At 71.2% G+C, this 83,111-nt stretch carries 83 protein-coding genes, 1 tRNA gene, 3 pseudogenes and 1 riboswitch; of the genes and pseudogenes, 36 read left to right on the top strand and 51 right to left on the bottom strand.

All coding sequences use genetic code 11. The annotated features are described in order from the left end of the window. The coding region (locus FM112_RS11800) for a hypothetical protein (RefSeq protein ID WP_140400670.1) at positions 1-306 on the bottom strand (306 nt) is incomplete at its 3' end. Positions 307-469: 163 nt separating this feature from the next. Then, positions 470-1,117 (bottom strand): dihydrofolate reductase family protein, encoded by a 648-nt coding sequence (locus tag FM112_RS11795; protein WP_087007761.1) that lies wholly within the window; start codon positions 1,115-1,117, stop codon positions 470-472. An 82-nt stretch (positions 1,118-1,199) separates the two neighbouring features. Here FM112_RS11795 and FM112_RS11790 point away from each other — a divergent pair, with 82 nt between their 5' ends. The 3 genes from FM112_RS11790 (at position 1,200) to FM112_RS17445 (ending at position 3,390) form a co-directional block, all read left to right on the top strand. Next, complete coding sequence (locus FM112_RS11790; protein ID WP_087007759.1) at positions 1,200-1,733, top strand: helix-turn-helix domain-containing protein; 534 nt, start codon at positions 1,200-1,202, stop codon at positions 1,731-1,733. A 260-nt stretch (positions 1,734-1,993) separates the two neighbouring features. After that, positions 1,994-2,464: a hypothetical protein gene (locus tag FM112_RS11785; RefSeq protein WP_087007757.1), complete on the top strand. Its 471-nt coding sequence runs from the start codon at positions 1,994-1,996 to the stop codon at positions 2,462-2,464. A 203-nt stretch (positions 2,465-2,667) separates the two neighbouring features. Further along, complete coding sequence (locus tag FM112_RS17445) at positions 2,668-3,390, top strand: DUF3592 domain-containing protein (protein WP_217874544.1); 723 nt, start codon at positions 2,668-2,670, stop codon at positions 3,388-3,390. 165 nt (positions 3,391-3,555) lie between these two features. On the opposite strand, the gene FM112_RS11775 is transcribed toward FM112_RS17445, so the two are convergent. Further along, positions 3,556-4,029 carry a type II toxin-antitoxin system VapC family toxin gene (locus FM112_RS11775; RefSeq protein WP_087007755.1) on the bottom strand — a complete coding sequence of 158 codons (474 nt, stop codon included), beginning with the start codon at positions 4,027-4,029 and terminating at the stop codon, positions 3,556-3,558. Between the two features lie 229 nt (positions 4,030-4,258). On the opposite strand from FM112_RS11775, the gene FM112_RS11770 reads away from it, so the two are divergent. Continuing rightward, complete coding sequence (locus tag FM112_RS11770) at positions 4,259-4,807, top strand: hypothetical protein (protein WP_087007753.1); 549 nt, start codon at positions 4,259-4,261, stop codon at positions 4,805-4,807. Positions 4,808-5,000: 193 nt separating this feature from the next. Here the strand turns inward: FM112_RS11770 and FM112_RS11765 are convergent, their stop codons facing one another. Together FM112_RS11765 and FM112_RS11760 are read right to left on the bottom strand one after the other, a co-directional pair. After that, positions 5,001-5,306, bottom strand: a complete 306-nt coding sequence (locus FM112_RS11765; RefSeq protein ID WP_087007775.1) for a helix-turn-helix transcriptional regulator — start codon at positions 5,304-5,306, stop codon at positions 5,001-5,003. A gap of 5 nt (positions 5,307-5,311) precedes the next feature. Continuing rightward, positions 5,312-5,662, bottom strand: coding sequence for a type II toxin-antitoxin system RelE/ParE family toxin (locus FM112_RS11760; RefSeq protein ID WP_087007773.1), 351 nt, complete (start codon positions 5,660-5,662; stop codon positions 5,312-5,314). Positions 5,663-6,246: 584 nt separating this feature from the next. Here FM112_RS11760 and FM112_RS11755 point away from each other — a divergent pair. Continuing rightward, positions 6,247-6,471, top strand: coding sequence for a hypothetical protein (locus FM112_RS11755; RefSeq protein ID WP_087007751.1), 225 nt, complete (start codon positions 6,247-6,249; stop codon positions 6,469-6,471). 116 nt (positions 6,472-6,587) lie between these two features. Here FM112_RS11755 and FM112_RS17440 read toward each other — a convergent pair whose 3' ends face one another. The 4 genes from FM112_RS17440 to ychF all read right to left on the bottom strand — a co-directional run bounded on the left by FM112_RS17440 (position 6,588) and on the right by ychF (position 8,805). Continuing rightward, positions 6,588-6,866 carry a GNAT family N-acetyltransferase gene (locus tag FM112_RS17440; RefSeq protein ID WP_254910474.1) on the bottom strand — a complete coding sequence of 93 codons (279 nt, stop codon included), beginning with the start codon at positions 6,864-6,866 and terminating at the stop codon, positions 6,588-6,590. A 255-nt stretch (positions 6,867-7,121) separates the two neighbouring features. Beyond that, entirely contained in the window at positions 7,122-7,442 is a 321-nt protein-coding gene (locus tag FM112_RS11745) for a HigA family addiction module antitoxin (RefSeq protein WP_087007749.1), read from the bottom strand. Beyond that, positions 7,417-7,698, bottom strand: a complete 282-nt coding sequence (locus tag FM112_RS11740) for a type II toxin-antitoxin system RelE/ParE family toxin (protein WP_087007746.1) — start codon at positions 7,696-7,698, stop codon at positions 7,417-7,419. Before FM112_RS11740 ends, FM112_RS11745 begins: the two co-directional genes overlap by 26 nt. A gap of 33 nt (positions 7,699-7,731) precedes the next feature. Next, positions 7,732-8,805 (bottom strand): redox-regulated ATPase YchF, encoded by a 1,074-nt coding sequence (gene ychF, locus FM112_RS11735; RefSeq protein ID WP_087007743.1) that lies wholly within the window; start codon positions 8,803-8,805, stop codon positions 7,732-7,734. 94 nt (positions 8,806-8,899) lie between these two features. On the opposite strand from ychF, the gene FM112_RS11730 reads away from it, so the two are divergent. The 4 genes from FM112_RS11730 (at position 8,900) to FM112_RS16920 (ending at position 13,073) form a co-directional block, all read left to right on the top strand. Next, the gene (locus FM112_RS11730; protein ID WP_087007741.1) at positions 8,900-9,529 is read left to right on the top strand and encodes a 3'-5' exonuclease; all 630 of its coding nucleotides are present in this window, start codon (positions 8,900-8,902) and stop codon (positions 9,527-9,529) included. Between the two features lie 33 nt (positions 9,530-9,562). Continuing rightward, positions 9,563-10,765 carry a hypothetical protein gene (locus FM112_RS11725; protein ID WP_087007739.1) on the top strand — a complete coding sequence of 401 codons (1,203 nt, stop codon included), beginning with the start codon at positions 9,563-9,565 and terminating at the stop codon, positions 10,763-10,765. Positions 10,766-10,822: 57 nt separating this feature from the next. Beyond that, the gene (locus FM112_RS11720; protein WP_087007737.1) at positions 10,823-11,974 is read left to right on the top strand and encodes a DNA recombination protein RmuC; all 1,152 of its coding nucleotides are present in this window, start codon (positions 10,823-10,825) and stop codon (positions 11,972-11,974) included. Between the two features lie 391 nt (positions 11,975-12,365). Further along, positions 12,366-13,073 carry a DUF5626 family protein gene (locus FM112_RS16920; RefSeq protein WP_140400669.1) on the top strand — a complete coding sequence of 236 codons (708 nt, stop codon included), beginning with the start codon at positions 12,366-12,368 and terminating at the stop codon, positions 13,071-13,073. Between the two features lie 239 nt (positions 13,074-13,312). Here the strand turns inward: FM112_RS16920 and glpX are convergent, their stop codons facing one another. After that, positions 13,313-14,257 (bottom strand): class II fructose-bisphosphatase, encoded by a 945-nt coding sequence (gene glpX / locus FM112_RS11715; protein ID WP_087007735.1) that lies wholly within the window; start codon positions 14,255-14,257, stop codon positions 13,313-13,315. A 189-nt stretch (positions 14,258-14,446) separates the two neighbouring features. On the opposite strand from glpX, the gene fbaA reads away from it, so the two are divergent. Both fbaA and FM112_RS11705 read left to right on the top strand, forming a co-directional pair. Continuing rightward, complete coding sequence (gene fbaA / locus FM112_RS11710; RefSeq protein ID WP_087007733.1) at positions 14,447-15,475, top strand: class II fructose-bisphosphate aldolase; 1,029 nt, start codon at positions 14,447-14,449, stop codon at positions 15,473-15,475. Continuing rightward, positions 15,475-15,939 carry a DUF6264 family protein gene (locus FM112_RS11705; RefSeq protein ID WP_254910472.1) on the top strand — a complete coding sequence of 155 codons (465 nt, stop codon included), beginning with the start codon at positions 15,475-15,477 and terminating at the stop codon, positions 15,937-15,939. Before fbaA ends, FM112_RS11705 begins: the two co-directional genes overlap by 1 nt. A 4-nt stretch (positions 15,940-15,943) precedes the next feature. Here the strand turns inward: FM112_RS11705 and ilvD are convergent, their stop codons facing one another. Further along, entirely contained in the window at positions 15,944-17,854 is a 1,911-nt protein-coding gene (ilvD, locus tag FM112_RS11700; RefSeq protein ID WP_087007729.1) for a dihydroxy-acid dehydratase, read from the bottom strand. A gap of 185 nt (positions 17,855-18,039) precedes the next feature. On the opposite strand from ilvD, the gene FM112_RS11695 reads away from it, so the two are divergent. Beyond that, positions 18,040-18,882 (top strand): helix-turn-helix transcriptional regulator, encoded by an 843-nt coding sequence (locus FM112_RS11695; RefSeq protein ID WP_087007727.1) that lies wholly within the window; start codon positions 18,040-18,042, stop codon positions 18,880-18,882. Here FM112_RS11695 and FM112_RS11690 read toward each other — a convergent pair. Beyond that, a complete protein-coding gene (locus FM112_RS11690) occupies positions 18,879-19,931 on the bottom strand; it encodes a 4-hydroxy-3-methylbut-2-enyl diphosphate reductase (protein ID WP_254910471.1) in 1,053 nt (350 codons plus the stop codon). The two genes, FM112_RS11695 and FM112_RS11690, sit on opposite strands and share 4 nt — an antisense overlap. 46 nt (positions 19,932-19,977) lie before the next feature. Between FM112_RS11690 and xseA the strand changes: the two genes are divergently transcribed. The 3 genes from xseA to FM112_RS11675 are packed head-to-tail and all read left to right on the top strand — an operon-like array spanning position 19,978 to position 22,087. Beyond that, positions 19,978-21,192: an exodeoxyribonuclease VII large subunit gene (xseA, locus tag FM112_RS11685; RefSeq protein ID WP_087007725.1), complete on the top strand. Its 1,215-nt coding sequence runs from the start codon at positions 19,978-19,980 to the stop codon at positions 21,190-21,192. A gap of 5 nt (positions 21,193-21,197) precedes the next feature. Further along, positions 21,198-21,440, top strand: a complete 243-nt coding sequence (locus tag FM112_RS11680) for an exodeoxyribonuclease VII small subunit (protein ID WP_176386806.1) — start codon at positions 21,198-21,200, stop codon at positions 21,438-21,440. 8 nt (positions 21,441-21,448) lie between these two features. After that, entirely contained in the window at positions 21,449-22,087 is a 639-nt protein-coding gene (locus FM112_RS11675) for a DUF4245 domain-containing protein (RefSeq protein WP_176386805.1), read from the top strand. 77 nt (positions 22,088-22,164) lie between these two features. Here FM112_RS11675 and FM112_RS11670 read toward each other — a convergent pair whose 3' ends face one another. The 11 genes and pseudogenes from FM112_RS11670 to mca all read right to left on the bottom strand — a co-directional run bounded on the left by FM112_RS11670 (position 22,165) and on the right by mca (position 30,927). Next, positions 22,165-23,571, bottom strand: a complete 1,407-nt coding sequence (locus tag FM112_RS11670) for an aspartate ammonia-lyase (RefSeq protein WP_087007718.1) — start codon at positions 23,569-23,571, stop codon at positions 22,165-22,167. Positions 23,572-23,610: 39 nt separating this feature from the next. Further along, positions 23,611-24,069, bottom strand: coding sequence for a prepilin peptidase (locus tag FM112_RS11665; RefSeq protein WP_087007716.1), 459 nt, complete (start codon positions 24,067-24,069; stop codon positions 23,611-23,613). Positions 24,070-24,147: 78 nt separating this feature from the next. After that, positions 24,148-25,500 carry a PhoH family protein gene (locus FM112_RS11660; protein WP_254910470.1) on the bottom strand — a complete coding sequence of 451 codons (1,353 nt, stop codon included), beginning with the start codon at positions 25,498-25,500 and terminating at the stop codon, positions 24,148-24,150. 154 nt (positions 25,501-25,654) lie between these two features. Next, positions 25,655-26,128: a 6,7-dimethyl-8-ribityllumazine synthase gene (gene ribH / locus FM112_RS11655; RefSeq protein WP_087007712.1), complete on the bottom strand. Its 474-nt coding sequence runs from the start codon at positions 26,126-26,128 to the stop codon at positions 25,655-25,657. A gap of 44 nt (positions 26,129-26,172) precedes the next feature. Next, a pseudogene (gene ribB / locus FM112_RS11650) lies at positions 26,173-26,760 on the bottom strand (3,4-dihydroxy-2-butanone-4-phosphate synthase); the annotation flags it as partial. Next, positions 26,757-26,990: a hypothetical protein gene (locus tag FM112_RS17700; protein WP_369678170.1), complete on the bottom strand. Its 234-nt coding sequence runs from the start codon at positions 26,988-26,990 to the stop codon at positions 26,757-26,759. The gene FM112_RS17700 and the pseudogene ribB, both read right to left, overlap by 4 nt. An 8-nt stretch (positions 26,991-26,998) precedes the next feature. After that, complete coding sequence (locus tag FM112_RS17695; protein WP_369678169.1) at positions 26,999-27,391, bottom strand: riboflavin synthase; 393 nt, start codon at positions 27,389-27,391, stop codon at positions 26,999-27,001. An 8-nt stretch (positions 27,392-27,399) separates the two neighbouring features. Next, on the bottom strand, positions 27,400-28,560 hold the full coding sequence (gene ribD, locus FM112_RS11640; protein WP_087007709.1) for a bifunctional diaminohydroxyphosphoribosylaminopyrimidine deaminase/5-amino-6-(5-phosphoribosylamino)uracil reductase RibD: 1,161 nt from the start codon (positions 28,558-28,560) through the stop codon (positions 27,400-27,402). Between the two features lie 117 nt (positions 28,561-28,677). Further along, positions 28,678-28,824: riboswitch (FMN riboswitch) on the bottom strand. An 86-nt stretch (positions 28,825-28,910) separates the two neighbouring features. Further along, positions 28,911-29,699, bottom strand: a complete 789-nt coding sequence (locus tag FM112_RS11635) for an isoprenyl transferase (RefSeq protein ID WP_087007769.1) — start codon at positions 29,697-29,699, stop codon at positions 28,911-28,913. A 10-nt stretch (positions 29,700-29,709) separates the two neighbouring features. Next, positions 29,710-30,054, bottom strand: coding sequence for a hypothetical protein (locus tag FM112_RS11630; RefSeq protein WP_087007707.1), 345 nt, complete (start codon positions 30,052-30,054; stop codon positions 29,710-29,712). Beyond that, on the bottom strand, positions 30,055-30,927 hold the full coding sequence (gene mca / locus FM112_RS11625; RefSeq protein ID WP_087007705.1) for a mycothiol conjugate amidase Mca: 873 nt from the start codon (positions 30,925-30,927) through the stop codon (positions 30,055-30,057). An 84-nt stretch (positions 30,928-31,011) separates the two neighbouring features. On the opposite strand from mca, the gene FM112_RS11620 reads away from it, so the two are divergent. Together FM112_RS11620 and greA are read left to right on the top strand one after the other, a co-directional pair. After that, positions 31,012-31,404 (top strand): DUF4307 domain-containing protein, encoded by a 393-nt coding sequence (locus FM112_RS11620; protein WP_087007703.1) that lies wholly within the window; start codon positions 31,012-31,014, stop codon positions 31,402-31,404. Between the two features lie 133 nt (positions 31,405-31,537). Continuing rightward, positions 31,538-32,032, top strand: a complete 495-nt coding sequence (greA, locus tag FM112_RS11615) for a transcription elongation factor GreA (protein ID WP_087007701.1) — start codon at positions 31,538-31,540, stop codon at positions 32,030-32,032. 114 nt (positions 32,033-32,146) lie between these two features. Here greA and ilvA read toward each other — a convergent pair whose 3' ends face one another. From ilvA to FM112_RS11585, 7 genes are all read right to left on the bottom strand, one after another. Then, complete coding sequence (ilvA, locus tag FM112_RS11610) at positions 32,147-33,403, bottom strand: threonine ammonia-lyase (protein ID WP_087007699.1); 1,257 nt, start codon at positions 33,401-33,403, stop codon at positions 32,147-32,149. Continuing rightward, entirely contained in the window at positions 33,400-34,611 is a 1,212-nt protein-coding gene (locus FM112_RS11605; RefSeq protein WP_087007697.1) for an AI-2E family transporter, read from the bottom strand. The genes ilvA and FM112_RS11605 overlap by 4 nt, the downstream gene beginning before the upstream one ends. Before the next feature lie 6 nt (positions 34,612-34,617). Next, positions 34,618-35,193, bottom strand: a complete 576-nt coding sequence (locus FM112_RS11600; RefSeq protein ID WP_087007695.1) for a LemA family protein — start codon at positions 35,191-35,193, stop codon at positions 34,618-34,620. Between the two features lie 10 nt (positions 35,194-35,203). Beyond that, positions 35,204-36,481 carry a CHAT domain-containing protein gene (locus FM112_RS11595; RefSeq protein ID WP_087007693.1) on the bottom strand — a complete coding sequence of 426 codons (1,278 nt, stop codon included), beginning with the start codon at positions 36,479-36,481 and terminating at the stop codon, positions 35,204-35,206. Between the two features lie 37 nt (positions 36,482-36,518). Next, the gene (locus tag FM112_RS16915; RefSeq protein WP_140400667.1) at positions 36,519-37,055 is read right to left on the bottom strand and encodes a lipoprotein LpqH; all 537 of its coding nucleotides are present in this window, start codon (positions 37,053-37,055) and stop codon (positions 36,519-36,521) included. Between the two features lie 122 nt (positions 37,056-37,177). Continuing rightward, positions 37,178-38,314, bottom strand: coding sequence for a hypothetical protein (locus tag FM112_RS16910; protein WP_140400666.1), 1,137 nt, complete (start codon positions 38,312-38,314; stop codon positions 37,178-37,180). After that, positions 38,301-39,623 carry a hypothetical protein gene (locus tag FM112_RS11585; protein ID WP_087007691.1) on the bottom strand — a complete coding sequence of 441 codons (1,323 nt, stop codon included), beginning with the start codon at positions 39,621-39,623 and terminating at the stop codon, positions 38,301-38,303. The genes FM112_RS16910 and FM112_RS11585 overlap by 14 nt, the downstream gene beginning before the upstream one ends. Before the next feature lie 103 nt (positions 39,624-39,726). Between FM112_RS11585 and FM112_RS11580 the strand changes: the two genes are divergently transcribed. After that, entirely contained in the window at positions 39,727-41,211 is a 1,485-nt protein-coding gene (locus tag FM112_RS11580; RefSeq protein WP_087007689.1) for a hypothetical protein, read from the top strand. Positions 41,212-41,217: 6 nt separating this feature from the next. On the opposite strand, the gene FM112_RS11575 is transcribed toward FM112_RS11580, so the two are convergent. The 6 genes from FM112_RS11575 to FM112_RS11550 form a co-directional block, all read right to left on the bottom strand. Beyond that, positions 41,218-42,390 (bottom strand): sugar MFS transporter, encoded by a 1,173-nt coding sequence (locus FM112_RS11575; RefSeq protein WP_176386804.1) that lies wholly within the window; start codon positions 42,388-42,390, stop codon positions 41,218-41,220. A gap of 96 nt (positions 42,391-42,486) precedes the next feature. Beyond that, entirely contained in the window at positions 42,487-43,296 is an 810-nt protein-coding gene (locus FM112_RS11570; protein ID WP_087007766.1) for an ABC transporter ATP-binding protein, read from the bottom strand. Further along, on the bottom strand, positions 43,296-44,414 hold the full coding sequence (locus tag FM112_RS11565; protein WP_217874538.1) for an iron ABC transporter permease: 1,119 nt from the start codon (positions 44,412-44,414) through the stop codon (positions 43,296-43,298). The genes FM112_RS11570 and FM112_RS11565 overlap by 1 nt, the downstream gene beginning before the upstream one ends. Positions 44,415-44,428: 14 nt before the next feature. After that, complete coding sequence (locus FM112_RS11560; protein WP_087007685.1) at positions 44,429-45,586, bottom strand: ABC transporter substrate-binding protein; 1,158 nt, start codon at positions 45,584-45,586, stop codon at positions 44,429-44,431. 58 nt (positions 45,587-45,644) lie between these two features. After that, positions 45,645-46,025 carry a hypothetical protein gene (locus tag FM112_RS11555; RefSeq protein ID WP_087007682.1) on the bottom strand — a complete coding sequence of 127 codons (381 nt, stop codon included), beginning with the start codon at positions 46,023-46,025 and terminating at the stop codon, positions 45,645-45,647. A 123-nt stretch (positions 46,026-46,148) separates the two neighbouring features. Beyond that, positions 46,149-47,357 carry a hypothetical protein gene (locus FM112_RS11550; protein ID WP_087007680.1) on the bottom strand — a complete coding sequence of 403 codons (1,209 nt, stop codon included), beginning with the start codon at positions 47,355-47,357 and terminating at the stop codon, positions 46,149-46,151. A 135-nt stretch (positions 47,358-47,492) separates the two neighbouring features. Here FM112_RS11550 and FM112_RS11545 point away from each other — a divergent pair, with 135 nt between their 5' ends. Further along, complete coding sequence (locus FM112_RS11545; protein ID WP_087007678.1) at positions 47,493-48,191, top strand: Crp/Fnr family transcriptional regulator; 699 nt, start codon at positions 47,493-47,495, stop codon at positions 48,189-48,191. 21 nt (positions 48,192-48,212) lie between these two features. Here the strand turns inward: FM112_RS11545 and FM112_RS11540 are convergent. The 5 genes from FM112_RS11540 to eno all read right to left on the bottom strand — a co-directional run bounded on the left by FM112_RS11540 (position 48,213) and on the right by eno (position 52,080). Further along, positions 48,213-48,286, bottom strand: a tRNA-Leu gene (locus FM112_RS11540). Between the two features lie 101 nt (positions 48,287-48,387). Next, positions 48,388-49,746, bottom strand: coding sequence for an NAD(P)/FAD-dependent oxidoreductase (locus tag FM112_RS11535; RefSeq protein WP_087007676.1), 1,359 nt, complete (start codon positions 49,744-49,746; stop codon positions 48,388-48,390). A 69-nt stretch (positions 49,747-49,815) separates the two neighbouring features. Further along, on the bottom strand, positions 49,816-50,352 hold the full coding sequence (locus tag FM112_RS11530) for a DUF501 domain-containing protein (protein ID WP_087007674.1): 537 nt from the start codon (positions 50,350-50,352) through the stop codon (positions 49,816-49,818). Continuing rightward, the gene (locus tag FM112_RS11525; protein ID WP_087007672.1) at positions 50,349-50,771 is read right to left on the bottom strand and encodes a septum formation initiator family protein; all 423 of its coding nucleotides are present in this window, start codon (positions 50,769-50,771) and stop codon (positions 50,349-50,351) included. The genes FM112_RS11530 and FM112_RS11525 overlap by 4 nt, the downstream gene beginning before the upstream one ends. 19 nt (positions 50,772-50,790) lie before the next feature. After that, positions 50,791-52,080, bottom strand: a complete 1,290-nt coding sequence (gene eno / locus FM112_RS11520; protein WP_087007670.1) for a phosphopyruvate hydratase — start codon at positions 52,078-52,080, stop codon at positions 50,791-50,793. Positions 52,081-52,402: 322 nt separating this feature from the next. On the opposite strand from eno, the gene FM112_RS11515 reads away from it, so the two are divergent. From FM112_RS11515 to FM112_RS17590, 13 genes and pseudogenes are all read left to right on the top strand, one after another. Continuing rightward, positions 52,403-53,473, top strand: coding sequence for an LLM class flavin-dependent oxidoreductase (locus FM112_RS11515; protein ID WP_087007668.1), 1,071 nt, complete (start codon positions 52,403-52,405; stop codon positions 53,471-53,473). A gap of 50 nt (positions 53,474-53,523) precedes the next feature. Next, positions 53,524-54,681, top strand: a complete 1,158-nt coding sequence (locus FM112_RS11510; protein WP_087007666.1) for an LLM class flavin-dependent oxidoreductase — start codon at positions 53,524-53,526, stop codon at positions 54,679-54,681. Further along, a complete protein-coding gene (locus tag FM112_RS11505) occupies positions 54,678-56,054 on the top strand; it encodes an NtaA/DmoA family FMN-dependent monooxygenase (protein WP_087007664.1) in 1,377 nt (458 codons plus the stop codon). The genes FM112_RS11510 and FM112_RS11505 overlap by 4 nt, the downstream gene beginning before the upstream one ends. 57 nt (positions 56,055-56,111) lie before the next feature. Further along, complete coding sequence (locus FM112_RS11500) at positions 56,112-57,737, top strand: ABC transporter substrate-binding protein (protein WP_176386803.1); 1,626 nt, start codon at positions 56,112-56,114, stop codon at positions 57,735-57,737. 32 nt (positions 57,738-57,769) lie between these two features. Continuing rightward, positions 57,770-58,732, top strand: a complete 963-nt coding sequence (locus FM112_RS11495) for an ABC transporter permease (RefSeq protein ID WP_087007660.1) — start codon at positions 57,770-57,772, stop codon at positions 58,730-58,732. Further along, complete coding sequence (locus tag FM112_RS11490) at positions 58,729-59,670, top strand: ABC transporter permease (protein ID WP_087007658.1); 942 nt, start codon at positions 58,729-58,731, stop codon at positions 59,668-59,670. Before FM112_RS11495 ends, FM112_RS11490 begins: the two co-directional genes overlap by 4 nt. Continuing rightward, a complete protein-coding gene (locus FM112_RS11485; RefSeq protein ID WP_087007656.1) occupies positions 59,670-61,328 on the top strand; it encodes an ABC transporter ATP-binding protein in 1,659 nt (552 codons plus the stop codon). The genes FM112_RS11490 and FM112_RS11485 overlap by 1 nt, the downstream gene beginning before the upstream one ends. Next, on the top strand, positions 61,325-62,515 hold the full coding sequence (locus FM112_RS11480) for an LLM class flavin-dependent oxidoreductase (protein WP_087007654.1): 1,191 nt from the start codon (positions 61,325-61,327) through the stop codon (positions 62,513-62,515). Before FM112_RS11485 ends, FM112_RS11480 begins: the two co-directional genes overlap by 4 nt. Before the next feature lie 63 nt (positions 62,516-62,578). Beyond that, positions 62,579-63,196, top strand: coding sequence for a TetR/AcrR family transcriptional regulator (locus FM112_RS11475; RefSeq protein WP_087007652.1), 618 nt, complete (start codon positions 62,579-62,581; stop codon positions 63,194-63,196). A 225-nt stretch (positions 63,197-63,421) separates the two neighbouring features. Continuing rightward, entirely contained in the window at positions 63,422-64,645 is a 1,224-nt protein-coding gene (locus FM112_RS11470; RefSeq protein ID WP_087007650.1) for an NAD(P)/FAD-dependent oxidoreductase, read from the top strand. Positions 64,646-64,679: 34 nt separating this feature from the next. Beyond that, complete coding sequence (locus tag FM112_RS11465; RefSeq protein WP_087007648.1) at positions 64,680-65,507, top strand: SDR family NAD(P)-dependent oxidoreductase; 828 nt, start codon at positions 64,680-64,682, stop codon at positions 65,505-65,507. Between the two features lie 219 nt (positions 65,508-65,726). Beyond that, positions 65,727-67,412 carry a sodium:solute symporter gene (locus FM112_RS11460; protein ID WP_087007646.1) on the top strand — a complete coding sequence of 562 codons (1,686 nt, stop codon included), beginning with the start codon at positions 65,727-65,729 and terminating at the stop codon, positions 67,410-67,412. A gap of 23 nt (positions 67,413-67,435) precedes the next feature. Then, positions 67,436-68,797, top strand: a pseudogene (locus FM112_RS17590) (FAD-dependent oxidoreductase); the annotation flags it as partial. Between the two features lie 635 nt (positions 68,798-69,432). On the opposite strand, the gene hisS reads toward FM112_RS17590, so the two are convergent. Both hisS and FM112_RS11445 read right to left on the bottom strand, forming a co-directional pair. Next, entirely contained in the window at positions 69,433-70,743 is a 1,311-nt protein-coding gene (gene hisS / locus FM112_RS17585; protein WP_087007642.1) for a histidine--tRNA ligase, read from the bottom strand. A 7-nt stretch (positions 70,744-70,750) separates the two neighbouring features. After that, the gene (locus tag FM112_RS11445) at positions 70,751-71,458 is read right to left on the bottom strand and encodes a MazG nucleotide pyrophosphohydrolase domain-containing protein (protein WP_087007640.1); all 708 of its coding nucleotides are present in this window, start codon (positions 71,456-71,458) and stop codon (positions 70,751-70,753) included. Between the two features lie 22 nt (positions 71,459-71,480). Between FM112_RS11445 and FM112_RS11440 the strand changes: the two genes are divergently transcribed. Together FM112_RS11440 and FM112_RS11435 are read left to right on the top strand one after the other, a co-directional pair. Beyond that, positions 71,481-72,008 (top strand): hypothetical protein, encoded by a 528-nt coding sequence (locus FM112_RS11440; protein WP_087007639.1) that lies wholly within the window; start codon positions 71,481-71,483, stop codon positions 72,006-72,008. Between the two features lie 37 nt (positions 72,009-72,045). Further along, on the top strand, positions 72,046-72,423 hold the full coding sequence (locus FM112_RS11435) for a hypothetical protein (RefSeq protein ID WP_087007637.1): 378 nt from the start codon (positions 72,046-72,048) through the stop codon (positions 72,421-72,423). A gap of 243 nt (positions 72,424-72,666) precedes the next feature. On the opposite strand, the gene FM112_RS17275 is transcribed toward FM112_RS11435, so the two are convergent. Then, positions 72,667-72,828 (bottom strand): hypothetical protein, encoded by a 162-nt coding sequence (locus FM112_RS17275; protein WP_176386801.1) that lies wholly within the window; start codon positions 72,826-72,828, stop codon positions 72,667-72,669. Between the two features lie 46 nt (positions 72,829-72,874). Then, entirely contained in the window at positions 72,875-73,531 is a 657-nt protein-coding gene (locus FM112_RS11430; protein ID WP_140400665.1) for a type IV toxin-antitoxin system AbiEi family antitoxin domain-containing protein, read from the bottom strand. A gap of 148 nt (positions 73,532-73,679) precedes the next feature. Between FM112_RS11430 and FM112_RS17270 the strand changes: the two genes are divergently transcribed. Continuing rightward, positions 73,680-73,823, top strand: a complete 144-nt coding sequence (locus FM112_RS17270) for a hypothetical protein (protein WP_176386800.1) — start codon at positions 73,680-73,682, stop codon at positions 73,821-73,823. Positions 73,824-74,023: 200 nt separating this feature from the next. Here the strand turns inward: FM112_RS17270 and FM112_RS11425 are convergent, their stop codons facing one another. Further along, complete coding sequence (locus FM112_RS11425; RefSeq protein ID WP_087007632.1) at positions 74,024-75,346, bottom strand: NtaA/DmoA family FMN-dependent monooxygenase; 1,323 nt, start codon at positions 75,344-75,346, stop codon at positions 74,024-74,026. Positions 75,347-75,475: 129 nt separating this feature from the next. Between FM112_RS11425 and FM112_RS11420 the strand changes: the two genes are divergently transcribed. Then, on the top strand, positions 75,476-77,050 hold the full coding sequence (locus tag FM112_RS11420; protein WP_087007630.1) for a BCCT family transporter: 1,575 nt from the start codon (positions 75,476-75,478) through the stop codon (positions 77,048-77,050). Between the two features lie 10 nt (positions 77,051-77,060). Here FM112_RS11420 and mfd read toward each other — a convergent pair whose 3' ends face one another. From mfd to FM112_RS17265, 5 genes and pseudogenes are all read right to left on the bottom strand, one after another. Further along, the gene (mfd, locus tag FM112_RS11415; RefSeq protein WP_087007628.1) at positions 77,061-80,651 is read right to left on the bottom strand and encodes a transcription-repair coupling factor; all 3,591 of its coding nucleotides are present in this window, start codon (positions 80,649-80,651) and stop codon (positions 77,061-77,063) included. Between the two features lie 82 nt (positions 80,652-80,733). After that, positions 80,734-81,171 carry a D-aminoacyl-tRNA deacylase gene (gene dtd, locus FM112_RS11410; protein ID WP_087007626.1) on the bottom strand — a complete coding sequence of 146 codons (438 nt, stop codon included), beginning with the start codon at positions 81,169-81,171 and terminating at the stop codon, positions 80,734-80,736. Beyond that, complete coding sequence (gene pth / locus FM112_RS11405; RefSeq protein ID WP_087007623.1) at positions 81,171-81,758, bottom strand: aminoacyl-tRNA hydrolase; 588 nt, start codon at positions 81,756-81,758, stop codon at positions 81,171-81,173. Before pth ends, dtd begins: the two co-directional genes overlap by 1 nt. An 11-nt stretch (positions 81,759-81,769) precedes the next feature. Next, entirely contained in the window at positions 81,770-82,372 is a 603-nt protein-coding gene (locus FM112_RS11400) for a 50S ribosomal protein L25/general stress protein Ctc (protein WP_087007621.1), read from the bottom strand. Positions 82,373-82,511: 139 nt separating this feature from the next. Beyond that, a pseudogene (locus FM112_RS17265) lies at positions 82,512-83,111 on the bottom strand (hypothetical protein); the annotation flags it as partial.

Here is an 83,111-nt window from a genome sequence, read left to right as displayed (position 1 = left end):
TCTGCTCGAAGCCGGCGGTTTCAGACCTCGACTACACCCTCGTTCGTGAAGAGCCAGTTTGGAGATGGCTCCGCGGAAGAGGACCAGCCTTCGCGTTCCCGCGGCTCCGGGAGCGTAGATGGAGAGCACGTCCTCGGAATAGACGCGGGAGCACCGGTCGACGAACTCGTCGATCGCTCCCCGGTCGCGAAAGCCGAGCAGCATGAACACGGAGTTCTGGATCTGCCCCCGCACCTGGCCATTCGGGTTGATCTGCTGGAACTCCGACCTGATCTGCCGGTACTCGTAGCCCTCGAGCAATTGCATGTCGTTCCTCTCCGGCCCCGCGCCGGGCCGTGTCGCCCGGGGCGCATTCCCCCGCTCGGACGCCTCGGATGCACCGGTGCGAGACCTCGGAGGAATCCTATACTCCATCCAATGCGCGACCGGTGAGCCCCCGTACTCGCAGCCCGGCCGGCGGTGCTCCGGCTCAGGACCGTTCGCGATTCCTGTTCCACAGCTGATGGATCAGCCCGCTGGACGTGCCGATGGACTCGACGGCGAATCGATCCTCCAGCCCGGCGAGATGGTCCCAGATCCGGACGCCGGTACCGAGCACGACCGGCACGACCGCCACGTGCAGGAAGTCCACGAGGTCGGCCTGCAGGAACTCGCTCACGGTCGTCGGGCCGCCGCCGATGCGGACGTCCAGTCCGCCGGCCGCCTCCTGCGCCTGCCGAAGCGCTTCCTCAGGCGAGGCATCGATGAAGTGGAAGCCGGTCCCGTTCGCGAACTCGATGCTCGGGCGGGGGTGATGGGTGAGGACGAAGACGGGCGTGAGGAACGGCGGCTCGTCTCCCCACCAGCCCTGCCAGCCGTCGTCGGGCCACTCCCCAGTCTGCGGCCCGTATTTGCGGCGGCCCATGATCTCGGCGCCCACGCCCTGGCCCCACATGCTGAACAGGGCCCGGTCGACGGTCACCGGCTCGTCGGTGCCGTGAACGCCGTGGATGACGCGGCCGTCGAATCGGCTGAAGAGCGCCTCGGCCCCGCCGATGGGATGCTCCAGCGTCACGTGATCGCCCGCGGCGAAGCCGTCCGACGAGACGAACAGGTTGTGGACTCGCGTGCGCGCCATGACGGCCTCCGAAGTGATTGCAGATCGAGATCACTTGACGGTACCGTGGAGTGGTTTCATTCGGCAAGCACTTGGAGGGGCAATGGCTCGCGAGCGGCCACGTTCAGGATGCGCGATAAACGCGGCCGTCGAGGTCCTCGGGGATGCCTGGAACCTCATCGTGCTTCGGGACATCGTCTTCGGCGGGCGTCGCCATTTCCGCGAGCTCCTGGCGAAGAACGACGAGGGGATCGCCTCGAACATCCTCGCCGGCCGGCTGCGGAGCCTCGTCGAGGAGGGCCTGCTCACCCGGGACGAAGCGACCCGGGGGCAGCGGGCGGCGTACTCGCTCACCGAGGCCGGGATTCAGACCGTCCCCGTCATGGTGTCGCTCGGCTCCTGGGGCATGCGCCATCGCGACACTGCCCCCGAGCTGACGATCCGGGCCCGCCTACTGGCCGAGTCCCCCGACCTGGTCGACGGCCTCATGGCCGAGCTGCGCGAGCTGCACCTCGGCATCCCGCGAAGCGACCCCGAACCGCCCTCCGCATCGGACCGGCTCCGACGGGCGTACGAGGCCGCGATGCAGGAGGAGAGCGCGACGCGCGACTCCGCGGCCGAGTCGCTGCAGCAGTAGCCGCCCCGCTCTCTCCCGACGACCGGGGCGAGGGCCCTCGGACAGGGTTCAAGACCCGGACGCGCACCGACTCATCGTCGCCCGTCCTGCCCCTTCGACGAGCGGAGGATGCTCGTTCTCCGGTCGGCGCCCAGCGCCTTCTCCGATATCGCCTTGAACGTTCTCCCGATGTTCAGCAGGCGGTCACCGTCGACGGGCCCGCTGCATCCATCGAATTCATAGGGTGAGGCCCGAGGCGATCGCCCGCGGGAGGAGAGGTCATGCCGAGCATTCACCGGGTCGTGCCGTTCGAGGGCATCGACAACGCCAGATTCGGCATGACGCCCGAACAGCTCGCGGACATTCTCGGCGATGCCGACGAGGTGCGGCACAATCGGATCCTCGAGGACACGGCCGAACGCCGGGGCGCGACCGAATACGTGTTCCACGACGGGGTGCTCAGCGAGATCGTCGCGTACAGGCCCGGGCGCGGCAAGGCCATCCGCGAGCAGCTCGACGGCGCACGGTATGCGCCCGTCTTCTACGACGACATCGAGATCCTCGACGAGCAAGGCTTCGAGATGCTGCGCGCGCGGGAACAGACGAAAGAGGGCATCGGCGGCCACTCCGTCCTGTTCCCCGAGCTCGGACTCCTCGTGACCGGATTCGGCAAGCGCGTCCCCGAAGGCGCATACGCGACGGTGTTCCAGCGGGAGCAGCTGGACCACTTCGAGATTCTGCTCGACGTCTGAACCGCGCCGCCGCCCACGGACGGGAGTGCTGATGCTCGACTTCCTCGACCGATTCGCGGAGCCTCGGCTCCGTGATCGGTAGCGCCGGCCGTAGGAGACTATGGAGGGCAGGAGGGGTGCCGCACCCGGCAGACTGAGGTTCGGCGGGTGCACCGGTGCGCGGGACGTGCCGCACCGGACCGGGACTGGATAGGGGCCATGAGATGAGCACGATCGATCCGCGACGTCGCCTTCGCCGGCGCCCCTGGTTCCTGCCGGTCCTGCGCGGCACGCTGTGGACCCTGTCGGGAGGGGCCGCCTTCGGGGTCGCGTTCGTCCTGACGGCATTCCCCTTCGACGACGGCGCGTGGACGCTCGGGCTGGTCGCGATCCCGATCCTGCTCGTCATCGCCATCGGCCTCACGGACGCCAACACCGAGATCCCCGCACGGCAGGCCCGGTACCCGTGGCCGTTCTCGCTCTGGACGCTCGGCCTCTGGGCTGCGTGCGCCGGCGCGGGGATCCTGCTCGGCAGCGCCTGGCCGAGCATCAGCGGCATCCTCTCGGAGGAGGGGCTCGAAGCAGATCCCGGACGGCCGCTCTTCGTGCTCGGCGCGGCGCTCCTGCTCATCGGGGCCGGGATCCTGGTCGGGGCCGCACTGCTGCGCGCGAGCCGAGCCATCCTCGCCCGGCACGCCCGGAGCATTCGGCTGACGGGCCCCCGAGTGCCGGCCGTCGTGACGGAGGTCACCCGCAATCGCGGGGACAACACGGTCGAGCTCTGGAACATCACCCTGCAGTTCCAGGACTCCCAGGGCGCCGATCGCTGGCATCGGCTCGTGCATCATCGCCGGCTCCCGATCGGCAGCCGGCATTGGATTCGCTACGACCCCGAGAAGCCGGGCCGCAGATCGACGCTGTTCGTCGAGTGGACCGAGCGGCGATGAGGCCCGCCGCCGGCGAGCATCCACGGCGGGTTTCATCCGGACGGACCGGCAACGCCAGGCGTCGCCCGCCGCGGTTCGGCGCATCGGAGCGCCTCCCGCCGGGCCCGGCTCTGCACGGTCGGCCGTCCTCTGCCACGGCCCGCGTCGACGAGCGCAGGGGCGGCGCTACCTGCTCGCTGGCGCCTGCTTCGAGAACGGTCTCGTCGATAGGCCTGTTCGCGGTGCTACCCACGGGTCGACGAGCACGATGCCGGTGTACGCGAAGGCCTTGGTGTCTCGTGTCGCGCACACCGCTTCATGGGTACGACAGATCGCCGCGATCTGCGCATCCGCCGTCATGATCGGCAATCCGACGCGCTCGCGCTCGCACAGGATCTCGGCGTAGGCATCGGCACACGACTCGTCGAACGGGAGCACGGCGTGACCGCCGCGATACGGCTCGACCGTCGTCGATAGCGCCTTCCCCAGCTCTTCCTTGCGCCTTCCGTCGGGGAGTCGGCGTACACCGGCGAACAATTCGGCCAATGTGATGGCCGTGATCGCCACTTCGACCTCGAGCGATTCAAGCCGCGCGACCACCCGCGCCTCGGGCTGCCGGCGGAAGAGCTCCGAGATCACGTTGGTGTCGAGGACGATCATTCGAGGTCCACCGCGCGGGCGGCATCCGTGCGCGCCGGAACGGGCAGGTCGTCGACACGGATGCTCGGCGGTGTCGCAGTACGGCGAGTCGGTGGGGACGAGGGCCGAATCGACCCGACCGGGCCAGTCGTCGGCTGGTAGCCTAGCTGGAAGACCTGGCCATGACCTGCGGCAGCCTCCTAGCAATCGACGAAGTCGAATCCCGCACACCGACGAGCGGACAAAGCCCTTGATCACCGAATTCATGCGAGATCAGGCATTTGCCATTAGCTTGTTCGGGTTGATGGTGGCCGTGTGGTTCGGCATGGCGCAGGAGGATCCGGGGCCCAAGTCTCGGCTTCGATTATGGGTCGGTTCTGCGATTGGACTGATCATTGCCGCCGCCTTCGGAGTTATAGTCGGGCGCAACTGGAACACTCCAAGCGCGCTGGATAATGGTGTCTGGTGGGTTTTCGGGGCCACCTTCATCGTGATGAGCCTGTTCATCGGCGGCGGCGCGATCTTCTTGAAGATCCGCAAGCGGTATCGATGGTTCGGCTGGTGGATTGCGCTGTGCGTCGCCGTACATTTTGCACCGTTGGTGTGGGTATTTGAAGATTGGACATACCTGGTCTTGTCCGTCGTCCAGGTGGCCGGCCTTGTGCTGATGTTTCCGCGACTCAAGCGAGCCGAGTATGAGACAAGTCGACTGGCCTGCTCGTGGCTCGGTGTCACGTTTTTGGCGTGCTCAGCCGTGTCCGCGATCGTGTTCTTAATTCGGTACGGCTATCCATATTGAATCCTGAAGATCGCTCTGCCGTGACGATGCTAAGCAGGGCGAGCTTCGCGCGGAGTCGCTATTTCTTGCCGCTGGACTCGCACGTTGCATCTGAACTCCACCACGTGCCCACACGTAGGGCTATCTCTCAGGAGCGGTAATCCGTCCGGGATGAAAGAAGCAGGACACGGGGTCCTGACAGTGCCGGCTTCGGTCAGGCCACCTGGACACGCTGGTCGCCCAGCACGTATTCGAGCGCCAGGCCGCCGCCGACCGCCTCGAGGTAGCTGCGGATCGTTCCGACCCTCGCATTATCAAGGTCGCCGTGCTCGATCTTGGAGACCTGGCGCTGCCCTACGCCGATACGCTCCGCGAGCTGAGCCTGTGTCAGGCCAGCTTGCTCGCGCAGCTCACGGAGCCGGTATGCACGCACCTCGGCGAGCATCCGCCCCTTGTATGCGTCAACGCGCTCCCGGTCCACGGGATGCTCGGCAACGAAGTCCTTCAGCGACAGAGCCATCTCGGTCACTCTCCTCTCAGTTTGCGCAGGTGCTCGTCGAAAATGTCGTCGGCCAGCGGGATGTTCTTCTTGTACCAGCGAGTCCAGTCGCCGGCTTTGTCGCCCGCGATCAGCATGATCGCTGAGCGCTCCGGGTCGAAGGCGAACAGTACGCGCAACTCAGATCGCCCAGATGAGCCCGGCCTGAGCTCCTTCATGTTGCGATGTCTTGACGACGACACCGTGTCGACGATCGGCCGACCCAGCTGAGGGCCACGATCCTCGAGCAACTCGATCACGGCGACCACCTGCGCACGCGAGTCATCATCCAGCGAAGCAAGCCATCCCGCGATCAGCTCGATGTCCACGCTCCACATGATGCAAGCGTAGACCATGCATGGTCTACGAGCAAGAGGTGGCCCCATCGGCGGTTCGAGACGCTGGGACTTCTGTGCGGATAGGTGACGGGCTCCACCTCCCGTTCATACATGTCGCGAGCAGAAACTGGATTGACTCGCTGATGGCATGGCAGATAGAAACGCGTCAACACCCCTACCGAGAATTACTCGCTTTCCGGCTCTTCTGCCCCGAGTGCTATACGATTCTCGACTCGCTCGCCTTCCATTACCCCGACATCGCAGATGAGTGGTCCCCCATGAACTCAGTCTCGCCATGGCACATTCGGCCGAACACAAGCCAGCTCGTCGAGCCACCCCGGTAGATATGCCGACGCGACCCGGCGCACATGTGGCAGGCCATGCCTGCCGCTCGGGTCAATGGCTCCCAATGCCCTGAGTGCCAGATCACCGGAAAGTCGATGATTGAACGTCTGCACCTCGACGCTGCTCGTCAGCACTGGGGAGAAGCCCAGTCAGGACCACGCATCCAATCGCCCGCGTTCAGCAACCACTCCTCATGGTCAGTAGACATTCACGTCTCGCTACCCGATGGGAGATCCCTGGTGATCGAGTACGACGGCTCCTACGGGCACAAGGATAAGGAGGACGTCGACCGCATCAAGAGCTTGGACCTACTCCACGACGGACACATCGTCGTCAGGCTCCGAGAAGCCCCCTTACCCTCCTTGGAAATTGAAGATCCGAACTACCACGAACTGCTTGTCTACTCAGGCGCCCAGGATCCAAGCAGGGCCATCCAGGCAATTAACAAGCTGGTGGCAGATTGATCTCTCAGGTGGGAACGAATGGATCCGCCGCATAAAAATCGTCCCTGACCAGGGGTTCAAACATTGAACCGGAACTCGACCGAGTTCCGGCACGGAGGACCATCTGAGCCTCGCTGCTATCCGTCGATCATCGGAACAGGATCGAACGATGGTAAAGGATCGGATCTCAGCCTCCCGTAGGTGTCCACGTCGATCCGCTGCCCGCCCACGAGGAACTTCTCGCGCTCGGTTCCCTCTTTCACGAATCCCGCACGCCTCGCCACCGCTCCAGATGCAGGGTTGTTCACCCGATGACCGAGTTCCAGACGCTCCAGCCCGCCTGTCGTCAGGGCCCACTGAGAGATGGTTGCCGCAGCCGCAGCGGTCCACCCGCGTCCGCGAGCAGCGTCCGTCATCCAGTACCAGAAACCAGCCACTGCGATTCTCGTCGTCGACGCTCACGCACACCAATCCGACGAGGGCGTCGTCGGTGACTATGGCCCACGGTTCGTGCGGCGAGTCCGAGCCCACCAAACGGCTCACATAGCGCTCCGCCTCGGCGAACGTCGACACGTCTCCCTGGCGAGCCATGTCAGGGTTGGAGGTGAGCGCGGCGAGAACTGAGGGAGCATCACCATGACGAAGCCTCCGCAATGCGAGAGACAAAACACTCATGCGACCGCCAGAGGCGTGATCGCAGCGACCTTGTCGCGCAGCGCCCGCCGCTCGAGCCTCAGTTCGTAGTTGGACTGCAGGTTCATCCAGAACTCCTCGGACGTGCCGAAGTAGCGCGCCAGACGGATCGCCGTATCAGCGGTGATCCCCCGCTTACGGTGCACGATCTCGTTGATCCGCCGTGGCGGCACCCCGATGGACACGGCGAGCTTGTTCTGCGTGATTCCGAAGCCCTCGATGAAGTCCTCCATCAGGATCTCTCCCGGGTGGATCGGATCGATGAGGTCGGCCTCAGTGGTAGTCGACGAGTTCGACATCTTCTGCACCTCCGTTTCTCCAGACGAAGCAGAGACGCCACTGCGCGTTGACGCGGATGCTGTGCTGACCGCGTCGGTCGCCGACCAGACGCTCCAGACGGTTGCCCGGCGGGACCCGGAGGTCCTCGACATCCTTCGCCGCATGGATCAGCTCGAGCTTCCGCAGGGTCGCCCGCTGCACCGTCCGCTCGACGCGCTTGACGTACTGCTCATGCCAGATGCGCTCGGTGTCCTTGCTGCCGAACGATCTGATCACGAGATCAGTGTATGACGGGCAGCGTCAATAACGCTAGACGTTAAACCTGAACTCCACAACATCCCCATCCTGCATCACATACTCCTTGCCCTCCATGCGCACCTTGCCCGCGGCCTTGGCGTCGTTCATGGAGCCGGCCTCGACGAGGTCGTCGAAGGACACGATCTCGGCCTTGATGAAGCCGCGCTCGAAGTCGGTGTGGATGACGCCGGCGGCCTGGGGTGCCTTGTCGCCCTTGCGGATGGTCCAGGCGCGTGCCTCCTTGGGCCCGGCGGTGAGGTAGGTCTGCAGCCCGAGGGTGTCGAAGCCCACGCGCGCGAGCTGGTCGAGACCCGACTCCTCCTGCCCGAGCGAGGCCAGCAGCTCCTCGGCCTCCTCCTTCGGCAGGTCGATGAGCTCCGATTCGGTCTTCGCGTCGAGGAACACGGCCTTCGCGGGCGCCACGAGCGCTGCGAGCTCGTCGAGCTTCGCCTGGTCCCCCAGCACCTCCTCGTCGATGTTGAAGACGTAGATGAACGGCTTCGAGCTCAGCAGCCCCAGCTCGCGGATGGGCGCGAGGTCGATCGACGTGCTCGAGAGCAGCGTGCCCTCGTTGAGCGCCTCGAGCGCCTCCTTCGCCGCCGCGAGCACGGACGGGTCGATCTGCTTGATCTTCGCGCCTTTCTCGTACCTCGGCAGCGCCTTCTCGATGGTCTGGATGTCGGCGAGGATCAGCTCGGTGTTGATCGTCTCCATGTCGCTCGCGGGCGACACCTCGCCGTCCACGTGCACGACGTCGGGGTCGTTGAAGCCGCGGACGACCTGGGCGATCGCGTCGGCCTCGCGGATGTTCGCGAGGAACTGGTTGCCGAGCCCCTCGCCCTCGGAGGCGCCCTTCACGATGCCGGCGATGTCGACGAAGGACACCGTCGCAGGCAGGATCTTCTGGGAGCCGAAGATCTCGGCGAGCTTCCCGAGCCGCGCATCCGGCAGTTCGACCACGCCGACGTTCGGCTCGATCGTCGCGAACGGGTAGTTCGCCGCGAGCACGGTGTTCTTGGTCAATGCGTTGAAGAGGGTCGACTTGCCGACGTTCGGCAGTCCCACGATTCCGATAGTTAGAGCCACGGGAGACGAGTCTAGTCGTCCACCGACGCGCCCACCCGCGAAGGACCGCGCATGCCCCGAGCGCTCCGAGCATCCCGTGCGACCATAAGAGGCGATGTCTGTAGATTTCGTCGCGATCGACTTTGAAACGGCCAACCGGTCGCCCGCCTCGGCGTGCTCGGTCGGACTCATCCGCGTGCGCGACGGCGAGGTCGCCGCGACGGAGGAGTGGCGCATCCGCCCGCCCGCCGGTCACGACGAATTCGCGCCCTTCAACGTGCGCCTGCACGGCATCAGCGCCGCCTCCGTGGCGGATGCCCCGCAATGGCCCGACTCCCTCGCCCGCATCCTCGACTTCGTGCAGGACGACGTGCTGGTCGCCCACAACGCGCCCTTCGACATGGGCGTGCTCGTGGCCGCCACGAGGGCCGTCCGCCTGCCCGTGCCGCAGCTGCGCTACTTCTGCTCGCTGCGCCTCGCCCGCCGCAGCTACCGGCTCCCCTCCTACGCGCTCCCCCACGCCTCCCGCGCCGCCGGCTACGAGCTCACCGCGCACCACGACGCGCTGGCGGATGCGGAGGCCTGCGCGGCCATCGTCGTCGACGTCGCGCTCCGCCGCGGCGAGGAGACCGGCGGCCCGCTCGGCATCGACGCCCTGAGCGAGGACACCGGCGTCACCATCAAGAGCCTGCGCCCCGGCGACCCGCCCGCGCTCGAACGGCTCGTCACCGGCGCGACCTTCTGACCGCCCCCACGACACGACTCCAGGAGATCCGTTTTGCCAACGCCCCGCTGGAAAGCACTGCTCGAGAACCCCGACCGCATCGACCCCGTCGGCGTCGACCTCGCGATCGTCACCGACGGCGGCGACGAGGCCTACCGCGCCGCGCTCGGCCGCTGGAACCGGCTGCGGCACCAGGACGACCGGGACGCGCACGCCGGCATCGCCTACATCCTCGCCGAGGCCTTCGACGACCTCCGCGGGCTGCAGGAGCTCGCCTCGGAATGGCCCGAGACGCTGCCCGAGGAGCTCTCCTGGCGCCTCGCCGTGGCCGGGCCCTCGCAGGCCATCCGCGAGGTCTTCGGCCCGAAGGTGCTCGCCCCGCTCCGCGACTGGCTCGACGCGAGCATGGGCGAGGAGGTGCCGCACGAGGAGGCGCGGATCGCGCGCACGCTCTTCCCCGACGACGACGGCGAGGTCTACCTCCCGCTGCGCCGCGTGCTCATGGAGGTCGTCGACATCGACGATCCGGGCCCGGCCGAGCGCGTCGCCGACGACCTGCTCGTGGCCGCCGCCTCCGCCACGCCCGACAGCCAGGACGTGCAGCGCACCGTGCTCGCCTACTGGGGCGAGGAGCCGCCGCTCGACGAGGTGCCCACGGCAGACCCCCTGCCCGGCGAGCCGCCCGCCTCCTGGTACGCGACCTGCGAGCTGATCGCCCGCTCCCGCCGGCCCGAGTTCGCCGACCGCGTCATCGAGGTGGCCACCCGCGACGAGGAGGCCTGGAACGGCCCCGGCAGCGACGCCGAGACACTCGTCCTCGCCCTCGGCGAATCCGCTGGCGGCACGGCGGATGCGAAGCTCCTCGAGATCGCGAAGGCGCGGGTGCCGATGTCCGGCACCGCCGTGCGCACCCTCGCCGATCGCCGGCGCCGGCTCTCGGGCTCCGCGCCGGAGATGACGAAGCACATGGTCGCCCTCGTCAAGGGGATGATCGAGCACGGCATCCTCGAGCAGATGCCCGGCAAGCACACGCTGCTCGCCCTCGCCAGGCAGCGCCGCGCGGACGAGGACCCGATGACCGCCGCCACGGCGATCGCCGACGCCCTCGGCCGCCCCACCGGCGAGGAGCTCGCCCCCGAATGGTCGGCGTTCTCGGCGTGGCTCGAGGACGCGGAGCTCCCCGGGCCGGCGCCCGTGCCCGCGGCGCCGCAGAAGCGCGAGCGCGGCGGCCTCGGCCGCCTCTTCGGCCGCCGCTAGACGGGATCCGGGCGCCCCGGTTCGCCCCGTGTCGGGGGCTCGTGGCAGTCTGCACGCATGGAAATGCTCTGGATCCTGCTCGCCCTCCTCATCGGTCTGGCCATCGGCGCGCTCGGCGCGCGCATACTGTTCGCCGCGAAGCTCGCGGCCGCGGCCGCGCAGGCATCCGGCGCGGAGGCGCGGGCCGAGGAGCTGCGGGCCCAGCTCGAATCGGGCCAGCAGCAGCGCTCCGACGAGCAGCGCGTCCTGCTCGAACTCGCGCCCATGCGCGCCGAGCTCGAGCGGATGCGCCGCACCGTGCAGGAGTTCGAGCAGGAGCGCAACGAGCTGAGCGGGCGGCTCTCCGAGCAGCTGCGGCGGCAGGCGCAGGCGGACGTCGAGCTGCGCGCCTCGACCGAGCAGCTCGCCGCCGCCCTGCGCTCGAACACCGAGCGGGGCTCGTGGGGCGAGGCGCAGCTGCGCAACCTGCTCGAATCGGCCGGGATGCTCGAGCACGTCGACTTCGACCTGCAGCGCTCCTTCGCGAACGACGAGGCCGTCGCCCGCCCCGACGCGGTCGTGCACCTGCCGGGCGAGCACGCCCTCGTGATCGACTCGAAGGCCCCGATGAACCGCTACCTCGAGGCGATGCGGCTCCCGCACCCCGGCGACGAGGAGACGGAGCAGCGCCGCCGGTCGCTGCTGCACGAGCACGCGCGGGTCGTGCGCGGCCACGTGGATGCGCTGCGCGCCCGCGACTACCCCGCCGCCGTGCCGGGCTCGCCGCGGCTCGTCGTCGCCTACCTGCCGAGCGAATCGGCCCTCTCCGCCGCGATCTCCGCGGACCCGGGCCTGCTCGACTACGCCTTCGGCAGGGATGTGGCGCTCGCCTCGCCGGTGACGCTCTGGGCGATCCTGCGCGCCGTCGCGGCGGCCTGGCAGCAGGAGCGCGTGAGCGAGTCCGTGGCCGAGGTGCTCTCGCTGTCCTCGGACCTCTACCGCAGGATCGGGACGGCCGCCGGGCACCTGGCCAAGCTCGGCAAGCAGCTCCACGGCTCGGTCACGGCCTACGACAGCCTCGTCGGCTCCTTCGAGACGAGGGTCTTCCCCACCGCCCGCAAGCTCGGCGAGTACGACGCCGCGGCGAAGCCCCACGTCCGCCCGCAGCCGATCGAGAAGACCCCGCGCCCGCTCACCGCCCCCGAGTTCACCTCGGAGCCCGCGGACTGAAAGTCGCTCGGCCATTCGACCTGAAGGCACGGGTTTTATCCCGCTCCGCGATGACTTATGAGATGACGATTGATCGATCGCAGAGGGTAAGTAACAGAACAGTCTCATTTCCTCAATACACCTTAGCCAACGTGATGCAACCGATATGCACACGGCAATAGGCTACAGCAATGTAACGAGAACTGACCAATGCGGCGACACCATTGACAGACCCCGCGCAGATTCATACGGTGGTAACAATTCTGCGATCGGAGGAAACACGGATAACCACTCTTTCTACACTCTTACGGCGCTCGAAGCAGCAAAACCTGAGTCGCCCTAACCACTCAATTGATATCGAATCAAAATATCACTCAACGATGAGAACCAAAACTAGATTCGGGTACATAAAATGATAAAAACAGCTCTTACTGTAGTGACAGCAACAAGCTTCGCCCTGCTCCCCCTCACGGCTTCACCTCTCGAAGCAGGCGCAGAATTAATTTCATCGAATGAGCAAGCATTCTCACCCTCAGAGAAGGAACTCCTGCAACAAGAGTTCGAAAAGTACAATGTAGACAAGGAGACACAGGAGTTACTATTCCAGAAACTCGATGAGGGAGTCCCTTGGGATTCGCTTGCGGGAACAGAAGAGCCTATTGACTCACTTGTCTACACTGATAACGGGCATGAAATCACCTTGGAGACATACCCCGACGGCTCAATCATCGCCACCGAAGTCGAACTCCCCGCTCATGAGCTGGAGGCAGGAGAAGTCGCACCCCTGGACTGGGGATGCACCTACACCAGTGCCGGGTCGGCAAATGGTGGATACTGGACAGGCTGCAACGTGACGGTAAACCGGCTAGTCCTGCAAATGGGATTCCATTTGGACTATGAAAATGTTGCCGGCTCTAGCCCAAAAATCACTAATACTTACAACTACCACCATTACTGCATCGGTTGCTCTCTCACTAACCACAGACTTGAGCAGCTCAGCCCCACCCAGGTCCGATATTCTGCGGATTATGCATTCGCCTTCGAAGGATTCCCGCTCGGGTGGACAAATTGGATGCAAGCAAATCTGAACGGTTCCGTCATCACCACGACGAACAACTAGAAGAGGACCTGTAATGAACTGGGCTGCACTTCTGCAGATATCAGCACTACTACTGGCAGCACTAGTCATAGTGATGGTCGTCATTATGATCTCAAAGAGGGTTCGCAAGAACAGACATCAAGCAAGAAGAGATATTCATAAGCCCTGACTCACGCAAATAGTACCGACTTCGAGAGATAAATATCAGTGGGTGCGAGACGGATTCTGTCTCGCACCCACTGATGCGTTCGTCTCTCTGGCTACGCGCCCTCGCCCAGCCACTTGTCGGCGCGGTGCTCCGCCGTCACGCGGCGGAAGGTGCCGGAGCGCGCGCGGAGCACGACCGAGTCGGTCGTGATGCGGTCGCGCTCCCGGTCCACGCCCTTCACGAGCCCGCCGTCGGTGACGCCCGTGCAGACGAAGAACGTGTTCTCGGTGCGCACGAGATCGTCCTGGGTGAGCACGCGGCCGAGGTCGTGCCCGGCGTCGATCGCCTTCTGCCGCTCCTCGTCGTTGCGCGGGTGGAGGCGCGTCTGCATCACGCCGTCGAGGCCCTTGATCGCGCAGGCCGTGATAATGCCCTCCGGCGTGCCGCCGATGCCCACGCACATGTCGATCCGCCCCGTCTCGAGCGCGGCGTTGATGCCGCCCGCGACGTCGCCGTCGAGCAGCAGCTCGGTGCCCGCGCCCGATTCGCGGATCTCGGCGATGAGCCGGTCATGGCGCGGCCGGTCGAGGACGGCGATGTTCATGTCCTCGACGGTCTTGCCGAGCGCCTTCGCGAGCGCGCGGATGTTCTCGCCGATCGGGCGCTCGAGGTCGAGCACGCCCTTGGCCGAGGGGCCCGCCACGATCTTCTCCATGTAGAAGACCTCTTTGGGGTTGTACATGGTGCCGCGATCCGCCACCGCGATGACGCTGAGCGCGTTCTGCCGCCCCGCCGCCGTGAGGCTCGTGCCGTCGATGGGGTCCACGGCGATATCGCACAGCGGCCCGCGGCCGTTGCCGACGATCTCGCCGTTGAAGAGCATGGGCGCCTCGTCCTTCTCGCCCTCGCCGATGACCACCTCGCCCTGGAACTCGACGGTCGAGAGGAACTTGCGCATCGCGTCCACCGCGGCGCCGTCGGCGGCGTTCTTGTCGCCCCGGCCGATCCACGGCACGGCGCGGATCGCGGCCGCCTCGGTGGCTCGCACCAACTCCATCGCGAGGTTCCTGTCGGGGTGCTTGATCAGTTCCGCTTCATTGCGCGAACCTGCATCCTTGGCTTCGGTCACGGTCAACCCTTTCGACGAAGTTGTTCTCCGCACCCAGCGTAGCCAGTGGACTCGAGAATCGGTGAACGTCCATCGCTAGACTGCACATGTCGTCCGAAACATAAGGAGTGGCCCCCTATGCCCATCGCAACACCCGATCAGTACGCGGAGATGCTCGACCGCGCGAAGCAGAACCAGTTCGCGTACCCGGCCTTCAACGTCTCCAGCTCCCAGACCGTCAACGCCGTGCTCCAGGGCCTCACCGAGGCCGGCTCGGACGGGATCATCCAGGTGACCACCGGCGGCGCCGACTACTTCGCCGGCCAGACCCGCAAGGCGCGCGCATCCGGCGCCCTCGCCATGGCGGCGTTCGTGCACGAAGTCGCGAAGAACTACCCCATCACGGTGGCGCTGCACACCGACCACTGCCCGAAGAACGCCCTCGACGACTTCGTGCTCCCCCTCATCGAGGCGTCGGAGGAGGCCGTCAAGGCCGGCGGCGAGCCGATCTTCCAGTCGCACATGTGGGACGGCTCGGCCGTGCCGCTCGACGAGAACCTCGAGATCGCGAAGGAGCTCCTGCCCCGCATCAAGGCCAACAACCAGATCCTCGAGGTCGAGATCGGCGTGGTCGGCGGCGAGGAGGACGGCGTCGTCGGCGACATGAACGACAAACTCTACACCGACCTGGACGACGCGATCGCCACCGTCGAGGCGCTCGGCCTCGGCGAGCAGGGCCGCTACATGGCGGCGCTCACCTTCGGCAACGTGCACGGCGTCTACAAGCCCGGCAACGTCAAGCTCCGCCCCGAGATCCTCGCCGACATCCAGGCGGGTCTCGCCGAGAAGTACGGCACGGGCCCCAAGCCCCTCGACCTCGTCTTCCACGGCGGCTCGGGCTCCACCGAGGAGGAGATCGCCACCGCGGTCAAGAACGGCGTCATCAAGATGAACATCGACACCGACACGCAGTACGCCTACTCGCGCTCCGTGGCCGACTCGGTGCTCAAGAACTACGACGGCTTCCTCAAGATCGACGGGGAGGTCGGCAACAAGAAGGTCTACGATCCGCGCTCCTGGGGCAAGAAGGCCGAGACAGCCATGGCCGCTCGCGTCGTCGAGGCCACGCAGCAGCTGGGCTCGCACGGCAACTCGCAGTCGATCTAGTGGCGGATCGAACCCCTTCCGGGCCCCGGGGCGATGCTCCGGGGCCCGGTCCCGTACTCGACCCCGAAGAGGTGCGCAGGATCCGGTTCCGCGGCGACCGGATGATCGGCATCATGCTGTTCGTCGTCGGCGTCGCGGCCACCGTCGTGCACATGGCCTCGGTGACGGAGTCCGGGCTCGCGGAGCAGGGCGTGCTCGCCTTCCAGACCTACGGCCTCGGCGACTACGTGCGCCCCGAGAGCCTCGCGGGCATCGGGGTGATCGGGCTCGTGCTCCATCCCCTCAACTACGCGGTCTGGCTGTACATCGCGCTGCTGCGCTGGCGCAAGCGGAAGTTCGCCGCCTGGTGCGCGGTGGTGGGCGCGGTGACCGCCGTCATCATCAGCGTGGTGATCATGACGGCGGCCCTGGCGGCGCACCCGGAGGTCGTCGAGTGGGCGCAGCGCGGCATATCGGCCCCGTAGCCCCCTAGCGGGCGACGGTCTCGGCCGGCGCCGCCGCACCCTCGACGGCTGCGGGCAGCCCCTCCTCCGGGACGTGGCGCGCCGCGCCCTTGTCGGCCGAGAGCGCGAAGGTCGCGTACGCCCGCAGCGCCTGCGAGACCTGGCGGTCGCGGGCCTTGGGACGGTACCCGCCCGAGGCCTCGAGCGCCGCGCGGCGGCCGGCCAGCTCCTCCTCGGACACCTCGAGCTCGAGCTTGCGGTTCGGGATGTCGATGCTCACGATGTCGCCGTCCTCGACCAGCGCGATCGTGCCCCCCGCCGCGGCCTCCGGCGAGACGTGACCGATCGAGAGCCCCGAGGTGCCGCCCGAGAAGCGGCCGTCGGTGATGAGCGCGCACGCTTTGCCGAGCCCGAGGCCCTTGAGGTACGAGGTCGGGTACAGCATCTCCTGCATGCCCGGCCCGCCCTTGGGACCCTCGTAGCGGATGACGACGACGTCGCCCTCCGAGACCTGCTTCGTGAGGATCTTCTCGACCGCCTGCTCCTGCGACTCGCACACCACCGCGGGGCCCGAGAACACCCAGATGGACGGGTCGACGCCGGCGGTCTTCACCACGGCGCCGTCGAGGGCGATGTTGCCCCGCAGCACGCCGAGGCCGCCGTCCTTCGAGTAGGCGTGCTCGATGTCGCGGATGCAGCCGCCCGCGGCGTCCACGTCGAGCGCCGCCCAGCGCTCCGACTGCGAGAACGCCGTCGCCGAGCGCTTGCCGCCCGGGGCCGCGTACCAGAGGTCCAGGCTCTCGCGGCTCGCGTTACCGCCGCGCACATCCCACTCGTCGAGCCACTCGGCCAGCGAGCGCGAGTGCACCGAGTGCACGTCCTCGTTGAGCAGGCCCGCGCGGCGCAGCTCGCCCAGCAGCGCGGGGATGCCGCCGGCGCGGTGCACGTCCTCCATGTAGTACATGCGGCCGTCGGCCGGGTTCGGCGCTACCTTCGCGAGGCAGGGCACGCGGCGCGAGACCGCGTCGATCTCGTCGAGGCCGAAGTCGACGCCGGCCTCGTAGGCGGCGGCGAGCAGGTGGAGGATCGTGTTGGTCGAGCCGCCCATCGCGATGTCGAGCGCCATGGCGTTGCCGAAGGCCTCGGGCGTCGCGATGTTCCGCGGCAGCACCGACGCGTCGTCCCCGTCGTAGTACCGGTTCGCGATCTCCACCGAGAGGGCGCCCGCCCGCTCGTAGAGCCCGCGCCGGGCGGTGTGCGTCGCGAGCACCGAGCCGTTGCCCGGCAGCGAGAGGCCGATCGCCTCGGTGAGGCAGTTCATCGAGTTCGCGGTGAACATGCCCGAGCAGGAGCCACAGGTGGGGCAGGCCGACTCCTCGATGCGGAGCATGTCGGCGTCCGAGACGCTCTCGTTCACGGCCTCGGACATCGCGTCGACGAGGTCGAGCGTGCGCACGGTGCCGTCCACGAGCGTGGCCCGGCCCGACTCCATCGGCCCGCCCGAGACGAAGACCGTGGGGATGTTCAGGCGCAGCGCCGCGAGCAGCATGCCCGGGGTGATCTTGTCGCAGTTCGAGATGCACACGAGCGCGTCGGCGCAGTGCGCGTTCGCCATGTACTCGACCGAGTCGGCGATGAGGTCGCGCGAGGGCAGCGAGTAGAGCATGCCGCCGTGGCCCATCGCGATGCCGTCGTCCACGGCGATCGTGTTGAACTCGCGCGGGATGCCGCCCGCCTCCTTGATGGCCTTCGAGACGATGCGGCCCACCGGCTGCAGGTGCGTGTGGCCGGGGACGAACTCGGTGAAGGAGTTCGCGACGGCGATGATCGGCTTGACCCCGATGTCGAGCGCTTCAACGCCGGAGGCGCGCATGAGGGCGCGGGCCCCCGCCATGTTGCGGCCGTGGGTGACTGTTCGAGAGCGTAGATGTGGCATGCGACCATTTCCTCATGAGCGGGATCGGGAGGGAAGACGCTCTCAATACTAGTAGTGCCACTGCTAGCATCGGAATTCGACCGGCCCCGATCGAAGCGCGGGCCGCGCGGACGGAGTCGCCGGCGCGATGGGCCGGCACGGCACGAGGAGTCACCCTGGAAGATGGTCGCGAGAACCCGGATCGGATGCGCGAGCTCGGTACGTTCTTGCGTCGACGCCGCGAGCGGCTCGTGCGCGAGGACTTCGACCTGCCGCCGGTGGGCCGCAGCGCCCGGACCACGGGCCTGCGGCGCGAGGAGATCGCCTACCGGGCCGGCGTGAGCGTCACCTGGTACACCTGGCTCGAGCAGGGCCGCGACATCAACCCCTCCCGCCAGGTCATCGACTCGCTCGCCGTCACGATGCGCCTCTCGGCCGCCGAGCACGCCTACGTCCTCGCGCTGGCGGGCTACGCGGCGGTGACCGCCGACGGCCCCGCCTCGCCCGAGTCCCTGCCGCCCCAGCTGCAGCGCTTCCTCGACGCGCAGGATCCCTCCCCCGCGTTCGCCCTCTCGGCGAACTGGATGATCGTGGGCTGGAACCGCGCCTACGGGGCGCTCTACCCCGGCGTCGCCGAGGCGGAGCCCGAGCGGCGCAACCTGCTCCGGCTCATCTTCACCGACCCCTCGGTGCGCTCGCTGCTGCCGGACTGGGAGGTCACGAGCCGCCAGTTCCTCGCCGAGTACCGGGCCGAGACGGGCGGGATGCTCGGCCAGGAGCAGCACGTCCGCCTCATCGCCAGCCTCACGGAGGAGAGCGCCGAGTTCGCCGAGGCGTGGCAGGCGCACCGCATCGAGCGCTTCGCCTCGCGGGAGCGCCGCTTCCGGCACCCCGTGGGCGAGCTCGTCTTCGAGCAGCACCGCCTCGTGCCCTCCGACCAGCCCGAGCTGCAGCTCGTCGTCTACCTCGCCGAGGCGGGCTCCGAGACGCTGCTCGCGATGCACGGGCTGCTCGACGCCCCGGACGGATCCTCCGACGCGGAGGGCTAGCGCTGCCGGCCGCCCCTGCCGCGCTCGTCGCCGGGCATCGCCTGCCGCAGCTCCTTCGGCAGCGAGAACATGAGGTCCTCCACGGCGGTCTCGACCTCCTCGACGTCGCGGTAGCCGGCCGTGGCGAGCGCCGCGAGCGCCTCCTGCACGAGCACCTCGGGCACGGAGGCGCCCGAGGTGACGCCGACGGTCTCGACGCCGTCGAGCCACTCCTGGCGGATCTCCTCCGGGTAGTCGATGCGGTGGGCGGCCCCGGCCCCGTACTGCAGGGCCACCTCGACGAGCCTCACCGAGTTGGAGGAGTTGGCGGAGCCCACGACGATCACGAGGTCGGCCCGCGCAGCGATGCGCTTGATCGCCGCCTGCCGGTTCGTGGTGGCGTAGCAGATGTCGTCGGAGGGCGGGTCCTGGAGGTTCGGGAAGCGCGTGCGGAGCCGGTTCACCGTCTCCATCGTCTCGTCCACCGAGAGCGTGGTCTGGGAGAGCCAGACGACGTTGTCGGGGTCGCGCACCTCGACGGTCTCGGCCTCCTCGGGGCTGTTCACGATCGTCACCCGGTCGCCGCCGTGCCCGGCGGTGCCCTCGACCTCCTCGTGGCCGTCGTGGCCGATGAGGAAGATGTCGCGGCCCTGCTTCGAGAACCGGGCCGCCTCGCGGTGCACCTTCGTGACGAGCGGGCAGGTCGCGTCGATCGTCTCGAGATCGCGCTCGGCGGCCGCCTCCTTCACCATCGGCGAGACGCCGTGGGCCGAGAACACCAGGTGCGAGCCCGGGGGGACCTCGTCCACCTCGTCCACGAAGATCGCGCCGCGCGCCTCGAGCTCGCTCACGACGTGCTTGTTGTGCACGATCTGCTTGCGCACGTACACGGGCGCGCCGTAGTGCTCGAGCGCCTTATCCACAGCCACGACCGCCCGATCCACCCCGGCGCAGTATCCTCGAGGGGCGGCCAGCACGACGCGCTTGGTCCCGGCCACGGGCCGGTCCTCGAGCACCGCGCCCGGGCGAGGCACCCGGGGCGTCGGCAGCAGCACAGTCGGTTCAGTCACGCCGCCCAGTCTACCGAGCCACCGATCACAGGGAATGAGGACGCCCATGGCAGCGCAGTCGACCCCCGAGCAGCCGTTCCAGGTGCGGTTCATCTCGCAGTCCATCCGCGAGTGGATCGCCCGGCTCGGCTCGGCCTGGGTCGAGGGCGAGCTCACCAGCTACGACGTGCGCGGCGGCCACGCGTACGCCAAGCTCCGCGATCTCGACGAGGACGCGAGCATCTCGCTCACCGTCTGGCGCAGTGTGCGCGAGCGCATCGGCGGCGAGTTCAAGAAGGGCGATCGCGTGGTCATCAACGCGAAGCCCGACTTCTGGGTCAAGGGCGGCACGCTCTCCTTCCAGGTCTACGACATGCGGCACGCCGGCGTCGGCAACCTGCTCGAGCAGCTCGAGCGGCTGCGCCGCAAGCTGGCCGAGGAGGGCCTGTTCGACCCCGCGCTGAAGAAGCCGCTCCCCTTCCTGCCGCAGCGCATCGGCCTCATCACCGGGCGCGAGTCGGACGCGGAGAAGGACGTGCGCCGCAACGCGGAGCTCCGCTGGCCGGCCGTGCGCTTCCGCACGATCCACACGCGCGTGCAGGGCGACAGCACGGTGCCGGAGGTCACCGCCGCCATCCTCGAGCTCGACGCGGACCCCGAGGTGGACGTGATCATCATCGCCCGCGGCGGCGGCGACTTCCTCCACCTGCTGCCGTTCTCGGACGAATCGCTCGTGCGGGCGGCCGCCGCGGCGCGCACGCCCATCGTGAGCGCGATCGGCCACGAGGCCGACCGGCCGCTGCTCGACGAGGTGGCGGACCTGCGCGCATCCACCCCCACCGACGCCGCGAAGCGCGTGGTGCCCGATGTCGCCGAGCAGCTCGACATCGTCGAGCAGGCCCGCGCCCGGCTGCGCGGGCGGATCACCGAGCGCATCCGCGTCGAGAGCCAGTACTTCGAGTCGCTCCGCTCGCGACCCGTGATCGCCGACCCGGTGTGGATGGTCGATCAGCGCGGCGAGGAGCTCATGCGCCTCGCCGCCCGCGGCGTCGAGCTCGTCGACCGGCGCGTGCAGCACTCCCTGGACGCCGTCATCTCGCTGCGGCAGCGCCTCAACTCGCTCTCGCCGCTGGGCACGCTGCAGCGCGGCTACGCGATCGTCGAGCGCACCGGCCCCGCGCCCGAGGAGCGCACCGTGGTCACCGAGACCGATCAGGTCGCCGCCGGCGACCGCCTGAGCATCCGGGTCACCGATGGACGAATCGAGGCAGCCGTAGAATGAACCCCATGACTTCCCCCGACGCCGAAGCCCCCCGCCCCGTGCAGGACCTGAGCTTCGAAGAGGCCCGAGACGAGCTCGCCCTCATCGTCCAGTCGCTCGAGCAGGGCTCGCAGACCCTGGAGCAGTCGCTGCAGCTCTGGGAGCGCGGCGAGGCGCTGGCCGCACGCTGCGAGGAGTGGCTCAAGGGCGCTCGCGAGCGGCTCGAGCGCGCTCGCGAGCAGCAGGATTCCCCGGCGGACGAGGAGTAGCGGCGGCCTTGGCGAAACGCACGAAAGAACCGCCGATCGTCGCGGAGCTCGGCCGCCCCGAGACTCCCGAGGAGACGGCAGCCCGCAAGGCCGAGAACTCGCGGCTCTACCGCCAGCGCAAGACGATCAACAACCTCATCGCGGCCCTCGGCGTCTCGCTCATCGCGATGCTCGCGCTCGTGCTGATCGTGCCGCGCGACGACCGCGAGCAGCTGCCCGACGTCGACTTCCATGCGGTGGCCGCCGAGGCGCAGCCGGGCTTCGAGGAGCCGCTCGCCGACCCGCAGGTGCCGGAGGGCTGGCAGTCGAACCAGGCCGAGATCCGCACGAGCGCCGACGGCGTCACCGAGTGGTACATCGGCTTCATCCTCGTGGAGGACGACTCCGCCCAGCAGTACGTCGGCCTGAGCCAGGGCATCAACGCGAACGATACCTGGGTCTACGAGATGGTGGACCGCAGGCCCCCCACCGGCACCGTGATCATCGACGGGGTCGAGTGGAAGGAGTACGACTACAGCGTGCTCGAGGAGGACGAGGCGGGCAACAAGGCCTACGCGCTCGTCCGCCGCGACGGCGGCTCCACCTACGTGCTCTACGGGCCCCACTCCCCCGAGATCGTCCAGGAGCTGGCCGGCCTCGTCCTCTGAGACCTCCGCCCGCCGTCCCGCGAACGGATCCGCCCCCGCCCTGCAGTGCAGGGCGGGGGCGGTTCCGTCGGGCGACGCTACAGGTTCGGCGAGGTCATCTTCAGCACGTCGAGCTGCTCGTCGAGCTGCTCCTCGGTGATCTCGCCGCGCTCGACGAAGCCGAGGTCGATGACGGCCTGCCGCACGGTGACCTTCTCGGCCACGGCGTGCTTGGCCACCTTCGCGGCGGCCTCGTAGCCGATGACGCGGTTGAGCGGCGTCACGATCGAGGGCGAGGACTCGGCGAGCTGGCGCGCGCGCTCCTCGTTCGCCTCGAGGCCCTCCACCGTCTTCTCGGCGAGCACGACCGAGGCGTTCGCGAGCAGGCGGATGGACTCGAGCAGCGCGGTGCCCATGAGCGGGATCTGCACGTTGAGCTCGAACGCGCCCGAGGCGCCGCCGAACGCGATGGCCGCGTCGTTGCCGATGATGCGCGAGCAGACCATGAGCACGGCCTCGGGCACGACGGGGTTCACCTTGCCGGGCATGATCGAGGAGCCCGGCTGCAGGTCCGGGAGGCGCAGCTCGCCGAGGCCGGTGTTCGGGCCCGAACCCATCCACCGCAGGTCGTTGTTGATCTTCACGAGCGAGACGGCGATGGTGCGCAGCGCCCCCGAGGCCTCGACGAGGCCGTCGCGCGCGCCCTGCGCCTCGAAGTGGTCCTCCGCCTCGGTGAGCGGCAGGCCGGTGTTCGAGGCGAGCTCGGCGATGACCTGCTCCGAGAAGCCCTTCGGCGTGTTGATGCCGGTGCCGGTGGCCGTGCCGCCGAGCGGCACCTCGGCGACGCGCTCGATGGTCGACTGCACGCGGGCGATGCCGAGGCGGATCTGCCGGGCGTAGCCCGAGAACTCCTGGCCGAGCGTCACGGGGGTCGCGTCCATCAGGTGGGTGCGGCCCGACTTGACGACGTCCTTCCACAGCTCCGCCTTGGCCTCGAAGGCCTCCGCGAGGCGGGTCAGGGCGGGGACCAGGTCCTCGAGCAGCGCGCCCGTCACGGCGACGTGCACCGAGGTGGGGAAGACGTCGTTGGAGGACTGCGACGCGTTCACGTGGTCGTTGGGGTGCACCTGCTCGCCGAGCGATGCGGTGGCGAGGTGCGCGAGCACCTCGTTGGTGTTCATGTTCGAGGAGGTGCCCGAGCCGGTCTGGTAGACGTCGATCGGGAACTGGTCGAGGTGCTGCCCCGAGATGATCTCCTCCGCGGCGGCGACGATCGCCTTCGAGCGGCCCTCGTCGATGATGCCGAGCTTCTCGTTCACGATGGCGGCGGCCCGCTTGACCTGCGCGAGCGCGATGACCTGACGGTCCTCGAGCCCCTGGCCGGAGATCGGGAAGTTCTCCACCGCGCGCTGCGTCTGCGCCGCGTAGAGCGCGTGCTTCGGCACCCGGACCTCGCCCATGGTGTCGTGTTCGATGCGGAACTCGGAATCCTGGTTTTCCACCACGTTTGACCCTTTCGCTGTTGAATGCGGTTCGAGTCCAGGCTACGCGAAATGCGCGGCGAGATACCCCGTCCAGTAGCCCAGCAGGAGGAAGGGCCCGAACGGCAGTTTGGCGCCGCGGCCGCGCCCTCGGAGCAGCAGTGCGAGCGCGGCCGCTCCCCCGCTCAGCGCGGCCACGAGGCCCGCGACCAGCAGGGCCTCCGCCCCGAGCAGGCCGAGGCCCGCCGCGAGCGGCAGCAGCAGCTTCGCATCCCCCATGCCGAGGCCGCCGCCGAGCGCGGCGAGCAGCGCCAGGAGGAAGGCGCCGGCCCCGGCGAGCAGCGCGCCGAGCGGGAAGGCGCTGCTCGAGAGCCAGGCGAGCCCGATGCAGGTCGCCGCAACGGCCCATCCGGGCATCACGAGCGCGTTCGGCAGCCGGTGCTCGGCGAGGTCGTGCCGCACGAGGGGCGGCGTGACGAGCGCGACCCAGCAGGCGACGAGGCAGGCGGCGGTGATCTCCACGCGCTCAGGCTACGGAAACGGCGGACGCGGGCGAGCCGGTTATCAACAGGCCCGCCCGCGCCGCATCGCGCCGCCGGATCAGCTCAGCTCGTAGTCCTCGAGCAGCTCCGTGACGAGCGCCGCGATCTCGCTCCGCTCGGAGCGGGTGAGGGTGATGTGGCCGAACAGCCGGTGCCCCTTGAGGGTCTCGATGACCGAGGCGACCCCGTCATGCCGTCCGACGCGGAGGTTGTCGCGCTGGGCCACGTCGTGGGTGAGCACGACCCGCGAGCGCTCGCCGATGCGCGAGAGCATCGTGAGCAGCACGTTGCGCTCGAGCGACTGCGCCTCGTCGACGATCACGTAGGCGTCGTGGAGCGAGCGGCCGCGGATGTGCGTGAGCGGCAGGATCTCGAGCATGCCGCGATCGACGACCTCGTCGAGCACGTTGTCCGACACGATCGAGCTGAGCGTGTCGTACACGGCCTGGCCCCACGGGTTCATCTTCTCGTCCTGGTCGCCCGGCAGGTAGCCGAGCTCCTGCCCGCCCACCGCGAAGAGGGGCCGGAACACCATGATCTTGCGGTGCAGCCGCCGCTCGAGCACCGCATCCAGGCCGGCCGCGAGCGCGAGCGCCGATTTGCCCGTGCCCGCGCTGCCGCCGAGCGAGACGATGCCGACGCCCGGGTCGAGCAGCAGGTCGATGGCGAGCCGCTGCTCGGCCGAGCGGCCGTGCAGGCCGAACACCTCGCGGTCGCCGCGCACGAGCCGGACGCGGTCCTCGCCCACCACGCGGCCGAGCGCGGAGCCGCGCTCGGACTGGATGACGAGCGACGTGTTCACCGGCAGCCCGTCGACGGCGCGGGTGTCGAGCTCCTCGCGCTCGTAGAGCTCGCCGACCTCCTGCGCCGCGAGGTCGATCTGCGCGGTGCCGGTGTAGCCGGTGTCCGCCGCGAGCTCGTGGCGGTACTCGTCGGCGTCGAGGCCGATCGCGGAGGCCTTGATGCGCATGGGCAGGTCCTTCGACACCACCGTCACGCGGTGCCCGTCGCCGCTGAGGTTCGCGGCCACGGCGAGGATGCGGGAGTCGTTGTCCTCGAGCCGCATGCCGCGCGGGAGGACGTCCTGACTCGAGTGGTTGAGCTCCACCCGCAGCGTGCCGCCCTCCTCGCCCACCGGGACCGGGCGGTCGAGCTGCCCGTGCCGGATGCGCAGCTGGTCGAGCAGCCGCAGCGCCTGCCGCGCGAAATAGCCGATCTCGGGGTCGTTGCGCTTCTTCTCGAGCTCGACGATCACCGTGATCGGCAGCACGATCGCGTGCTCCTCGAAGCGGAAGATCGCGCCGGGGTCGCTCAGCAGCACGGAGGTGTCGAGCACGTACACCCGCAGATCGATCTGGTCCTCGCCGGGATCGGCCGGTCCGAGCGTGTTCTTGAATTCGGTACTGGTCACGGTGCTCGCGCTCCTCTCATCGGGACTCTTCCCGATGCCTGCACAGTATCGATGCGCAAATCGACGGATCCTGCACTCGCTGCGGGTTTCAGGAACGTTCAGTCCGAGTTCACCTCCAGTGTGCCGCATCGGGCTGAACAGCGGCGAGGGATCGTCACCAGTCCCCCAGGGCCCGGATCGTGGCGAGCACGGCGTCCGCGGCCTCCGCGCCCTTGTCCTCGCTCGACCCGGGCAGCCCGGCGCGGTCCACCGCCTGTTCCTCGGTATCGCACGTGAGGACGCCGAACCCGACCGGCACCCCGGTGGATACCGCGACCGATCCGAGTCCGTCGGCGACCGCGCCGCAGACGTACTCGAAATGCGGGGTGCCGCCGCGAACGACCGAGCCGAGCGCCACGACCCCGTCGGGCGCCCTCGGAGATCGCAGCACCCGCGCGGCGGCCACCGGCAGCTCGAATGCACCCGGGACGCGCACGATCTCCGCCGGTGGGGCGCCCGCCCGGGAGAGCGCCCGCTGCGCGCCCGCGAGCAGCGCTCCGGTGACCTCGCCGTGCCACTCGGCCACGACGATCACGATGCGCAGGCCGCGACCGTCCGCGTGCAGCTCCGGTGCGCCCTCGCCGCTCATCGTGCTGCCTCTCGCTCACCGGGCCGGGTGCCGCGCATCCGCTCGACGATGTCCTCGATGGCGAGCAGCACCAGCCCCTCGTCCTCCGCAAGCCGCCGTGCCTGCGCGAGACGCATCGGGTCCCCGGCGTCGTGCACGAGTTCGGCGATCGCGCCGACCTCCCCCGCTCCGGCCAGCCGGAGCAGGTCCACCGCTGCCTCCGTATGGCCAGGACGCTCGAGCACCCCGCCCGGCGCGGCCCGAAGCGGCAGCACGTGCCCCGGCCGGATGAGGTCCGCGGCGATGGAGTCGCGCCCGGCCAGCACCCGCAGCGTCGCAGCCCGGTCTCGCGCCGAGATCCCGGTGGTGATGCCGCTCGCGGCGTCCGCGCTCACGGTGTAGGCGGTACGCAGGGAGTCCTCGTTCCGAGGCACCATGAGCGGCAGCCCGAGGCGATCCGCCACGTCTGCGGGCATGGGTGCGCAGAGGAATCCCGAGGAGTGGCGGACCGTCCACGCGATCCACTCCGGGGTTGCCCGGTCCGCGGCCAGGATCGCGTCGACCTCGTTCTCGCGATCGGCGGCGTCGGCGACCAGCGCGGGGCGTCCCGCCCGGAGATCCGCGCAGGCGCGGAGCAGCGCTTCCCGGTTCATCGGGCCGCCTCCCGTCCCCGGGGCGCAATCCGCGCGTTCGCCGCAAGGGCGCGCTCGACGTACTTGGCGAGGATGTCGACCTCGAGGTTCACGCGGTCGCCCGGGACGAGGGCACCGATGGTCGTGCTCGCCGAGGTGGTCGGGATCACGGACACGCCGAACCCGTCCGCCTCGACGGCCGTGACCGTGAGCGAGATGCCGTCAACGGCGATGGATCCCTTCTCCGCGATGTACCGTGTCAGGCCGGGATCCGCGCGGAACCACAGGTCGTCCCAGCGCTCGCCCCGGTTCGGGAGCGCAACTCGCCGACCGCGTCCACGTGGCCCTGGACGAGATGCCCGCCCAGGCGGGAGTCGGCCCGGAGCGCGCGCTCGAGGTTGACCCGGGTGCCGGGCTCCGCCCGGTCGAGGGTGCTTCGCTCGAGCGTCTCGCGCATGACCTCGGCGGTGAACGCGCCCTCTGGCGAGCGCCGCACGACGGTGAGGCAGACGCCGGAGACCGAGATCGAATCTCCGGGCGAGGCGTCGGCGGTGACGGCTTCCGCCGCGATGGTGAGCAGGGTGTCGGCGCGCGTTCCGGCGCGTTCCGCGCGCAGGATCGTGCCGATCTCCTCGACGAGTCCGGTGAACATGGGGCTCCTTAGCGGTTGACGGATGGATTCGGGGGCGTGCGCCCGGCGTTTCCCGGCGCCGGGACGGCTCGGACGAGCAGATCGGCTCCGCTGCGCTCGATCGCGCCGAGCCGCCAGCGGTCGGCGTCCGAGAGCGTCTCGACGCCGAGGCGCTCGACGGCGCCAACGCCCGAGCCGAGGAGCAGCGGGGCGATATGGAGCTCGAGCTCGTCGACGAGGGCCTCGCGCAGGAACGCGCTTGCGACCCTCGCACCGCCCTCGACGAGGACGTGTCTGACGCCGCGGTCGCGGAGCAGGTCGAGCGCCGCTCGCGGGTCCCGGTGCGGGATCTGCAGAAACTCGCCGGGCGAACTGCGGATCCGCGCCGAGACCGGCACGGCTCGGCGGCCGAGGGCTACGCGGAGCGGCTGATGCCCGGCAGGGCGCTGCGCCTCATTGCGGGCGGTGAGCCGGGGGTCGTCTGCGAGGACGGTGCCCATGCCGACGAGCACGGCGCCGACCCGGCCGCGCAGCCGGTGGGCGGCCGCGCGCGAGGCGGTCGAGGTGAGCCACTTGCTGCTGCCGTCGGCCGCTGCGATGCGGCCGTCGAGGCTCATCGCGAGCTTGAGCGAGACGAAGGGCCGGCCGGCGCGAATCGAGGCGGCCCAGACCCGGATGAGATCCTCCGCCTCACCGCTCGCGACGCCGGAGCGCACCCGGACCCCGTGGCGTCGGAGCAGCGCACCGCCCCCGCCCGCGATCGGGTCGGGATCCCGCGCGCCGTACACGACCTCGGCCGCCCCTGCTCGGATCAGGGCATCGGTGCACGGACCGGTGCGACCGGTGTGGCGGCAGGGCTCCAGCGTGACCACGGCCGTGCACCCGCGAACGTCGAATCCACGACGCCGCGCATCGGCCAGCGCGGCCACCTCGGCGTGCGGCGTGCCCGCGCCGCGATGGTGCCCCTCGCCGATGACGGTCCGCAGAGCCGTATCCCCGCCTCTTCCGGCGAGGTGCCCGGGTGCAAGGAGCACGCAGCCCACTCGCGGATTCGGGCCGTGCTCGGGCCCTCGGCGCGCGAGCGAGATCGCCCGGCGCATCGCCTCGCCGATGGAGATAGCGGAGCCCGTCCCGCGATCGCCGTCTGGCGAGCGGCGCGCCTTCGAGGCGGCGGATGCCTGCGTGTTCATTCCGAGTGTCCTTCCCCTGCGGCGGCACCGGGGTACGGGAACACTCGCGAAGCCCTCGGGATCCTTCCGCGGATCCCGGCGAGCGATCGCCAGCGGCGCCGACGCGATATCGCGTCGGCCATGCGCCTCCCATCCAGACTCTGACTGTCGGCTCTGGAATTTCACCAGATCAGCGCTTCCCGTGCTCGACATATGCATGTCGGACGGGTCGCGGTCGCGGGCTATCACCGCCGGTTCGGAATTGCACCGACCCCGGAGCATGTTGCTGGCCACACCGTAGAGCACGACGGCACGCGCCCGCAACGGCTTCGCGACATGCCGCGTAATCTCCGGGCGGCTTCGGCGATCCGCTACTGCCCGTAGCGGCGGTTGCGCGTGGCGTAGTCGCGCAGCGCGCGCAGGAAGTCCACCTCGCGCAGGTCCGGCCCGAGCGCCTCGACGAAGTAGAACTCGGAGTGCGCAGCCTGCCAGAGCATGAAGTCGCTGAGCCGCTGCTCGCCCGAGGTGCGGATCACGAGGTCCGGATCGGGCTGGCCGCCCGTGTAGAGGTGCTCGCCGATGAGCTCGGGCGTGAGGATGTCGGCGAGCTCCGCGACTGAGCCGCCCTGGTCGGCGTAGTCGCGCACTATGGCGCGCATCGCGTCGACGATCTCGTTGCGGCCGCCGTAGCCGATCGCGAGGTTGACGTGCGGGCCGCGGGCCTTCTCGGTGGTGCGCTCGATCTCCTCGAGCGTCGAGACGAGCCCCGCGTCCAGACCCTCGGAGGAGCCGACGTGCTGCACCTGCCAGCGCTCGTTCTTCGCGAGGTCGCGGGCGAGGCTGCCGATGATGCCCATGAGCGCGCGGAGCTCCTCGGGCGAGCGGCCGCGGAGATTGTCCTGCGAGAGCAGGTAGAGCGTCACGGTGCCGATCCCGGCGCGATCGCACCACGAGATGAACTCGATCATCTTCGCCGCGCCCGCCCGGTGGCCGGCCGCGGCGTCCTCGAGCCCGAGCTGCCTCGCCCATCGGCGGTTGCCGTCGATGATCATCGCGATGTGCTGCGGGCGCGTGCTCATCGCCCCGAGCGAGCGCCAGAGGTTCCGCGCGTACAGGCGGTACGCGAAGTCCGGCGCGCGGAACGGGTGGCGACGTTTCATGAACGCCAATCTAGTCCTTGCGCGGCGCCGAGTCCTGATCGTCGGGGTCCGCCGCCGGTGCGGCGCCGGCCTCGTCCGGGGATTCCGCGGGGCGCTCCCCCTCGGCCGTTCCCGGCTCCTCGGCCGCCGCCTGCTCGCGCTCGAGCTCCTCGCGGATGGCGAAGCGCGCCTGCACCCGGGAGGAGCGGCGCATCAGGCTCATGGCGATGACGCCGACGCCGAGCATGAGCAGGACCGTCATGAAGAATCCCGCGGGCCCCGGCGTCACGTCGACGGGATTGAACGGCTGGTCCGTCGGCGTGGGGGTCGGCGCCGCTTCGACGAGCCGGATCAGCCCGCGTTCGAGAGGTGACAACTAGTTCTTCCCTTCGGGGTCGATGCCGGCGAACAGGTCCGTCTCCGGCAGCCGGGTGTCGACGCGCGCCTCGACGAGCTCGTAGTCCTCGTACGGGTAGGCCACGAGCTCGAGGTCGCGCGGGTAGCCGAAGAAGAACTCGTTGTCGGGCGCCACCTGGCTCGCGTGGGCCCGGAGCGCGTTGTCCCGGCGATCGAACGTGCCCGAGATGTCGATCTTCGTCGTGCGGTTGCGGTGCTTGGTCCGCAGCCGCTCGACCACGGCCTGCATGCGGTCGGCCAGGTGCTCGAGCTCGGGGTAGTCCTTGAGCCGGTCGAGCATGGAGCGCGAGCGCTCCTCGTTCATGGTCTGGTCGTAGTAGAGCTTGAGCGGCTCCCACGGCTCGCCCAGCTCGTGCTCGGCATCGCGGCCGGCCCGCTCCCACGCGAGCAGCGTGATCTCGTGCGTGCGGATGTGGTCGGGATGGGGGTAGCCGCCGGTCTCGTCGTAGGTGACGATCACGTGCGGGCGGAACTCGCGGATGAGGCGGATGAGCGGGCGCACGCTGACCTCGGCGGGGATGGCCGCGAAGGTGCCGGGCTCGAGGCTGCCGTCCTCGCGCGCCATGCCCGAGTCGCGGTAGCCGAGCCAGCGGTGCTCGATGCCGAGGATGCCCTGCGCCTCCGCCATCTCCACCCGGCGCAGGCCGGGGAGATCGCGCTCGGCGTGGGCGCGCGCCGGCACCGCGGTGTTCAGCACATCGCCGGCCTCGCCACCGGTGCAGCTCACGATCATGACTTCCTCGCCGCGGTCCTCGTAGGCCGCGTACGTGCCCGCGCCCTTGCTCGATTCGTCATCGGGGTGCGCGTGGACCGCGAGAAGTCTGAAGGTCATCGAGAGCTCCTGTCAGGGGTGGGATGGCGCCTCGGGTAAGCTGGCGCGCAGCAATGAACAACTCTATCGCGAGAGAGCACCACCGTGACGGATCTTGACGCGCGCTACGGCACCTCGCGCCGCGCCGCCGGACGGGTCCGCCCCGGGGTCTGGTGGACGCTGCTGGCCGTCCTCGTGCTCGGCGTGATCGGGTTCTGGGCTCTGTCGCTCACGAACCCCGGCGGCACGATCGAGACCTCCCCGGGCCGCTTCGAGGTGCACTCCGACACGGAGGCGCACCTGGACGCGCGGGTCTCGGTGCAGCCCGGCACGGAGCTCGCGTGCACGGTGGAGGCGCAGAACGCGGTCAACGCGGTCGTGGGCTTCGAGACCGTCGTGCTGCCGCCGGCCGAGGAGCAGCACCAGACGCTCTCGGTGACGCTGCGCACGACCCAGGCGGCCACGCTGCTGCTCGTCCGCGAGTGCTGGATCCCCTGATCCGCGTCCCCCGATCCGCCCCGCCGCCCGGCGCGCACCGGCCGGCCTCCGGCCGCTCCGCAGCGCGGCCCGCTATACTGCTTGACCAACAGCCCTGACAGGAGGTCGGGGCTTCTGTCGTATATCCGAGGAGATGTCCATGACCGCCCAGTTCGACTCAACTTGGCTCACCCAGGAGACGTTCGATCGCCTGCAGGAAGAGCTCGAGTTCCTGTCGTCCACCCGGCGCCAGGAGATCACGAAAGAGATCCAGGAGGCCCGTGAGGACGGCGACCTCAAGGAGAACGCCGGCTACCACGCCGCCCGCGAGGAGCAGGGGCGCATCGAGGCTCGCATCGCCGAGCTCGAGGCCATGCTCAAGCGCGCCGTGGTGACGGAGGCGCCCGAGGCCGACGGCACCGTCGTGCTGGGCACCGTCGTGACCGCCAAGATCGGCCCGCGCGAGCAGAAGTTCCTGTTCGCGAGCCCCGAGCTCGAGTCGCAGACCGAGCTGCGCGTGTTCTCGCCCGAGAGCCCGATCGGGCAGGCGATCGACGGCCTCAAGGTCGGCGATACCGCGAGCTACACCGCGCCGAACGGCAACGAGATCGCCGTCGAGGTCAAGGACGTCGAGACCTTCCGCGGCTGAGCGCCCGCGCGGCGCACGAGGAGCGCTCCCCGAACCGGTCGGTTCGGGGAGCGCTCCTCGTTTCCACGGCGGAATGAGTTCCCGCGGCAGCGCTGCCGGCTGCGCCGAGAGCGGCTAGAGCGAGGCGTTCCGGTCGACCCTGGGGTTGTAGCCCGCCTCGCGGAGCCGGTCGAGCACGAGCGTGGCGTGCTCGGTGCCGCGCGTCTCGACCGAGATCTCGAGCTCGACCTGGTTGATCTGCAGGCCCTTGTTGTGGCGCGTGTGCAGCACCTCGATGACATTCGCGTCGATCGAGGCGAGGATGCTCGAGATCCGCGCGAGGTGACCGGGCCGGTCCTGCAGGCCGATGTTCAGCTTGAGGTACCGCTCGGACGCCGTGAGGCCCGTGGAGATGACCTTCTCGAGCATCATCGGGTCGACGTTGCCGCCGGTCAGCACCGCGACGGTCTTGCCCTCGCTCGGCGCCTTGCCGGCCAGGATGGCCGCCACGGTCGTGGCCCCGGCGCCCTCGACGACGAGCTTGGCGCGCTCGAGCAGCAGCAGGATCGCGCGCGAGATGTCGTCCTCGGTGACCGTGATGATCTCGTCCACGTACTTGCGCACGAGCTCGAAGGAGAGCGAGCCGGGCACGTCCACCGCGATGCCGTCGGCGATGGTGGGCTTCGCCTGGATCTTCACCGGATGGCCCTCGGCCACCGAGACGGGGAAGGGCGCCGAGTTGGCCGACTGCACGCCGATGACGCGGATCTCGCGCCCCTGCTCGGCCGCGAGCCGCTTCGCGGTGGCCGCGAGCCCGCCCGCGAGCCCGCCGCCGCCGATCGGCACGATGATCGTGTCGACGTCCGGCAGCTGGTCCACGATGTCGAGCGCCAGCGTGCCCTGGCCCGTGATGATGTCGGGATGGTTGTAGGGGTGGATGAACACCGCGCCCGTGCTCTCGGCGAACTCCTGGGCGCCGGCGAGCGATTCGGCGACGTTGTTGCCGTGCAGCACGACGTCGGCGCCGTAGTTGCGGGTGGCCTCGAGCTTGGGGATGGGCACGTCGAGGGGCATGAAGATCGTCGCCGGGATGCCGAGCTCGCGCGCCGCGAACGCGACCCCCTGCGCGTGGTTGCCGGCCGAGGCCGCCACGACGCCGCGCGAGCGCTCCTCCTCGGTGAGCTGCGAGAGCCGGTAGGTGGCGCCGCGGATCTTGTAGGAGCCGGTGCGCTGCATGTTCTCGCATTTGAGGTAGATCGAGCCCCCGCCGTACCTGCTCAGGAACCGAGCGGAGTCGAGCAGGGTCACGCGCGTGGTGCGCTGCACGATCTCGCGCGCCGCGCGGACCTGCTCGAGCTCGGGTTCGAAGGTGATGTCGACGGGTTGGTTCACGCTTGGGGTTCCTTCTTATTGCGGCGGATGACGAGGGGGACGCGGCGCGGCACGCTATCGGCGTCCTCCTCCGATCTCATGCACTCGGTGGGGTCGGGTTCGCCGCGCCATCGGCCGGATGCGATGTATTTCACCATAGACTTCACCGCGGCGACGACCGGCACGGCGAACACCGCGCCGCCGATGCCCGCGAGGATCGAGCCCCCGCTCACCGTCACGAGCACGGCGAGCGGATGCAGCTGCACCGCCTGGCCCATGATGAGCGGCTGCAGGATGTTCGCCTCGATGGCCATGACGGCGACGACGATCGCGAGCATGATGACCGCGTTCCAGAAGCCGTTGGCGATGAGGGCGATGACGGTGGCGAGCGCGCCCGAAAGCGTCGCGCCGATGAGCGGCACGAAGGCCGCGAGGAACACGACGATGCCGATGGCGAGCGCGTAGGGCACCTGCAGGACGACCGCGCCGAGGAATATCCCGATCGCGTCGATGAGCGCGACCACCACCTGCACGCGGACGTAGTGGCCGGTCGAGATCCACGCCCGCTCCCCGGCGCCGTCGAGCGCGGCCCGCGCCGAGACGGGGAACAGCGAGACGAAGAACAGCCAGATGCGGCGGCCGTCGAGCAGGTAGAAGATGACGGCGAAGATGACGAACACCGAGCCGGTGAGCACCGCCGCGACCGTGGCCCCGGCCGAGAGGGTCTGCTCGATGAGGGTGTCGATGTTCGACTGCACCCACAGGATGGCCTCGTCGAGCCACAGGCTCAGCTGGTCCTCGCTGAGGTGGAGGGGCGTGGACTCGAGCCAGGCGAGCACCTCCTGGTACCGCCGCTGGATGTCCTCCACGTCGAACTGCTGGCCGCTGCGGAAGGCGAGGACCACGAGGAAGACGAGCGCGCCGACGCCGAGGAACAGCGAGAGCAGCCCGATGATCATCGCGAGCCACTTGGGCCAGTGCAGGTCGCGGGTGAGCTTGTTCGTGAGCGGCACGAGCAGCGCCGTGAACAGCAGCGCGACCAGCAGCGGCACGATGATGATCGCCGCCTTGCCGATCAGCCAGATGACCGGTATGGCCCCCAGCACGATGACGAGCCAGCGCCAGGACCAGGCCGCGGCGATGCGGACGGGCCTCGAGACGAAGCTCGCCTCCGGCTCCATCGTGCGCAGCCGCTCTTCGGGGCGCGGCACCCGGGTCGATCCCGCCATGGACGGCTAGAACTGCACCCGGGGCGGCTCGGAGATCGCCGCGCGGTCCGCGACCTCGAAGAACTCCCGCTGCGCGAAGCCCATGGGGCCGGCCACGACGTTGTTCGGGAACGTCTTGATCGACGTGTTGAGCTGGCGCACGCTGCCGTTGTAGTAGCGGCGCGCGGCCTGGATCTTGTTCTCGGTCTGCACCAGGTCGCTCTGCAGCTGCGAGAAGTTCGCGTTCGCCTGCAGCTGCGGGTGCGCCTCGGCCACCGCGAACAGACTGCGCAGGGCTCCCTGCACGTGGTTCTCGGCCTCGGAGGCGGCCGCGGGCGTCTTCGCCTCGAGCGTCTCGCCCCGGGCTCGGGTGACGTCCTCGAACACCTTCGACTCGTGCTTCGCGTAGGACTTCACCGTCTCGACGATGTTCGGGATCAGGTCGGCCCTGCGCTTGAGCTGCACCGTGATGTCGCTCCACGCCTCCTCGACGCGCACGCTGTGCTTCGTGAGCTTGTTGTAGGTGACCCATGCCCAGACGAGGATGATGAGCAGGATGAGGGCGAGGATGCCCACCGGGATGATCCAGCCGAGTTGTTCCATGCGCCGAAGTCTACCGAGCCGGGATGACCGCGCGCCCCCTCCGTTCGAGGGATTCCGTGACGAATGCCGAGGCCCACAGCAGCGGCGTGTCCGCGAGCGCCCCGCCGTGCTCCCAGGCGGCCGCCCGCTCGCGCTGCCACGCGTTCAGGCGGGCGGCCGGGTCCTCATCGAGCAGGGCGGCGTCCACCGCGAGGACGAGCTCGCGCAGCGGCGACCGGCCGCCGAGGTCCCCGCCGCGGGCGAGGGCGCGATCGGTGGGCAGCGCCCAGGCCGCGGCGATCGCGATGCGCGCGCCCCGCAGGAGCATCGCGGACATGATGCCCATCGGCTCCGAGGAGCGCAGGTCGGCCCCCGAGCCGCAGGCCACGAGGCCCACGCGCGGCGGGATGCGCCAGCCGCCGAGGAGGATGTCGCGCGCGGCGAGCGGCAGATGCGCGCCGTCCGGCCCGCGGTCGGCGAGGTGCAGGGCCGCGGTCTCGCCGCCGTCCGCCGCCGGATCCGCGCGGGTCACGTGGCCGACGTAGAGGAGGCCTGCGGCGGCGGCGCAGGCCTCGCGAAGCCAGTCTCGGTCGAGGTCCGACCTGCGGAGGAGCTCCTCGACCGATGTCGCCGGCGGGAGGGCCGGCGCGTCGGCGCGGAGCAGCCCGGCGAGGGCATCCCCCTCGCGGGGCCGGCCGAGCACCGAGCCGAGCGCGGAGTCCGCCGCGGCGCCCGGCACGCGCGGATCGACGACGAGCACGCGGGCGCCGTCCGGCGCCGTGGGATCCGCCCCGACCGGCTCCACTCCCATCGGCGCCGCCCCGACCGGCGCCGTGCCGATCTGCTCCGCGGCGAGCGCGGCCCGCGGCACCCCGATCTCGATCGTCGCGAGCTCGAGCAGCGCCTCGCGCGCGGGGCGGGGGCGCAGCAGCGCCCAGGGCACGCGGGCGAGCCGGGGCGAGGGCTGGATGCGCAGGCGCGCCCGTTCGGTGCGGCGGCTCGCGAGCGCCTCGACGAGCGGGGCCGGCAGCAGCGCGTCCGCGAGGGCCCCGCCGAGCGCGGCCGCGGCCTCGGGCGAGGCGAGCGCGCCCTCGGAGAGGGCCCGCGCGATCGCCCGGTCGAGCGGCTCCGCGTCGCCGCCCGGCGCCCCGGATGCCGGCTCGGGCAGGGTGCGGGCGAGCAGCGCGTCGATCTTCGCGAGGTTCTCGGCGCCGATGCGCCCGGCCTCGACGAGCTCGGGCCGGTCGTCCCAGCGCCACGAGAAATAGCCGTCGACGGCCTCGATGTACTTCACGATGAGCGTGGGCATGCGAAGAGTCTCGCATGCCCACGCGGCCCGCCCGGGGTCAGGGGCAGGTGACAGCGAAGCTGAACTCGGCGGTCTCGACGCTCGTGGGGTTCTCGAGATCGGCGACGATCCCCTCGCCGGTGATCGTGTACGTGTCGCCGTCCACGGCGACCTCGGCCGAGCCCTGGCCGGTCCCCTCCTGGTAGGCGACCGCGTCGCCGCCCGTCGTGACGAGCGCGACGCTCTGCACCGAGGGCGCGTCGCCGGTGCCGAGCACGGCGCCGAGCCCCTGCCCCGAGTCGGCGCTCAGGTCGCTCGAGGCCACGGCGATGTTCAGCGTGCCGCCGGCCTCCTCGCAGACGATCTGCGGGTCGGCGACCTCGACGGTCTCGCCGGCCACCGTGATCTCGACTCCGCTCCCGGCCGAAGCCGCGCCGCCCTCCTCGGCGGGCGCGTCCCCGGCCGGCTGCTCCGCCGCGGTCTCCTCGACCTTCGAATCCGTGTCGGCGCCGCCGTCGGAGGGGCTGCTGCACGCGGTGAGCGCTGCGAGCAGCGTCATGGCCGTGCCGACGGCGGCGAGGTGCTTGCGGTTCATGATGGTCCTTCCGGTCTGCGGCCGCCCCTTCGGCGCCCGTCGCCGAAACGCTACGACCGGGCCGGGGCTACCGATCACGGGTTCGCGGGGCCGAATCCGGGAGCCGGAGCCGAAGCGCCCCGTCAGTAGCGGCGCCGGGCCGCCTCCAGCTCCGCGGCCAGCAGCGGCAGGCCGCGCCCGGTATCGAGCCGCGCCTCGGCATGGGCGCGCACCCGTGCCCGCACGGCCGGGGGCTCCTCGACCGCCGGGCCGATGCGCACGTGCACGTCCTCGGGCCGCAGCAGCCAGACCGTCGCCGGCGCGAGCGGCAGCGCCGCCTCGGCGGTGCCGTCCGCCCGCAACTCGGCCGTCACGGCGGCATCGGCCGCGTCGCCGACGCGGATCTCGACGGCCAGGCCGCGCACGTCCGCCTTCGGCAGCAGGCGGGCGGCGAGTGCCAGCCGGGGCGCCGCGCCGGCCTCGATGGACCACCGCAGCGCGGACTCGCCGGCGTCGAAGCATCCCGGAGGCACGGCCTGCCAGCAGATGGGCGCAGTGCCCGAGAGCACGCCCTCCGGGAGGCGAGCCCCGCCCCCGCCGTAGCCGGCGGCGAGCGCGTACCGATCCGCATCCGCGAATCCGCCCGCCTCCCGCACCGATGCACCCGATCCGGCCGGGCCGCCCCCGGCGGCGCCGGCCCCCGGCGCGTCCTCCTCGAGCCGGCCGAGGGCCGCGGCGGCGAGCGCGGCGATCCGCGGCTCGGGGCTGTGCGCATACACCCGGTACGGCTCCGGGCCGTGCCGCTCGAATCGCGCCCGGTCCTCGTCCACGGCCTCGCCGAGGCAGGGCTCGAGCGCCTCGGCGAGTTCGAGCGCCTCGGCGTCGAGCAGCGCGGCGTCGAGGCCCGGGATGCCGTCGGCGGGGCTCTCCGGCCACCAGGACGCGGCCCAGCGGGCGTGCGCGAGCCGGTGCAGCTCGGCGGCCAGCGTCCCGTCGAGCTCCACCGGCAGCTGCCGAGCGTCGGGCGCTGCGTCGGCGAGCCGGGCGGCCTCCTCCAGCAGCGCCACGTGCGCGGCCTCGCCCAGGAGCATCCACAGCCAGTCGGCCTCCGCCGCGTCGAGCACCGAGATGCGCGGCGGGTCCGTCGCCGCAGCGTCGAGCGGCCATTCGAGCACGGCGCCCGCGCATTCGAGCACGCGCAGCTCGAGCACCCGGCCCGGCGGCGGTTCGACGCCCTCGGGCTCGAGCGCGAGCAGCCCCTCCCGGCTACGCAGCAGCATGGCGCACCGCCTCCCCCGACGTCCGCGACCGTTCGAGCAGCCTGCGGATGCGCTGCTTCTGATCCTGCAGCACCGAGCGGAGGATGCCCGAGAGCAGCTCGAGCGCCTCGGGCCCATCCGCGACCGCCTCCCCGAGCACGTCGCGGCCGTGCAGCCGCGTCCACAGCCGGGCGAGGTAGGGGCGGGCGAACGCCCGCAGCTCGTCGACCACGGGGCGCTGGCCGGGGTGCACCGCCTCGCCTTCGCACAGCAGGCGGCGGGCGCGGAGCACGAACGCCTCCTTGCGGGCCCGCGCCTGCAGCTCCCGCGCGAGCCTCGGCGCCTCGGGCGGCGCGCTCGCGTCGAGCGGGCGCAGCCACAGCGCGAGCGCGATGCCGGCGCAGAACACGGTCTGCTGCGCGGGCGACTCGAGCCCCCAGGGGGCCGCGGTGCGCGCCGCCTCCGCCGCGAAGCGCTCGGCGATCGGCTCGTCCGTCCCCCGATCGCGCAGGCGCCGCAGCGCGGCGCGCACGCGATCCGCGAGGGCGCGATCGAGCGCGGCGGCGGAGGCGGCCCGCTCGAGGACGGGCGGCGGGGCCAGCGGATCGTGCGCGGAGACGGCGCCGCCGGGCTCCTCCGCCCGCAGCCGCTCGGCGAGCTCCCGGACGACGCCCGCGCGCCCTCGCGCATCGAGCCCCGCCGCCGTCGGTGCCCCGGAGGCGAGGAGCGCGCCGAAGCCGCGCCGCGCGGCGATCTCCCCGCACTCGTCGAGCAGCGCGAAGAGCAGGCTCGGCAGCGCCTCGGCCTGCGGCGTCACGGCCTCCGGCGCGCCGCGCCAGGCCCGGCGCAGGTCGGCCTCGGCCCGCCGCAGCGCGTCCTCGTCGCGCAGGTACTCCCGCACCGCGGCCGCGCCCGACTCCTCGGCGTGCACCTCGGCGAGCATCGCCGCGCAGCGCTCCTGCGCGTCGGCGCCCGGCGGGCCCGCGAGCGCCGCGAGCTCGTAGGCGCGCGGGAAGTAGAGCTCCTGGACGTCGCCGGCGGTGATCCCGCGCCTGCGCCGCTCCCGGCGCAGCAGCGCGAACCACTCCCCCGCGGCCTCCAGGCGGCCGCGCTGCCGGGCGAGCTCGCGGCGGACCTCCTCGGCCGCCGCCTCGTCGAGCAGCGGACGCGCGAGTCCCGCGCGATCCCGCGGCCTGAGCACGAGCGGGTCGATCAGGCACTTCACGGCGCGGGCGAGCACGCGGCCCTCGCGGTTCGTGAACGCCGGCGCGTCGATCCCGGCGGCCCGCCAGGCGTCGGCGATGACCGCCGTGCGAGGTCGTGCCGCCATGTCCCGTCCTTCCCGGCCCTCCATCCTTCCCAGAGTCTACGACGCGGGCGCGCCGGTCCCCCGATCGCAGCGTTCCGCCGCCCGCCGGTGGCAGGATGCCTCCATGGAGGATTTCGCGCCGGAGGCGGTCCGGGTGAGGGAGCTGCTCGAGCGGGCCGCCGCGCTGCTGCAGTCGGGCGACGCCGCCTACGAAGGGCCCCTGTCGGAGGCCCGCGCGCTCGCCGAGCGCATCGCGGATCCGGCCTCGGCCGACGATGCGCGGACCCGGATCGGGCTGTTCCGGCACGCGATCGCCGCGGCCGAGGGCGACGCCTCCGAGGCGCTGGCGCATCTCGACGAGGCGCTCGCGGCGATCGGCCGGCAGCGCCGGCGCGGGCTCGCCGCCGACCGGCTCGACGACCACGAGGCGAGCACCCGCCTGGCCCGCAGCCGCGTGCTGCACGGCGTGCAGCGCTTCGACGAGGCCGCGGAGGAGATCGGGCGCGCGCGCCGGCTCGCGCCGGGCACGCTCGATCCCGAGGAGACCGACCGCTCGGCCCGGATCGCGGCGGCCGCGGTGGAGTTCGCCCGCCAGGAGTATCCGCGCGCGCGGGACCTCTACGCCCGGCTGGCCGAGGAGTACCGCGCCGCGGGTCGGCTCGGCGAGCTGTGCACCGCGCTGATCGGGCTCGCGCAGTCGCACGCGCGCTGCGGCGAGCACGCCGAGGCGCGGCTCGTGCTCGACCGCGCGGAGCCGCTCGTCGCCGATGTCGACCAGCAGGGCGCGCTGCTGCAGCTCCGCGCGTACCTCGAGATGCTGCGGCCCGAGGACGAGGAGCCCGAGTACGGGCACTACGACCGCTACGTCGACCACGTGGAGGCCTACGAGCACGTGCTCGGCATCACCCACCGGGCCGAGGCGCGGAAGACCGGCGCGGCCCGGGCCCACCGGGGCGAGGAGGTGGAGGCCGCCCGCGTCGAGCTCGAGCGCGCCGTGGCGGATGCGCGGCGGGCGGGGCATCAGCTCGACCTCGCCACGACCCTCATCCGCTGCTCGGCCGCCACGCAGGACTGCGCCCTGCTCGCCGCGGACGTCGAGCTGCACGCCGCCGCGATCGGGCAGGTCGAGGAGGCGCGGGTGATGCTCCAGGGGCTCGACCAGCCGCTGCTGCTGGCCGCGGTGGACTACACGGCCGCCTCGTACCTCGCGCAATGGCATCCCGAGGTCGTCCCGGAGTCCTGCGCCGTGCTGCGCGCCGCGCTCGAGCGGTGCCTGCCCGCCGCGGTCTACCTGCATCGGCGCAGCTTCGACGCGGAGGCCGTGGCGACGCGGCGGGGCTTCGCCGAGCATCACGCGCGCGCCGCGGTGCACCTGGCCTGCACCCTCGCCTTCGAGCTCGGCGAGAAGCGCGTCGTGGCCGAGCTGGTGGAGCTGCTCGCCGCCGGCGCCGAGTTCCGCGGCGCCTCGAAGCGGGGCGCGCTGCTGGCGGCCGCGCCGCCGCCGCTGCGCTTCGCCCCCGACGCGATCGTGCTGGCGGCCCCTTCGGCGGATGCGGGCCGCTGGTACGGGGGCGCGATCGATGCGCGGCCGCCCGTGCCCACCTGGTGACCGGCGTCAGCCCGCCGCCGCGCCCCGCGGTCGCAACCCGAGGGTCAGCCCGACGGCCGCGAGGACCGCGCCCAGCGCGATGAGCAGCAGCGTGAAGGGCATGACCGTCGTGCCGTCGTGCTCGATCGCCACGCCGATGAGCCAGGGCGCGAAGGCCTGGCCGACCATCGACCCGGCGACGACGTAGGAGAAGCGGTGGCCGTGCGCGAAGCCGGAGCTCGCGAGCCAGGTGAGGCCGTTCGGGAAGATCGGGCCGATGAAGAAGCCGCAGAGCAGGAAGGCCCACATCGCGCTCGGCTCGTGCATGGCCCAGACGAGCGAGGCGGCCATGCCGATGCAGCTCGCGGTGACGAGCACCGGGATGGCGACGAGGCGCGTGAGCCCGGCCGCGGCGAAGCGGCCGACGACCATCGCGAACCAGTAGCCGGAGGTGGCCCACGCGGCGCTCGACTCGTCGTGGCCGAGGGCGCCGAGGAAGGTGGGCTCCCACGTGCCGATGCCCGACTGCACGCCGAAGTGGGTGACGTAGAGCAGCACGAATCCCGCGACGACGGCCGCGCCGACGAACCAGTGCGCCCGCGCCACCGGGGTGCCCGACTCCTCGGGCGCGTCCACGGGCGTGGGGCGGGCCGCGAGCCCGCCCAGGCACGCGACGGCGATCGCGTTCGCGACGCCGACGGATGCGAAGATCGCCCAGTAGCGGTCCGTGCCGATCAGCGCCAGGACGGCCGGCGAGAGCACCGTGCCCACCCCGAAGAAGCCGTGCGCGACGTTGACGAGTGCGGGCCCGCGGGTGCCGGCGCCGATGATCAGCAGCTGCGTGATGAGCATGTCGACGCCGCCCAGGCCGAGCCCGGCGATCAGCGCCGAGACGAGCACCATCGGCCACGAGAACGCGAAGGCGAGCGCGAGGGCGCCGCCGCCGAGCAGCACCGCCGAGGCCATCAGCGTCGTGCGATTGCCGAAGGGCCGCAGCGCGAAGGGCGCCGCGAGCACGCCCACGACCGCGCCGGCCGACTGCAGCGCGAGCCCGGCGCCGGCCGCCGCGTCCGAGACCCCGAACTGCTCCTTGAACCCCGGGATCGCGATGCCGTAAGTGGCCACCAGCAGGCCGATCGAGGTCATCACGACCATGCACGCGAACACCGCGCGCCGGTCGAACAGCGTCTTCGACTGCATCGCCACCTCCTTCGCCGTCCGAGGCGGCGCCGCCCCGGCATCCGTCATCGGACCCGGCCGCGGGGACCGGCATACGGTTCACGGCACCGGAGGAGTCTACGCCACCCCGGGGCGCTCGATCGCGCTGAGCGGCAGCACGCTGCGATGGAGCGTGCCGTCGATCTCGGCCTCGAGCACCTCGAGCAGGACGCCGAAGGCCTCGCCGAGCGACTCCTTGGTGAGCACCTCCGCCGTCGGCCCGTGCAGCGGTGCGCCGTCCCGCCGCAGCAGGAGCACCTCGTCGGCCACCCGCAGCGCGTGCGTGGGGTAGTGCGTATTCATCACCACCGTGAGGCCGCGCCGGTGCACGAGGTCGTCGAGCAGATCGAGCACGATCAGCTGGTTCCGGAAGTCCAGTCCCGTCTCGGGCTCGTCGAGCACCAGCACCTCGGGTCCGCCCGCGAGCGCCCGGGCGATGAGCACCATCTGGAACTGCCCGCCGCTGAGCTGCCCGCACGGCGTCTCCGCGAGGTGCTCGATGCCGACCTCGGCCATCGTCTCGCGCGCGATGCGCCGGTCGGCGCGTCCGGGTTGCCCGAAGGTGCCGATATGCGCGGCCCGGCCGATGGTGACCATGTCGAGACCGGTGAGCGAGAGCGAGGCGGCGTTGCGCGCCTGCGGGACGAAGGCGAAGCGCCGCCATCGCTCGTGACTCGGCATCGTCATGATGTCCGCGCCGTCCAGCAGCGTGCGGCCGCGGCTCCACGGCTGCAGCCCGAGCGTCGTGCGCAGCAGCGTCGTCTTCCCGACGCCGTTCGGCCCGAGCACCGCGAGCAGCCGCCCGGCATCGACCGCGAACGAGATGTCGCGCAGCACCGGGGCGGCGCGCCGGTATCCGAAGGTGCCGTGCTCCACCGCAAGCGTCATCAGGACCACCTCCCGCCGGTCCTGCGCAGCAGCACGATGAACACTGGTGCGCCGATGATCGCGGTGAGGACCGAGATGGGGATCTCGGAGGCGAGCAGCGTGCGCGCGAGCGTGTCGATCGCCACGAGGAAGATCGAGCCCAGCACCGTGCTCACCGGCACGACGGCGCTGTTGTTGTTGCCGCACAGCATGCGGGCGATATGCGGGATGAGCAGCCCGATCCAGCCGACCTGCCCGCACATGGCGATGCACGCCGCGGTGATGAGCGTGGCGGACACGATGAGCGCGGCGCGGATCGCGCCGACGCTGGTGCCGGATGCGCGGGCCTCGTCCTCACCGAGCGCGAGCACGTTGAGCCGCCAGCGGAGCGCGATGATCACGGCCGAGCCGAGGACGATGAGCGGGGCGCCGAGCAGGATCTGCCGCATCTCGGCGCTCGCGAGGCTGCCCATCAGCCAGTACGTGATCTGGGGCAGCTTGTCATCCGGATCGGCGGTGAGCTTGAGCAGCGAGAGCACGGCGTTCGCGATCGCCGAGACGACGACGCCCGCCAGGACGAGCATCACGATGCTGCTCCGGCCCCGGTGCCGGGCGATCGACACCGTGAGCCCGACTGCGGCGATGCCGAACACGAGCGAGATGAGCTGCACGCCGATCAGGGGCACGCTCAACAGCAGGCCGATGACGGCGCCGACGGAGGCGCCGGCCGTGACGCCGAGGGTGTCCGGGGTGGCGAGGGGATTCGAGAAGAGGCTCTGGAACGCCGCGCCGGCCACCGCGAGTCCGCCGCCGACGATCACGGCGAGCACGATGCGCGGGATCCGCAGCCCGAAGACGACCGAGTCGATCCGATCGCTCACCGGCGCGCCGCCCATCCGCGACGCGAGCGCCGCGAACAGATCCTCCGGGCTGAGCGAATAGCGGCCGAGCAGCACGCCCAGGCAGCACACCGCCAGAAGCACCGCGAGGAGCACGGGCACGACCCAGCCGCGCAGCCGCCCCTCCTCGACGAGCGAGAGCCCGCCCCGGGCACGGCCGCCGGCCGGGGCGGGCGGGGACCCCGCGGTGCGCGGCGCCTTCCCACCCGACCCGGCCGCGACCGGGGACGTCTCCCTCACCGCCCCCTGCACGATCAGCGGTCCACTTCGGCCGAGTAGGAGCCGGCGTACATGTGCTCGAGCTGCTCGTCGCTGAGCTCGTAGCCGTACACCTCGAGGTAGTACTCGCGCGTGAGCTGGTCGAGCGCCTCAGGGTCCGCGAGCTCGGGGTAGACGGCGGCGCCGATCCAGTGCGCCACGAGCGGCGCATCCGGATTCGGGGTGAACCAGTTCCACCACCCGAGCCGGGTCGAGAGCACCTCGCCCTCCTGCACGGCGGTCATCGTCGAGAGGTCGACGCCCTCGAGCCCGCCGAGCACGTCCTCGGGCAGCAGTCCCGAATGGCCGTAGCCGCTCAGGAGGATGACATCCGGATCCCACTGCAGCAGCTGCTCGCTCGAGACCTCCGAGAGGGGCTGCTGCGCGCCGATGGCCGCGTTGTCCGCGTTCGCGGTGTCGAGCCAGAAGGTGCCGAAGAACTCGGGCTCGCCCTGCACGGTGAGGGTGCCCGGCTTGTACCCGGTGATCTCGAGGACGTCCTTGCGGTCGGCCTCGGGGATCTGCGCGTTCTTCTCGCGCGCGTCCGCGATGATCCCCGCCCCGTACTCGATGACCTCGTCCATCTTGCCGTCCTCGTCGAAGACGTCCTCGAGCAGGCGCAGCCACTCGGTGTACGTCACCGCCGGGTCGCCCTGGGTCTTGAAGCCCACGGCGGGGATGCCGGCCTTCTCGAACAGCTCCCCGTGCTCGGCATTGCTCGCGTTGTAGAGGACCACGTCCGGGTCGAGTTCGAGGAGCGATTCGACGTTGAGCTCGCCGTTGTCGTAGTAGCCGGTCTCGACCTCGAGCAGCTCCGGGGCGATGTCGGCGGCGACGGTGCCCTCGAGGCTGTCCACGACGGCCTGCGACATGCCCACCAGGTAGGGCGCCTCTCCTTCGAAGAAGGCGGTGTAGGTGGAGGCGATCGGGATCTGATCGACCGCGACGCGGTCGATCTCCGCGGGGATCTCGATCTCCTCGCCGGTGTGGTCGATGATCGTCCGAGTCGACGACGCGTCGCCCTGGGCGTCGCCGCCTGCCGGGTTCGAGGTGGTGTTCGCGGTGCAGCCCGAGAGGGCGAGCAGTGCGATGGACGCGACCGCCACGGCTCTGCCGATGCGCTTCGTGCGGTGCTGTGCGAGCGGGATGCTCATGGTTCTCCTTGGGTTCTCGGTTGTTCGCGGTTGAAGCAGTCGGGTCGCGCGATCGCGGTCAGGCGGTCGATACGACGAGCGTGAGCAGCAGGCGGGAGGGTTCGAGCGCGGTCACCTCGTGGGGGACATCCGCGTCGACGCAGAGCACGGCTCCGGCCGCGAGCTCGTGCGCGATCTCGGGCAGGGCGAATTCGACGCGCCCCTCGAGCACGGTCACGATCAGCGGTGCGGGCGCCACGTGCCGGGCGAGCACGGCGCCCTCCCCCAGCGCGAGGTTGCGGATCCGGTAGTGCTCGCCGTCGAAGGTGCGATGCGGCGAGACCCGGCCCGCGGCGATCGGGTTCAGCCGGGCGAAGTCCTCGACGCGGGAGGCGAGGAGCCGGGACCAGCCGCCGTCCGTGCACTCGGTCTCGGTCTCGGCGGGATGTTGCTGGGTCATGGGTTCGGTCCTTTCGTCGGTTTCCGCGCCGGCGCGGGAACGGTGCGATCGCGCCGGCGCGACGGCCGGCGCCCTTCCGGCCGGGACGGCCTTCGAGCTGGATGGGAGGGGCGGCGCAGGCGATCAGCCCTGCGCCGCTGCGGCGTGCAGGGCCCGGTGCCCCGCCATGCCGAATCCGGTCGCGGGGGTGAGCGCGCCGTGGCTCAGCACGGAGCGGCAATCCCGCCAGAGCCGGCCGAGCTCGGTGTCCTCGAGGGTGAGCGCGGTGCCCGCGAGCCCCGCGAGGCGCTCCACGGCTTCGCCGGTGTCGCGCACGACCCGCCCGAGCAGGGAGCGCGTGCGCAGCTGGAGCGCCGGCGCGATGCCGGGCTCCGTCTCGGCCGCGGCGTCGAGGCCCTCCGCGAGCCGGACGAGCAGTTCCTCCGCCGCCGCGAGCCCCGTCCCCGCCTCCCCGAGCTGCTGGGCGTAGACGGTCTCGGGGTCCGGGCCGGCGGCGGCAGCCGGATAGGAGCGGGGCGAGAACCCTCCCCGGCGCGCGACCTCCTCCGCGAGCGCCGTGCCGGCCCCGATCGCCACGGCGGCGAATCCCATGCTGGTCGGCAGCACCTTGGGCAGGCGCAGGTAGCGCGTCTCGGCGTCGAGCCGCGCCATGCACCGCTCGAATTCGATCACCGCCCCCTCGGGAACGCGGATCCCCTCCGCCCGCAGCGTATTGCTCGCGGTACCGCGCAGACCGAGCGATCGCCAGGTGTCCAGCACCTCGAGCCGCTCGACGGGGAGGATCATCACCACGCGTCCGCGCTCGTCGTCCTGCGCGTCCACGGTGGCCCACTGCGCGTGCTGCGAGCCGGAGGCCATCGTCCAGGTGCCGGTCAGCACGTACTCGTCCCCCGCCCGGCGCACTCTGGCGTCGCCGCTGCCGTAGGAGCCGCACATGCGCAGGTCCTCGCCCTCGGCGAGGCCGGCCCAGGGGTCGACATCCAGGCACTGCGCCGTCGCGATGTGCGAGGAGGAGGCCACCATGTTCCAGGCCGCCGCGGGGTGGAGCCGCGACAGGGCGAGCGAGGCGCGCACCACTGCGGCCGCGCCGGCGGCCATGCCGCCGACCCTCCGGGGCGCGGTGATGCGATGGCAGCCCAGGGCGTCGAGCGTGGCGACGGCCTCCGCACCGATGCCGCCGGTCGAGTCCGAGCGGCGCGCGTCCTCCCGGAGCAGGTCCGCCCGGGCCTCGAGGCCTCGCAGCATGTCGTCGAGCGCCGGGATCGGGGGCGGGGTCTTCGCTCCCTCGGTCCGCGCCGCGAAGGCCGTGTCCTGCTGCTCCGATATCGCCACGTACGGCGGTCCTTTCCTCGCCCCGTCCGCACTGCGCTCCGCACGCGAAGTGGTTAGGGTAGCCTAAGCTGTTCTCGAGCGAGTCTGGCACGCGCATCGCACCCGCGCGGTTGCCACGGCAACGAAGGGACCCCGATGACCGTCACACTGCCGCACGCCCGCACCGAAGCGCCCGAGCCGCGGGCTCCGGGCTGGCGCGAGGGCGAGCTGTTCGCGGGCATCACCGAGGAGGATTTCGCCTGCGTACGGCACTGCCTGCGGGCCTCGGTGGTCGAGTTCGAGCGGCACGATCTCGTGCTCTCGCATGTGCCGGGGAGGCAGATGATCGGGGTGATGCTGAGCGGCGTGGGCCTGGACCGGCAGGGCCGCGAGGACGGGACGGGCGTGCTCGTCGACGTCGTCGAGCCGGGCGATCTGTTCGGCGACGGCTGGGGAGAGCTCTCCGGCGCGCAGGCGCGCGAGGTCTCGGCCGCGTCCGCCTGCACGGCCGTGCTGCTGGACGCCACTCGGCTCGTCGAGGGGCACTCCGCCTGCGCGGTGCGGCCTCGGCTGGTGGACAACTTCCTGGTCACGGTGCTGCGGAAGCAGCTGCGCCTGCGCGACCACTTCGATCTCATGACCCGGCGATCGCTGCGGGACCGGCTCCTCGCCTATCTCCGCTCGCAGGCGGAACGGGCCGGCCGGTCGGCGTTCGCCATCCCGCTCTCGCGCGCCGAGCTGGCCGAATACCTGCATGCCGATCGCACCGCCGTCTCGCGAGAGCTGACGCGGATGCAGCGCGAGGGCCTGCTCGAATACCAGCGGAACCGATTCCGACTCATCGTCGACCGCTGACCCTGCCGGCCCGCCTTCCGGTCCCCCCACTCGGACTCGAACCGAGAACTCAACGATTTTAAGTCGTTCGCCTCTGCCAATTGGGCCATGGAGGGGTGCGCGCTCCTCGCCTCGCGCGGGAGTGCGCCGCTCGCAGCGAAAACGCGCCGCTGCCGCATCCGAACAGGATACGGCAGCGGCGCGCTGCTGCTCGCTGCTACTTCTTGGCGGCTGCGGGCTTCTTGTCGCCCGCCGCGGACTTCGGGCGAGCGGCGTAGCGCTCGAAGAAGGCCTTCGGCTTGTCGCCGTCCTGCAGCGACACGAAGTCGCGGCCGAGCACGATCTGGCCGAGCCAGTCGCCGAACACGCGGATCTTGCGCTCGTAGGTGGGGATCGCGACGCCGTGGTAGCCGCGGTGCATCGCCCAGGCAGGGAAGCCGGTGATGCCCGTCTTGCCCGACTGGAACGCGCCGACGCCGACGCCGAGGCCCGCGACCGCGCCGATGTTCTCGTGGTAGTAGTCGGTGGGCGCGTCGCCGCGGAGCGTCGCGACGATGTTGTCGGCGAGCACCGCCGCCTGGCGCACCGCGTGCTGGGCGTTCGGCACGCAGAAGCCCGCGACGCCGCCGCCCGAGAGGTCGGGCACCGCCGCCACGTCGCCGGCCGACCAGGCGTCCTTGACCACGCCGTCGTCGCCCTCCACGCGGAGGTCGGCGCGCACGCGGATGTTGCCGCGCTCGTTGACGGGCAGGTCGGTGAAGCCCTTCGCGAGCGGGTTCGCCATCTGGCCGGCGGTCCACACGAGCACGTCGGTGGGGAACTTGTCGCCGTTCGAGGTCTCGATGACGCCGTCCACGGCCGAGCTGCACTGGGTGTTGAGGTGCACCGTGGCACCGCGCTCGGCGAGGTTCTTGATCACCCAGAGGGCGGTCTCCTCGGAGACCTCGGGCATGATCCGGCCCATGGCCTCGATGAGGTGGAACTGCACGTCGTCGAACTGCAGCGAGGGGTAGTCCGCGAGCAGCGCGGTGGCGAGCGAGCGCATCTCGGCGAACGCCTCGATGCCCGCGAAGCCGCCGCCGACGACCACGAAGGTGAGGAGCCGGCTGCGCTCGGGGCCGGGGGCCATAGTCGACGCGCGGTTGAAGTTGTCGATGATCTTGTTGCGGACCCAGACGGCCTCTTCGATGCGCTTCACGCCGATCGCGTTGTCCGCGACGCCCGGGATCGGGAAGGTGCGGCTCACGGCGCCGGCCGTCACGACCACGATGTCGTAGCCGAGGGTGTACTCGTCGGCGTCCTCGGGCTTGATCGTGGCGGTCTTCGACGCGTGGTCGATCTTCGCGACCTCCGCGGTGATGACGCGCGTGCGCTTGAGGTGACGACGGTGCGAGACCACGGCGTGGCGCGCCTCGATCGAGCCCCCGATGACCTCCGGCAGGAAGGGCTGGTAGGTCATGTACGGCAGCGGGTCAACGAGCGTGACCTGCGCCTCTCCTGGGTTGAGCTGCTTCTCGAGATGCCGAGCGGCGGCGAAGCCTGCATAGCCACCGCCGACAATCAAAATCTTGGTCACGCGTCCACTCCTCACTGTGGTATTTCTCAGTACGAGATCGAATCAAGCTTAGTCGTCATCGGCGCGCAGTTAAGCCCCGGCGCCGTTTTGTACGGACAATTTCTCGCCGGGCTCGGTGCACTGGCACACGTCGGGGCTCCATGCGGATTCCCGGAGCGCCCAATCGCCGATGGGGTTGACGCCTTCGCCCGCCGCGAGGGCGTGGCCGGCGAGGGCATGCAAGCACTTTACCCTCGTCGGCATTCCCCCGGCCGTGACATGCGCGATCTCCTCGACATGCTCGACCGATTCGCGCGCCGCGAGATACTGCTCGTGGGCCCGCAGGTATCCCGCCCGCAGCCGCTCGTCCTCCCGCAGCGCCTCCTGCATGTCCACCATGAGGTGCGCGCCCTCGAGCCGCGACATCTCCGCCGTGGCCTCGGGATGCGTCAGGTAGAAGAGCGTCGGGAAGGGCGTGCCGTCCTCGAGCCTGGGCGCGGTCACGACCACGACGGGGTTGCCGCATGCGCAGCGGGCGCCGACGCCGATCACGCCGCGTGCGGGCCGGCCGAGCTGCGCCGTGACCACCGCGATATCGCGTTCGCTTGCGGGCGGGAATTCGGTCACGGGGTCTCCTCGGGGGCGTCGGCGGTGGCTGCGCGGATGAGCGAGTCCAGGTAGAGCTCGCCCGGATCCGTCCTGGTCTCGTGGACGTCGACGGACACGTCGACGGGTTCCGGCGGCGCCGCGGGGGCGTCGCCGTGGACGACGTAGGTCGTGTCGCCCGGTTCGACGAACAGGAGCCGCCCGCGGGCCTGGGCCTTGATGTACGCCGGATCCTGCCAGCGGTCCTGCTCCTGCTGGAGCGCTTCGAGCTCCTCGGTGGTGGTGGCGATGTCCTCCTCGAGCGTCGCGATGTGCTGCCGCTGCTCGATGAGCTGCTGCACGGTCGGGCTCAGCATCGCCACCGCGGCGACGAGCGCGGCGAGGATGAGCAGCGACCCTCCCGTGGGCCGGTGCTCGAATCCTCGCCGCCTTCTCGCCATCGCGCGTCGCGTCCCGGCGCTACGCCTGCTGGGCGCGGTAGCGCGGGAACGCGTCGGCGCCCGCGTACACGGCCTGCTCGCCGAGCTCCTCCTCGATGCGGAGGAGCTCGTTGTACTTGGCCACGCGGTCGGTGCGCGCCGGTGCGCCGGTCTTGATCTGGCCGCAGTTGGTGGCCACGGCGAGGTGCGAGATCGTGGTGTCCTCGGTCTCGCCCGAGCGGTGCGACAGGATCGCGGAGTAGCCGTTGCGGTGCGCGAGGTTCACCGCGTCGAGCGTCTCGCTGAGCGTGCCGATCTGGTTCACCTTGACGAGGATCGAGTTGGCGGCGCCGGTCTCGATGCCGCGCTGGAGGCGCTCGGGGTTCGTGACGAAGAGGTCGTCGCCCACGAGCTGCACCTTGCCGCCGATGCGCTCGGTGAGCTCGGTGTAGGACTCCCAGTCCTCCTCGGCGAGCGGGTCCTCGATCGTCACGATCGGGTAGTCCGCGATGAGCTCCTCGTAGAACGACACCATCTCGCTCGCGCTGAGGTCCTTGCCCTCGAACTTGTAGACGCCGTCGTGGAAGAACTCGGTGGAGGCGACGTCGAGGCCGAGCACGATCTCGCTGCCGAGGGTGAAGCGGGTCTGGCCAACGGCCTCGGTGATGAGGTCGAGCGCGGCGCGGGTCGAGGGCACGTCGGGGGCGAAGCCGCCCTCGTCGCCGAGGCCCGTCGCGAGCCCCTTCTCCTTGATGGTCTTCTTGAGCTGGTGGTACACCTCGGCGCCCCACTGCAGCGCCTCGCGGAAGCTCGACGCGCCGATCGGCAGGATCATGAACTCCTGCACGTCCACGCCGGTGTCGGCGTGCGCGCCGCCGTTGATGATGTTCATCATCGGCACGGGCAGCACGTGCGCGTTCGCCCCGCCCACGTAGCGGAAGAGCGAGAGCTCGGTCGACTCGGCCGCGGCCTTCGCCGCGGCGAGGCTCACGCCGAGGATCGCGTTCGCGCCGAGGCGCTCCTTGTTCGGCGTGCCGTCGAGCTCGATGAGCTCCGAGTCGAGCGCGCGCTGGTCGGTGGCGTCGAAGAACTCGACGGCCGGGTTGATCTCGTCGGCGACGCCCTGCACGGCCTTCTCGACGCCCTTGCCGAGATAGCGGTCGGGCTCGCCGTCGCGGAGCTCGTAGGCCTCGAACGCGCCGGTGGATGCGCCCGAGGGCACCGCGGCGCGGCCCATCGCGCCGTTGTCGAGCGTGACCTCGACCTCCACGGTGGGGTTGCCTCGGGAGTCGAGGATCTCTCTTGCATAGACGTCGACGATGAACGACACGGGTGTACCTCCGATGGGATGGGTGACGGTGCCTGTCGAGTCTAGCGAGCGCCGGATGCGCCGGGGTTCAGCGAAGCTCCGAGTCCCCGCCCCGTCCGCCGCATTCCCGTGCGCGTCACGCCCCGTCATCCGCGCATCGTCCCGCGACGCCCGGTTACCGCGCATGTCGGGATCTTCCGCGGGTTGAAGCCGTGTGACGGACGGAGTCGGACCGTGACCGCGCGGGGTTTGCGGCGGCGCTGCCGCTCCGTAACGTCCTCGAGCACACGGCATCCCCGAGGGCGTCCCCGGACGCAGAACCATCCGACAGAACGGAGCTCCCATGGTCAAGGTCATCGGCCTCGACATCATCGACAACTCGCCATCCCCCGCGGACGGCGTCCAGCTCTCCGCCAAGGAGCGCTTCGACACGGTCCTCGCCAACGCGGAGCGCTTCGAGGCGCTCGGCTTCGACGGCTTCGCGGTCGGCGAGCGCCACCATCATCCCTTCATCTCGAGCTCCCCGCCCGTCCTGCTCTCGAACATCGCCGCCAGGACCTCGCGCATCAGGCTCTTCACCGGCGTCACGCTCCTGTCGGTGCTCGACCCGGTGCGGGTGGCCGAGGACTACGCGACGCTCGACCACCTCTCCGACGGCAGGCTCGAGCTCATCGTCGGCAAGGGCAACGGCCCGCAGCAGACCGAGCTCTTCGGCATCTCCCGCGACGACGCCTGGCGCACCGAGCACGAGAACTACCGCATCCTGCGGCAGCTCTGGTCGGACGAGCCCGCGAACTGGGAGCCCGAGCCCGGAGCCCCGACCACCCGGCCGGTGCCGCTGCGCGGCGCCCGGATCTCGCCGCAGCCGCTGCAGCCGAGGATCCGCACCTGGCACGGCTCCTCGACCTCGGCCGCGACCGTGGAGCTCGCCGCCGAATACGGCGATCCGATCTGGGTCGCGAACGTGCAGAAGTCGATCGAGGGCTATGAGCCGCTCGTCCGCCGCTACCGCGAGGCCTGGGCCGAGCTGGGCCGCGACCCGCGCGAGGCCCGCGTCGGCGCGGGCTTCAGCCTCTTCCTCACCGATCGCTCCCAGGAGGCGGTCGAGGCGTTCCGCCCCGTCTACGAGCGGCACTACGCGCCGAAGGTGGACACCTACAACGACTTCGCCCCCGACACGCTCTTCCACGACTACGACGACTACCTCGCCCGCAGCTCCGCCCTGATCGGCAGCCCGCAGCAGGCGGTGGAGAAGCTCGCCCGGTACGCGGAGGTCTACGGGCTCGACGCCATCAGCATCCCCGGGCACCGCGGCGCGCTCACCGAGGCCCAGTGGCTGCGCAGCCTCGAGCTCTTCCGCACCGAGGTGCTGCCCGAGATCGCGAGGCTCGCCACTGTCCCCTCGGCCCGGTGACCCGATCCGATACCGCTCCCCTATCCCATCCATCCCGCAGGAGTTCCGACATGCCCCGCACCCCGCTCTTCCTCGCACTCGAGATCGACGGCGATGGCGCGCACCCCGCCGCCTGGCGCGCCGCCGACCATCCGCCCGCCGACCTCCTCTCGCCCGACAGGACCGCCGAGCTCGTCCATCGGGCGGAGCGCGACGGCTTCCACGCCGTCACGATCGCCGATTCCGTGCTGCCTCCCGCCGCGAGCCCCGGGATCACCGCCCGCCTCGACGCGGTCCTGCGCGCCGCCTTCGCCGCGCCCATCACCTCGACCATCGGCCTCGTCCCCGTCGTGAACGCCCCCTGGAACGAGCCCTTCCACCTCTCCGCCCAGATCTCGAGCCTCGACCACGCCTCCCTCGGCCGCGGCGGCTGGCTCGTCGCCGCCGAAGCCGACGCCGAGTCGAGCGCCGTCTACGGCCGCGATGCCGTCCCGGACGCATTCGCCCGGCACGAGGAGACCGAGGACGTCGTCCGTGCCGCCTCCCTGCTCTGGGACTCGTGGGAGGACGGCGCCGCGATCCGCGACGCCGACAGCGGCCGCTACCTCGACGGCGCCAAGGTGCACCCGATCCGCTTCGAGGGCCGGTCCTTCACCGTGCGCGGCCCGGCCATCACCCCGCGGCCGCCGCAGGGCCGACCCCCGATCTTCGCCCGGCCGGACGAGGCGCCGCACGACCTCATCGACGTCGCGGTGATCGGCGCCCCCGACCGGGCCGCCCTCGAGCGCAGCGCGGCCGAGCTCCGCACCGGCGGCATCCCCCGCGTCATCGCCGAGATCGAGGTCGCCCTCGACGCGAGGGGGCGCAGCGCTCGGGACCGCGTGCGCGAGCTCGACGAGCTGGCCCGCGCCGACGGCCTGCCCGCCTGGGAGGCGGAAGGCGCGGCCCCGCGATCGGACCGCGCTCCCCTGCGCTTCCTCGGCCATCCGGAGGAACTCGCGAACCTGCTCGACTCCCTCCGCGGCGTCGTCGACGGCGTGCGCCTCTTCCCGGCCGTCGTCGACACGGACGCCGAGGAGCTCGGCCGAGCCGTGCTCCCCGCGCTGCGGTCCCGCGGCATCGCGGACGCGCCGGTCTTCGGCTCGACGCTCCGCGAGACCCTCCGCCTCCCCCGCCCCGAATCCCGATTCGCAACCGCTCACACGACCAGCAAGGCAGGTGCACGATGACCGCGACCACCACCGACCTCCCCCGTCCCGATGCCCGGGTCCACTTCGGCGTCTTCTACGCCGGCGTGGGCGAGGGCGTGGACTGGCAGTCCCCCGACGCGCTCGACCAGATCGAGTTCGAGGCGTTCCGCCGCACCATCCGCACCGCGGAGCGCGGCCTGTTCGACGCGTTCTTCTTCGGCGAGGGGCTCCGCCTGCGCGAGCACCTCGGCGAGGTGATCGAGCTCAACGTCGCCGGGCGCCCCGACTCCCAGACCCACCTCGCGGCGCTCGCGGCCATCACCTCGCGGATCGGCCTCGTCGCGACGCAGAACGCCACCTACCACGAGCCGTACGCGCTCGCCCGCCGCCTCGCCTCGCTCGACGTGCTCTCGCGCGGGCGCGCCGCGTGGAACATCGTCACCACCGTGAACTCCTGGACCGGCGAAAACTTCCGCCGCGGCGGCTACGTGGACGTGCCGCACCGCTACGCGCACGCCGAGGCGAACGTCGAGCTCGTCCGGGCGCTGTGGAACTCCTGGGCCGACATCGAGCCGAGCGGCGATCGGCGCGCGGCGCAGTGGGCCCCGCAGGTCTCGCCCGTGACCCCGGCGGGCGAGTTCGAGGGCGTGCGCGCCCGGCACACCGTGCCGTCGAGCCCGCAGGGGCACCCCGTGCTGTTCCAGGCCGGCGACTCCGCCGGCGGCCGGGACCTCGCCGTCCGCCAGGCCGATGTCATCTTCTCCAGGCATTCGGAGCTCGGCGCCGCGCTCGAGTTCGCCGCGGACATCCGCAGGCGGCTCGTCGCGCACGGCCGGCCCGAGGACGACGTGAAGATCCTCCCGGGCGGATCGATCGTGCTGGGCGACACCCCCGAGGAGGCGGAGGAGCGCTTCCGGCACGGCCAGGAGACGGCCTGGACCGACGGCCACGTCGTCCAGTTCGTCGAGCACACCTACGGGCAGGCGCTGCCCGGCCTCGACCCCGATGGGCCGCTGCCCGGGTTCGACCCCGAGGCCGAGGAGATCTCGGTGGAGCGGGGCACCGTCGGGCACTACCGGAGCCCCAAGGAGGTGGTGGACGGCTGGCGCTCGCTCAGCCGCGAGCGCGGCTTCTCCTCCGTGCGCGAGCTCGTCCGCCACCTCAACGATCACCGCTCCTTCGTCGGCACCCCGAGCGGCATCGCCGACCGGCTCGTGCACGCCGTGCGCAGCGGCGCGTTCGACGGCCTCAACCTCGGCCTCCGCCATGTGCCCGGCGGACTCGACGACATCGTCGACCGGCTCGTCCCCGAGCTCCAGGAGCGCGGCGCCTACCCCGCCGAGTACGAGGGCAACACCCTCCGCGAGCACCTCGGCCTGCGCGCCCCGCTGGGTCGCCGCGTCGCCGCCTGACACGCACCCACCCGGCATCCGTCCCATCCCATCCGCGACCCCGAAAGCAGACATCCCGTGAACCTCATCCCGCGCGCGCGACGCGCACGAACCTCGATCGCCGCTGCACTCGCCCTCGGCGCCCTGCTCCTCAGCGGCTGCAGCGCCGCCGAGGACTCCGCCCAGGCCACCGAGCCGCAGGAGGGCGGCGAACTCGTCATCGGCCTGCAGGGCTTCAACCACCTCGACCCCCAGCAGGGCGGCAACAACGACGACGTCGCCATCCAGCGCCAGCTCGTCGCCTCCCTCACCGTCTCCGACCCCGAGAACCCCGGCACCGTCCTGCCGTGGGTCGCGGAGTCGTGGGAGATCAGCGAGGACTCCTCGGAGTTCACGTTCACCCTCCGCGAGGACGCCGAATTCCATGACGGCACGCCCATCGACGCCCAGGCGGTGAAGGCGAACTTCGACGCCCTGCTCGAGCTCGGCGCCCAGGCGGCCGCCGCCTCCCAGCTGCTCGAGGGCGCCACCACCACCGTCGACTCCGAGCACGTCGTGACCGTCGCCTTCCCCGGACCCAACCTCCAGTTCCTCGAGGCGACGAGCACGACAACCCTCGGCCTCATCTCCGAGGAATCCACGAAGCTGCCGATCGAGGACCGGCGCAACGGCGAGTACGTCGGCTCCGGCCCCTTCGAGCTCGAGAGCTACACCCCCGAGCAGGAGGCGGTGCTCGTGAAGGTGCCCGAGTACAACCTCAACACCGAGGTCGACTCGAACCAGGGCCCCGCATATCTCGACCGGATCACCTTCACCCAGATCGAGGAGATCAGCGTCCGCTCGGGCAGCCTCACCTCCGGCGAGGTCCAGGCCGCGACCTTCCTCACGACCCCCGAGCTCGACTCCTTCGAGCAGACCCCCGGCTTCCACGTCATCGAGCGCACGAACCCCGGCACGGTGTTCTCGCTCACGCCGAAGCTCGACAAGGACACGCCGCTGCAGGAGCTCGCCGTGCGCGAGGCCTTCCAGAAGGCCATCGACCGCGAGGAGGTCTCGAAGATCACCTACGGCGACGAGGCCATCCCCGCGACGAGCCTGCTCGCGGAGACCACGCCGCTCTACACCGACCTGAGCGGCGCCCTCGAGCACGACCCGGAGGGGGCGAAGGAGATCCTCGAGGAGGCCGGCTGGGAGGTCGGCGCCGACGGCATCCGCGAGCGCGACGGCGAGCGCCTGAGCTTCGAGGTGATCTTCTGGCAGGCCTCCGACCCGCTCATCGCGGTGCAGGAGCAGCTCGCCGAGGTGGGCATCGAGTTGCAGGTCGTGCAGGTGAGCGTCTCGGAGGCGACGGCGCGCGAGGACCAGTCCGATCTGCAGTACGGCAACGTCTCCCGCAACGAGCCCGACCGCCTGCGCCAGGACTTGGCCGCCTTCCTGCCCGTGTGGGCGGAGGCGGGTCTCGACCCCGAGCAGAACCCCGACCTCCCCGAGATCGCCGAGGCGCTCGACGCGCAGGTCGGCCAGCAAGACCCGGAGGAGCGCCAGCAGACCCTCGCCGACGTGCAGACCACGATCATCGAGGACGGCTACCGCTTCCCCCTCTACACGCTGATCTCGCGCATCGCCGTGAGCGATGAGGTGCACGACCTCCAGCTCGACGGCACCTCGCGGCTCACCTTCCTCAACACCTGGGTCGAGTCCTGACCGGGCGCGGCCGAAGTCGAAAGCAGTCGATCATGGCGTTCACCATCCTCAAGCACGTGGGGCAGGCGGTCTTCGTCGTCTGGGCCGCCTACACCCTCACCTTCTTCATCCTCTACCTCCTGCCCGGAGACCCGGCGACCATCCTCGTGATGTCCGTGACGCAGGAGGATCAGACGCTGAACGAGTCGGAGATCGCGGCGCTGCGCGCCGAATGGGGGCTCGATCGGCCGCTGCACGAGCAGTACCTCTCGTCGCTGCAGCACGCGCTGCAGCTCGACTTCGGCCGTTCCTACGAGACCAACGAGGCTGCCGGCGAGCGCGTCCTCGCGCTGCTCCCGCAGACCGCGGCGCTCGCCGGCACCGCCCTCGTCATCGCGATCCTCGCCGCAGCGGCGCTCGCGATCGCGATCAACTTCGCCCCCTGGCCCTGGCTGCGCCGCGTCCTCGCGGCCGTGCCGCCGCTGGGCATCTCGCTGCCCGGCTTCTGGATCGGTCTGCTGCTGATCCAGCTGTTCTCCTTCCGGCTCGGACTGTTCCCGCCGATGGGCAGCAAGGGCGTCGAGAGCCTCGTGCTGCCGGCCATCACGATGGCGATCCCCCTCGCGGCGACCCTGGCGCAGCTGTTCTCCCGCAGCCTCGAGGCCACGCTCCGGGAGCCGTACATCGACGTCGTCCTCGCCCGTGGCGCGGGCGGAGCGCGCGTCCTCGGCCACGCGGCGCGGAACGCCCTGCTGCCGGTGCTCACGATGATCGGGCTGCTCTTCGGCCAGCTCTTCGCCGGCGCCGCCATCACCGAGACCGTGTTCAGCAGGGACGGCATGGGCAAGCTGACCGTTGACGCCGTGAGCCGCTTCGACGGCCCCGTGCTCCTCGCGATCGTCGTCGTGGTCTCCGGGCTCTTCGTCATCTCGAGCCTGCTCACCGACCTCGTCTACCCCCTGGTCGATCCGCGCACCAGGCACCAGCACGCCCTCAAGAACGGAGCGAAGGCATGACCACCACCGAGACCCGCCCCGCAGTGTCGGATGCCGGACCGTCCGCCGCGGCGGCGCCCCTCCTCGACGCGCCGCTCGCCGCCGGAACCCCGCAACGGCCCCCGGGCCGCCCCCGCGCCCGATTCGCCGCCTTCGCGCGGCGGCTGCGCACCGACCCCCTGCTCGTCCTCGCCATCGCGGTCTTCGCCGTGGTGCTGCTGTGGTCGTTCTGGCCCTCGCTCTTCACGGCCCACCACCCGACGAAGATCGACTCCGACTCGATGCTGCTGCCGCCCTCGGCCGAGCACCTGTTCGGCACCGACCAGGTCGGGCGGGACCAGTTCAGCCGCGTCGTGCACGGCACCGCCCTCTCGATGGCCGCAACCCTGGTCGCGGTGCTGGTGGGACTGACCATCGGCTCGCTCGTCGGCCTGCTGGCCGGCTATCTCCGCGGCTGGTTCGATCTGGTGACCATGCGCATCGTCGACGTGATCATCTCGCTGCCCTCGCTGCTGCTGTCGCTGATCATCGTCACGGCGATCGGCTTCGGCACGGTCAACGTCGCGATCGCGGTCGGGCTGGCCAGCAGCGCCAGCTTCGCGCGAATCATGCGGGCCGAGGTCATCAAGGTCGCGAGCTCCACGTACGTGCAGGCCAGCCGGCTGTACGGCGGCCGGCCGAGGCACGCGCTGTTCCGCCACATCCTGCCCAACTCGATCGCGCCGGTGCTCTCGCTCGCCGCGCTCGAGTTCGGCACCGCGATCCTCGCCGTCGCGGCCCTGAGCTTCCTCGGCTTCGGCGCCACCCCGCCCACGCCCGAGTGGGGCGCGCTCATCTCCGAGGGCCGCAACTACCTCGCGACGGCCTGGTGGCTCACCGTGATCCCCGGGCTCATCCTCGCCGTGGTCGTCGTGGCCGCCAACCACATCTCCCGCGCATTCCAGAAGGGTACGAACTGATGACCGATATCGCAGCGCCCCTGCTCGAGGTGGAGCACCTCGCCGTCGACTACCACGTCGCGGGGCGGCGCAACCACGCCCTCCGCGGCGTCTCCTTCCGCATCGACCGCGGCGAGCGCGTCGCGCTCGTCGGCGAATCCGGCTCGGGCAAGACCACGACGGCCCACGCCGTCATCAACCTGCTCCACGAGGCGGCCGAGGTGGTCGGCGGGCGCATCGAGTTCGACGGCGTCGACCTCCGCACCCGCTCCAAGCGCGAATGGCGGTCGATCCGCGGCGCCCGGATCGGCCTCGTGCCCCAGGACCCGAACGTGTCGCTCAACCCGGTGCGCCGGATCGGCGAGCAGATCGCCGAGGGCCTGCGGATCCACGGCCCGGTGGGGCGGAAGGAGGCGCAGGAGCGGGCGGTGGAGCTGCTCGAGCGCACCGGGATCCCCGACCCCGAGCAGCGCGCCGGGCAGTATCCCCACGAGCTCTCCGGCGGCCAGCTGCAGCGCGTGCTCATCGGCGCGGCCCTCGCGCCGGGCCCCGAGCTCCTCATCGCGGATGAGCCGACGAGCGCGCTCGACGTGACCGTCCAGAAGATCATCCTCGACCGGCTCGACGCGGAGGTGGCGCAGTCCGGCGCCTCGCTGCTGCTGGTCACCCACGACCTCTCGGTGGCGGCCGAGCGCGCCGACCGCATCCTCGTCTTCTCGCAGGGCGAGATCGTCGAATCGGGCACGCCGGAGCAGATCCTCGGGCACGCGCGGCATCCGTACACGCAGCGGCTCGTGAGGGCGGCGCCCGACTTCCGCGCCTCGCTCGAGGAACGGCCGCTGCGCGAGCTCGAACCGGCGAACGCCGACGCCGAGCCGCTGCTGCGCATCGACCGCGTGAGCAAGACCTATCGGCGGGGCCGCGGCCGCCGCGCCCGCGAGGTCGAGGCGCTCCGCGGGGTCTCCCTCGACGTCCGGCCCGGCGAGACGGTCGCCCTCGTCGGCGAATCGGGCTCGGGCAAGAGCACGCTCTCGCGCGTGGTGCTCGGCATCGCGGACGCCGACGAGGGCTCGGTGCGGTTCGCGGGCCGAGAGCTGTTCGCCCTCTCGGGCGGCGAGCACCGCGAGGTGCGCCAGTCGCTCACACTCGTCTACCAGAGCCCGTTCGCATCCCTCTCCCCCGGGCTCAGCGTCTCGCGCATCGTCACCGAGCCGCTCGTGAACTACGGGCTCGAGCCCCGCTCGCGCCTCGACGCCATCGCCGCCGAGCTGCTCGACCGGGTGCGGCTGCCGCGGACGTTCCTCGACCGGCTGCCCGCGGAGCTGTCCGGCGGACAGCGACAGCGGGTCGCCATCGCCCGGGCGCTCTCCCTGAACCCGGAGCTCATCGTGCTCGACGAGCCCGTCTCCGCCCTGGACGTGACGGTGCAGTCCCAGATCCTCGACCTGCTCGTCGAGACGCAGGAGCGCACCGGCGTGAGCTACCTGTTCATCACCCACGACCTCGCGGTGGTCCGCGAGATCGCCCACCGCGTCGTGGTGCTGAGCAAGGGGCGCGTCCAGGAGTCCGGGCCCGCCGAGCAGATCCTCTATTCTCCCCGCGCCGAGTACACCCGCCGCCTCATCGAGGCGGTGCCGGGCGCCGACCGGCACGAGACCGCCCGAGGAGGCCGTTCATGACCGCGCAGCACGACCCTTCGACCACGCCCCTCGGCGTGCTCGACGTCATCGCCATCTCGGAGGGGCAGACGCCGGGAGAGGCCATCGCGGACTCCCTCGCCGTCGCCCGGCACGCCGAGCAGGCCGGGTACGGCCGCTACTGGCTCACCGAGCACCACCTCAACGAGGGCATCGCCGGGTCCGCGATCACCACCCTCCTGCCGGTATTCGCCGAACGCACCCAGCGCATCCGCATCGGCACCGCGGCCACGCTGCTCGGGAACTACCACCTCGTCCAGGTCGCCGAGGCCTTCGGCGCGCTCTCGGCGCTCTACCCGGGGCGCATCGACCTCGGCCTAGGCCGGTCCGGCAGCATCCCGGCGGTCTCCCCGGAGTCGGCGGCGGCACCGCTCGTACCCGCGCCGGACGACCGCGCGAATCTCGACGCGCCGCAGGGGAACCGCATCGTCGACGGCCTGGTCGTCCCGCCCAAGCGGGACCTCTTCCAGGGGCTCCGCAAGCGCTTCGCCCTCTCGCAGCGGCTGTTCCGCCGCATCGCGGGCGACACCGCGGGGCTCGAGGAGGCCGTCGCCGAGCTCCGAGCGCTCTTCGCCGGCACCTCCGTGGACGAGGACGCGGGCCCCTACGTGGCTCCGCCCGCGAACGGCGCACGGCCGGAGCTCTGGGTGCACGGCTCGAGCGCGGGGATCAGCGCGCGGGTCGCGGGCCGCCTGGGGCTGCCCTTCGGCTCCAACTATCACGTCTCGCCCGCCACTACGCTCGAGGCCGTCGCCGAGTACCGGAGGCATTTCCGCCCCTCCGAGGGACTGCGGGAGCCCTACGTCATCGTCGCCGCCGACGCGCTCGCCGCCGACACCGAGTCGGAGGCGAGACGGCTCGCCGAGGGCTACGGCCACTGGGTCGCCTCGATCCGCGCGCCCGAGGGCCGCGGTGCGATCCCCTATCCCGACCCCGAGCGCGCGGCGGCGCAGCCGCTCTCGCCCGCGGAGCTCGAACGGGTGCGGGACCGGCTCGACACGCGCTTCACCGGAGCGCCGGAGCAGGTGGTCGAGGGGCTCTCGACGCTCAGGCGCGTCACCGGCGCGGACGAGCTGCTCGTCACCACGACCGCGCACGCGGTCGCCGATCGCGTCCGGAGCTTCGAACTCCTCGCGGAGGCGTGGTCGCGCACTCCCGCGGTCGGCTGACCGCCCGCGGCGCCGCCTCGGGCGTCCTGGCGCGGCAGGGCCGGTGCCGCGTACCATTCCCGCATGGCCTCTCCCGGACGTCCGCCCCTCGATCGCGCCGAGCTCGCGCCCATCCTCCAGGCGGTCATGGATCTCGTCTCCTCGAAGGGCTCGCGCCAGATCTCGTACAAGGACGTCGCGCAGGCGGCCGGGGTCTCGGTGGGCAAGCTGCAGCATCATTTCGGCACCCGCGACGACCTCATCCGGGAGGCGTTCGAGCATCGGCTGCTGCGCGTGACGAAGCGCATCCAGCGCATCCGCGAGCAGCCCGGCAGCGCGGCGCACCGGCTCTCCGCCGCGGTGGAGGAGGCCACGCTGCGCAACACCTGGCAGCGGTCGACGATCTGGATCGACCTGCTGGGCCGCTCGCTCGACTCGACGGCCTACCGCTCGCTCCGCGATCTCGTGGACGTCTCCTGGCGCCGCGCCTTCCGCCAGATCATCCGCGACGGCGTCGACAGCGGCGAGTTCGACGCGGACGTCGACGTCGAGGACGCCGTCGCGAGGATCGTGCTCACGGTGGACGGCATCATGGTGCAGATCTTCGTGCAGGGCCGCGAACGCGTCACCGAGGAGGCGCCGCGCCTGCGGGGGATGCTCGTCGCCACGGTCGAGTCCGCGCTCGGCGTCGCGCTCGACTAGCCCGCCGCGGCTCGCCCCGGACTCGCCTCGGCGCGACGGGGCTTTCCTCGTCCCAAATAACCAGTATGATGATATTGCAAATTGGAGGCGGCGCGGCCTCCACCGCAGCCGACGGCACCGCAGCCGCGAACGGCGGGCGTCACGCCGCCGCACCGACACGATCAGCACCCCTCGTCGGCGAGGCCGCGGGCCGTTCGCCACGGGGGCGGAGAAGGGCGAGAGAGCATGACAGACGTAGTGATCATCGGGGCCGGCTCGGCCGGGATGACGGCCGCCCACCGCCTGACGCAGGCCGGCGCGAACGTCACCGTCCTCGAGGCGCGGGCACGCGTGGGCGGCCGCACCTGGTCGGAGCCGCTCGAGAACGGCGAGATCGCCGAGCGCGGCGGCGAATACTTCGAATCCTCGATGACCGACGTGTTCGAGCTCGCCGAGGAGCTCGGGCTGACGATGACGACCCAGGGGTTCAACCCGACCGCACGGCCGACGACCGACCCCGACGGCCCGGGCCTCGAGGCGCTCGCCGCGGCCAGCCGTACCGTCGTCGAGCACTGGGCGGGCCTCGACCGGATCGGGCCCGACACGAGCATCCAGGATGTCCTCGACGGAGCCGGGCTCGACCCCGAGCTCGCCGCCGTGCTGCGCGGCCGGATGTCCTGCCACCGCTCCGCCCTCATCTCGAACATCTCCGCCTACTGGAGCGAGGGGCCGGAGTCCGCGGCCGTCGAGGAGGAGCACCACGTGCGCATCCGCGGCGGCAATCAGCAGCTCGCCGAGCGCATGGCCGATCGGGTGGGGCGCGAGCGCATCCTCCTGCGCCGGCCCGTGGGGCGCGTCGAGCCCGACGGCGCCGGCTACCTCGTGACGGGCATGACCGGCGAGACGATCCGCGCCGACGCGGTGATCGTCGCGGTGCCCGTCGGCGTGCTGAAGCAGTTCGAGATCGAGGGGCTCGATCCGCGCACCCGCGCGGCGATCCGCAAGATCGGCTTCGGCGACGCCGCGAAGCTGCACCTCGCGGTGCGGGGCGAATGCCCTCCCGGGATCCGGCAGGACGTGAGCCGCCCGTACTCGACGTGGGCGCCGGCTGCCGTGGGGCGGTCCGACGCCGCGTACGTCACCGGCTTCTCGGCCACGCACGAGACCCAGCGCAAGCTCGGCATCGCGGAGGGGCCGGAGCTCTTCCGCCGCCGGCTCCACGCCGACTGGCCCGAGCTCGACTTCACGGGCGGCTCGCTGTTCACCTACTGGGGCGCCGATCCGTGGACCCGCGGCGCCTACAGCTACCGCCCACTCGGCTGGAGCGCCGAGAACGACGAGTTCATCGCCGCCCCGAACGGCCGGATCCTCTTCGCCGGCGAGCACACCGCCGACATCCACCGGAGCCTCATCTGCGGCGCGATCCGCAGCGGCGAGCGCGCCGCGCGGGAAGCGCTCGAGCGCCTCTAGCCGAACCATGCCGCGAACAGAACGGAGCCCCATCATGACCGCCGAATCCGCCGCCGAGCGCGGCGAATCCCCCGTCGCCCTCATCACCGGCGGCGGAACCGGCATCGGCGCCGCCACCGCGGCCGCCCTCGCCGCATCCGGCTGGCGCGTCGTCGTCAGCGGCCGCCGGCTCGACCGCCTCGAGCGCACCGCCGCGCGGACCGGCGCGACGCCCGTCGTCGCCGACGCCACCGACACCGCCGCCGCGAACGCGCTCCTCGAGCAGACCCTCGAGCGCTTCGGGCGCCTCGACGGGCTCGTGCTCAACGCGGGGGTCACAGGGCGCGCCGAGGTCGCGGAGATGTCGGACGAGCTGTGGGACGACCAGATCCGCACGAACCTCACCGCGGCGTTCAAGGTCGCGCGCGCCGCGCTGCCCGGCCTCATCGAGGCGAAGGGGAGCATCGTGGGCGTGGCCTCCTCCTCGAGCCTGCGGGTGACCCCGCGCCTGCCCGCCTACAACGCCGCGAAGGCGGGGCTCGCCATGCTCATGCAGACCATCGCAGTCGACTACGGCCCCTCGGGGGTGCGGGCCAACGCGGTCTGCCCGGGGTGGACGCGCACCGAGATGGGCGACGCGGCGATGGCGCAGGTCGGCGAGCGCCTGGGGCTGGACGTCGAGGACGCCTACCGCATCGCCTCGGCCTTCCTCCCGATCCGGCGCGTCTCCGCCCCGGAGGAGATCGCCGCGACCATCGCCTGGCTACTCTCGCCCGCCGCCTCCTCCGTGACGGGCGCGGTGATCCCGGTCGACGGCGGCATGACCGCGGCCGAGCCCACCGCGGCGGGATTCGACCCGCGGGTCTCGCTGCGCCTCGACTGATCCCCGGCGGGCGGACCGCCCTCGCTCCACCCGCCGCGAATATTTGGTATGTTCATACCGAAAATTGAGCGGACACCGACGTCCCCTCGTTTCATCCATCCCGAAAGGCTCGCAATGTTGCCAGCAATCATCATCAGCATCGCCATCGGCGGCGTGCCACTGGTGTTCACCCTCATCAGCTGGGTGATCGCCCGCAAGGACTATTCGGAGGAGCAGTAGATGTTCACCATCGCAGTCATCGGCAGCTTCGTCCTCTACCTCATCGTGGGCGCCGTCGTCGGGCGCACGATCAAGACCACGGACGACTACTACGTGTCGGGCCGAAACGCTCCGACATTCCTCGTGGCGGGCACCCTCGTCGCCTCGTTCATCTCCACGGTCACGTTCATGGGCGAGCTCGGCTTCTCCTACGACGGCTTCCCGTTCCCGCTCCTGCTGCTGGTCTCCTTCAACATCTCCGGCTACGCGGTCGGCGTGCTGTTCTTCGGCCGCTACCTGCGCCGCTCGGAGGCGCTCACCGTGCCCGAGTACTTCGGCAAGCGCTTCGACTCGAAGGCCGTGCAGGCCGTGGCCGGCGCCATGGTCGTGATCGGCATCGGCCTCTACCTCGTCTCCGTCTCGCACGGCCTCGCGCTCATCCTCGCCGAGCTCATCGATCTGCCGATGTGGGCCATCCTCATCATCGTGTGGGCCTGCTACACGGTCTTCACGATGATCAGCGGCGCGCGCGGCGTGCTCATCAACGACACGATCATGTACGTGCTGTTCACCATCGCCGCCGTGGTCGGCATGGGCGTCGTGATCGGCTACGCGGGCGGCCCGGTCGAGGCCGTGGAGAAGCTCACCAACTTCGTCTCGAAGCCCGACGGCCTCGCATGGCACGGCCTCACCGGTTCGGAGTCGAGCTTCGCCGCGCCCTCCGACGCGCTGATCTACTCGCTCACCTTCGGCATCAGCTGGGCCGTGGTGGTCGCCGTCAGCCCCTGGCAGTCGAGCCGCTACCTCATGGCCAAGAACGAGCACGTGGCGCTGCGCTCCGGACTGTTCGCCACCGCCTCGCTGCTCGTGATGTACCTGTTCATCGCCTTCGGCGGCTTCGCGATCAACCTCATCAACCCGAACATCGACCCGAGCGAGGTCGCGTTCATCTGGATCGGCCAGAACTTCCTGCCCCCGGCCATCGGGATCATCATCATCACCGGCATCGTCGCGGCGGCGCTCTCCTCCGCGGCCTCCTTCCTCTCGATCATCGGGTTCTCGGCGGCCAACGACATCCTGCCGGTCATCTCGAAGCGCTTCCGGGCCCGCACCCACGTCACCACGATGACGGGCAGCATCAACACGCAGGCCGTGACCACCGAGCCCGAGAACGCCGCCACGGCGGACAAGGCGAAGCTGCAGGCCTCCCGGATCGTGATGCTCCTCATCAGCGTCGTGGTGCTCGGCCTGACCTTCGTGACCCCGCCCGTGGTGCTCGCGATCGGCTACTTCGCGGCCACCCTGTTCGCCGCGGCCTGGGGGCCGGTGGCCATCTGGTCGACGCAGTCGCGGAAGATCACGGCGCGCGGCGCCCTCGCGGGCATGATCACCGGATTCACCGTCTCGGTCGGCCTGCAGGGCCTCACCGAGTTCACGCCGCTCACGCTCCCGACCATCCTCGACCCCGTGCTGCTCGGCATGGTGCTCGGCATCATCGCCATCTATCTCGGCGATCGCGGCCGGAAGCCGTCCGAGAAGTCCCTCGCCTACTTCGACCGGATCCAGGCGGTGCCGAAGGAGGAGCGCAACCCCAGGCTCGTCCGGGGCACCGGGATCATGGCCTGGAGCGTCGTCGGCATCTGCGCCGCCGCGATCATCGCGATGATCCTGCTCTACGCGATCCCCTACGGCAACATCGTCGGCTAGCCCGGCGCCCCCGATCAGCTGCGATGCAAAGGAGAGACGTCGTGCAGCCGAACACCCCCACAGCGATCTTCCAGCCCCTCGACATCGGTCCGATGCGGGTCGAGAACCGCATCTTCTCGTCCGCGCACCAGACCACCCTCATCCGCGACCACATGCCGACCCCCGAGTTCCTCGCCTACCACCGCGAGCGGGCCCGGGGAGGCACCGGCGCGATCGTCATGGAGGCCACCGCCGTCCATCCCTCCGGGCTGCTCACGCCCAAGACCATCGCGGGCTACCTCCCGCCGATCGTCGAAGGGCTGGCCGAGGTCGCCGACACCGTCCACGGGCACGGGACGGCGCTGCTCACGCAGCTCTTCCACGGCGGCCGGGAGCAGATCGCGGCCGCACCGCGCCCGCCCGCGGTCGGCCCGAGCGCGGTGCCCTCGACGCGGTTCCACGTCGAGCCCCGGGCCCTCGAGCTCCGCGAGATCGAGGAGATCATCCGCGGCTACGCGCTCACGGCCGAGCACATGCTGGCCGCGGGCCTCGACGGCCTCGAGATCTCCTCCTCCCACGCCTACCTGCCCTCGCAGTTCTTCACGCGCCGGAGCAACCACCGCGCCGACCGCTACGGCCCGGAGCATCCGCTGCGCTTCCTCGCCGAGGTCGTGGCGGCCGTGCGCGAGCGTGTGGGCGACCGCCTCGCCGTGGGGCTGCGCCTCGCGCTCGACGAGATGTCGGCGTCCGGCCTCGACGAGTCGGCCTGCATCGACGTCGCGGCGGAGGTGGCCGAGCGGCTGCCGATCGACTACGTGTCGTACACGATGGGCGACTCGGCGACGTTCTCCGGCGGGGCGTTCATCGCGCCGCGGCCGCGGACCATGCCCGAGAGCATCCTCGCCCGACTGCCGCGCCGCGAGGAGCGCGGCGGACCCGTCGTGATGGCCACCACCCGCGTGGTGGACATCGAGGAGGCCGAGGAGGCGGTGCGCACGGGCCTCGTCGACATGGTCGGCATGACCCGGGCGCAGATCGCGGACCCGCACCTCGTGCGCAAGGCGCGCGAGGGCGAGCCGATCATCCCGTGCATCGGCTGCAACGTGGGCTGCATCGGCCACTACCACGCCGGCCTGCCGATCGCGTGCATCGTCAATCAGGCCACGGGGCGGGAGACGCTGCTGCCGCAGCCCGCGGTGCGGCGCGAGGCCGAAGCGCCCGCGGCGGCGCGGGTCGCGGTGATCGGCGGCGGCGTCGCGGGCATGTCCGCCGCGGCGGAGCTCGCCGGCGCGGGCGCCTCGGCGACCGTGTTCGAGCGCGAGCCGGCGATCGGCGGGCAGCTGCGGCTGGCGGGAGGCGCGCCGGACCACGAGTACACGTGGGGAGCCTGGCGGGCCTGGCAGGAGGAGCTCGTCGAGCACCTCGGCATCGACGTCCGCCTCGGCGCCGAGCCCTCGGCGGAGGAGCTCGCGGAATTCGACGAGGTGATCGACGCGCGCGGCGCGCGGCCCTTCGTGGAATCGCAGTTCGAGGGAGGACTGGGCGCGCGGGTCGTCGACGCGTGGGCCTTCCTGCGGGATCCCGATGCGCACCTCGACGGCGACGTGCTGGTGAGCGACTGGGGCGGGGAGCCCACGGGCCTCGACTGCGTGGAGGCGATCCTCGCCCGCGGCGGCCGCGTGCACTACGCCTACGCGGGCTCCGAGCCCGCGGTGAACATCCACCAGTACCAGCGCTTCGGCTACCTCAAGCGCATCGACGTGCCGGAGTGCACCGTGCGGCCCTTCACGCAGGCCGACGCGGTCGACGGCCGCGTGGTGCTGCGCGGCTCGTTCTCGGACCGCGTGCACGAGCTGCCGGAGGGCGTCACGACCGTGGTGCTCGCGCACGGCCGGGTGCCCGCGGTCGACCCCGAGGCGGCGCGCGGCGTGCGCGTGGGCGATCTCGACGGCCCCCGCTCGCTCGAGGAGGCCGCGCTCGAGGGGCATCGGGCCGCGCGGACCGCGCTCGCGGCTGCCGGCCGGGGCTGCCGGTCGAGCGGCTACTGCTCCAGCGGCTCGAGCGCGATGCCCGCCGGGTCCTCGACGTGCTCCGCGCGGATGTGGGCGACGTGGGTGAATCCCTCGCCCGCCGCGCGGTCGAGCAGGTTGCGCACGTTCTTCGGCCGCCGCTCGATCCGGACGCGGCGGCCCGGCTTCAGCAGCGCGCGCTTGACCCGCATCGTGTCGGCGATCGGCAGCTTCTTGTCGACGAGCGCCAGGACCGCCTCCTCGCCGCCGCCCTCGAGCTCGCGCACGAGGTCGACGATGCGCTCGAAGCCGATCGAGAATCCGCAGGCCGGCACGTCCTGGCCGAGGAAGCGGCCGATCATGCCGTCGTAGCGGCCGCCGCCGCCGACCGAGGAGCCCGACTCGGGGTGCGCGACCTCGAAGATCGTGCCCGTGTAGTAGCCCATGCCGCGCACGAGCGTGGGGTCGAAGACGAGGGGCAGCGCGCCGCCGCCGGCCGCGACCGCCTCGGCGATCCCGCCGAGGGACTCCGCCGCGGCGACGGCGGCCTCCTGCTCGCGCAGCCCCTCGGGCAGCGCGTCGAGGATGCGCGCCGTCTCCAGCGGGATGCCCGCCTCGATCGTCTCGGCCCAGCCCGCGAGCGCCGCGCGGATGCGCTCGGCGGCCGCGGGGCTGGTCTCGGCGAGCTCGGCCACGACGCCCTCGGCGCCGATCTTGTCGAGCTTGTCGATGGAGATGAGCGCGCCGGGCTGCTCGGCCTCCGCGAATCCGCACCAGTCGAGCAGGGCGTTGAGGAGCCGCCGGTCGTTGACGCGGATGGTGCACGTGTCGAGGCCGAGCGAGGCGAGGGCGGCCGAGCCGGCGACGAGCAGCTCGGCCTCGGCGAGCGCGCCGGCCTCGCCGAGGATGTCGATGTCGCACTGCACGAACTGGCGGTAGCGCCCCTTCTGCGGGCGCTCGGCCCGCCAGACCGGGCCGATCTGCAGGCTGCGGAACACCGCGGGCAGCGTGCCGCGATGCGTGGCCACGAAGCGCGCGAGGGGCACCGTGAGGTCGAAGCGCAGCCCGAGGTCGCTCAGCGCGAGGGGGTCGCCGCCCTCGGCCGCGGCGGCGAGCGCCTCGCGGTCGATGCCGCGCCGCAGGATCGCGAAGGAGAGCTTCTCGTTGTCCCCGCCCATGCCGGAGTGGAGCCGCGCCGAGTCCTCCACCACGGGCGTCTCGATCTCGTCGAAGCCGTGGGCCGCGTAGGCGGTGCGGATCTTCGCGAGGACGCGCTCGCGGCGGCGCTTGTCTGCGGGCACGAAATCGCGCATTCCGCGCGGGGGGTTGATCTGTGTGGCCATTGCTCCATTATCGCCCTTCCGCCGAGTCCTCCGCGGCGGCCGCGGCCTCGTGCTCGCGGATGCGCGATTCGAGCCGCCGCACCGCGCGCCGCAGGGAGCCCTCGGCGTCGAAGCCGGCCTGGTTCGCCGCCGCGACGGCGGCGAGGAGGGCCTCGCCGAAGGAGTCCTCCTTCTCGAGCCCGTGCACTCCCCCGGTGAGCGCCTCGGGAGCGGTCTCGAGGCCGAGCCGTTCGGCGCGGCGCAGCACCTTGGCGGCGAGCGCGAGCGCCGGCATGGCGTGCGAGACGCCGTCGAGCACCGAGGTGCGGTCGCGCTTCTCGCGGGCCTTGGCCTCTTCCCAGAGCCGGATGATCTCGTCCATGTCGCGCGTCGGGGCGGGGCCGAAGACGTGGGGGTTGCGGGCGAGGAGCTTCTCGGCCTGGTCGCGGGCGACGTCCTCGAACGTGAACTCCCCCGCCGCCGCGGCGATGTCGGCGTGGAAGAGCACCTGGAACAGCAGGTCGCCGAGCTCCTCGCGCAGGTCCCCGGGCGCGCCCTCCTCGATCGCGTCGATCACCTCCGCCGACTCCTCGGTGAGGTAGGGCACGAGCGACTCGTGCGTCTGCGACTCGTACCAGGCGCAGCCGCCCTCGCCGCGGAACCGGGCGACGGTCTCGAGCAGCCGCTCGAGCTCGGGGTGCTTCGGGGGCCGGGCGGCGGGTTCTTCCTGCTGCATCGCCCCAGGCTAGCCTGGCTGCATGTCCTTCCTCGCGCGCATCCCCGCCTCCGTCTACCTCATCGGCCTCGCGGCGGCGCTGCTCTCGGCCGGGGGCATCGGCATGGCGATGTGGAACGATGCCGCCGAGACCGAGCGGGTGGCCCTCGGCGGCGGCGCGAACATGCAGGCGGGGCTGGCCTACGCCTTCTTCGCGGGCATCGTGCCCGCGTTCACGTGGATCGGCGCCGGCATCGCCTCGGGCATCCTCGTCGCCAAGCGCGTCCGCGGTCGGCAGGATGCGGGCGCGCTCGAGCAGGGCTGGGGCATCCGCGCGACGACCTCGCTCGGGCACATGCTCGCCGTGCTGCTGCTCGCGAGCATGATCGTGTGGCTCTGCTGGCTCGCCGTGGACGCGATCCTGTACCGCGCCTACGGCGAGTACGCCGAGGTCGGCTCGATGACGCGCAACGTGCCCGCCGTGTTCGGCCTCGTCTTCGGCCTCGGCATGACCGGCGCGCTGCCGGCGATCCTGCTCACCGCGAGCGCGCCCGGGCCGGATGACGAATGATGCGCCGCACCATCAGCGCCGAGCCCGGTTCTGTCGGATGACCGCGCTCGACATCGCGGGAAGGTTCCTCCTGCTCTCCGCTCTCACCGGGTTCATCGCCTCGGGTGTGCAGTTCGGCCATCCGATGGCCTATTTCTTGTTCCCAGTGCTGCTCTGCATCGATATCGTTGCGGCAGCGGCATTCGCCGCAACCATCTGGACGGTACGAGCAACGGCTTCCACAGGGAGGCTCTGGCTGGCGCCGCTGGTCTTCAGCGCGGTCACCGGGATCGCGTTCAACGCTCTGCATATCGCCGATGTCGGGGCGCCGTACTGGTGGCAGAGCACCCTGCTCTGGATCGCCAACATGGCTGTCCCCGCCTTCGCGGCGTGGTACTGGTGGGCCCGTACCCGCGAGCCGCATGTCGACTATTGACCGTCAAGGGCGGCTCTCTCCGTAATGCCTCGGGAATATTTCGACGAGCGACGCGGAATCAGCCCGGGCCGCCCCGAGCACGACGGAGCAGCTCGCCGGTGAGTTCAGGATGGCCCTACAGGCGGTCGAAGGGTTCATGAAGTACCGGGAGCGCCGGTGCCAGCGGCGATCAGGAGCGGCTGGGCGCAGACCGGCAGTAGAGGCCGATCTGCTTGCCGTTGCGCGTGTGCTCCCGGACGAAGATCATCCCGGCGGCGCTTCGGGTGGTGCTATCGAGGGGGCTCCGTGCTGGTGGTGCTTCTGGTCGGTCCAGCCGTCGACGGGTTCGGTCTTGAGCAGCACGACGATATCGACGAGGTCCTTCTCGCGGAACGAGCTGCGGCCGCCGGCATAGATCGGCTGCATCGTGGTGCAGATCTTGTCGGCGAGCTGATCGGCGACGGGAAGCTGCTCATGCTGCTCGAGAGTAGTGATCGATCCCGAGGTCGGCGGCCAGGAGTTCGCGGTCGATGTCGCGGCCGAGCTCATAGCCGGTGAGCGCGTCGAGGTGGGTGCGGAGCGCGGTGTCGTCGAGGGGGCCGCGTTCGCGGGCCTGGTCGATGACCTCGCGCATGATGGATCGGTCGCCGACGAGGGTGAGGACGTCGGCGATGGCACGTTCGAGGGTCATCACGGGCAGTTCCTCGACCACGGTGATCTCGTGATCGCTCAGCTGGCGGCGGCGGAATCGGACGGCGGTGTTGCGGGTCTGGAGCCGACGGGGGCTCACGAAGTCGAAGTGCGGGAGGGGCAGGTAGTAGTCGCCGTGGAGCCGAAGTGCGGCGTAGCCGGCGACGGTGATGCCGTCGGCGAGGTGAGTGAAACGGTCGTAGGCGGGTGTCCGCGGGTCTGCGGCGAGCCAGGCCGCTCGGAGGTCCTCGAACTCGGGCTCCGGGCTGCCGGTGAGGCGGTAGACGCGCGGCTTGATGCGGGTGATCAGCCCGGCGGTGTCGAGGCGCGAGAGCTCCATGTGGGTGACACCGGCCTGCCCGGCTTGCGCCGTGGTGAACATCCCCCACTGCCAGGAGGTCAGATCGCCGAGGCGGGCGAGTGCAGAGAGCATAGTCATGCTGCAATTCTAACACTCATGGTTATTATTGCAGTATTAAAATCGACAATCCCGCTCGATGGGACGCTACGGCCGGCGACTACCCGGTGCAGTGCGGGCGGGATCGCGATGAACGCCGCGCTCCGATAACGGGGGTACGGTACGTGCCGTGATCCCGATTCCCGCTTCAGACATCACCGTGAAGGCGTTGGAGGACACCGTGCTCGGGGTGGCGTCGAAGGTGCTGGAACTGCACTGCGGGAAGCCGGTAGAGCCGAAGCGAGTCTTGCTGGTGAACGGTGAGGGTCACTGATGCTGAGCGAAGTCGTCGAAGTCCCTGCCGAGTATTGATGCCGGTCTCGGGCACCCTGGAGTCGGAGCCGGATCGGGGGCCGAGGCTGCGGGCCTGTTCAATACTCTCTCCCCACCGAGTGCCTCGAACGTCTCCTTGGTGGCTTCGGCCTGGTCGCCGAGGTTGCGGGTGAGGGTATCGACGTCGTCGACGTTGCGGATTCAGCCTTGGGCCTCCCCGAGCCCGAGCGTCTCGCGGAGCGTCCTCGGCGCGGCGCCTTCCGCGGGCACGAGGCCGCGTCGGCGCAGCTCCGGCATGAGGTCCTCGGCCCAGCGGCGCATCGCCTCGAGGTTCGAGACCTGCACGATGAAGCCGTCGCACGCGTCGGCCTCGAGCCATCGGGCCATCTCGTCGGCGACGTGGCCCGCGGGCCCCGCCATGATGAGCGTGCCCTGCGCGCCGAGCTCGACCACGACGGCGTCGAGGGGCAGGCCGCGCGTGCGGCACTCCTCGAGGTGGTCGGCGAGCCACGTGCCCTCGTTGACGAGCGCGCGCTCCACATCGCGGAGCCCGATCGCGCCCTCGGGCTCGCGCTCGATCGCCCTCGCGACGCGCTCGCGCACCCGGCCGAACGCATCGTGGCGGCGCACGTGCTCGGCGCGCGCCGCCTCGGGCGGAACCCCGTCGTCGACGAGGTGCAGCATGAGCTTGAGCAGCAGCTTCGGCGCGGGCCGTTCGAGGCCCTGCTCCCGCTGGATTCCGCGGATCGAGTCGCGGTAGGCCCGCGCATCCGCCATCGCGGTCTGCATGCCGAACACGCAGTCGGCGCTCGCCGCGGCGAGCCGCTGCCCGGGAGGGGATTGGCCGGCCTGGAAGATCACCGGCTCGCCCTGCCGCGAGCGCTCGATGTTCAGCGGTCCGGCGACCGAGAAGAACCGGCCCTCGTGGTCGAGCCCGTGCTGCTTGGCGAGGTCGAGGTACTCCCCCGTCCCGCGGTCGCGGGGGAACGCGTCGGCGTCGTAGCTGCGCCAGAGCCCCTTGACGACCTCGATCGCCTCCGCGGCGCGGGCGTAGCGGGTCTCGTGATCGGCCTGCGCGTCGAGCCCGAAGTTGCGCGCGGCGCGGTCGCCGAGCGAGGTGACCACGTTCCAGCCCGCGCGCCCCCGGCTGAGGTGGTCGAGCGACATGAGCATGCGGGCGAGGTTGTAGGGGTGCTGGTACGAGGCCGAGAACGTGCCCACGAGGCCGACACGCTCGGTGGCGGCCGCCAGGTACGACAGCACCGAGAGCGGCTCGAATCGGGAGAGGTAGTGCGGCGGGCCCAGCGGGTCGACGAACACGGCGTCGGCGACGAAGAGGAAGTCGACGCCCGCCTCGTCCGCCATGCGCGCCACGGCGCCGTACCAGTCGGGGTTCACCGAGGCGTCGACCGGCTCGGCGGGATCGAGCCACGCCCGCTCGTCGTCGGGCGCGCCCGACGCGGTGAGCATCGCGCCGAGGAGCAGTCGCCGCGCGGGAGCGTCGGGGCCGGTCGCCTGGATCATCGTCGTTCGCCTTCCCCGGAGCGCATCCGGTCGTTCGAGGGCCGTCGCCTCAAGTATGCGCCGCCCGCGGCTTCGGCTGCCAATCCGCCCGAGGCCGCGGATCGCGCCCCATCGGGTTATGGTTGGCAGATGCACTCCGATGCCCCGCGCGGGCCAGTCCCCGGGCGCCGGCGGCCGAGCCCGGCCAGCATCGCGTCGCTCGCCGTCGTCGTCCTGCTCCTGCTCGCCGCACTCGTCGTCCCCGACCTGTTCGGCGCCGCCGTCGACTCGGTGTTCGGCTGGTCGACGCGATGGCTCGGGGGCGCGCTGCTCATCGGGCCGCTGCTGCTGCTCGTGTTCATCGTCGTGCTCGCCTGCACGCGGTTCGGGCGCGTGCGGCTGGGCCGCGACGACGAGCGCCCCGAGTTCTCGACCGCCGCGTGGGTGGCGATGCTGCTCTCGGCCTCCGTCGGGGTCGGCGTCGTCAGCTACGGCGTCTCGGAGCCGCTCACGCACTTCCTCGCGCCCCCGCTCGAGACCGTCGGCGCCGAGACCCGCGAGGCGGCCGTCCTCGGGCTGCGCGCGACGTTCTTCGAGTGGGGCGTCATGGGCTGGGGCATCTTCGGCGCCGTCGGGCTCGCGATCGGCTACGCGACCCATCGGCTCGGCCGCGACGCCCGGATCTCGACGGCGCTCCGGCCGCTCCTCGGCCGTCATCACCGGGGCTGGGCGGGCCAGGCGGTGGATGCGATCGCGATCGTCGCGACGCTGTTCGGCTCCGCCACCTCCCTCGGCCTCGGCGCGATCCAGTTCAACTCGGGCATGCAGTCGCTCTGGGGCGTCGCGAGCGGCCCGTGGATCCAGGGCGCGATCATCGTGGCGTTCACGGCGCTGTTCACCCTCTCGGCGGTCACCGGCGTGGCCCGCGGCGTGCGCTGGCTCAGCAACGTCGCCATGGTCATCGCGGGCGCGCTGCTCGTGTTCGTCGCGGCCGTCGGGCCCTTCGCCGAGACGATGGGCCTGGTCGCCCGCGCCTTCGGCGACTTCCTCGTCACGCTCGTGCCGATGTCCTTCGCGAGCTACGCGGGCGGCTACGACCAGGAGTGGCTCGCGGCCTGGCCGTACTTCATGATGGCCTGGTGGATCGGCTGGGGCGCCTTCGTCGGCGTCTTCCTCGCCCGCATCTCCCGGGGCCGCAGCATCCGCCAGGTGGTCGCGGGCGTGGTCGTCGTCCCGGGGCTCGTGTTCTGCCTCTGGTTCGGCGTGCTCGGCGCCAACGGCGTGCTCATGCACGGCGCCTCGCCGGAGTTCGCGGCGGCCGCAGCGGGCGACGCGCAGTCGGCCACCTTCGCGCTGCTCGAGCAGTTCCCGCTCGGCGCCGTGACGATCCCCGTCACGATGTTCCTCGTCGCGCTGTTCTTCATCTCGGGCGCGGATGCGAACACGCACGTGCTCGCGATGCTCGCGGGCGGCTCGCCCGAGCGTCCGCGCCCCGGCGGCCTCATCGTCTGGGGCGCGGCCACGGGAGCGATCGCGCTCGCGCTGCTGGTCATCGGCGGCCTCGGCATGCTGCAGATGTTCGTGATCGTGCTCGCGCTGCCGTTCCTCGTGATCATCGGCGCGCTCGCCGTCGCCCTGGTCCGGCAGCTCCGGGCGGATGCGCGCGAGGAGGGGCCGGGGCCCGCGGCGCTCGCCGCGGCGGGCGTGCGGGACGCGGAGGGCTGATCCCGGGGCGCTACCCGGCGCCCTCCTCGCCGTCCTGCTCAACCGACTCCTCGGTCGCGTCGAACAGCGCGCGGAACACCCCGCGCACCCATTCGATGAACTCGGCATCGCCGACCGGCTCGCCCATCCGCCCCGCGGGCAGCGGCAGGTTGAGCACGTGCCCCGCCTCGAGGTACTTGCCGCCCGGGTACATCCGCCGCAGCCGCATCTGCTTCGAGTCGGTGAGCACCGCCGGCGTGATCCGCAGCAGCCGGCCCATCGCCACGATCTCCCCGAGCCCGAGCCGCACCGCCATGCGGCGGATGCGCGAGACCGCGAGCAGCGTCTGCACGGGCTCCGGCAGCTCGCCGTAGCGGTCGCGCAGCTCGTCGACCACGAGGTCGAGCTGGCCGGGCTTCGCGCCGGGCGAGGCGGCCGAGGAGAGCTTCTGGTAGGCCTCGAGCCGCAGCCGCTCGGAGTCGATGTACTCGTCGGGGATGCGCGCGTCCACCGGCAGCTCGAGCCGCAGCTCGGTCTGCACCTCGGGGGCCTCGCCGCGGAACGCGTCCACGGCCTCGCCGATCATCCGCAGGTAGAGGTCGAAGCCCACGCCCGCGATGTGGCCCGACTGCTCGCCGCCGAGCAGGTTGCCCGCGCCGCGCAGCTCGAGGTCCTTCATGGCCACCTGCATGCCCGAGCCGAGCTCGTTGTTGGCGGCGATGGTCTCGAGCCGGTCGTGCGCCGTCTCGGTGAGCGGCCGGTTGCCGTCGTACAGGAAGTACGCGTAGGCGCGTTCGCGGCCCCGGCCCACGCGGCCGCGCAGCTGGTGCAGCTGGCTGAGCCCGTAGCGCTCGGCGTCGTCGATGATCAGCGTGTTCGCGTTGGGGATGTCGAGCCCGGTCTCCACGATGGTCGTGGTCACGAGCACGTCGAACTTGCGCTCCCAGAAGTCGACGATCACCTGCTCGAGCCGCTTCTCCGAGAGCCGGCCGTGGGCGACCGCGATGCGGGCCTCGGGCACGAGCTCCGCGAGATGCGCGGCCACCTTGTTGATCGTGGCGGTGCGGTTGTGCACGTAGAACACCTGCCCCTCGCGCAGCAGCTCGCGGCGCAGCGCCGCGGTGATCTGCTTGTCCGAGCGCGGCCCCACGAAGGTGAGGATGGGATGCCGGTCCTCGGGCGGGGTCGCGAGCGTGGACATCTCGCGGATGCCCGTCACGGCCATCTCGAGCGTGCGCGGGATGGGCGTCGCGCTCATCGCGAGCACGTCGACATTGGTCTTGAGCGACTTGAGCTTCTCCTTGTGCTCGACGCCGAAGCGCTGCTCCTCGTCGACGATGATGAGCCCGAGGTCCTTGTAGGTGAAGGAGTCGGAGAGGATGCGGTGGGTGCCGATGACGATGTCGACCGAGCCGTCCGCGAGCCCCTGGCGCGCCTCCTCGGCCTCCTTGTCGGTCTGGAAGCGGCTGACGCCGCGCACCTGCACCGGGAAGCCGGCCATGCGCTCGGTGAAGGTCTCGAGGTGCTGCCTGACCAGCAGCGTGGTGGGCACGAGCACGACGACCTGCTTGCCGTCCTGCACCGCCTTGAACGCCGCGCGCACGGCCACCTCGGTCTTGCCGAAGCCCACGTCGCCCGCGAGCAGCCGATCCATCGGCACGGGCCGCTCCATGTCGCGCTTGACGTCCTCGATGGTCTGCAGCTGATCGGGAGTCTCGATGAAGGGGAAGGCCTCCTCGAACTCGTGCTGCCACGGGGTGTCGGGCGAGAACGCGAAGCCCTTCGACGCGGTGCGGGCCGAGTAGAGCTTGACGAGCCCGACCGCGATGTCGCGGGTGGCCTTGCGCGCCTTCGACTTCGTGGCGGCCCAGTCGCTGCCGCCCATCTTCGAGAGCGCGGGGCTGTCCCCGCCCACGTACCGCGTGAGCTGCGAGAGCTGATCGGTGGGGACCAGCAGCTTGTCGCCGGGATGGCCGCGCTTCGAGGGCGCGTATTCGAGCACGAGGTACTCGCGCTGCGAGCGCTTGCCGCCCGCGCCGGGGATGGGCACCTCGCGCTGCTCGAGCCGCAGGAACCGGGCGACGCCGTGCTGGTCGTGCACGACGAAATCCCCCGCCTTGAGCTGCAGCGGATCGACGACGGCGTTGGCGCGGCGGCGCGCGAGCTTGCGGGGCGCGGCCGCGTTGTAGCCGGCGGCGCGGCCGTAGAAGTCGGATTCGGTGAGCAGCGCGAGCCGCTGCTCCGGCAGCTGCGCGCCCGCGGTGAGGGGCGCCTGCACCAGGTACGCGACCCCTGCTTCGAGCCCCTCCTCGGGCAGCGAGTCCACGGGGCGCCCCGCCGCGCCGCGCTCCGCGAGCACCTGCTGGGCGCGCTCCACGAGCCCCTGCCCGTTCGCGGCCATGACCACCCGCCAGCCCGCGCCCAGCAGCTCGACGACGTGGTCGATCGCGCCCTCGGAGTTGCCCGCGAAGGAGGGCACCGGCTCGGCCTCCACGTGGAAGGTGCCGTCCTCGTCGCCACCGAAGGGCGAGATGGTCCACCAGGGCCGCTCCCCCTTGATGCCGCGCAAGTGGCTCACCGAGACGTAGTCGCCGCCGGAGAGGTCGATCGGGGCGTCGGCGCCCGCCGTGACGGCGCTCCACGCCGCGTCGAGGAACTCGCGGTTGGTCTCGCGCAGGTCGGTGGCGCGGGAGGCGACGCGCTCGGGTGCGAGCACCGCGATCGCCGCGTCCGCCGGCAGGTAATCCACGATGGGCACGAGCCGCTCGACGAGCGCGGGCGCGAGGGACTCCATGCCCTCGACGGGGATGCCCTCGGCGATCTTCGAGAGCATGCCCTCGATGTTCGGGAACTCGTGCTCCATCTCCCGGGCCCGGGCTCGCACGGCGTCCGTGAGCAGCAGCTCGCGGCTCGGGGTGAGCAGCGCCGCGTCCACGGTCTCGTCGTAGGAGCGCTGATCCGAGACGCCGAAGGGGCGGATCTCATCCACCTCGTCCCCGAAGAAGTCGATGCGCAGCGCGTGCTCCGAGTCGGGCGGGAAGACGTCGAGGATGCCGCCGCGCACGGCGAACTCGCCGCGCCGGGTCACCATGTCCACCCGCTGGTACGCGAGCTCGACCAGCCGCACCGCGACGCGCTCGAGGTCGTTGCCGCGCGAGCCCTGCTCGAGCACGATGGTGAGCGGCTCGTCGAGGCCCGGCATGAGCGGCTGCAGCGCCGCCCGGACCGAGGCGAAGAGCACGAACGGGGCCTCCGGGCGCTCCCGGCGCCGCCAGTCGCCGAGGGCGCGCATCGCGGCCATCCGCCGGCCCGTGGTGTCGGCCGAGGGGCTCAGCCGCTCGTGCGGAAGGGTTTCCCACGCGGGGAACTCGACGACCTCCGCCCGCGGCAGGAAGGCCCGCAGGTCGGTCGAGTACTGCTCCGCCTCGCGGCTCGTGGCGGTGACCACGAGCAGCAGCGGCGGGTGGCCGAGCAGTCGCGCGCGCTCCTCGACGAGCTCGGCGAGCAGCGGCGCCCGCAATCCGTCGACGAGGGTGAAGTCGGCGTCCCGACCGGCCCGGTTCGCGGCGTTCGCGAAGGAATCGGAGGCCTGGGCTGCAGCTAAGAATCCGTGGAGGCTCACCAGAGAAGTCTACGCAAGGCGCCGAGCCCGGAGGCCGCGCAAGGCTGAGCCCGCGCAAGGCCGTCGTCAGGCGAATCCCGCGTCACGCGAGGTCGGCGGAGTCCAGCAGGATCGTGAAGGGGCCCTCGTTCACCGAGGCGACCCGCATCATGGCGCCGAAGCGTCCGGACTCGACGTGCAGGCCCTGCTCCCGCAGCAGCGCGCCCAGGCGGTCGACGAGGGGCTCGGCCTCCGCCCCGCCCGCGGCGTCCGACCAGGACGGGCGCCGCCCCTTGCGCGCGTCGCCGTAGAGCGTGAACTGGCTCACGAGGAGGATCGGCGCGTCGAGGTCGAGCGCGCTCACCTCGCCGTCGAAGATGCGCAGCCCCGCGAGCTTGCGGGCGAGCTTGGCCGCATCCGCCTCGCCGTCCCCGTGGGTGACGCCGGCGAGCACGAGCAGGCCGGGGCGCGGCAGCGAGCCGACGATCTCGCCGTCGACCTCGACGGAGGCGCTGCTGCAGCGGGTGGCGACGAGGCGCACTACGCGCCCCGAGAGTGGACGGTCTGCTGCGCGTCCACGAGGCCGCGCTCGGCGATGAGCTCGACGGCGTCGGCCGCCTCCTGCACGAGCACGCCGAGGGTCTCGCGCTCGCCGTTCGAGAACGGGCGGAGCACGTAGTCCGCGGGGTCCTGCCGCCCGGGCGGGCGGCCGATGCCGACCCGCACGCGCAGGTAGTCGGGACCGATCGCGGAGGAGATGTCGCGCAGCCCGTTGTGGCCGCCGTGGCCGCCGCCGCGCTTGAGCTTGAGCCCGTCGAAGGGCAGGTCGAGCTCGTCGTGGACGACGATCACCCGCTCCGGGGGGACGGAGTAGTACTTGGCGAGCTGGGAGACCGGCCCGCCCGAGACGTTCATGAAGCCGTTCGACTTCGCGAGGACGAGCTTCGGGCCGCCCGGCGCCGGGCGGCCCTCGGCCACGACCGCGTTCGCCCGCGGGTGGCGGCGGAAGGACTCCGCCAGCCGCCCCGCGAGCTCGTCGACCACCATGTGGCCGACGTTGTGACGCGTCGCCCGGTAGCGGTCCCCGGGGTTCCCGAGACCGACCACGAGCCACGCATCCGATGCCATGACCGTGCGGACTACTCCGCGTCCTCTTCGGTCTCCTCGGCCTCGTCATCGCCCTCGGCGACCTCGGCGCGGGGCTCGATGATCGAGAGCACGACGATCTCGGTCTCCTCGTCCGCGAGCGAGAGGCCCGCGGGGAGCTTGAGCTCGGTGGTGAGGATCGAGGTGCCCACCTCGAGACCCTCGACGTCGACCTCGACGAACTCGGGGATGTCGGTGGCGTCCGCGAGCACGGCGACCGAGCTCGTGTCCTGCACGACGATGCCGCCGGGGAAGGGCTCGCCGACGACGTGGATCGGCACCTCGACCTCGACCTGCTCGCCCTTGCGGACGAGGAGGAGGTCGACGTGCTCGATGACCTGGCGGACCGGGTCGCGCTGCACGTCCTTCACGAGCGCGAGCTCCTTGGCGCCCTCGATGTCGAGCTCGATCAGCGCGTTGGCCTTGCGCAGCAGCAGCATGGTCTCGTGGCCCGGCAGCGTGAGGTGCTGCGGGGCGGTGCCGTGGCCGTAGAGGACCGCGGGGATCTGGTCCTTCGCGCGGATCTTGCGGGCCGCGCCCTTGCCGAACGAGGTGCGCACGACGGCACTGAGCGTGTTTTCAACGGACTGGGCCATTGGATGTCCTTTCGATGGGAGAGTTCCCGTGTGAGTTGCGGCGCAACGCACGCGAACGCGTGGCTGCGCCCCGAAAGGCTCCACTCGACCGCGTCGATAACGGATGCGGGTGCATCCCTCGCCGAAGTACAGCTGTCTACTATACACCGCCGCCGCTCGCCCTGCGGACCTGCCGACGTCCGCTGCGCCGCGCGAAATGCGCGCCGATGCCGGCGAAGAGCATGAATGCGGCGACCGGGACGAGGTAGGGCACGCCCGTGTAGAGGAACTCGCCGGAGAGGAACCCGCCCGGGATGCGCTCGCCGAACAGCAGCAGCACGATGCTCACCAGCAGCAGGATCCCGCCGAAGAGGCCGGTGCCGAGGCCGGACATGCCGAGCGTGAGCGCCGAGACGATCGCCGGGATCGCGAAGATCGCCACGGTCACGAGGTAGATCATCCCGATGCCCCCGCCGAGCTGGGTCGCGAGGTTCACCCCGAAGGACTCGAAGCGGACGACGCGGCTGATGTCCCAGGCGGCGAACACGAGCCCGGCAGCCGCGAAGAGGTTGATGAGCACCGACCCGAGCCGGGCGCCGGCCCGGGAGGCGAGCGGTCCCGCCGCGCCGCGGCCCGAGTCCGGGAGCGCCGCGCCGCCTGCGCCGACGATGCCGGCGAATCCGGCGCCCCCGTAGGCGGGCGCGGAGGGCCCGCCGTACCCGCCCGATGCGGCGGGCTGCGGGGCGGGGCGCGTCGGGGC

This window comes from Gulosibacter sp. 10, from assembly GCF_900163695.1.
Classification (GTDB): Bacteria; Actinomycetota; Actinomycetes; order Actinomycetales; family Microbacteriaceae; genus Gulosibacter.
This window is presented reverse-complemented; position numbering and strand designations above follow the sequence as displayed.

Bases quoted from the DNA above. Each gene is read 5' to 3' on its own strand.
- FM112_RS17275 (WP_176386801.1), bottom strand. From the start codon at position 72,828: ATGCAGCCGATCTATGCCGGCGGCCGCAGCTCGTTCCGCGAGAAGGAC.
- FM112_RS11560 (WP_087007685.1), bottom strand. From the start codon at position 45,586: ATGAGCATCCCGCTCGCACAGCACCGCACGAAGCGCATCGGCAGAGCC.
- FM112_RS11765 (WP_087007775.1), bottom strand. From the start codon at position 5,306: ATGGCTCTGTCGCTGAAGGACTTCGTTGCCGAGCATCCCGTGGACCGG.
- FM112_RS11475 (WP_087007652.1), top strand. From the start codon at position 62,579: ATGGCCTCTCCCGGACGTCCGCCCCTCGATCGCGCCGAGCTCGCGCCC.
- FM112_RS11595 (WP_087007693.1), bottom strand. From the start codon at position 36,481: ATGCCCACGCTCATCGTGAAGTACATCGAGGCCGTCGACGGCTATTTC.
- FM112_RS11515 (WP_087007668.1), top strand. From the start codon at position 52,403: ATGGTCAAGGTCATCGGCCTCGACATCATCGACAACTCGCCATCCCCC.
- FM112_RS11435 (WP_087007637.1), top strand. From the start codon at position 72,046: ATGACCGCGCTCGACATCGCGGGAAGGTTCCTCCTGCTCTCCGCTCTC.
- FM112_RS11680 (WP_176386806.1), top strand. From the start codon at position 21,198: ATGACTTCCCCCGACGCCGAAGCCCCCCGCCCCGTGCAGGACCTGAGC.
- FM112_RS11545 (WP_087007678.1), top strand. From the start codon at position 47,493: ATGACCGTCACACTGCCGCACGCCCGCACCGAAGCGCCCGAGCCGCGG.
- fbaA (WP_087007733.1), top strand. From the start codon at position 14,447: ATGCCCATCGCAACACCCGATCAGTACGCGGAGATGCTCGACCGCGCG.
- FM112_RS11400 (WP_087007621.1), bottom strand. From the start codon at position 82,372: ATGGCCCAGTCCGTTGAAAACACGCTCAGTGCCGTCGTGCGCACCTCG.
- mca (WP_087007705.1), bottom strand. From the start codon at position 30,927: ATGACCTTCAGACTTCTCGCGGTCCACGCGCACCCCGATGACGAATCG.
- FM112_RS17695 (WP_369678169.1), bottom strand. From the start codon at position 27,391: ATGTTCACCGGACTCGTCGAGGAGATCGGCACGATCCTGCGCGCGGAA.
- FM112_RS11490 (WP_087007658.1), top strand. From the start codon at position 58,729: ATGACCACCACCGAGACCCGCCCCGCAGTGTCGGATGCCGGACCGTCC.
- FM112_RS11510 (WP_087007666.1), top strand. From the start codon at position 53,524: ATGCCCCGCACCCCGCTCTTCCTCGCACTCGAGATCGACGGCGATGGC.
- FM112_RS11775 (WP_087007755.1), bottom strand. From the start codon at position 4,029: ATGATCGTCCTCGACACCAACGTGATCTCGGAGCTCTTCCGCCGGCAG.
- FM112_RS11600 (WP_087007695.1), bottom strand. From the start codon at position 35,193: ATGGAACAACTCGGCTGGATCATCCCGGTGGGCATCCTCGCCCTCATC.
- ilvD (WP_087007729.1), bottom strand. From the start codon at position 17,854: ATGCCACATCTACGCTCTCGAACAGTCACCCACGGCCGCAACATGGCG.
- FM112_RS11605 (WP_087007697.1), bottom strand. From the start codon at position 34,611: ATGGCGGGATCGACCCGGGTGCCGCGCCCCGAAGAGCGGCTGCGCACG.
- FM112_RS11440 (WP_087007639.1), top strand. From the start codon at position 71,481: ATGTCCTTCCTCGCGCGCATCCCCGCCTCCGTCTACCTCATCGGCCTC.
- glpX (WP_087007735.1), bottom strand. From the start codon at position 14,257: ATGGAGTTGGTGCGAGCCACCGAGGCGGCCGCGATCCGCGCCGTGCCG.
- FM112_RS16920 (WP_140400669.1), top strand. From the start codon at position 12,366: ATGATAAAAACAGCTCTTACTGTAGTGACAGCAACAAGCTTCGCCCTG.
- ribD (WP_087007709.1), bottom strand. From the start codon at position 28,560: ATGAACACGCAGGCATCCGCCGCCTCGAAGGCGCGCCGCTCGCCAGAC.
- FM112_RS11430 (WP_140400665.1), bottom strand. From the start codon at position 73,531: ATGACTATGCTCTCTGCACTCGCCCGCCTCGGCGATCTGACCTCCTGG.
- FM112_RS11785 (WP_087007757.1), top strand. From the start codon at position 1,994: ATGCCGAGCATTCACCGGGTCGTGCCGTTCGAGGGCATCGACAACGCC.
- FM112_RS17440 (WP_254910474.1), bottom strand. From the start codon at position 6,866: ATGACGGACGCTGCTCGCGGACGCGGGTGGACCGCTGCGGCTGCGGCA.
- FM112_RS11585 (WP_087007691.1), bottom strand. From the start codon at position 39,623: ATGGCGGCACGACCTCGCACGGCGGTCATCGCCGACGCCTGGCGGGCC.
- FM112_RS11420 (WP_087007630.1), top strand. From the start codon at position 75,476: ATGCACTCCGATGCCCCGCGCGGGCCAGTCCCCGGGCGCCGGCGGCCG.
- FM112_RS11580 (WP_087007689.1), top strand. From the start codon at position 39,727: ATGGAGGATTTCGCGCCGGAGGCGGTCCGGGTGAGGGAGCTGCTCGAG.
- FM112_RS11570 (WP_087007766.1), bottom strand. From the start codon at position 43,296: ATGACGCTTGCGGTGGAGCACGGCACCTTCGGATACCGGCGCGCCGCC.
- FM112_RS11555 (WP_087007682.1), bottom strand. From the start codon at position 46,025: ATGACCCAGCAACATCCCGCCGAGACCGAGACCGAGTGCACGGACGGC.
- FM112_RS11460 (WP_087007646.1), top strand. From the start codon at position 65,727: ATGTTCACCATCGCAGTCATCGGCAGCTTCGTCCTCTACCTCATCGTG.
- FM112_RS11505 (WP_087007664.1), top strand. From the start codon at position 54,678: ATGACCGCGACCACCACCGACCTCCCCCGTCCCGATGCCCGGGTCCAC.
- FM112_RS11525 (WP_087007672.1), bottom strand. From the start codon at position 50,771: ATGGCGAGAAGGCGGCGAGGATTCGAGCACCGGCCCACGGGAGGGTCG.
- FM112_RS11465 (WP_087007648.1), top strand. From the start codon at position 64,680: ATGACCGCCGAATCCGCCGCCGAGCGCGGCGAATCCCCCGTCGCCCTC.
- FM112_RS11635 (WP_087007769.1), bottom strand. From the start codon at position 29,699: ATGAAACGTCGCCACCCGTTCCGCGCGCCGGACTTCGCGTACCGCCTG.
- FM112_RS11445 (WP_087007640.1), bottom strand. From the start codon at position 71,458: ATGCAGCAGGAAGAACCCGCCGCCCGGCCCCCGAAGCACCCCGAGCTC.
- FM112_RS11745 (WP_087007749.1), bottom strand. From the start codon at position 7,442: ATGTCGAACTCGTCGACTACCACTGAGGCCGACCTCATCGATCCGATC.
- FM112_RS11470 (WP_087007650.1), top strand. From the start codon at position 63,422: ATGACAGACGTAGTGATCATCGGGGCCGGCTCGGCCGGGATGACGGCC.
- FM112_RS11720 (WP_087007737.1), top strand. From the start codon at position 10,823: ATGGAAATGCTCTGGATCCTGCTCGCCCTCCTCATCGGTCTGGCCATC.
- pth (WP_087007623.1), bottom strand. From the start codon at position 81,758: ATGGCATCGGATGCGTGGCTCGTGGTCGGTCTCGGGAACCCCGGGGAC.
- FM112_RS11795 (WP_087007761.1), bottom strand. From the start codon at position 1,117: ATGGCGCGCACGCGAGTCCACAACCTGTTCGTCTCGTCGGACGGCTTC.
- FM112_RS17445 (WP_217874544.1), top strand. From the start codon at position 2,668: ATGAGCACGATCGATCCGCGACGTCGCCTTCGCCGGCGCCCCTGGTTC.
- FM112_RS11480 (WP_087007654.1), top strand. From the start codon at position 61,325: ATGACCGCGCAGCACGACCCTTCGACCACGCCCCTCGGCGTGCTCGAC.
- FM112_RS11695 (WP_087007727.1), top strand. From the start codon at position 18,040: ATGCGCGAGCTCGGTACGTTCTTGCGTCGACGCCGCGAGCGGCTCGTG.
- FM112_RS11425 (WP_087007632.1), bottom strand. From the start codon at position 75,346: ATGATCCAGGCGACCGGCCCCGACGCTCCCGCGCGGCGACTGCTCCTC.
- FM112_RS16915 (WP_140400667.1), bottom strand. From the start codon at position 37,055: ATGAACCGCAAGCACCTCGCCGCCGTCGGCACGGCCATGACGCTGCTC.
- FM112_RS11495 (WP_087007660.1), top strand. From the start codon at position 57,770: ATGGCGTTCACCATCCTCAAGCACGTGGGGCAGGCGGTCTTCGTCGTC.
- hisS (WP_087007642.1), bottom strand. From the start codon at position 70,743: ATGGCCACACAGATCAACCCCCCGCGCGGAATGCGCGATTTCGTGCCC.
- FM112_RS11575 (WP_176386804.1), bottom strand. From the start codon at position 42,390: ATGCAGTCGAAGACGCTGTTCGACCGGCGCGCGGTGTTCGCGTGCATG.
- FM112_RS11730 (WP_087007741.1), top strand. From the start codon at position 8,900: ATGTCTGTAGATTTCGTCGCGATCGACTTTGAAACGGCCAACCGGTCG.
- ribH (WP_087007712.1), bottom strand. From the start codon at position 26,128: ATGAGCGGCGAGGGCGCACCGGAGCTGCACGCGGACGGTCGCGGCCTG.
- FM112_RS16910 (WP_140400666.1), bottom strand. From the start codon at position 38,314: ATGCTGCTGCGTAGCCGGGAGGGGCTGCTCGCGCTCGAGCCCGAGGGC.
- xseA (WP_087007725.1), top strand. From the start codon at position 19,978: ATGGCAGCGCAGTCGACCCCCGAGCAGCCGTTCCAGGTGCGGTTCATC.
- greA (WP_087007701.1), top strand. From the start codon at position 31,538: ATGTCCATGACCGCCCAGTTCGACTCAACTTGGCTCACCCAGGAGACG.
- FM112_RS11760 (WP_087007773.1), bottom strand. From the start codon at position 5,662: ATGTGGAGCGTGGACATCGAGCTGATCGCGGGATGGCTTGCTTCGCTG.
- FM112_RS11790 (WP_087007759.1), top strand. From the start codon at position 1,200: ATGGCTCGCGAGCGGCCACGTTCAGGATGCGCGATAAACGCGGCCGTC.
- FM112_RS11485 (WP_087007656.1), top strand. From the start codon at position 59,670: ATGACCGATATCGCAGCGCCCCTGCTCGAGGTGGAGCACCTCGCCGTC.